The sequence below is a fragment of the Oricola cellulosilytica genome (genome assembly GCF_019966575.1).
Lineage (GTDB): Bacteria > Pseudomonadota > Alphaproteobacteria > Rhizobiales > Rhizobiaceae > Oricola > Oricola cellulosilytica.
The window spans coordinates 1-112,978 of the sequence record NZ_JAINFK010000006.1; the positions used below are offsets into that span (position 1 = coordinate 1).

Annotated in this window: 113 protein-coding genes, 2 tRNA genes and 2 pseudogenes (1 of these 117 cut by a window edge); 61 read left to right on the top strand and 56 right to left on the bottom strand. The window is 61.1% G+C overall.

The genetic code is table 11. The features are described 5' to 3' along the window. Positions 1–344 precede the first annotated feature (344 nt). Genes cysG through LC298_RS14445 form a run of 6 tightly spaced genes read left to right on the top strand, consistent with a single transcriptional unit; the run spans position 345 to position 5,802 of the window. Entirely contained in the window at positions 345–1,760 is a 1,416-nt protein-coding gene (cysG, locus tag LC298_RS14420) for a siroheme synthase CysG (RefSeq protein ID WP_131569844.1), read from the top strand. Position 1,761: 1 nt separating this feature from the next. Continuing rightward, positions 1,762–2,064: a DUF2849 domain-containing protein gene (locus tag LC298_RS14425; protein ID WP_131569841.1), complete on the top strand. Its 303-nt coding sequence runs from the start codon at positions 1,762–1,764 to the stop codon at positions 2,062–2,064. 4 nt (positions 2,065–2,068) lie between these two features. Next, complete coding sequence (locus tag LC298_RS14430; RefSeq protein WP_131569839.1) at positions 2,069–3,742, top strand: nitrite/sulfite reductase; 1,674 nt, start codon at positions 2,069–2,071, stop codon at positions 3,740–3,742. Then, positions 3,732–4,481 carry a phosphoadenylyl-sulfate reductase gene (locus LC298_RS14435; RefSeq protein WP_199223308.1) on the top strand — a complete coding sequence of 250 codons (750 nt, stop codon included), beginning with the start codon at positions 3,732–3,734 and terminating at the stop codon, positions 4,479–4,481. The genes LC298_RS14430 and LC298_RS14435 overlap by 11 nt, the downstream gene beginning before the upstream one ends. Positions 4,482–4,483: 2 nt before the next feature. Then, complete coding sequence (locus tag LC298_RS14440; protein ID WP_131569837.1) at positions 4,484–4,939, top strand: DUF934 domain-containing protein; 456 nt, start codon at positions 4,484–4,486, stop codon at positions 4,937–4,939. A gap of 32 nt (positions 4,940–4,971) precedes the next feature. After that, positions 4,972–5,802 carry a ferredoxin--NADP reductase gene (locus LC298_RS14445; RefSeq protein ID WP_199223311.1) on the top strand — a complete coding sequence of 277 codons (831 nt, stop codon included), beginning with the start codon at positions 4,972–4,974 and terminating at the stop codon, positions 5,800–5,802. A gap of 94 nt (positions 5,803–5,896) precedes the next feature. Here LC298_RS14445 and LC298_RS14450 read toward each other — a convergent pair whose 3' ends face one another. After that, positions 5,897–6,796, bottom strand: a complete 900-nt coding sequence (locus tag LC298_RS14450) for a LysR family transcriptional regulator (protein WP_131569833.1) — start codon at positions 6,794–6,796, stop codon at positions 5,897–5,899. Between the two features lie 104 nt (positions 6,797–6,900). On the opposite strand from LC298_RS14450, the gene LC298_RS14455 reads away from it, so the two are divergent. Continuing rightward, on the top strand, positions 6,901–7,827 hold the full coding sequence (locus LC298_RS14455; protein ID WP_131569831.1) for a sulfotransferase domain-containing protein: 927 nt from the start codon (positions 6,901–6,903) through the stop codon (positions 7,825–7,827). A gap of 42 nt (positions 7,828–7,869) precedes the next feature. Here LC298_RS14455 and LC298_RS14460 read toward each other — a convergent pair whose 3' ends face one another. The 3 genes from LC298_RS14460 to LC298_RS14470 all read right to left on the bottom strand — a co-directional run bounded on the left by LC298_RS14460 (position 7,870) and on the right by LC298_RS14470 (position 10,625). Next, entirely contained in the window at positions 7,870–8,424 is a 555-nt protein-coding gene (locus LC298_RS14460) for a hypothetical protein (protein WP_131569829.1), read from the bottom strand. Positions 8,425–8,428: 4 nt separating this feature from the next. Beyond that, the gene (locus tag LC298_RS14465) at positions 8,429–9,505 is read right to left on the bottom strand and encodes a SagB/ThcOx family dehydrogenase (protein ID WP_131569827.1); all 1,077 of its coding nucleotides are present in this window, start codon (positions 9,503–9,505) and stop codon (positions 8,429–8,431) included. Positions 9,506–9,857: 352 nt separating this feature from the next. Then, positions 9,858–10,625: a helix-turn-helix domain-containing protein gene (locus LC298_RS14470; RefSeq protein WP_131569825.1), complete on the bottom strand. Its 768-nt coding sequence runs from the start codon at positions 10,623–10,625 to the stop codon at positions 9,858–9,860. A 313-nt stretch (positions 10,626–10,938) separates the two neighbouring features. On the opposite strand from LC298_RS14470, the gene LC298_RS14475 reads away from it, so the two are divergent. Then, positions 10,939–12,168, top strand: coding sequence for an NAD(P)/FAD-dependent oxidoreductase (locus LC298_RS14475; protein ID WP_131569823.1), 1,230 nt, complete (start codon positions 10,939–10,941; stop codon positions 12,166–12,168). On the opposite strand, the gene LC298_RS14480 is transcribed toward LC298_RS14475, so the two are convergent. Genes LC298_RS14480 through LC298_RS14490 form a run of 3 tightly spaced genes read right to left on the bottom strand, consistent with a single transcriptional unit; the run spans position 12,146 to position 16,457 of the window. Beyond that, entirely contained in the window at positions 12,146–13,363 is a 1,218-nt protein-coding gene (locus tag LC298_RS14480) for an efflux RND transporter periplasmic adaptor subunit (RefSeq protein ID WP_131569821.1), read from the bottom strand. The two genes, LC298_RS14475 and LC298_RS14480, sit on opposite strands and share 23 nt — an antisense overlap. A gap of 3 nt (positions 13,364–13,366) precedes the next feature. Continuing rightward, positions 13,367–15,730 carry an ABC transporter permease gene (locus LC298_RS14485; protein ID WP_131569819.1) on the bottom strand — a complete coding sequence of 788 codons (2,364 nt, stop codon included), beginning with the start codon at positions 15,728–15,730 and terminating at the stop codon, positions 13,367–13,369. A 4-nt stretch (positions 15,731–15,734) separates the two neighbouring features. After that, a complete protein-coding gene (locus LC298_RS14490; RefSeq protein ID WP_199223307.1) occupies positions 15,735–16,457 on the bottom strand; it encodes an ABC transporter ATP-binding protein in 723 nt (240 codons plus the stop codon). Between the two features lie 223 nt (positions 16,458–16,680). Here LC298_RS14490 and LC298_RS14495 point away from each other — a divergent pair, with 223 nt between their 5' ends. The 4 genes from LC298_RS14495 (at position 16,681) to LC298_RS14510 (ending at position 20,429) form a co-directional block, all read left to right on the top strand. Beyond that, positions 16,681–17,016 carry a hypothetical protein gene (locus tag LC298_RS14495; RefSeq protein WP_131569815.1) on the top strand — a complete coding sequence of 112 codons (336 nt, stop codon included), beginning with the start codon at positions 16,681–16,683 and terminating at the stop codon, positions 17,014–17,016. A gap of 1 nt (position 17,017) precedes the next feature. Beyond that, a complete protein-coding gene (locus LC298_RS14500) occupies positions 17,018–18,631 on the top strand; it encodes a methyl-accepting chemotaxis protein (protein WP_158284784.1) in 1,614 nt (537 codons plus the stop codon). 492 nt (positions 18,632–19,123) lie between these two features. Continuing rightward, entirely contained in the window at positions 19,124–20,110 is a 987-nt protein-coding gene (locus LC298_RS14505) for a quinone oxidoreductase family protein (protein WP_131569811.1), read from the top strand. Positions 20,111–20,117: 7 nt separating this feature from the next. After that, entirely contained in the window at positions 20,118–20,429 is a 312-nt protein-coding gene (locus LC298_RS14510) for a hypothetical protein (protein ID WP_131569809.1), read from the top strand. Between the two features lie 82 nt (positions 20,430–20,511). Here LC298_RS14510 and LC298_RS14515 read toward each other — a convergent pair whose 3' ends face one another. Both LC298_RS14515 and LC298_RS14520 read right to left on the bottom strand, forming a co-directional pair. Beyond that, on the bottom strand, positions 20,512–20,961 hold the full coding sequence (locus LC298_RS14515) for a DUF411 domain-containing protein (RefSeq protein ID WP_131569807.1): 450 nt from the start codon (positions 20,959–20,961) through the stop codon (positions 20,512–20,514). 97 nt (positions 20,962–21,058) lie between these two features. Further along, positions 21,059–22,537 carry a multicopper oxidase family protein gene (locus tag LC298_RS14520; RefSeq protein WP_131569804.1) on the bottom strand — a complete coding sequence of 493 codons (1,479 nt, stop codon included), beginning with the start codon at positions 22,535–22,537 and terminating at the stop codon, positions 21,059–21,061. A 656-nt stretch (positions 22,538–23,193) separates the two neighbouring features. Between LC298_RS14520 and LC298_RS14525 the strand changes: the two genes are divergently transcribed. Further along, positions 23,194–24,276 (top strand): GGDEF domain-containing protein, encoded by a 1,083-nt coding sequence (locus tag LC298_RS14525; RefSeq protein ID WP_131569802.1) that lies wholly within the window; start codon positions 23,194–23,196, stop codon positions 24,274–24,276. Between the two features lie 8 nt (positions 24,277–24,284). Here the strand turns inward: LC298_RS14525 and LC298_RS14530 are convergent. Continuing rightward, positions 24,285–24,361, bottom strand: a tRNA-Ile gene (locus tag LC298_RS14530). A 132-nt stretch (positions 24,362–24,493) separates the two neighbouring features. Between LC298_RS14530 and LC298_RS14535 the strand changes: the two genes are divergently transcribed. Next, complete coding sequence (locus LC298_RS14535) at positions 24,494–25,240, top strand: SIMPL domain-containing protein (protein WP_280176623.1); 747 nt, start codon at positions 24,494–24,496, stop codon at positions 25,238–25,240. A gap of 15 nt (positions 25,241–25,255) precedes the next feature. On the opposite strand, the gene LC298_RS14540 is transcribed toward LC298_RS14535, so the two are convergent. From LC298_RS14540 to LC298_RS14560, 5 genes are all read right to left on the bottom strand, one after another. Continuing rightward, a complete protein-coding gene (locus LC298_RS14540) occupies positions 25,256–25,672 on the bottom strand; it encodes a ketosteroid isomerase-related protein (RefSeq protein ID WP_131569799.1) in 417 nt (138 codons plus the stop codon). Then, entirely contained in the window at positions 25,665–26,009 is a 345-nt protein-coding gene (locus tag LC298_RS14545) for a GNAT family N-acetyltransferase (protein WP_131569797.1), read from the bottom strand. Before LC298_RS14545 ends, LC298_RS14540 begins: the two co-directional genes overlap by 8 nt. 143 nt (positions 26,010–26,152) lie before the next feature. Then, positions 26,153–26,620 carry a YcgN family cysteine cluster protein gene (locus LC298_RS14550; protein WP_131569884.1) on the bottom strand — a complete coding sequence of 156 codons (468 nt, stop codon included), beginning with the start codon at positions 26,618–26,620 and terminating at the stop codon, positions 26,153–26,155. 100 nt (positions 26,621–26,720) lie between these two features. Next, entirely contained in the window at positions 26,721–27,272 is a 552-nt protein-coding gene (locus tag LC298_RS14555) for a DUF721 domain-containing protein (RefSeq protein WP_428982300.1), read from the bottom strand. After that, positions 27,226–28,566, bottom strand: a complete 1,341-nt coding sequence (locus LC298_RS14560; protein ID WP_131569795.1) for an O-antigen ligase family protein — start codon at positions 28,564–28,566, stop codon at positions 27,226–27,228. Before LC298_RS14560 ends, LC298_RS14555 begins: the two co-directional genes overlap by 47 nt. On the opposite strand from LC298_RS14560, the gene mutY reads away from it, so the two are divergent. After that, a complete protein-coding gene (gene mutY, locus LC298_RS14565) occupies positions 28,565–29,668 on the top strand; it encodes an A/G-specific adenine glycosylase (protein ID WP_244596590.1) in 1,104 nt (367 codons plus the stop codon). The two genes, LC298_RS14560 and mutY, sit on opposite strands and share 2 nt — an antisense overlap. Continuing rightward, positions 29,665–30,276: pseudogene (locus LC298_RS14570) on the top strand (HAD family hydrolase). Before mutY ends, LC298_RS14570 begins: the two are co-directional and overlap by 4 nt. A gap of 3 nt (positions 30,277–30,279) precedes the next feature. On the opposite strand, the gene LC298_RS14575 reads toward LC298_RS14570, so the two are convergent. Further along, a complete protein-coding gene (locus tag LC298_RS14575; protein ID WP_131569791.1) occupies positions 30,280–31,434 on the bottom strand; it encodes a site-specific DNA-methyltransferase in 1,155 nt (384 codons plus the stop codon). A 104-nt stretch (positions 31,435–31,538) separates the two neighbouring features. Next, complete coding sequence (locus LC298_RS14580; RefSeq protein ID WP_131569789.1) at positions 31,539–32,246, bottom strand: winged helix-turn-helix transcriptional regulator; 708 nt, start codon at positions 32,244–32,246, stop codon at positions 31,539–31,541. 149 nt (positions 32,247–32,395) lie between these two features. Here LC298_RS14580 and LC298_RS14585 point away from each other — a divergent pair, with 149 nt between their 5' ends. Beyond that, positions 32,396–33,838: an FAD-binding oxidoreductase gene (locus LC298_RS14585; protein WP_131569787.1), complete on the top strand. Its 1,443-nt coding sequence runs from the start codon at positions 32,396–32,398 to the stop codon at positions 33,836–33,838. Between the two features lie 52 nt (positions 33,839–33,890). Here LC298_RS14585 and LC298_RS14590 read toward each other — a convergent pair whose 3' ends face one another. Beyond that, positions 33,891–34,466 (bottom strand): hypothetical protein, encoded by a 576-nt coding sequence (locus LC298_RS14590; protein ID WP_131569785.1) that lies wholly within the window; start codon positions 34,464–34,466, stop codon positions 33,891–33,893. A 216-nt stretch (positions 34,467–34,682) separates the two neighbouring features. On the opposite strand from LC298_RS14590, the gene thrC reads away from it, so the two are divergent. The 4 genes from thrC to LC298_RS14610 all read left to right on the top strand — a co-directional run bounded on the left by thrC (position 34,683) and on the right by LC298_RS14610 (position 41,065). Further along, positions 34,683–36,092 (top strand): threonine synthase, encoded by a 1,410-nt coding sequence (thrC, locus tag LC298_RS14595; RefSeq protein ID WP_199223305.1) that lies wholly within the window; start codon positions 34,683–34,685, stop codon positions 36,090–36,092. Positions 36,093–36,160: 68 nt separating this feature from the next. Continuing rightward, positions 36,161–37,483: a M16 family metallopeptidase gene (locus tag LC298_RS14600; RefSeq protein WP_131569781.1), complete on the top strand. Its 1,323-nt coding sequence runs from the start codon at positions 36,161–36,163 to the stop codon at positions 37,481–37,483. Positions 37,484–37,517: 34 nt separating this feature from the next. Next, positions 37,518–38,132 carry a GNAT family N-acetyltransferase gene (locus tag LC298_RS14605; protein ID WP_131569779.1) on the top strand — a complete coding sequence of 205 codons (615 nt, stop codon included), beginning with the start codon at positions 37,518–37,520 and terminating at the stop codon, positions 38,130–38,132. 41 nt (positions 38,133–38,173) lie between these two features. Continuing rightward, complete coding sequence (locus LC298_RS14610; protein WP_131569880.1) at positions 38,174–41,065, top strand: putative bifunctional diguanylate cyclase/phosphodiesterase; 2,892 nt, start codon at positions 38,174–38,176, stop codon at positions 41,063–41,065. Between the two features lie 20 nt (positions 41,066–41,085). Here LC298_RS14610 and LC298_RS14615 read toward each other — a convergent pair whose 3' ends face one another. Then, positions 41,086–41,676: a YqgE/AlgH family protein gene (locus tag LC298_RS14615; protein ID WP_158284783.1), complete on the bottom strand. Its 591-nt coding sequence runs from the start codon at positions 41,674–41,676 to the stop codon at positions 41,086–41,088. 169 nt (positions 41,677–41,845) lie between these two features. Between LC298_RS14615 and LC298_RS14620 the strand changes: the two genes are divergently transcribed. Both LC298_RS14620 and LC298_RS14625 read left to right on the top strand, forming a co-directional pair. Continuing rightward, entirely contained in the window at positions 41,846–42,664 is an 819-nt protein-coding gene (locus LC298_RS14620; protein ID WP_158284782.1) for a protein-disulfide reductase DsbD domain-containing protein, read from the top strand. A 98-nt stretch (positions 42,665–42,762) separates the two neighbouring features. Next, positions 42,763–43,251 (top strand): peroxiredoxin, encoded by a 489-nt coding sequence (locus tag LC298_RS14625; RefSeq protein WP_131569773.1) that lies wholly within the window; start codon positions 42,763–42,765, stop codon positions 43,249–43,251. Between the two features lie 19 nt (positions 43,252–43,270). Here the strand turns inward: LC298_RS14625 and LC298_RS14630 are convergent, their stop codons facing one another. Next, positions 43,271–43,966, bottom strand: coding sequence for a Crp/Fnr family transcriptional regulator (locus LC298_RS14630; protein ID WP_131569771.1), 696 nt, complete (start codon positions 43,964–43,966; stop codon positions 43,271–43,273). Positions 43,967–44,095: 129 nt separating this feature from the next. Between LC298_RS14630 and LC298_RS14635 the strand changes: the two genes are divergently transcribed. Continuing rightward, positions 44,096–44,506 (top strand): pseudoazurin, encoded by a 411-nt coding sequence (locus LC298_RS14635; RefSeq protein ID WP_223385686.1) that lies wholly within the window; start codon positions 44,096–44,098, stop codon positions 44,504–44,506. 205 nt (positions 44,507–44,711) lie between these two features. On the opposite strand, the gene nirK is transcribed toward LC298_RS14635, so the two are convergent. Beyond that, positions 44,712–45,875: a copper-containing nitrite reductase gene (gene nirK / locus LC298_RS14640; RefSeq protein WP_131569766.1), complete on the bottom strand. Its 1,164-nt coding sequence runs from the start codon at positions 45,873–45,875 to the stop codon at positions 44,712–44,714. Positions 45,876–46,092: 217 nt separating this feature from the next. Here nirK and LC298_RS14645 point away from each other — a divergent pair, with 217 nt between their 5' ends. Next, positions 46,093–47,427 carry a tetratricopeptide repeat protein gene (locus LC298_RS14645; RefSeq protein WP_131569764.1) on the top strand — a complete coding sequence of 445 codons (1,335 nt, stop codon included), beginning with the start codon at positions 46,093–46,095 and terminating at the stop codon, positions 47,425–47,427. 23 nt (positions 47,428–47,450) lie between these two features. Here LC298_RS14645 and rnhA read toward each other — a convergent pair whose 3' ends face one another. The 10 genes from rnhA to coxB all read right to left on the bottom strand — a co-directional run bounded on the left by rnhA (position 47,451) and on the right by coxB (position 56,058). After that, positions 47,451–47,897, bottom strand: coding sequence for a ribonuclease HI (gene rnhA / locus LC298_RS14650; protein ID WP_131569762.1), 447 nt, complete (start codon positions 47,895–47,897; stop codon positions 47,451–47,453). Continuing rightward, complete coding sequence (locus LC298_RS14655; RefSeq protein WP_131569760.1) at positions 47,894–48,859, bottom strand: homoserine kinase; 966 nt, start codon at positions 48,857–48,859, stop codon at positions 47,894–47,896. Before LC298_RS14655 ends, rnhA begins: the two co-directional genes overlap by 4 nt. Positions 48,860–48,861: 2 nt before the next feature. Beyond that, the gene (gene ispH, locus LC298_RS14660; protein ID WP_131569758.1) at positions 48,862–49,866 is read right to left on the bottom strand and encodes a 4-hydroxy-3-methylbut-2-enyl diphosphate reductase; all 1,005 of its coding nucleotides are present in this window, start codon (positions 49,864–49,866) and stop codon (positions 48,862–48,864) included. An 80-nt stretch (positions 49,867–49,946) separates the two neighbouring features. Further along, positions 49,947–50,696: an SURF1 family protein gene (locus LC298_RS14665; protein WP_131569756.1), complete on the bottom strand. Its 750-nt coding sequence runs from the start codon at positions 50,694–50,696 to the stop codon at positions 49,947–49,949. Between the two features lie 70 nt (positions 50,697–50,766). Continuing rightward, positions 50,767–51,642 (bottom strand): cytochrome c oxidase subunit 3, encoded by an 876-nt coding sequence (locus LC298_RS14670; protein ID WP_131569754.1) that lies wholly within the window; start codon positions 51,640–51,642, stop codon positions 50,767–50,769. A gap of 14 nt (positions 51,643–51,656) precedes the next feature. Then, on the bottom strand, positions 51,657–52,259 hold the full coding sequence (locus LC298_RS14675; protein ID WP_131569752.1) for a cytochrome c oxidase assembly protein: 603 nt from the start codon (positions 52,257–52,259) through the stop codon (positions 51,657–51,659). 10 nt (positions 52,260–52,269) lie between these two features. After that, positions 52,270–52,410, bottom strand: coding sequence for a hypothetical protein (locus tag LC298_RS14680; protein WP_199223312.1), 141 nt, complete (start codon positions 52,408–52,410; stop codon positions 52,270–52,272). Between the two features lie 26 nt (positions 52,411–52,436). Beyond that, entirely contained in the window at positions 52,437–53,375 is a 939-nt protein-coding gene (locus tag LC298_RS14685) for a heme o synthase (protein WP_131569749.1), read from the bottom strand. 93 nt (positions 53,376–53,468) lie between these two features. Next, positions 53,469–55,124 (bottom strand): cytochrome c oxidase subunit I, encoded by a 1,656-nt coding sequence (gene ctaD, locus LC298_RS14690; protein WP_131569747.1) that lies wholly within the window; start codon positions 55,122–55,124, stop codon positions 53,469–53,471. A gap of 40 nt (positions 55,125–55,164) precedes the next feature. Beyond that, entirely contained in the window at positions 55,165–56,058 is an 894-nt protein-coding gene (gene coxB, locus LC298_RS14695) for a cytochrome c oxidase subunit II (RefSeq protein ID WP_131569745.1), read from the bottom strand. A gap of 293 nt (positions 56,059–56,351) precedes the next feature. Here coxB and LC298_RS14700 point away from each other — a divergent pair, with 293 nt between their 5' ends. The 3 genes from LC298_RS14700 to tldD all read left to right on the top strand — a co-directional run bounded on the left by LC298_RS14700 (position 56,352) and on the right by tldD (position 60,632). Beyond that, positions 56,352–56,855, top strand: a complete 504-nt coding sequence (locus LC298_RS14700; protein ID WP_199223304.1) for an invasion associated locus B family protein — start codon at positions 56,352–56,354, stop codon at positions 56,853–56,855. 70 nt (positions 56,856–56,925) lie between these two features. Further along, complete coding sequence (locus tag LC298_RS14705) at positions 56,926–59,130, top strand: SGNH/GDSL hydrolase family protein (RefSeq protein WP_131569743.1); 2,205 nt, start codon at positions 56,926–56,928, stop codon at positions 59,128–59,130. Positions 59,131–59,198: 68 nt separating this feature from the next. Beyond that, positions 59,199–60,632: a metalloprotease TldD gene (tldD, locus tag LC298_RS14710; protein ID WP_131569741.1), complete on the top strand. Its 1,434-nt coding sequence runs from the start codon at positions 59,199–59,201 to the stop codon at positions 60,630–60,632. A gap of 108 nt (positions 60,633–60,740) precedes the next feature. Here tldD and LC298_RS14715 read toward each other — a convergent pair whose 3' ends face one another. Then, positions 60,741–60,977: a hypothetical protein gene (locus LC298_RS14715; RefSeq protein WP_131569739.1), complete on the bottom strand. Its 237-nt coding sequence runs from the start codon at positions 60,975–60,977 to the stop codon at positions 60,741–60,743. Positions 60,978–61,655: 678 nt separating this feature from the next. Here LC298_RS14715 and LC298_RS14720 point away from each other — a divergent pair. The 3 genes from LC298_RS14720 (at position 61,656) to LC298_RS14730 (ending at position 62,723) form a co-directional block, all read left to right on the top strand. Then, a complete protein-coding gene (locus LC298_RS14720; protein WP_131569737.1) occupies positions 61,656–62,045 on the top strand; it encodes a DUF302 domain-containing protein in 390 nt (129 codons plus the stop codon). A gap of 82 nt (positions 62,046–62,127) precedes the next feature. After that, positions 62,128–62,583 (top strand): CopD family protein, encoded by a 456-nt coding sequence (locus tag LC298_RS14725; protein WP_131569735.1) that lies wholly within the window; start codon positions 62,128–62,130, stop codon positions 62,581–62,583. A 65-nt stretch (positions 62,584–62,648) separates the two neighbouring features. Then, a tRNA-Glu gene (locus LC298_RS14730) sits at positions 62,649–62,723 on the top strand. A 28-nt stretch (positions 62,724–62,751) separates the two neighbouring features. On the opposite strand, the gene LC298_RS14735 is transcribed toward LC298_RS14730, so the two are convergent. From LC298_RS14735 to pdxH, 5 genes and pseudogenes are all read right to left on the bottom strand, one after another. After that, on the bottom strand, positions 62,752–64,104 hold the full coding sequence (locus LC298_RS14735) for a mechanosensitive ion channel family protein (RefSeq protein WP_199223303.1): 1,353 nt from the start codon (positions 64,102–64,104) through the stop codon (positions 62,752–62,754). Between the two features lie 132 nt (positions 64,105–64,236). Beyond that, complete coding sequence (locus tag LC298_RS14740; protein ID WP_131569730.1) at positions 64,237–64,551, bottom strand: hypothetical protein; 315 nt, start codon at positions 64,549–64,551, stop codon at positions 64,237–64,239. A 128-nt stretch (positions 64,552–64,679) separates the two neighbouring features. Next, positions 64,680–64,859: pseudogene (locus LC298_RS14745) on the bottom strand (hypothetical protein); the annotation flags it as partial. Between the two features lie 88 nt (positions 64,860–64,947). Further along, positions 64,948–66,129, bottom strand: a complete 1,182-nt coding sequence (locus LC298_RS14750) for a coiled-coil domain-containing protein (protein ID WP_131569726.1) — start codon at positions 66,127–66,129, stop codon at positions 64,948–64,950. Between the two features lie 237 nt (positions 66,130–66,366). After that, positions 66,367–66,987 carry a pyridoxamine 5'-phosphate oxidase gene (pdxH, locus tag LC298_RS14755; RefSeq protein ID WP_131569723.1) on the bottom strand — a complete coding sequence of 207 codons (621 nt, stop codon included), beginning with the start codon at positions 66,985–66,987 and terminating at the stop codon, positions 66,367–66,369. A 129-nt stretch (positions 66,988–67,116) separates the two neighbouring features. On the opposite strand from pdxH, the gene LC298_RS14760 reads away from it, so the two are divergent. The 4 genes from LC298_RS14760 to LC298_RS14775 all read left to right on the top strand — a co-directional run bounded on the left by LC298_RS14760 (position 67,117) and on the right by LC298_RS14775 (position 70,128). Further along, complete coding sequence (locus LC298_RS14760; protein ID WP_223385687.1) at positions 67,117–67,554, top strand: RT0821/Lpp0805 family surface protein; 438 nt, start codon at positions 67,117–67,119, stop codon at positions 67,552–67,554. 93 nt (positions 67,555–67,647) lie between these two features. Further along, the gene (locus LC298_RS14765) at positions 67,648–68,601 is read left to right on the top strand and encodes a DnaJ C-terminal domain-containing protein (RefSeq protein ID WP_131569719.1); all 954 of its coding nucleotides are present in this window, start codon (positions 67,648–67,650) and stop codon (positions 68,599–68,601) included. Positions 68,602–68,701: 100 nt separating this feature from the next. Further along, positions 68,702–69,514 carry an enoyl-ACP reductase FabI gene (gene fabI / locus LC298_RS14770; protein WP_131569716.1) on the top strand — a complete coding sequence of 271 codons (813 nt, stop codon included), beginning with the start codon at positions 68,702–68,704 and terminating at the stop codon, positions 69,512–69,514. A 26-nt stretch (positions 69,515–69,540) separates the two neighbouring features. Beyond that, the gene (locus LC298_RS14775; RefSeq protein ID WP_131569714.1) at positions 69,541–70,128 is read left to right on the top strand and encodes a histidine phosphatase family protein; all 588 of its coding nucleotides are present in this window, start codon (positions 69,541–69,543) and stop codon (positions 70,126–70,128) included. A 28-nt stretch (positions 70,129–70,156) separates the two neighbouring features. On the opposite strand, the gene LC298_RS14780 is transcribed toward LC298_RS14775, so the two are convergent. Next, positions 70,157–71,416, bottom strand: a complete 1,260-nt coding sequence (locus LC298_RS14780) for a pilus assembly protein TadG-related protein (RefSeq protein ID WP_131569712.1) — start codon at positions 71,414–71,416, stop codon at positions 70,157–70,159. A gap of 164 nt (positions 71,417–71,580) precedes the next feature. Here LC298_RS14780 and aroC point away from each other — a divergent pair, with 164 nt between their 5' ends. The 7 genes from aroC (at position 71,581) to LC298_RS14815 (ending at position 78,118) form a co-directional block, all read left to right on the top strand. Beyond that, entirely contained in the window at positions 71,581–72,675 is a 1,095-nt protein-coding gene (aroC, locus tag LC298_RS14785; protein WP_131569710.1) for a chorismate synthase, read from the top strand. A 7-nt stretch (positions 72,676–72,682) separates the two neighbouring features. Then, positions 72,683–73,771 carry a 3,4-dihydroxy-2-butanone-4-phosphate synthase gene (gene ribB / locus LC298_RS14790; protein WP_131569708.1) on the top strand — a complete coding sequence of 363 codons (1,089 nt, stop codon included), beginning with the start codon at positions 72,683–72,685 and terminating at the stop codon, positions 73,769–73,771. 40 nt (positions 73,772–73,811) lie between these two features. Beyond that, positions 73,812–74,741: a hypothetical protein gene (locus LC298_RS14795; RefSeq protein WP_223385688.1), complete on the top strand. Its 930-nt coding sequence runs from the start codon at positions 73,812–73,814 to the stop codon at positions 74,739–74,741. Between the two features lie 95 nt (positions 74,742–74,836). Further along, positions 74,837–75,766 (top strand): histone deacetylase family protein, encoded by a 930-nt coding sequence (locus tag LC298_RS14800; protein ID WP_131569704.1) that lies wholly within the window; start codon positions 74,837–74,839, stop codon positions 75,764–75,766. Between the two features lie 4 nt (positions 75,767–75,770). After that, positions 75,771–76,022 carry an exodeoxyribonuclease VII small subunit gene (locus LC298_RS14805; protein WP_131569702.1) on the top strand — a complete coding sequence of 84 codons (252 nt, stop codon included), beginning with the start codon at positions 75,771–75,773 and terminating at the stop codon, positions 76,020–76,022. A gap of 69 nt (positions 76,023–76,091) precedes the next feature. Next, positions 76,092–76,847, top strand: coding sequence for a TlyA family RNA methyltransferase (locus LC298_RS14810; RefSeq protein WP_131569700.1), 756 nt, complete (start codon positions 76,092–76,094; stop codon positions 76,845–76,847). After that, positions 76,844–78,118 (top strand): class I SAM-dependent RNA methyltransferase, encoded by a 1,275-nt coding sequence (locus tag LC298_RS14815; RefSeq protein WP_131569698.1) that lies wholly within the window; start codon positions 76,844–76,846, stop codon positions 78,116–78,118. Before LC298_RS14810 ends, LC298_RS14815 begins: the two co-directional genes overlap by 4 nt. A 14-nt stretch (positions 78,119–78,132) precedes the next feature. On the opposite strand, the gene LC298_RS14820 is transcribed toward LC298_RS14815, so the two are convergent. Then, positions 78,133–78,888, bottom strand: coding sequence for a crotonase/enoyl-CoA hydratase family protein (locus tag LC298_RS14820; protein ID WP_131569696.1), 756 nt, complete (start codon positions 78,886–78,888; stop codon positions 78,133–78,135). 20 nt (positions 78,889–78,908) lie between these two features. Beyond that, entirely contained in the window at positions 78,909–80,684 is a 1,776-nt protein-coding gene (locus LC298_RS14825; protein WP_131569694.1) for an acyl-CoA dehydrogenase family protein, read from the bottom strand. A 184-nt stretch (positions 80,685–80,868) separates the two neighbouring features. On the opposite strand from LC298_RS14825, the gene LC298_RS14830 reads away from it, so the two are divergent. From LC298_RS14830 to LC298_RS14840, 3 genes are all read left to right on the top strand, one after another. Next, the gene (locus LC298_RS14830) at positions 80,869–81,942 is read left to right on the top strand and encodes a glycoside hydrolase family 25 protein (protein ID WP_158284780.1); all 1,074 of its coding nucleotides are present in this window, start codon (positions 80,869–80,871) and stop codon (positions 81,940–81,942) included. A gap of 92 nt (positions 81,943–82,034) precedes the next feature. Next, entirely contained in the window at positions 82,035–82,904 is an 870-nt protein-coding gene (locus tag LC298_RS14835; protein WP_131569690.1) for a S49 family peptidase, read from the top strand. A gap of 50 nt (positions 82,905–82,954) precedes the next feature. Then, on the top strand, positions 82,955–83,146 hold the full coding sequence (locus LC298_RS14840; protein WP_131569688.1) for an NfeD family protein: 192 nt from the start codon (positions 82,955–82,957) through the stop codon (positions 83,144–83,146). A gap of 49 nt (positions 83,147–83,195) precedes the next feature. Here LC298_RS14840 and LC298_RS14845 read toward each other — a convergent pair whose 3' ends face one another. Beyond that, positions 83,196–83,612 carry a hypothetical protein gene (locus LC298_RS14845; RefSeq protein WP_131569686.1) on the bottom strand — a complete coding sequence of 139 codons (417 nt, stop codon included), beginning with the start codon at positions 83,610–83,612 and terminating at the stop codon, positions 83,196–83,198. 227 nt (positions 83,613–83,839) lie between these two features. On the opposite strand from LC298_RS14845, the gene LC298_RS14850 reads away from it, so the two are divergent. From LC298_RS14850 to glyS, 5 genes are all read left to right on the top strand, one after another. Then, entirely contained in the window at positions 83,840–84,772 is a 933-nt protein-coding gene (locus tag LC298_RS14850) for a glycine--tRNA ligase subunit alpha (protein WP_131569684.1), read from the top strand. Positions 84,773–84,894: 122 nt separating this feature from the next. Continuing rightward, the gene (locus tag LC298_RS14855) at positions 84,895–85,278 is read left to right on the top strand and encodes a VOC family protein (RefSeq protein ID WP_131569682.1); all 384 of its coding nucleotides are present in this window, start codon (positions 84,895–84,897) and stop codon (positions 85,276–85,278) included. 52 nt (positions 85,279–85,330) lie between these two features. Beyond that, entirely contained in the window at positions 85,331–85,897 is a 567-nt protein-coding gene (locus tag LC298_RS14860) for a LemA family protein (RefSeq protein ID WP_131569680.1), read from the top strand. 7 nt (positions 85,898–85,904) lie between these two features. Then, complete coding sequence (locus LC298_RS14865; RefSeq protein ID WP_131569678.1) at positions 85,905–87,845, top strand: DUF2207 domain-containing protein; 1,941 nt, start codon at positions 85,905–85,907, stop codon at positions 87,843–87,845. Positions 87,846–87,936: 91 nt separating this feature from the next. Next, positions 87,937–90,249, top strand: a complete 2,313-nt coding sequence (gene glyS, locus LC298_RS14870; RefSeq protein ID WP_131569676.1) for a glycine--tRNA ligase subunit beta — start codon at positions 87,937–87,939, stop codon at positions 90,247–90,249. Positions 90,250–90,306: 57 nt separating this feature from the next. On the opposite strand, the gene LC298_RS14875 is transcribed toward glyS, so the two are convergent. Further along, positions 90,307–90,723, bottom strand: a complete 417-nt coding sequence (locus LC298_RS14875; RefSeq protein ID WP_131569674.1) for a hypothetical protein — start codon at positions 90,721–90,723, stop codon at positions 90,307–90,309. Positions 90,724–90,863: 140 nt separating this feature from the next. Between LC298_RS14875 and LC298_RS14880 the strand changes: the two genes are divergently transcribed. The 3 genes from LC298_RS14880 (at position 90,864) to LC298_RS14890 (ending at position 94,067) form a co-directional block, all read left to right on the top strand. Further along, positions 90,864–91,856 carry an L-threonylcarbamoyladenylate synthase gene (locus tag LC298_RS14880; RefSeq protein ID WP_131569672.1) on the top strand — a complete coding sequence of 331 codons (993 nt, stop codon included), beginning with the start codon at positions 90,864–90,866 and terminating at the stop codon, positions 91,854–91,856. Continuing rightward, positions 91,853–93,274 carry an FAD-binding oxidoreductase gene (locus LC298_RS14885; protein WP_131569670.1) on the top strand — a complete coding sequence of 474 codons (1,422 nt, stop codon included), beginning with the start codon at positions 91,853–91,855 and terminating at the stop codon, positions 93,272–93,274. Before LC298_RS14880 ends, LC298_RS14885 begins: the two co-directional genes overlap by 4 nt. Before the next feature lie 229 nt (positions 93,275–93,503). Further along, positions 93,504–94,067, top strand: coding sequence for a DUF6101 family protein (locus LC298_RS14890; protein WP_131569668.1), 564 nt, complete (start codon positions 93,504–93,506; stop codon positions 94,065–94,067). Here the strand turns inward: LC298_RS14890 and ubiA are convergent. Next, positions 94,064–95,038: a 4-hydroxybenzoate octaprenyltransferase gene (gene ubiA, locus LC298_RS14895; protein WP_131569666.1), complete on the bottom strand. Its 975-nt coding sequence runs from the start codon at positions 95,036–95,038 to the stop codon at positions 94,064–94,066. The two genes, LC298_RS14890 and ubiA, sit on opposite strands and share 4 nt — an antisense overlap. Before the next feature lie 103 nt (positions 95,039–95,141). On the opposite strand from ubiA, the gene purD reads away from it, so the two are divergent. After that, positions 95,142–96,428: a phosphoribosylamine--glycine ligase gene (gene purD / locus LC298_RS14900; protein WP_131569664.1), complete on the top strand. Its 1,287-nt coding sequence runs from the start codon at positions 95,142–95,144 to the stop codon at positions 96,426–96,428. Here purD and LC298_RS14905 read toward each other — a convergent pair. Further along, the gene (locus tag LC298_RS14905; RefSeq protein WP_223385689.1) at positions 96,418–97,212 is read right to left on the bottom strand and encodes a tRNA1(Val) (adenine(37)-N6)-methyltransferase; all 795 of its coding nucleotides are present in this window, start codon (positions 97,210–97,212) and stop codon (positions 96,418–96,420) included. The two genes, purD and LC298_RS14905, sit on opposite strands and share 11 nt — an antisense overlap. Positions 97,213–97,214: 2 nt before the next feature. Next, on the bottom strand, positions 97,215–97,379 hold the full coding sequence (locus tag LC298_RS14910) for a putative signal transducing protein (protein ID WP_428977559.1): 165 nt from the start codon (positions 97,377–97,379) through the stop codon (positions 97,215–97,217). 203 nt (positions 97,380–97,582) lie between these two features. Here LC298_RS14910 and LC298_RS14915 point away from each other — a divergent pair, with 203 nt between their 5' ends. The 4 genes from LC298_RS14915 to moaB all read left to right on the top strand — a co-directional run bounded on the left by LC298_RS14915 (position 97,583) and on the right by moaB (position 101,971). Beyond that, entirely contained in the window at positions 97,583–98,602 is a 1,020-nt protein-coding gene (locus LC298_RS14915) for a polyprenyl synthetase family protein (RefSeq protein ID WP_131569871.1), read from the top strand. Between the two features lie 98 nt (positions 98,603–98,700). Further along, positions 98,701–100,488, top strand: coding sequence for a tetratricopeptide repeat protein (locus LC298_RS14920; RefSeq protein WP_131569662.1), 1,788 nt, complete (start codon positions 98,701–98,703; stop codon positions 100,486–100,488). A 26-nt stretch (positions 100,489–100,514) separates the two neighbouring features. Continuing rightward, positions 100,515–101,417 carry a 4-(cytidine 5'-diphospho)-2-C-methyl-D-erythritol kinase gene (locus LC298_RS14925; RefSeq protein ID WP_131569660.1) on the top strand — a complete coding sequence of 301 codons (903 nt, stop codon included), beginning with the start codon at positions 100,515–100,517 and terminating at the stop codon, positions 101,415–101,417. Then, positions 101,414–101,971 carry a molybdenum cofactor biosynthesis protein B gene (moaB, locus tag LC298_RS14930; RefSeq protein ID WP_131569658.1) on the top strand — a complete coding sequence of 186 codons (558 nt, stop codon included), beginning with the start codon at positions 101,414–101,416 and terminating at the stop codon, positions 101,969–101,971. Before LC298_RS14925 ends, moaB begins: the two co-directional genes overlap by 4 nt. A 3-nt stretch (positions 101,972–101,974) precedes the next feature. On the opposite strand, the gene LC298_RS14935 is transcribed toward moaB, so the two are convergent. Continuing rightward, the gene (locus tag LC298_RS14935; protein ID WP_131569656.1) at positions 101,975–102,340 is read right to left on the bottom strand and encodes a glycosyltransferase family protein; all 366 of its coding nucleotides are present in this window, start codon (positions 102,338–102,340) and stop codon (positions 101,975–101,977) included. A 302-nt stretch (positions 102,341–102,642) separates the two neighbouring features. Between LC298_RS14935 and LC298_RS14940 the strand changes: the two genes are divergently transcribed. Both LC298_RS14940 and rnhB read left to right on the top strand, forming a co-directional pair. Further along, positions 102,643–103,806 carry a PA0069 family radical SAM protein gene (locus tag LC298_RS14940; RefSeq protein ID WP_131569654.1) on the top strand — a complete coding sequence of 388 codons (1,164 nt, stop codon included), beginning with the start codon at positions 102,643–102,645 and terminating at the stop codon, positions 103,804–103,806. 176 nt (positions 103,807–103,982) lie between these two features. Further along, positions 103,983–104,675, top strand: a complete 693-nt coding sequence (gene rnhB / locus LC298_RS14945; RefSeq protein WP_223385690.1) for a ribonuclease HII — start codon at positions 103,983–103,985, stop codon at positions 104,673–104,675. 51 nt (positions 104,676–104,726) lie between these two features. On the opposite strand, the gene LC298_RS14950 is transcribed toward rnhB, so the two are convergent. The 9 genes from LC298_RS14950 to LC298_RS14990 all read right to left on the bottom strand — a co-directional run bounded on the left by LC298_RS14950 (position 104,727) and on the right by LC298_RS14990 (position 111,607). After that, positions 104,727–105,209 (bottom strand): F0F1 ATP synthase subunit B, encoded by a 483-nt coding sequence (locus tag LC298_RS14950; RefSeq protein ID WP_131569652.1) that lies wholly within the window; start codon positions 105,207–105,209, stop codon positions 104,727–104,729. Positions 105,210–105,220: 11 nt separating this feature from the next. Next, on the bottom strand, positions 105,221–105,769 hold the full coding sequence (locus tag LC298_RS14955) for a F0F1 ATP synthase subunit B (RefSeq protein WP_131569650.1): 549 nt from the start codon (positions 105,767–105,769) through the stop codon (positions 105,221–105,223). 96 nt (positions 105,770–105,865) lie between these two features. Next, a complete protein-coding gene (locus LC298_RS14960) occupies positions 105,866–106,093 on the bottom strand; it encodes a F0F1 ATP synthase subunit C (protein WP_131569648.1) in 228 nt (75 codons plus the stop codon). Between the two features lie 58 nt (positions 106,094–106,151). Beyond that, positions 106,152–106,904: a F0F1 ATP synthase subunit A gene (locus LC298_RS14965; protein ID WP_131569646.1), complete on the bottom strand. Its 753-nt coding sequence runs from the start codon at positions 106,902–106,904 to the stop codon at positions 106,152–106,154. Between the two features lie 35 nt (positions 106,905–106,939). After that, entirely contained in the window at positions 106,940–107,347 is a 408-nt protein-coding gene (locus LC298_RS14970) for an AtpZ/AtpI family protein (RefSeq protein WP_131569644.1), read from the bottom strand. Between the two features lie 208 nt (positions 107,348–107,555). Further along, the gene (locus LC298_RS18135) at positions 107,556–108,728 is read right to left on the bottom strand and encodes a cell wall hydrolase (protein WP_223385691.1); all 1,173 of its coding nucleotides are present in this window, start codon (positions 108,726–108,728) and stop codon (positions 107,556–107,558) included. Positions 108,729–108,823: 95 nt separating this feature from the next. After that, positions 108,824–110,275: a ribosome biogenesis GTPase Der gene (gene der / locus LC298_RS14980; protein ID WP_131569642.1), complete on the bottom strand. Its 1,452-nt coding sequence runs from the start codon at positions 110,273–110,275 to the stop codon at positions 108,824–108,826. Next, positions 110,272–110,943: a tetratricopeptide repeat protein gene (locus tag LC298_RS14985; protein WP_131569640.1), complete on the bottom strand. Its 672-nt coding sequence runs from the start codon at positions 110,941–110,943 to the stop codon at positions 110,272–110,274. The genes der and LC298_RS14985 overlap by 4 nt, the downstream gene beginning before the upstream one ends. 94 nt (positions 110,944–111,037) lie before the next feature. Continuing rightward, positions 111,038–111,607 carry an NnrU family protein gene (locus LC298_RS14990; RefSeq protein WP_131569638.1) on the bottom strand — a complete coding sequence of 190 codons (570 nt, stop codon included), beginning with the start codon at positions 111,605–111,607 and terminating at the stop codon, positions 111,038–111,040. Positions 111,608–111,654: 47 nt separating this feature from the next. Between LC298_RS14990 and LC298_RS14995 the strand changes: the two genes are divergently transcribed. After that, entirely contained in the window at positions 111,655–111,987 is a 333-nt protein-coding gene (locus tag LC298_RS14995; protein ID WP_131569636.1) for a TraR/DksA family transcriptional regulator, read from the top strand. Positions 111,988–112,014: 27 nt separating this feature from the next. Here LC298_RS14995 and sbmA read toward each other — a convergent pair whose 3' ends face one another. Next, positions 112,015–112,978, bottom strand: partial view of a peptide antibiotic transporter SbmA gene (sbmA, locus tag LC298_RS15000; protein WP_131569634.1) — the 3' portion only. Its footprint extends 332 nt past the window's final position; 964 of the gene's 1,296 nt are visible here — the last part of the coding sequence; the start codon falls outside the window, past its right edge; it ends in the stop codon at positions 112,015–112,017.

Consider the following 112,978-nt stretch of genomic DNA (forward strand, 5'->3'; position numbering starts at 1 on the left):
GAGATCCGCAAACACACGGTAGTTGCCCGCATCCCTCAAACCGCCAAGACGATCCGCGAAAAACTGTTCGTAATCCAAATTACCAAGCTCCGTTCGGCGGAGCCGGCGGGCTCCGTTGACGTTCTTGAAGGGCATATAACCGCCTCTTCGCCTGATTGAAATGCGTCAAAAAGGCGATCCATGCCTAACATTGCCCCGAACCTCCGCCTTGATCCCGATCAAGACCCCGTGAACGCGGGTGAAAAGAAACGTTATTCTCCGGCCTTTCGCATCTTTGGAATTCCAGTCCTCGTTCGACCAGACTGCCCTCACTATCTTCCGGGCTCAACGAGACGAGGCTCGAAATGCGTCATTTTCCAATTTTCCTGAATGTTGTCGAACGACGGGTCGTCGTTTCGGGAGCGGGAGAATGCGCGGTTTCCAAATTGCGCCTCCTTCTGAAAACCGACGCGAATATCGTCGTGATCGGCGCCGATCCGGTGCCGCAGATACGCCGATGGGCGAAAGAAGGCCGGCTCGCCCTCATCGAGCGCCGGATCGAGCCAGCAGACGTTGCCGGCGCCGCTCTGGTCTATGGCGCGAATGACGACGAAGAGGAGGATGCCCGCGCCGCCGGGATCGGCAGGCAGGCCGGCGCGCTGGTCAACATCGTCGACAATCTCAACCATTCCGATTTCATCACACCGGCGATTGTCGATCGCGACCCCGTCACGGTCGCCATCGGCACCGAAGGCGCCGCCCCCGTTCTTGCGCGCAAGATCAAGGCCGATCTGGAGGCGCGTCTGCCCGCGTCGCTTGGCTTGCTCGCGCGGATCGGACAGAGCTTCCGCCACAAGGCGGCGATGCTGCCGATGGGCCGCAAGCGCCGCGACTTCTGGTCGCGCTATTATTCCGGCGAGGGCGATGCGGCACTGAAGGAAGGCGGCGAGCATGGCGCGCAGGCGAAACTCGAAGAGCTTCTGACAGACTCCATCGAGACTAGGCCGCGCGATGGCCATGTCTCGCTCATCGGCACCGGCCCCGGCGATCCGGAACTTCTGACCGTTAAGGCCCGCCGCCTCATCCACGAGGCAGACGTGGTGCTGCACGACCGGCTCGTGCCGGACGCCATCATCGAACTTGCGCGGCGCGAGGCGATTATCGTCGAGGTCGGCAAGACCGGCTACGGGCCGTCCTGGAAACAGGAAGACATCAATGCGCTGCTCGTCGAACATGCCGCAAATGGCGCCCAGGTGGCACGGTTGAAATCCGGCGATCCGGGCATCTTCGGACGTCTGGACGAGGAACTCGACGCCCTCGACGAGGCCAACATTTCCTGGGATATCGTTCCGGGCATCACCGCAGCGGCGGCGGCCGCCGCTTCCAGCGGTCTGTCGCTGACCAAGCGTGGCCGAAATTCCTCGATCCGTTTCATGACCGGCCGCGACGTCGAGGGGTTCGCCGAGCACGACTGGCGTGATCTGGCCAAATCCGGCTCCGGCGCCGCGATCTATATGGGTGTCAAGGCGGCTGCCTTTCTGCGCGGACGGCTGCTGATACATGGCGCGGACGCTCAAACGCCGGTAACGATCGTGGAGAACGCCTCGCGCGCCAACCAGAAGACGGTCTCGACGACGATCCTGGCCCTCCCTGACGCCCTTGCCGAGGCCGGCATTACCGGTCCCGCCGTCCTGCTCTACGGAATGGCGCCGCGCAAGGCGCTCGCCGTCGCCGCCGGCGTTTCGCCCGAAAATATCGCAGAACAAGCTGGAGCGGTTTGAGATGGCCCGTGAATACAAGCCGCAGATTGTCACCGCCAACGATCTCTTCGAAGGGGATGTGGTGTATTTCACGGCGTCGCACGACTGGGTGCGCGATCTGGGCGGCGCGGTCGTAGCCTATTCGAAGGAAGCCGCCGAAACGCTTCTCGGACACGCCAGCGATCAGCAGGACAAGGTCGTCGGGCCGTATCTTGCAGAGGTCGTCATGGGCGAAGACAACCGGCCTGAGCCGGCGCATTTCCGCGAGGCCTTCCGCACACGCGGTCCGTCAAACTACTTCCACGGCAAACAGGCAGAGGCCTGAAGAGATGTACAAGTACAATGATTTCGACGAAGCCTTCGTGCGCAACCGGGTCGCGGAATTCCGCGAACAGGTCGAGCGCCGCGTCGACGGCTCGCTGACCGAAGACGAGTTCAAGCCGTTGCGGCTCAAAAACGGGCTTTACCTGCAACTGCATGCCTACATGCTGCGGGTCGCGGTGCCGTATGGCACGCTTAACTCGACCCAGATGCGTCAGCTTGCGCTGATCGCCGAGCGCTTCGACAAGGGTTACGGGCACTTCACCACGCGGCAGAACATCCAGTTCAACTGGCCCCGCCTGAAGGACGTGCCGGAGATCCTGGAACTTCTCGCCGATGTCGAGATGCATGCGATCCAGACCTCCGGCAACTGCATTCGCAACGTAACCGCCGACCATTTCGCCGGCGCGGCGCTGGACGAGATCGAGGATCCGCGCCCGACGGCGGAACTGCTGCGCCAGTGGTCAACGGACCATCCGGAATTCCAGTATTTGCCGCGCAAGTTCAAGATCGCGATCACCGGCGCTCCGAACGACCGCGCAGTTACAAAGGCGCACGATATCGGTCTGCGCATGGTGCGCAGCGAGGCCGGCGACCCCGGCTACGAAGTGATCGTCGGCGGTGGCCTCGGGCGTACGCCGATGGTCGGCAAGACCGTGCGCGACTTCCTGCCGAAGGCCGATCTGCTGCCGTATCTCGAAGCAATCATGCAGGTCTACAACCTGTCCGGCAGACGGGACAACAAGTATAAGGCGCGCATCAAGATCCTTGTCCACGAGACCGGCCTCGACGAGATCAAGGAGATGATCGAGGAAGCTTTTGAGCGGCAGAAGCGCGACTTCCGGGGTCCCCCTTCCGAGTTGCTGGAGATGATCGAGGAAGCCTTCGCGCCGCCGCTGTTCGACAATACGCAGTCACTCGCCTTCGACCACGCGCAGGAGGCAAACCCCGCCTTCCGCTCCTTCGTCGAGACCAATGTGGCCGCACACAAGAACCCGGCCTATGGCATTGTTTCCGTTTCGTTAAAGCCGATCGGCGGCACACCGGGGGATGCGACGGCGGAGCAGATGCGCACGCTCGCCGACCTTGCCGAAGCCTACGGTCACGACGAGTTGCGCGTGAGCCACGAGCAGAACATCATCCTGCCGCATGTCCGCAAGGCCGACATACCGGCGGTCTATGCGAGATTGCGGGAAGCCGGTTTGGCGACGGCCAATATCGGGCTCGTCAGCGACATCATCGCCTGCCCCGGCATGGACTACTGCGCGCTGGCAACCGCCCGTTCGATCCCGATCGCCCAGCAGATATCGACCCGCTTCGACGAACTGAAGCTGGAGCGCGAGATCGGCCCGCTGAAAATCAAGATTTCCGGCTGCATCAACGCCTGCGGCCACCACCATGTCGGCCATATCGGCATTCTCGGCCTCGACAAGGCGGGCAAGGAAAATTACCAGATCACGCTGGGCGGTGACGGCACGGAGACCGCAACCATCGGCGAGCGCACCGGGCCCGGCTTCGACGCCGAAGACCTGATCCAGGCAATCGAGGCGATTATCGAGACGTATCTCGGCCTTAGAGAGGATACTTCGGAAACTTTCCTGCAAGCCTATCGCCGCGTCGGCGCGGAGCCTTTCAAGCAGGCCATCTACGCTCGCCCGGAGGACGAAGCCCGTGCCGCATGATCGCATCGAATTGAAGCATCCGGCAGCCCCGCAGGACGGGACGTTTCTGCGGATCAACGAAACCCGCGACGTTCTGAAGCGTGTGTTGGCGGAGAAACAGCACGGCGAGATTGCCGTCGTCTCTTCGTTCGGCGCGGAGTCGGCCGTGCTGCTGCACCTCGTCGCGGAGGTCGATCCGGCCACGCCGGTGATCTTCATCGACACACGCATGCTGTTCGAGGAGACGCTGGCCTACAAGGACCAGCTTATCCGCACGCTAGGGCTCACCGATGTGCGCACCGTGTCGCCGGACGGCAAGGTCATCCGCCAGAATGATCCGTATGGCCGCATGCACTTGAGCGAGCCTGACGCCTGCTGCGGATTCCGGAAAACCGAGGTGTTGCGCAACGCATTGGCGCCATTCGACGGCTGGATCACGGGACGCAAGCGCTTTCAGGCCGCGACGCGCGACACTGTCGAAACCTTCGAGCAGGCAAGCGACGGCAAGCTCAAGGTGAACCCGCTCGCGCACTGGACGAAGGAGGATATCGACGCCTATTTCGAGCGGTTTGATCTGCCCCCACACCCGCTCGTCGAACATGGATATCTTTCCATCGGCTGCGCCTCGTGCACCAGCGCCGTAAAGCCGGGCGAAGACGTGCGCGCCGGGCGTTGGCGCGGATCCGACAAGACCGAATGCGGCATCCATTTCGAAAACGGCAAGCTGGTGCGCGGTTCCGGCGCGAACACATCGGAGTAAGCATGGGTATTATCGTTACAGACAGCGGTTTCCAGGAGGATTCGCTCGCCATCGCCTCCGCTTCCGGCGACTTTCGCATGCTGGGCCTGGACGAACTGCAGCAGAGCGACGAGAGCGCACCTCCCGGCAAGGTCGGCCTTGCCGTCGACAATTCCGTCGACACCGAAACGCTTGTGCCGTTCTTCGAACGTGTGTCGGTGATCGCTATCCCGTTTCCCTCCTTCCCAGACGGCCGGGGGTTTTCAATCGCGCGCGAATTGCGGCAACTTGGCTACAAGGGAACGCTTCGCGCGACCGGACATCTGATCGCCGACCAGTACGCGCATGCGCGCCGGACCGGCTTCGATGAAGTCGAGATTTCGCCGGAATTGGCAGCCCGCCAGCCGGAAGAACAGTGGACAGCGCGTGCCGACTGGCAGAACCACTTCTACCAAAAGCGTTTGCTTGGCGAGCGCTGAACAGTTTATCAGGACTTCCGAACATGACCGACATGACGCCTATCAAGGAAGCGGCTGCGCTTGTGAATATCGTTACCCCCCTGCGCGATGGCCAGACAGTGACCGAGGTCACCCACTGGACCGACAAGCTTTTCTCGTTCCGGCTGACGCGGCCGCAGAGCCTGCGTTTCCGCTCGGGGGAGTTTGTCATGATCGGCTTGCCGGGCGACAATGGAAAGCCGATTCTGCGCGCTTATTCGATCGCTTCGCCGTCATGGGACGAGGAGCTGGAATTCTATTCCATCAAGGTGCCAAATGGCCCCCTCACCTCGCGACTGCAGAACATAAAGGTCGGCGAGCAGGTGATCCTAAAGACCAAGCCCGTCGGAACGCTCGTCGTCGATGCCCTGCTGCCCGGCAAGCGGCTTTACATGCTCGCCACGGGCACCGGCATCGCCCCCTTCGCCTCGCTGATCCGCGATCCGGAGGTCTACGACAAGTTCGATCAGGTGATACTCACCCATACCTGCCGGCAGGTCGCCGAACTCGAATACGGCCGGCAGCTCGTTGAAAACCTCGTCAACGATCCGCTGATCGGTGAGATGGTGGACGGCAAGCTGGTCTACTATCCGACGACAACACGCGAAGATTCACCGACAACCGGCCGCGTGACCGACAAGATCCGGTCCGGCGAGTTGTTCAGCGACCTCGGTGTTCCGGCATGGAATCCAGACGAGGACCGGGTGATGATCTGTGGCTCAATGGGCCTTAACACCGAGATCAAGGATCTTTGCGAGGCTGCCGGCCTGGAAGAGGGCGCGAACTCCAAACCGGGCCACTATGTGTTGGAGAAGGCTTTCGTGGGCGATACTGCTGTAGTTTGATCGCCGAGGGCGCACCCGCAACGCCAGGTTTTCTTGATAGTCACGCAGTGGAATGAACGGTATTCCAATGCGGAGGCCGTGCACAGGATGGCGTTCACTCCTGCAGTTCAAACCTGCACCTCAAGGTCTTGAACCGCTCAGCGGCGAAATCGGTGAAAGACCGCAGATGACGCGAGCGCTGCGCCTTTGATGTCGTGAGCATCCAGATGTGGGGGCTGTTTTCCGACGGCACAACGACGCAGCGAACCAGTTCGGGAACCGGTTCGGACGAAAAGCAGGGGAGCAATCCCAGCCCTACCCCGGACAGGACGATGGCTCGCATGTTGACGACCGTATTGCTAGTCATCACAACCTGTCTGCCCGCGATCTGGCTCATGAACCAGAGCGAGGCCCGGGACATCGCGAATTTCCCCTCATAAGCGGCAACGGGATGGTTCAACAATTCGTCCGCCTGCGACGGGGCCGAATGTTTTTGGGCATAGTCGCGGCTGCAATAGACGGCCCATGAAATATCGGCGACGCGCCGGCACAGCAGTGTCGCGTCGTCGAGATGGTCGGCGGCGCGAAACGCCACATCGGCCTCGCCCTTCTCGATATCGAGGAACCTGTCCTGAGCGACGTATTCGAAGGTGGTTGCCGGGGCCTTCGCCCGGTACTCTGCCACAATCTCGCTTATGGAGTAGTTGAGAATGTCTTCGGCCGCGGTGATACGGATTTTGCCACCCAAGGCACGACGCAGCCGGTCCGCTTCCGCACCGAGATCAGCGGCAGCGTTCTCCATGCCTTCCGAAGCGCCGAGCAACATTTCGCCTTCTTCGGTCAGGTGAAAGCCGCGCGTATCTCGTGAAAACAACGTGAGATCGAGACAGCGCTCGAGAGCCTGGATCCGCCGGCTTACCGTTGTCTGGTTCATGTCGAGCGCCCGCGCCGCGCCGAGCGTCGATCCTGCCCGGGCTACGGTGAGGAAGACACGGATGTCGTTCCAGTCGAACATCGAACGAGTATGCAGAAATGCCGAACCACTCGGCAATAGGCAACATTCCGTAAAGTCATGACGATCGTCATTCTTTCAAGGCAACGGCAAGGAGGGATAAGGCGATGTCCGAACGCAATGATATTCAATGGCCAGCAAAGACGCGCGAGATGCACAACCATCACTTCGACAGCACAATCTGGAACGATTTTCGCTTTCGCGACGACGACGTGGTGATCTCGACCTACGCCAAGTCGGGGACGACGTGGATGCAGCAAATCGTGTCTCAGCTGATATTCGATGGAGAGGAAGGCCTGCCCGTAGCCGAGATGTCGCCATGGATGGATCTGCGCATCCCGCCGAAGGAAGTCAAACTCCCGGAAGTCGAAGCGCAGACTCACCGGCGGTTTCTCAAAACGCATCTGCCGGTCGATGCTTTGGTATTCTCACCCCAGGCCAAATACATCTATATCGGCCGAGACGGACGCGATGTCGTCTGGTCCATGTACAACCATCACGCCAATGCCAATGGTCTCTGGTACGAGGCGCTCAACGATACCCCAGGACGGGTCGGCCCGCCGATCGGAAAGCCGCCGGAATCGCCGGTCGAGTATTTCCGCACCTGGCTGGAGCATGACGGCCATCCCTTCTGGCCGTTTTGGGACAACGTGCGTACCTGGTGGGCGATCCGCAAGCTTCCGAACGTCTTGTTCGTCCACTTTGCGGATCTGAAGCAGGACATGCAGGGGGAAATCCGCCGTATCGCCTCTTTCCTCGACATCGAAGCCGACGAGGCGCTGATGGCGAGGAGCGTTGAACACTGCAGCTTCGATTACATGAAGCGGAACGCGGGCCGCTGCGTGCCACTCGCTGGCGCCTTCTGGGAAGGCGGTCCGGGAACCTTCATTCACAAGGGAACAAACGGTAGGTGGCGCGATCTGCTCACCACTGAGGACGTTACGCGCTACGAACGGCGGGCGCGGACCGAACTGGGCGACGATTGCGCCGCATGGCTTGCGAAGGGACGGCTCGAACAACGGGCGGCGGCATGAGAAAGGCGCGGCGGCCGTTCAACCCGCCGCCGACGAGAGGTACTAGATAGCCCGCACGAAGATTTCCGGTCGCGTACCGCTGTCAATGCTACTCACCTGCCGATAGAAGACGAACTTATGCGCGTATAATTGATAAAATTCCCGTTCAAACTGTTTTCCATCGCGTCGTTTTTCTTTGTGATTGTAAGTCCTCAACAACGATGTCATCTTAACGTTCAGGCCGTGCTGCTTCAACATGTTCAATCTTGTATCGAATTCGTCGTAATTTTCCCGCAGATGCGAATATATTCTATTGGTGTTTCCGTCAATATATAGGCTGTATTCAAGACGAAGCGGCCTCGTGTATATCGGTGCACCCACCGTAGAACCGCTCCTTTTGAAAGAGTCAAAAATCGCATCATCGCTAACAGCTCGGGCGAGAAGAAATTCATTCTCCTTAATTGCCCGTTCTTTCGATTTGAGGATTTTGCATTTCACCAGGCTTGCCAACAGGCCTACCCGTTTATCATGGATTTCTTCGTCCAGCTTTTTTAGCCTATTGACCAACTTCTCGGCGTTTCCCCGATGAACGCCCCGGACATCCTTATAATACTCCATCCGACTAAAGGTCCTTGCTACTTGAGATCGGCAAACTGCCATTGCGCGGCCTGCCCAGCGCCAAAGCGTATACCGGCGTCTGCATTATCGGGTCATCCAACCCGCACAATGCGCTGACCTTTGCGTGACAAAGCGCTGCTGTCGGGCAAGCGGTAAGAGCATGCTTTGTGGCGGTCAGCATGATGTTCTGACCGATGTGGCCTGCTTCGATCATTACAACCCGGTAAGCATTCGGATCACTGTATTTCCACATGGTGCGCTCGAAGTGAGCACACAGAAAGATCACACACGCCATATCGTTCACCCATGGCTGTCCACCGACCAAATCGGCGGGAGTGTCGACAACACCGGCCACCGGCAACAAACTGTGTTCGGAGCTGCTATAATGGTAAATTCCAGCCTCAAGGTGCGCAACATTTTGGGCCAAAAGATAAGCCTCGAACGGATTACGCGCACCGCCGGAGGGCGTCATCGTGAGGGGAAGCTTGCCGGCTCGGTTCTCCGTTTCACCAGTCACTCCAAACCCCGAAAAAAGACAATCAGAAACCGCCTGAAGCGGGACCGGTTCGAGGCTTACGTCTCTTCGAGTTCGCCTGCGCGCCATGACCGAGAGCAGGTCGCAGGCTTCCAAATCGATCGACAGCGGGATCTTCTTCGTGCTGTTCCCGTGCGTTTTCACCAGCGACGGCTGCGGTTTTTTCTTCGCCTTTCGAAGCTGTATCTGTTCGGCCTCGTCAACCGGCATCAGCTCGTTATTCTGGACGCAAAAATGCATCAGGGCCGCCGGAATGCCCCACTCCCACGACTTGGCGAACGCGCCGTCGGCTTCGGCGTCAACGGTATCTTGCCGGACAAGAATTCCGGCCGCCGTGAGTGATCCGACAAAGTTCTCCAGGTCTTCGCCGTCCTCAATATCGAATATCCGCGCAATATCGTCCGCGCTTCGCCACCCCGAAATGCGCGTGAGACACTCCAGCACGGATGAATCGCACTCAAACGTCGTCTTCCTGAGGAAGTTGCAGCCAAAGATCGCTCCACTTTCACGGGTAAACGCCAAAGTATCGGCGACTTTATAATTCATCTTGTGCCCCCGTTTAGAACAGCTGACCCGCGCTTGGTTGCGCGGGCCACCAATCAGATCAACGCTTGTCGAAGATCATGCCGGGCTTCACAAAAATAGGCCGAGTCGAAAGTTTAACAGATGGTTTCTTCTTCATTGGATCGTCTCCTTCGCATTCACCGCCAATCATTTGGCGTTGGAGACGGTGCATTTTTTATATAAATTTTTCCCTAATATCCATGTAATTATATAATATTTACTGTACCAATTTAATTATTATTTCATGAATTTTTGTATCAATATTTTTTTTCTATTATACTTATTGAGTATTCTAACCGAATTAACAAGATTTCATGCGTTCTTAAAAAGATCTTTAATGGAAATTCGCTTGCGTTTGAATTATTTTGAGCTCCTCTTTCAACAAGTGTATCACCATTTTGGGCACTTCTCTGGAAGAAGGCCCGAAGGTTCCCACCTGGCGCACGGCGCTCAAAAGCCCGTTCTGTTCATTTTTCTTGACTACCACTGCCACCGTAGCTGGGCCGTTCAGACCGGATATCACCGCCACTCCGGCTAGGAGGGGCTGCGAGGACTGCGTCCATGAAAGGGAGACCAGTGACGGCTCCCCAACACCCACCTGATTAAATGAGCATAGATAAATCGTGCCGCCAGCTTGAAGGGCCACGCCGCGATGGTCTCCCCGGTAATAGGACCAGTTCGATGACTTTCTCGAATAGTAACTCGTGATGCGCCTGAACGTGCGCAGTTCCTCTACCGTCTTGAGCACCATCAACGAACGAATCACTTTGCCTGGCTCGCCCGGCACCGAAAAATAAACGTCGTAGAGGCCGTCATCAAGATTGACCCTCGTCGCGTTGCGCTTGACCAGATCTTGATGGTTGATGAGCGAGAGCGGGCCGTTAGCAGGGTGAGCGCCGATTTCACGATCCGGTATGAAGGGTGCGACGAGCGCGATTTCGTCGACATTGAAGTACTCGCAAATGCGCGAGAGGATCGGATCATTGGGAAAATGCTTCGCCGCCAAATAACCATTGAACTGTTGTCGCGTGACGCCAATTGCGCGGCAAACGTGGGATATGCTGGGTTCGTTTTGACAAAGCCGACGCAGGTTCTGTGACAAGACTTCCTTAATCCGCATTATTGCCCCGATGCAAAACGAAAGTAAGGTGAGGAATCTCATGTGATTCGAGGCGGAAGACTTTGAATCAATGGAGACGCCGGATAGATGGAAACGAATCTCGGCGCTTCCTCAGGTTTGTCAAGTCAACGCCCAATCGGCTCAATCATGGCGGCGACTGCAAAACATTGCATAACCCTGCGGTAAGAATTTGGTGCAGAAAGGTGAGGTTTTTGTCGTCTCGAGACCATCCTTTCTTACGGATTGGTGTGGGTGGCAATTAAATGTGAGATTGATGCGATGATCAGGGGTGCAAATGCCACATACCGTTATCATAGGCGGAAGCCACGCTGCAGTGGCCGCGGCTGCGGCGCTCAGACACCACGACCCGGACATGGCGATCACCCTAGTCTGCGAAGAGAGCGAGCTTCCCTATCAGCGCCCTCCCCTTTCGAAGAGCTATATGTCCGGCGATATGAGTCTCGCACGGCTCCGTCTCCGGCCCGCGGAATGGTATTCCGACAACCACATCGACCTGAAGCTGGGCGTTGCCGCCACCTCAATTGACCGATCCGAAAAACTGGTGCGACTCGCCGGCGATACGACGATCCCCTTCGACACGCTGGTGCTCGCTACAGGTGCCAGCGCACGGCGCTTTCCCGCCAATTCCGGCGGAGAATTGCCGAATGTCCGCGTGATGCGCACGCTGGACGACGCAAATGAACTGATGGAAACGATGAAGCCCGGCCGGAAACTGATTGTCATTGGTGGCGGCTATATCGGGCTTGAGGCGGCTGCCGAGGCTGCAAAAAAGGAGCTCGAGGTCACGGTGATCGAGGCCGCCGACCGTATTCTCAAGCGCGTCGCCTGTCGGGAGACCGCCGACGCCTTCCGCGCCCTGCACGCCGCGCACGGCGTTACCGTTATGGAAGACACGCAAATCGCGCGAATCAACGAGAAGGATGGCGTTGCGGTCTCCGTGACCCTCTCGGACGGCCGCGAACTGCCTCTTGATCTGGCAGTCGTTGGCATCGGCATCAGCCCGAACGCGGAACTTGCCGAGGCCGCCGGGCTCGAGGTCGCGGTCGGCATCGCGGTCGACGAGCATGGGCGGACCTCTGATCCGTCGATCTACGCAGCCGGCGACTGCACGATTCTACCGTTCCAGAACATGCCGACCCGGCTGGAATCGGTTCAAAACGCCCACGACCAGGCCGCCGCCGTCGCCGCCAACATCGCCGGGATCGCGACTGTCTATGACCCGCATCCGTGGTTCTGGTCCGATCAGTACGACCTTAAGTTGCAGATCGCCGGTCTGAACCGTGGTTACGACTCCGTAATCGTCCGGCCAGGGAAGCGCGAAGGCTCTGTCTCGCACTTCTATTTCAGACAGGGCCGGTTCATTGCGGTCGATTGTCTGAACGACGCGGCGACATACGCCATGAGCCGTAAACTGCTGGAGGCCGGTGCGGAAATCACTGCAGACCAGATCGCCGATGAAGGATTTGATCTGCGAGCAGCCGTCAAAGCGCTGCCCGGTCGATGACGCTGACGCCGTCGCTGACCTTGTCGCTGGGGTGGGTGATGACCACCGCCCCTTCCTCAACACCCGACAGGATCTCGGCGACCAGCCCACTGCGCCGCCCGACCGAGACCTCGACCTGACGCGCCGCGCCGTCCTTGACCAGGAACACAGCCCAACCCCCGTCGCTGCGAAAGAGCGCACTCAGAGGCGCTTGTAGCACATCGTCGCCCTCCCACGTGACGATCCGAACGAAGACCGCGTAACCGTCGCCCAGACCCTTTTCGGCAGCGTCCTCGTCGACTATGTCGATCATGACGTCAACACGCTGTTCCTCGATCCCGAGCGCGGACACTTTGGTCCGCGCCGACGGCTCGATCTCGCTCACCACGCCCTCGAGAAGGTCGTCACCACCCCACCGCTCGATGAGCACGCTTGCCCCCTTACGTACGGACACCGCGTCACTCGAAAGGATATCGGAGACGATTTCGAGATTGCCCGGCTGCCCGATCGAAAGGAGCCTGGTGCCGGCCTGAACCGGGCGCTCGCTCATGTTGACCACTTCCAGAACGACTCCGTCCGAGGGCGCCATGATCGGCACACAGCAATCCGTGCCATCACCCCCGTTTCTATCGAGTCCCGGCTCGATCAGCGCGGCCTCGGCGCGCGTGAGCGCGCTCTGTGCCATGTCACGAGTCAGAAACGCGGCTTCAAGCGCCGCCTCGCGCAGCGTCTGCTGTTGCGTCAAATCCTCCAATTGGGTCAGGGACGAAACTCCCGCCTCCACGAGCGATTTGGTTCTCTCATAGCGGGACTTGGCATAAGTCAGTTCTTCACGGGCCTGGCGTACATTGCTTTCAGCCACCTGTAGCGATGCCTTGGCCTCTTCAACCGCGGCTTCTGCCTGCCTACGCGATCGCGCGTCCAGAAAACCCGGATCGAGCGGCTCGACGACGGCCACAACCGTCACACCTTCACTGACCGAGTCGCCGACCTCGACCGGCGAGCGCTGCGCCATTCCGGACACGGGTGCCGAGACCTCGAAGACGTCCCGAATACGGGTCTTGCCATCCGCGTCCACGGTCTGACGCATGGGCGAGCGCGTCAATTCGTGGAGGTCAACGGAAACGGGCTGCGGCTTGAATACAATGTAGCCCAAGCCACCGAGGGCGGCGATCACAACTGCGGACAGGATGATTGTGCGCGATCCAAGCGCCATGGGTCACTCCCTCGTTTTCATGACGGAGACAAGGTTCATGGTATCGATCCGGCGCCGAACCGCCAGCACCGAGACGATGGCCGCCGCGAGGGCGACGACAGAGGCGAAACCAAACGTGTCGCGGTTCAGAACCAGCGGAATCGAGTAGAGATCGCTGGAAAAAGCGGTAACCATCGCCCAGGCGAGGAAAGCGCCCAGCGCCCATCCGAACGGTTGAGCCAGCAGCACCAGCAACATTGTCTCACCCATGAGGATGTATGAAACTTCCGCATTGGTGAAGCCAAGAATGCGCAGGCTGGCGAGTTCGCGGGCCCGCTCGGACAACTGGATCCGGGCCCCGTTGTAGGTGACGCCTGCCGTGATCAGCACGGCGGTGACCACGTAAACGGTCGTCGTGACCAGAATGTTCTCGGAGATGATGTCACGGAAAGCATTCCGCATCTTGCTGAACATGATGAGTCCGGACAGGCTCGGCGTTTCCTTCGCACGGGCGTGCAACGCGTCGATCGCCCGCGCGTCGATCAATACATTGGCAGAGGATATGCGGGGAGACTGGCGCAGAAGCCGCGCCGCAAAGGTGGCGTCGATGTACGCGCCCAAGCCGAAAAACTGCACCACCGTTCCGGTGACTGTCAGGTCGTGGGTCTCGCGCAAACCTGTCAGAAAGTGAACTTCGACACTATCGCCGGGAAGGACGTCGAGCTGGCTTGCGAGACGTTCGGTCAGCATGATGCCTTCTTCCGGGGCGACAATGACTTTCCCGCGGTCATCGAGAGCGCGGCTGAGGTCGGCATCAGGCCGTCTCGCATCGATCCCGATGCGCTTTTCAAGATGCCCGTTCACCAGACGCGCCGGCAGACCCAACTGACCCTCCGCATACAGAACGCCAGGCAAATTTTCGACATCCTCAAGCGCAGTTTCCGGCGCGTTCTCGCTGAATGCCAGGACGGCGTGCTGCCGGTTCGACTGGTAGAATGCCAGATCCACGATCTCGTCCATGGAATCTCCGAAGAAACTTGAGGCAACCAGCACCGCCACGGCAAGCGCCAGACCGAGGCAGGTAAGGAATGCCCGAACCGGCCACCGGACGATGCCGCGGAACACCATCATCGTCGGTTGCGAGAGCCGCAGCGTCGTCAACACGCCGTCGAGGGCGCTGCGGCGAAAATTCGGCGGCGCGGGTGGCGCCATCGCGATTGCGGGCGGAAGCTTTGCCGCCTTCATTGCATTCAATATCGCCCCGCCCGCCGCCGCCGCGATGCCGAGCAAGCCGGACGTGGCGTAGGCGGTGACCGGAATGCGATAGAGAAGATATGGAAATGTGAAAAACTGGGCGTAGATCTGCGCCAGGCCGCGTGCGGCCCATGCGCCGAAGCCCCAACCCAGAAAGACCCCGACAATGGCGATTAACACCGCGAGATAGAGATAATGGAGACTGACCTCCATGTTGGAATAACCGGTCGCCTTCAGGAGGCCGATCTGGCTGCGCTCCAGCGCGACGATCCGCCCTACCACCATGTTGACGAGAAATGCGGCAATGGCGAAGAAGATCGGCGGCAGGATATACCCCATTGTTCGCAGTTGCTCGAGTTCAGCTTCGATGAAGCTATGCGACAATTGCTCGGAGCGCTCGTAGGCCCCCAGTCCGCCATAGGGCTCAAGAAGATCGTCCAGCCGTTCGATGATCTCCTCGGGCTTCGCGTTGCGAGTGAGCTTGAGACTGACGTCGTTGAATGCGCCGACCGTATCGAATGCGGCCTCGACGGCCGGCTGCGGCATCCACAGGATGCCGAAGGTTTCGTTGTCGGGCAGCAACTGCCCCGGCCCGATGGTGTAGATGTATTCCGGCGAAAGCGCCGTTCCCGTGATTGTCAGTTCACGGCGGCGTCCGTTCAGGTTGGCGCGGATCGTGTCGCCCGTCTCGAATCCGTTGGCCAGCGCGAAGGGTTCATTGACGAGAACTTCGTTCGACGACTGCGGGTCCGGAAACTGGCCGCTTCGCAGTAGCGGGACGTTGAGCCTCGCGCCGTCTCCTGCCGGTATCGATACGAACCGCCCTACCGACGCCTCGGGGCGAAACGGCAGATCGAGGATCGCTTCGGCGACGGTGCGCAACTCTACAGCCCAGACCCCGTCAATTGCGACGATGTCGCGCTCCAGCGAACGCGGTGCGCGCTTCACGCCCGCGAACACATCGGCGAAGCGGTTGCGCTCGTAATATGCCTCCCTTGTGTTTTCCAGGGCGCCGTACATGCCGAAGGAAATCAGCAGGATCGCAACTCCGCTTCCCAACACCAGCGCAATCGAAAGCGCTTGAACCCACAAGCGTGCGAAATCGCGAAGCAGCTTCTTGTCGAGCGCTCTCATCGCATCACCACTCGATATCCGACGGCGGAACACGGGTCTCGTTGATCGCTACATCGCTGATCCGTCCGTCCTGAAAGCGGATCACGCGATGTGCCATCTTTCGGATCGCCGCATTGTGGGTGATCACCGCGGTCGTGGTCCCGAAACGCAAGTTGATCTCGTTGATCGCCTCGAGAACCTGGATTCCGGTCTTGCTGTCCAACGCGCCGGTCGGTTCGTCGCAGAGGAGGATCTCGGGGCGCTTCGCTATCGCTCTGGCAATTGCCACCCGCTGCTGTTCGCCGCCGGAGAGTTCTGCGGGAAAATGATCGAGCCGGTGAGCCAGACCGACGAGTTCGAGCGCTTCTTCCGGGCGCATGGGATCACGGGCGATGTCGGTCACGAGGGCGACGTTTTCTTTCGCGCTCAGACTGGGGACCAGATTATAAAACTGGAAAACGAAACCGACATGGTCGCGCCTGTAGCGCGTGAGTGCCCGGTCGTTCAGCGACGACAGTTCCAGTTCGCGAAACCAGACCTTGCCGCTGGAGGCGTGGTCGAGCCCTCCGAGGATGTTCAGCAGGGTTGATTTGCCGCTGCCGGAGGGCCCCAAAAGCACTGCAAGCTCCCCGGCATAGAGTTGCAGATCGACGCCGGCGAGCGCATGCACCTGCACCTCGCCGGTGTCATAGACCTTGGTAACGCCATCCGTCCGGAACACCGTCTCGGCCGCGTGGGAAGCTTTCATCGCTGATCGGTTCATCGCCACGATTATGCCTCGAGACGACACCCACGCCTTGATCATTCTCAATCGAACCGAGCCGCGCGTTGCAAAGAGCAAGAATCAGCTATCACCCCTTAATCTCTGTTTAACAAGGATATTTTACGCCTGTCGGCTGGGTGAATCCGCCCAGGGACATGATGTCTTTTCACGCCGCCTCGAGAAGGGTCGCGCAGGAAGAAAGGACGGCATGCCGTTTTCCGCAGCACAATCAGCGAAGCAAGATCGCCCCAGGGGCGCAGCCATTCTCGCCTTCAACGTGACTACCGTCCTGGCCGTATTCACCGCGATCGCGGCTGTTCCGACAGGAAGTCGTGTCGTGGTCGTCGCTCCTCCCTGGCACCCGCCGGAAAGCGTGCTCGCAATCGTCGCGGGGGCGGGCGGAACACTTGTAAACGGCGGGCGGGCAAGCTGGTGGGTCCTGGCCGAGGGTTCCTCACCCGATTTCGTCAACAGGCTTTTCGAAGCCGGAGCGATGTTCATTCTCGATGGCAAGCTCGCGGCTGCATGCATCAAGGAGAATTGAGATGAACGGAATTGCCGCACTGCGCCAAAAAGCGTCGATCATCGTCTTGTCGCTTATCTGGTTCAACGCTGCGCTGATCGCGCTCCGAGCGGTCTGGGCAAGCGACGCCAGCGCAACCGTGATGGTCGCTGGCGCGCTCGTGCTCGCTGCCGGCGCCACCGCAGCATGGTGGGCAGACCGAACCGGAACAATGACGCGGATGATTACCGGCGGCGTTCAGGCCGCGCTCGTCGCGCTTCTGGTGTACGGCTTTTCCGGATCATCCTTGCAGATCGACATCCACATGTACTTCTTCGCGGCGCTTGCGATCACTGCGGCCTGGATCGACTGGCGTTCGATCGCGGCCTTCACGGTAGTCACTGCCCTACACCACCTGGCGCTCTACGTCGTACTGCCCTCGGCCGTTTTCCCGGGCGAATCCGATCTTTCCCGCGTGGCGCTTCACGCCGTCATTCTCGTGGTCGAGGCAGGCATCCTGGTCCAGATGAGCCATCAGATGCAGAAGGCGTTCAGAGAAGTGCACGCGGCGCTGGAAGAATCGCGGCTGTCGCGCGAGGCGGCGGATCGCAGCAACCGGGACGCTGAAGACCTTCGCTCGACATCGGAAAGACAACGCGAGGAACGCGAGCGCGCCAAGGCGGAAGACGCCGAGCGGGTGCGTGGCGTCGTCGATACCCTCGCCGGCGGTCTCAGGAACGTCGCGGAAGGGGATCTGACCGCACGGATTTCCGAGCCATTCCCCGGCGAGCTCGACCGCCTGCGGGTCGACTTCAACGCTTCGCTGGAGATGTTGTCGAAGGCGCTCGGCGAAGTCAGCGAGAATGTCGGTGTCATCCGGGCTCATTCCAGCGAGATCGACGCCTCAGCAGACGACTTCTCGCGGCGGACCGAGCAGCAAGCGGCGTCCCTGGAAGAGACGTCGAGTGCGCTCGAAGAGATTACCGCCACGGTGAAGCAGACATCGGAGAAAGCACGCCTCGCCGCAACGCGCTCCGCCGAAGCCAAGGACACTAGCACAAAGTCGGAACCGATCGTCGCCAACGCCGTCTCTGCAATGGGCCGCATCGAGGCGGTCGCCGGCGAGATCACCCAGATCATCGGTGTCATCGACGAGATCGCCTTCCAGACAAACCTTCTGGCCCTGAACGCGGGCGTAGAAGCGGCTCGTGCCGGCGAGGCGGGCGCAGGCTTTGCGGTGGTCGCGCAGGAAGTTCGCGAGCTTGCGCAGCGGTCGGCGACGGCAGCCAAGCAGATCAAGGAACTGATCAACAAGTCGTCCACTGAGGTCTCGTCAGGGGTCGAGCTTGTCGAGGCGACCGGCAAGGCGCTCGGTGCGATCGCCGGATATGTGACCGAAATCAATGAGGGCCTGCAGGGCATCGCCGATGCGTCGCAGGAAGAAGCCACCGGCCTGCAGCAGATAAGCACCGCCGTCGCACGCATGGACGACGTCACGCAGCGCAATGCCGCGATGGCCGAGGAGACAAGCGCGGTCGTGCACCATCTGAACGGTCAGGCGGAAGGTCTTGCGGCTCTCGTCGCGCGGTTCCGCCTCGACGAGGTGCACGAAGAGCGGCAGCCTTCAAGTTCCTCTGATAGATCGCAGGCTGCGTGAAACAGAGTTTACAGGATTACCTCTTGGCGCGCCGGCGGGCGCGCCAATTCGCTCGCCGTTAAATTTCGCTAGTGCGCTGTTCGGCGATCGGGCGGGGGTACAACCGGACCATCGTCGCAAACGATCGCTTTCTCGCGCATCCTTTGAATGTTCGATTGCGCAAGAGCCAGAACGGCGTTCGCGACCTCGTCTTCCGTCCATCCTGCGTCGCGCGCGCTTGCGATGAGATCGGAAAAAGCGTCCGAGACCGCCATCTCACATTCGAGATCCCGATCCACGCCAAATTTCGATTCCGGGCGCCGAACAGACATGACGTTACGGTACCTCAAATCCTCTAGAAAGCAGCCACCCTGTTTTTTGGGGGAAAAGCTTATGGGTAATTTCTTACCCTGCCTTCGATTGCTTTATTGATCCGGGAGAAGTCGTGTAATTCCTGCCGCTTGATATAGTTGTCATCCGGCAAACGCAAAACGAAAGTCAGAGGTTTACTTAATGCCCAGCGAAAATGTCCGAACCGTGTTCATCGAGAAATTCGGTGGGCCCGAAGAGCTGAAATTCATCGAGCGTCCCGTCGGCGATCCGGGACCGGGAGAAGTCCGCATCCGGCACAAGGCGTGCGGGCTGAATTTCATCGATGTCTATCAACGCACGGGACTCTATCCTTTAGACCTCCCTGCCCCCCTCGGCATGGAGGCTTCGGGTATCATCGAGGCGGTTGGCGACGGGGTGACGCATCTGAGGATCGGCGAGAGGGCGGCCTATGCGTCGACGCCGCCCGGCGCCTATTGCGAAGCGCGGGTGATGAGGGCCGCGCAAGTGTGCCCGCTCCCGGACGGGATTTCCTTCGAGGAAGGCGCGGCGATGATGCTGAAGGGCCTGACCGTCAATTATCTCTTTCGCCGCACGACGCCAATCGCCAAGGGAGACACAGTCCTCTTTCACGCCGCCGCCGGCGGTGTCGGGCTGATCGCCTGTCAATGGGCGCGCTCCGAGGGCGTCACGCTGATTGGAACGGCGGGCACGGATGAGAAATGCGAACTGGCGCGCGAGAACGGGGCCACACACGTCATCAATTATCGCAATGAGGATTTCGCGACTCGCGTTCGCGAAATCACTGAGGGCAAGGGCGTTGATGTGGTGATGGACTCTGTCGGCAAGGACACGTTCGACGGATCCCTCGACAGCCTGAAGCCGCTCGGAATGATGATCTCCTTTGGCAACGCTTCCGGCAAGGCCCCACCTGTCGACCTCGGGACGCTGGCCGCCAAGGGTTCGCTGAAGGTCACCCGACCGACCTTGTTCACGCATATCGCCGATCACGAAACCTGCCAGCAGATGGCTCGCGAGCTGTTTGAAAAGGTGACTGCCGGCGAAATCGTCATCCATGTGGATCAGCGCTTTCCGCTCGCCGAGGTCGCCGAGGCGCACAAGGCGCTCGAAGCGCGGAAAACTACCGGTGCCACGATCCTCGAGGTGTGATCGCGTGATGACATCCAGACACGATGATGTTGACGCCTGCGCGGAAGCACTGCGCCCGGACTTTCTCGCCATAGCCGAGCGGGCGGCTGGGCCAGACCGACCGGCCGCGCAGGTCGCCCGCGACCTCCAACAGATCGCGGACAAGCTCAAGGGCATGTTGTCGAATTTCGGTTCGCGGCTCTCTCTCACCGATCTCGAAAGCGAATTGATGCGTCTCGCTGAGAAATATGCCGGTGAGGAATGGACCATCGAGACCGTCGCCGAGGCGATCGAGCGCGTGGCCGACGCTCATGCGGCCGCCGTGGACACAGAGGATTAACGCCGAACGGGCCGGGAAAACAAGACGGCGTCGCCAGATGCGGTCTCCCGGACCTGGGAGACCGCGAGTGGAAGCCGCTGGCCTACTCGACTGCGTAGACCTCCGGTTCAGTCGTTCCAATCTCGTAGATGGTGAACGGCCCTGTCTTGTCGCCTCCCATCCCCGGAGATCCCATAGGCATGCCCGGCAGGGTGATGCCCTTGATCCCCGGACGTTCGGTCAGGAGCTTGTTGAGGGTACCCAGCGGCACGTGACCGCTGACCGCGTATCCGTCAATCATGGAGAGATGGCAGCCTTGCAAGGCGTCGGGAATGCCGGCTTCGCGGCTCATGGCCGCCAGTTCGTGCGTAGGATGAACCGAAACCGTAAATCCGTTCTCGCGCAGATAATCGGCATAACCCTCGCAACAACTGCATTGGGGGTTCTTGTAGAGTGCCACTTCCGTGGCTTCAGAGGGACTTCCCCAGAAAAAGTAAAGGGCACCGCCTGCTATAGCGGCAATGAAGAACAGAACTGAAGGCAGTTTTCTCATGATGGTATCCTTTCGGAGTGGGCACCTTCGGTGCCCGTCAAAATTTCTCTTCGATTCGGCCCCCGGCCCGTAAGGCCGGGAGAGGCAAGGTTCCTTCTCACTTAGGCTCCTCCTTGCCACCAACCCGGATCACACCCATCATCCCGGCCGCCTGATGCTCCAGGATGTGGCAGTGGAACATCCAGTCACCGGGATTGTCGGCGACAAATGCGATCTCGACCTTCTCGCGAGGTGCCATCAACACCGTGTCCTGCCACTCGCGGTTGGCCGTCGGCTGACCGTTACGGGAGACGACACGGAAGGAGTGACCGTGGAGGTGAATCGGGTGATGCCAAGCGGTGGCGTTGGTCATGGCGAGCACATGCGAGCGTCCTTGCTCTAGCGTCAGCATCGGGTCCATGACGTGGCCGGTGGCGGCTCTTCCATTGATAAACCACATGCCGTCGCCGTGGTTCATGTTCATCATGGAATCCATCGTCTCTCTCGATGAGCCGCCCATGGCACCACCCATTTCAGCCATGACCATCTGACCCATCATGCCTCCGTTGAACGTGATCTCATGACGGGTCGCCTCCCCCACATCCGGGTCGGGAAGCGGATTGGCCGGCAGTTCAATCGGCCAGCCGGGAGAGTGGTCCCTAAGGGGTTCATCGGCATAGGCCAGATCAACAAGTCGGTAGTCCAGCCCCTTGTAGAAGCGGTCGACGACGGAAACGCGGCTTCCGGCTCCGCCGGTCATGTCCACCACCAGGTCGACGCGCATCGCCGGACCGACAACCACCAGCCCCTCCGTCGGAGCATGGGGCGCCACGGGCTGTCCGTCGAGCGCCACAACGACCGGTTCGTGGCCGGCGAAATCGAGCCCGAATATCCGGGCATTTGCGGCGTTGATCAGGCGCAGGCGGATACGCTCGCCTTTGCGAACCGCGAAATCGTCGGGGACCACTCCGTTGATCGTCACCGTGTTACCGACACGGCCATTGTGCATCATGTCATGGCCGTTGCCGAAGTCGTCGCTGATCCCCGCGGATCGCGTAAGTCGCCAGTCGTCTAGAACCCAGGTCACATCACGGTCGACGCGCAAAGGTTCGGGCTCCTCAATGATCAGTGGACCGTAAAGGCCGCGACCGACCTGCTCGAAACTACGCTGGTGCGGGTGATACCAGAATGTGCCCGCGTCGACCGCGTCGAATTCGTAGACAAAGGTTTCGCCCGGAGCGATCGGGGGCTGCGTCAGATGCGGTACGCCATCCATGCCATTTGGCGTGCGAATTCCGTGCCAGTGAACCGTGGTTTCCTCGGCGAGACCATTTCCCACGGTGATGCGCAGGCGCTCGCCCTGCCGGACACGGATTTCCGGGCCCGGCACCGCGCCGTTGTAATTCCAAACGAGGGTTTCTCCGTCATGCTCGGGTACCAGGCGAGCGGTGCCGGGGGCGGATTTGAGGCGAAATTCGCGTAAAGGCTCCGCTTGCGTCCGGCCGAGTCCGGCATCGGGGAGCACTGCGCTACCGGCATATGCAGCAGCGGAGGTGAGTAATGCACGACGTGTCAGCGTCAGTGAATGAGAAGTCATGATTTTTGAGATCCTGAGATTGGTTCGTGAGGTCGCCTTGCGCCTCGGGAAAACGGGATCGAGTGCGCCTGACGCGCACGTCGATTCGCACCGAAATCGGAATTCCGGACGGCGTCAGCTCAGGATAATTTTCGCGGGGGGTGAGGAATTGGCGGACCGGTGCACCCGGTTCCGTCGAAAATCGCGGCGGACCTCGTAATTTCCACCGGCTCCGGGAGGGCTGCAGTGGGTGGCGGAAGCACCGCGAGCACCGGGAATACGCAAATATTGTCACATGAAGGCGTTTCGTCGCCATCGTCCGGACAACTCTGACAGTCTCCCATCTCCATTCCGCTGATGGCTGCGCGAGCCATCTTCGTGTTCATCGCCGCCGCATTTGCGGCGTGCGCGACCGTACCCGCCGCAAACGCAGCGAGCATCAGGACTACCAGAAGGCGAAGATGACTGGCCATGCGTGGTTGAATATTCCTAAACCCGCATCGTGTCGATACGCGATTTGCCGCACTGGCCTGATGCCGATCATCGCCAAAAACCGAGTGTGGGCGGACGAGACAGACCGTGCCGGCCCGACCCCTCATAAATGATAGTCAATGGATTAACCTAGGGGAAATTCACACCCTTTATACAACGAGCCGGATCCTGGAGAGCCGCTCGCTTTGACAGTCGAAATCGCGCCGAGTTTTGTGCAAGGAGTTGGCATCGCCGCGCTCACGGCCATGTCGCTCGAGCTCGCACTGAAAAGGTGTTCCGACAAATATACGGAGATGCTGGTTACCGGCCTCGTTCTGGCAGCGGGGCTGATCGTATCGATGGCCCTGCCGCTTCGGTTCGCGCCCGGCGTGACCTATGATCTCGGTCACGTCTTCCTTATTATCGCTCCGACATTCGGCGGCTGGATTGCCACCTTGCTGACCGTCGTCGTCGCGGTCGCGGGCCGGATTTACCAGGGAGGCGCCGGGACATCTGCGGCTCTTATCGGAATAGCCGTCAGTTCCTGCCTCGGAATCGCGTTCGCCCTGCTATTCAAGTCCCGCGATCTCTCGGCCCGGAAGCTGGTGGCGATGGGACTGGCGGCATCCGTATCGATCTTCAGCGTGTTCTTTCTACCGACGGAAATCGCATTCGAATTTCTGGAGCAAGCAGGACTGGCGATGGCGATCGCCAATCTGCTGGGCGTGCTGATTGTTGGCTCGATGCTAACGGGCAGGCGCGCGCAGTTGTACCGCGAGCGCTCACTGACGGAGGATACCACCACCGATCCGTTAACCCGCTTGCACAACCGGCGCTTCTTTGAGGATCGCGGGCCGGATTTTGCCCGTCAGGCCTTGGAGACCTACGGCAGCTACGCGGTGATGGTCATCGACGTAGACAACTTCAAGGCGATTAACGACACATTCGGCCATGCCCGTGGGGATGTCGTACTCAGGAAGATCGCCGACATGGTCAAGGCCCAAACCCGGTCCACCGATCTCGTTGCCCGATACGGCGGAGAGGAAATCGTGGTCATGGTCTGCGACTCCGTCAACATCCGCGATCTGGCGGAGCGCATTCGCCAATCCATCGAGGGAACAGCTGTCCTTCTGGGAGGAATTCCGCTGATGGTTACCGTCAGTGTTGGCTACCAGATCGTGCGCAGCTTCAATATCACGTTCGAGGATGCCTTCGAGCGCGCCGATGCGGCGCTCTATCGCGCTAAGGACAATGGGCGAAACAGGGTCGAATACGGTCGAGCGGCGTGAGGGGATTGTGGTGGGCCCGGCAGGACTCGAACCTGCGACCAAGCGGTTATGAGCCGCCGGCTCTAACCAACTGAGCTACAGGCCCCACGCGGCGCAAGCCCTAGCCGAATCGTCTGCACGAAACAAGCACCTATGTGCCCTTTGTGCGCGTGTCACATATCCGGCGCAATGGCATGTCACCGCCACAGCGTAGGGCACACCAAACAGGAAGAGCGGAATGGTTGTTTTGATGAAGGAATTCCCACGTTACCTCATTGGCGTGCTGACCAGCGCCGTGCTCGTCGCGACGCCGGCGATAGCGCAGGATAAAGAGCCCACGCCCCGCATTATGGTGTCCGGGGAAGGCACGGCCACTGTCGCTCCGGATATGGCGATCCTTAATTTTACGGTGACGCGCGAGGCCGACACGGCGCGCGAGGCGCTCGACGCCAACACAGAGGCAATGGCCAAGGTGCTCGAGGCAATGAAGGCCGAAGGCATCGAGGACCGGGACCTGCAAACCGCTGATTTTTCGATCGAGCCGAAATACCAGTTCCCGGACAGGAAGGCTTCCGGCGAGCAGGACCCGCCCCGCATCGTCGGCTATTTCGTGCGGAACGGCCTGACTGTGCGGGTCCGCGATCTCGACCGGGTCGGAGACATTCTGGACCGTTCAGTCACGCTTGGTGTCAATCAGGGCGGCCAGGTTTCCTTCACGAATGATGACCCTTCCGAGGCGCTGACTGATGCGCGGATCAAGGCGATTCAGGAAGCCATGGCAAAAGCGAAAACGCTGACGGACACTGCCGGCGTGGGGCTTGGCAAGGTTCTCGAGATATCGGAAAGCGCATTTCAGCCGCCCATACCGCTGGCACGTACGAAGGTGGTCATGATGGAGGCGGCCGATGCCGCGCCCGTGCCGGTTGCGGCCGGCGAAAACGCCTATTCGGTCACGGTTACCGTCACCTTCGCCCTGGACCAGTAGTCGGGCCCGCTGCCGCTACTCCGCCTTCGACACCTGCGCGACGAAGTCGTTCAGGTCGTAATAGGTCGTCACGCGAGTGATGAGCCCGTCATCCACCTCGAAAAACATGCCGCCCGGCACCGCATAACTCTGGCCGTTGGCGACCGGCAGCCCTTCCTCGGTGGCAAGATAACGGCCGCGGACGGTGAACTCAGCGGCGGCGCGTATCCCGCCAGGTGCCGTCATGACAGCAATATCCTCGAGACTCTCACTGTAATGCCGGGCCCTTTCTCCATGGGCCCAGCGGAATTTTTCCTTGCCGATCTGCCTTTCGCCACGGGCTGTGTCATGGGCCACATCCTCATCGAGACAGGCGAGCATCGCCTCGCTGTCGCTGGCGTTGAATGCCTCCAGATAGCGCACGATCAGCGCTCTTGTCTCTTCTTCAGCCAATTCCATCTCCTCCGGCTTCCGCCAGTTCGTCGAACGTTTGTCCGGTCACCGCAAACGCAATCACCGGCTCTCTGATATCGGCGAGGCGCCGGTAGAACCGGTCCGCCGCGTTGTTTTGCGGCATCATCGTCAGCCAGAGATGCCTTCCGCCAAGCATCCTTGCATGGGAAGCCGCAGCAGCCATCAATCTCTGTCCGACGCCTCGACCGCGATACCGTTCGTCGACATAAAGATCGCTCACATAGAGACCGGCGGACGCATGGCTGGTCTCGACAGAAGGCAGCAACCCGACATAGCCGACCGGGCTCCCTGCATGGATTGCAATCAGAACGGTCATCGCGGCACCGGGGTTCCAGCATCAAGCGCTGAACGTCAACGACGGTCAGGATGTCGTCCGGATCCCCCTGCGAGCGCGCAAGACCTAGCGCCAGCTTATGAAGCGCAACTGCATCGTCAGGCCCAGCCCGGCGAATGGCGAGTTCAGAGCCCATCCTCGATGATGTGGTCGAGATATTCCCCTTCATGGGCGATCTCCTGCTCATGAGCGCTCACCCGCCCGCGCATCGACATCGACGCCTCGTGTACCGAGGCCGGATCGCCGCTGACCAACGGATGCCAGTCATACAATGGCCGGCCCTCTGCCAGAAGCCGATAGGCGCAGGTCGAGGGCAGCCACTCGATCTCGCCGACATTTTCGGGTGTCAGTCGAACGCAGTCAGGCACGATCGCCTGCCGGTTGAGGTAGTCGGCGCAGCGGCAGGTATTTTCGTTGAACAGGCGGCAAGCCACGGTGGTGAAATGGATCTCGTCGGTGTCGTCGTCGATCAGCTTGGACATGCAGCACTTGCCGCAGCCGTCGCACAGGCTCTCCCACTCATCCGGCGACATCTCGCCAAGGGACTTGGTTTGCCAGAACGGCTTTTCGCCGCTTTCCACGTCACGCCTCATCGCCGCGACCAACCACATCAGAACGGAGCTGGCAACCGCGTCGGACGTCAGCGCTATCATTCTCAGGAGCCGCCCACCAACCGCTCGACGCGGACTGTGTTCAGCCTCTTTCCCGCTTCACGCTGCGCCCAAGCCGGATCAGCGCCTCGCGCAACGCCTCGTCCTCGATGCCATCGGCAAGCGCCTTGAGCCTTTCCTCTGCCTCCCGCGGCAACGGTGCGGCGCGGCGCGGCGGTTTGTGCGCGGGCGCAACAGCTTTATGCACCAGCTGTAGCCGGTCGACCGCCTCAAACCCAAAGAAGGCGTTCACCCTCTGGATGATCTCGCCCGTTTGATGCTGGAGATGCAGAGCCGCCATGCCCTCGGCGGCCACGACGAGCGTTGCCGGCTTGAAGGGGTCGTCCTCGCTTGCGCGGCGGGGCCAGTTGATCTTTTGCGGCCTGGTTGTATCGGCCAAGCGCCCCGACACGATCTCCGGCCAGGCGCCCAGCAGCGCGGAGGTCATTCCCGCACGCCGAGCCAGGACCGGATCGAGTACCGCCGACACCAGGCCGCCGACCTGTTCCGGCTTGCCGCGCCACTTGGACGGTCTGTGTCCGCTTTGTTCAGGCGATTTGCCCAACGGTTCCGGCTCCCTGCCCCGACTCGACACCCGGCGGCGCCATCGAACATGCGAGTACGATCAGTGTGGCAACGAACGCGCTGTCCATCAAGTCGTGTTCGAACATGATTCCCGGCGCCCCGGTGATCGCATAGGTCAGCGTCAGGATCGCCCCGATCGCAATGCGAGCCGTCCTGCCCTTGTCGTTGGGGCTTGCCAGCGCGAGCGCAACCGGGGCGCCAAGCAATACAAGCAGGGCCACAAGACCGAATATGCCCGCATCGAGCAACGCCGCCAGATAACCGTTATGCGGATGAGTGAAGCCGACAAGACTGTTATCCTCAGGATCGAGATAAGCGGCTACAGCGTCCATTCGGGCCGTCAGGCCGTACCCTGTCCACGGCGCTTCCTTCACGGCCCGCCAGCCGCCCGCGAGCATCAGGATACGGCGGCCCGTGGAGGAATCGTAGTCGTCTGAAGACTGCATCAATTCGATGTCCTGACCGAACATACCGACGCGATCCATAATCGGCTGGGCGGCGAACGTGAGGCCAGCCACGACGATTGCAGACGCGGCCAAAAGGCCTCGCCGCAGGACAGAGCGTGACAAGGTGCGTGACGACGCCCAGACCAGCACCGCCGTGACCAGCGGAATGGCAATCCAGACAGCGCGCATCCCGGAGGCGATGACGCAGAACAGCATCGCGAGATAGGCCAGAGCGCCTAGCCAGCGGCGCGCCGGCCACGGCGAAAGAGTGTTCAGCGTGCCGATCGATCCGAACAGAAGAGACATGACGGCGAATATGCCGGGATTTCCGCACCAGGCGTCGGCGCGGAGACCTATCGTCATCACCTGATAGGCGGCGACGGGCGCTGCGATGACAACGGAAAATCCGCATGCCAGCACGAACAAGTCCAGCACTTCGCGGTACGGGGTCAGGCGTAGCCTGATCCCGACCACCAGCGGGGCAAAAAACACAAAGGTCGTCGACAGCACGGAAAACCGTTCCAAGCCATTGTGCGCCAGCGCGAACCCGATCTTGACGCTCGCATAGAGACCTGCCGCGGTAGCCGCGGTGGCGACCCATCGGTCAATGCGAAAGGGGAACCGCCGCAGAGCCAACGAAATCACTGCCCAAACGAAAGCGCACCACAGCACGACAGAAAGCGTGCTGCCGAACGCTGGCGCGGCTGCGCCCACCAGAAACAGCCAGATACGATTGTTGCGGTCGAAGCCATTCATGGGCGCAAGGGCCGACATGATCCGGCGCGGATCGAAAACTAGGGGCAGGGTCAAAGCGTATGCTTGATCTCCCCGCCCCTGTTCGCGCATGACATTGTCCATGAACCATCCGTTTCACAATCCAGGCGGCAAGACAATGCCGACTTCTGCCGCCCTGCTCGAATGGTACGATCGCCATGCACGCGACCTGCCGTGGCGCATCGGACCTGCACGGATAGCAAAGGGCGTGCGCCCCGATCCCTATCGCGTCTGGCTGTCAGAGATCATGCTTCAACAGACAACTGTCGCGGCAGTGAAGGCCTATTTTCGCAAATTCACCGAAATGTGGCCGGACATCGAGAGCCTCGCAAGTGCGGACGAGCAGGATGTCCTCAAGGCGTGGGCGGGGCTTGGATACTATTCGCGCGCGCGCAACCTGAAGAGATGCGCCGACGCGGTGGTTCGCGAACACGCCGGACGCTTTCCGCAGACCGCCACTGCCCTGCGCGAATTGCCCGGGATCGGCGACTACACAAGCGCGGCTATCGCCGCGATTGCGTTCGGCGAAGCCGTTCCCGTCGTTGACGGCAATGTCGAGAGAGTGGTCTCGCGCCTCCACCGTATTGATACACCGCTGCCGGTGGCAAAGAAGGAGATTCGGGCCAAGGCAGCGCTGATGCTCGATCCCGCGCGGCCCGGCGACTTCGCGCAGGCGATGATGGATCTCGGCGCGACGCTTTGCACCCCGAAGCGTCCCGCCTGCATGCATTGCCCCGTGCGCCGCATGTGCAGGGCGCTGGCGACGGGGGATCCGGAAACATTTCCGGTCAAGGCTCCCCGAAGAGCAAAGCCGCGCCGACGCGGCGCCGCATTTGTCATCGAGCACCCAGAAAAGGGCTGGATGCTGGAGCGGCGTGGCGGGTCGGGTCTCCTCGCCGGGATGACGCAGGTGCCGACAACCGCCTGGACCGCGCGCCAGGACGGAACCACGGATACGTCAGAGGCGCCCGCCGGCGTATCGAGATGGCGCCGCTGCGGCTCCATCAGGCACGTCTTCACCCATTTCGAGCTCGAACTGGACGTTCATCACGCGGTCGCCGAATTACCCCTCGAGGCCGGCCAATGGTGGAGCGCATCGGACGAGATCGGCGGCGAGGCGTTGCCAACCGTCATGAAGAAGGTTCTGGCTCTCGCCATCGAGAGCAAACTGGCGGAAAACAGTTGAGCGAGATTCGTCACATCGTCTTCGACATCGGGAAGGTCCTGATCCACTACGACCCGGAATTGCCTTTCCGGCGCATCATTCCCGACAAAGACCGCCGTACCTGGTTCCTGACCGAGGTCTGCTCCTCCGGCTGGAATGTCGAGCAGGATCGCGGACGAGGCTGGGCCGAAGCAGAGAACCTGCTGATCGCCACCTTTCCTGACGAAGCAGAAAATATCCGCGCCTTTCGCCAGAACTGGCGCGAGATGGTGCCGCACGCCTATGACGGCAGCGTCGCCATTCTCAATGCGCTCGTCGCCGCGGGGCACGACGTGACGATGCTGACGAATTTCGCGTCAGACACGTTTCGCGAGGCGTAAGAAATGTACCCGTTTCTGAAGCAATCGCGCGGCGTCACCGTTTCCGGCGACGTCAAGCTCATAAAGCCTGATCCGGCGATTTACGCGCTCCACACGGAAAGCTTCTGCCTCGACCCGCAAGCCACGCTGTTCATCGATGACAGCGAGAAAAACGTCGCTGCCGCGCGCGGCTACGGCTGGCGCGCCATCTTGTTCGAAGAACCCGAACAGCTGCGAGCCGATCTTGCGGCGGTCGGGATCGCTGCATAACCGTCACGCGCCTGCTGCCGCAATGCCCTTTCGGATCTCTGCGCGCAACGCGTCGATGGGTTCAAGGCCCGAGCCGCTTTCGAAATGCCAGAATGTCCAGCCATTGCAGGCGTCCAGGCCCTGAACCTTGGCGCCCATGCGGTGGATCGACGCCTGCTCGCCGCCATGGGCCAACGAGCCGTCCGCCTGCACCGTTGCCTCCCAACGTTTTCTGGCGTCGGTGAGCACTGCGCCCGGCTGCAGCAGCCCGCTTTCGACCAGGGTCAAAAACGCGACCCGCGGTTCGGCGCGTTTGCTGGTAACCAGTTTCAGGGTCGCCGCGTCGACCGGTTCGACGGCCTCGATGCGGGCCGCCGCCGCATCGATATAGGCCTGTTCGCGTTCGATACCGACGAAATGCCGGCCGAGCCGCTTGGCGACGGCACCCGTCGTACCAGAGCCGAAGAATGGGTCGAGAACCACATCGCCGGGCTTCGTCGACGACATCAGGATGCGCGCGAGAAGCGCCTCCGGCTTCTGCGTCGGATGAACCTTGTCGCCATTGTCCTTCTTCAGCCGTTCTCCACCGTTGCAGATCGGAAACAGCCAGTCGGAACGCATTTGAAGATCGTCGTTGGAAGCCTTCAGCGCCTCATAGTTGAAGGTATAGCCCTTGGCGTTCTGGTCGCGCGACGCCCAGATCATCGTTTCGTGGGCGTTCTGGAAGCGGCGGCCGCGGAAATTCGGCATCGGATTGGTCTTGCGCCAGATCACGTCATTGAGGATCCAGAAGCCGATGTCCTGGAGGCTGGCGCCGACCCGGAAAATGTTGTGATAGGAGCCGATCACCCAGATGGTTCCGTTCGGCTTGAGAACCCGGCGGGCGGCCAACAGCCACGCGCGGGTGAACGCGTCATAAGCCTGAAAGGACTCGAACTGGTCCCAATGGTCGTCAACAGCATCGACCTTCGACTGATCGGGCCTGTGGAGGTCGCCCTCGAGTTGCAGGTTGTAGGGCGGGTCGGCGAAGATGACGTCGATCGATTTCTCCGGAAGCGCGTCAAGCGCCGCCACGCAATCACCCTTGATGATCGTGTCCAGCCAGTCAGGCTTCGCGTTGGTGTTGGCGGCGGGTTTCGGCGCGGCGGCGCGCGCAGAGGCTAGGCGAACGACAGACATGATACACCCGGGGGTTACGCATTACAGAACGGGTGCATGGTTACCCAACAGGGTTAAAGGGGCGTTAGCGGGATGCCAAGAAGTTGATCGGAGGTCCCCGCGTCTCAACTGGCGAGCGCGAGCTTCACCGCATTCTCTGATCGTTGCGGCGTTCCGGCGAAGCTGCTCAGTCCGAGCCATATTTGCATCGATATCGCGAGCTGCCGGTCGCCTTCCAGGTCGAGACGACCGGCTTTTCGTTCTGCGTCGATGGTACTCAAGCCCATCCAGATCATTGTCATAGTCTTGAGATCGCATTCAACATAGAGGTCGATGTCGAACCCGGGATCGATGTAGCAGAGATCCACCCCCTGCCCATCCACTACGAGCCAGTGTTTTTGCTTGTTGGGCGCTAAATCCCGATACACGAAATGAATCACTTTGCGCCCCTGAGGCAGCTGCGAGACCTCAATGTTGCGGCGCATATCCCACATCAGCAGGGAAGGATCGAGATTTCTCAGGGATACGTCTGATTCAAGCCAGCTTTGCGCCCAGTGCCCGAGAGCGAGAATGATGGGGCGGAGCGCGAGACCTGATTCTGTCAGACGATAGTTGCCCTCGCAGTCGTGGACGACGAGACCAGCTGACTCCATCTCTTTCAAGCGCTTCGAGAGAAGTGCCGGCGATATGCGCGGCAGGCCCCGACGCAGATCGTTGAAACGCGTGGAGCCGCATATGAATTCTCGCAATATCAGCGGTGTCCACCGGCTGCACAATATTTCCGAGGCCATCGCCACGGGGCAGAATTGGCCGTAGCTTGCGGTAATCGTCATGCCGCCCTCCCCGCAATCTTCCGTAAGGTAAATAAAGCCCCCCGCACCCCTGTTCGCAAGTGCATTTTCTGTACTTGCCGCGGTTGGTCTGTTCGCTGACCATTGTACGCGCTTTGCCCATCGAACCGACCAAGCTGGAGGAGAAGCTGATGACCATGTTTTCAATGAAGAATCTTTCCGGTGCGCCAGTGTCAGTTTCAGAGGAAGCGGTGATGGCGCTCGATGCGGGCCTTCGCGGCAGGGTCGCAAGACCCGGCGAGCCGGATTATGAAACTGCCCGCACGGTGTGGAACGGGACAATCGATCGCCGCCCGGATATCATTGTGCGTTGCCAGGGTCCGTCCGATGTCATCAAGGCCGTTCGCTTCGCCGTTGAACACGGACTCCTGATTTCAGTAAGGGCCGGGGGGCACAACATCGCCGGCAAGGCAGTGGCCGATGGCGGCCTGATGATCGATCTTTCTTCGATGCGGTCCGTGCGTGTCGACCCGGAATCGCGCACGGCATGGGTTGAACCGGGCGCACTGCTTTCCGATGTGGACGCTGAGACTCAGACACACGGCCTTGTCGTGCCGACTGGCATCAATTCAACAACCGGAATATCCGGTCTGACGCTCGGTGGCGGCTTCGGATGGACAACACGGTCTTTCGGCATGACGATCGACAATCTCGTCGCTGCGGATGTCGTCACTTCGGAGGGCCGTCTGGTACGCGCCGCCGAAGACGAAAATTCTGATCTGTTCTGGGCTCTCCGCGGCGGCGGGGGCAATTTCGGTGTCGTTACAGGCTTCCGGTTCAATCTCCATGAAATGGGCCCGGAAGTCATTTCGGGGCTGATTGTACATCCTTTCGATGATGCCGAAACGGTCCTGAAAGCATGGCGCGATTTCGTCAAAACCGCGCCGCGCGAGGTCAGCGCATGGACGGTGTTACGGAAGGCGCCTCCGCTGCCATTTCTTCCTGAGGAATGGCACGGGCGCGAAGTGGTCGTGCTGGCGGCGTGCTATGCCGGTCCGATGGAGGATGCGGAGGCTGCGCTGGCGCCGTTGCGGGCCATCGGCACTCCCATCGCAGACGTGATATCGCCGCATCCATTCACCGGATGGCAGGCTGCGTTTGACCCCCTGCTCGTTTCCGGGGCGCGCAATTACTGGAAAAGTCACGATTTCTCCCAACTCTCCGACGCGACCATCGAGCTCCTCATCAAGTATGCCGGGAAATTGCCCAGCCCGGACTGCGAGATATTTGTTGCCAGCGTGGGCGGCGCAATGGGTGACGTTGCAGTCGATGCGACCGCGTATGGCGGTAGAGAAGCAAACTTCGTCATGAATGTTCACTCGCGCTGGCAGGATGTTGCCGATGATGCCGATTGCATCCGCTGGGCACGGGAGTTCTTCGACGCGAGTGCGCCGAATGCGATGCCTACGATCTACGTCAATTTCCTGCCCGACGACGAAGACGAAGGCCTGCAAACGACGTATGGGCCGAACTACGCCCGGTTGGCGGAAATCAAGGGGCGCTGGGACCCTGACAATGTTTTCCGCGTCAATCAGAACATAGCGCCGAAAACCCGTTCAATGGCCGCCGAGTAGCGACTGCATCGATCGGCGCCGAACAAGGGCCGGGCGATGCTGGTCCCGGGACTCATGGAGTGTTATAAGGACCCTCGTCGAATCCGACGAAAACCTGCAGGCTCGGCTCCGTCGGCGCGGGAACCGACACCTGCTCGTCCTTGTAGATGAACTGGGTCGCCCCGCCGCCGGGCGAAATCGGGACATTGATCTTGCCGAGCCGCGAATAGGGCAAATCCTCGCCATGGCTGATGGCGACACGAACTGGAAGCTCGAGATTGCCTGTTGTGCCTTTCGGCCCGTTGACGACCCTGCCCGCGGCGACCACGGACATATATAGGAGGCCGTCGCGATACCGGCAGGTCCGCGTCACATCGGTGATCGTCGCCTGATAAATGATCTCGTCCGGATTGTTTTCGTTGCCCCGGGTGAAGGTCCGGAGAATGGCGGTGCCCTCGCGCAGTACCGGGCGCGGACAATAGGCGCGCAGGTCGTCGGCGGTCAGTTCAGCATCGGGATCACCCAGCGTGTCGTCCACTTTCGCCGTCTGACAGGCTGCAAGCACCAACAACCCCAGGAGCGCGCTCACGCTTTTTACATTCACCGTCCTGTAGAAATGCATGACCAACCCGCCGTTCAGAATGTCCATCGACCGTCCCCCGCCATTGCCAGGACAAAAATGGCGATCGTGCGGTGGCGGCGGGCACATTCCAATCCTTTGCCAGCCTAGTCAATGGCACGAACCGCGCGCGCAGGGGATAGGCACGGTCGTCCGGGGGACTTTAGAACCTGTCGGTTTTCCGTTAAGCAGCGCGCCACGAGGCGCGATAGGATCGCCGCACAACGAACCGTGAGATTTTTTGCCGTGAAATACGTCAGCACACGCGGCCAGGCCCCGGCGCTCGGCTTCTGCGACACCATGCTTGCCGGACTGGCCCCGGATGGCGGGCTGTACGTTCCCGAGAGCTGGCCGCAATTCTCGGCCGATGACATCCGCGCCCTGCGCGGCGGAAGTTATGCGGATATCGCCCTCCGGATCATGTGGCCCTTCGTTGAAGGCGAAATTGACCGCTCAGCATTCGAATCGATTGTCCGCGACGCCTACGCGACCTTTCGCCACGAAGCGATCTGCCCCCTTGTCCAGACCGGGCCGAACGAATTCGTCCTTGAACTCTTTCATGGTCCGACCCTAGCCTTCAAAGACGTCGCGATGCAGCTCATCGGGCGGCTGATGGACCACGTTCTGAGCGAGCGCGACGAACGCGCCACTATCGTCGGCGCGACGTCCGGCGATACCGGCGGGGCGGCGATCGAGGCCTTTGCTGGCCGAGACCGGACCGACATCTTCATCCTGTTTCCCGAAGGGCGGGTGTCACCGGTCCAGCAGCGCCAGATGACAGGCAGCACCGCAGCGAACGTTCACGCGCTTGCCATTGCCGGCAATTTCGACGATTGCCAGGCGCTGCTTAAGGATATGTTCGGTCACGCCTCGTTCCGCGATGCCGTGAGGCTGTCGGGCGTCAATTCGATCAACTGGGCGCGGATCATGGCGCAGGTGGTCTATTATTTCACGTCGGCCCTGTCGCTCGGCGCGCCCGACCGCACCATTTCCTTTTGTGTTCCAACCGGCAATTTCGGTGACATCTTCGCCGGCCATGTCGCGCGCCGCATGGGCTTACCGGTCGAGACGCTCATCATCGCCACCAACGACAACGATATTCTGGCCCGCACGCTTGAAACGGGAGCCTACGAAATGCGGGGTGTGGTGAAGACCACTTCCCCGTCGATGGATATTCAGATCTCTTCGAACTTCGAGCGTCTCCTTTACGATGCCAGCGGCGGGAACGCCGCAGAGGTGCGCGCTGCCATGGCCGGGCTCAAGCAGGCCCGCCGCTTCGATCTTGCCGAAAAGACGCTCGGCGTCATCCGCGAGGGATTTGCCGCGGGGCGGGCCGATATCGACACGACGGCCGAGACGATCCGCTCGGTGAACGAAAGGTCCGGCTACCTGCTCGATCCCCACACGGCGATCGGCGTGCATGTCGCGCGCGCTCGCACGGGAGCGCGCCGCGATGCGGCAGCCCCGACTGTGGTGCTCGGTACCGCCCATCCGGCGAAGTTTCCCGCGGCGGTGGAAGAGGCGGCCGGTATCGGTCCGGCGCTGCCGTCTTGGCTCTCCGGCCTGATGGAGCGCGAGGAGCGTTTCACGGCGCTTCCATCCGACCTTAAAATAGTGGAAGATCACATTTTGCGGCATGCGCGCGCAGCGATGTGACCACGTGTCTGCAAGTGTGTACAAGAGCGTACGGCGGTCGTTGAGCCGCCGGGCCACGGAGGATGTATATGACAGTAGAGACGACGCGTCTCGCCAACGGAATAACCGTTGCAACCCAGCGGTTCGAACATGTCGAAAGCGTCGCGCTCGGTGTCTGGGTCAAAGCCGGATCCCGCAACGAACTCGAAAACGAACACGGTGTCGCCCATCTGCTGGAACACATGGCCTTCAAGGGCACCGTTCGGCGCACGGCGCAGACGATCGCCGAAGAGATCGAGAATGTGGGCGGTGACATAAACGCCGCGACGAGCGTCGAAACAACCTCCTACTTCGTTCGCGTTCTCAAGAACGACGTGCCTTTGGCGTTGGATCTGCTGGCCGACATCCTCCAGAACTCGAAGTTCGACGAGGACGAGCTGGAGCGTGAGAAACACGTCATCCTGCAGGAGCTGGGGGCGGCGAACGACACGCCGGACGACGCGGTCTTCGACCGGTTCACCGAGGCAGCATTCCGGCATCAGCCCATAGGCCGGGCGATCCTGGGCACCCGCGACACCATCAAGGCCTTTACCAGCGACCAGATCCGGCATTACATCGACCGTGAATATTGCGGCGAGCGCATGGTCATAGCTGCGGCCGGCGCGATCGATCACGATGAGTTCGTCAGGCTCGTCGAGACACACTTTTCCGGCATCCGGGCAAAACCGAAGGGCAAGGCAGTGCCCTTGGCTCACTATGTCGGCGGCGACTATCGGGAGCACCGGCCGCTGCAGGACACGCAGTTGCTCCTCGGGTTCGAGGGGCGTGCTTATCACGTGCGCGATTTCTACGCGTCGCAGGTCCTCGCCATGCTTCTCGGCGGGGGAATGTCTTCGCGCCTGTTCCAGGAGATCCGCGAGAAGCGCGGACTTTGTTACTCGATCTATGCCTTCCACTGGGGATTTTCCGATACCGGCATATTCGGAATTCATGCCGCCACCGAACCCGGCGACATCGAGGAACTCGTCAGCCTGGTTTTGCATGAATTGCGCCGCGCCGCCGACGACATCGGCCCTGCCGAACTCGACCGTGCGCGGGCGCAATTCAGAGCGAGCCTGTTGATGTCGGGTGAGAGTGCGCCGAGCCGGGCCGGACAGATTGCGAGGCAGATTCTGCTGTTCGGACGCCCCATCCCGAACGAAGAGCTGCTGGATCGTCTCGACAAGCTAACCGTCGAACGCCTCCGTGATCTCGCCTACCGGCTGTTCACGGAATCGCCGCCGACCGTCTCGGCCATCGGTCCTGTCGATCAGTTGATGGATATCGGCTCGATCCGGACCGAACTGGTCTCCGGGGCGATGGAAAAGAAACCTGCAACCAACGTCGGCGGCATGCGTCTCGCAGTCGGCTGATTCGGCTGTCCGCGCGGTCGCCCCGGATACGCCCATGATTGCTTTTCCTTTTCGCGGAACGCGTCAGCGGATCGTCTCCGGCGAATCCATCTATCTGCGGTACCCGGAACTGGCCGACCATTCTGAATGGGCCGCGCTGCGCTCCGAAAGCGAAAGTTTTCTGCGGCCCTGGGAACCGGCCTGGCCCTCTGACGACCTGCAACGCTCCGCCTTTCGAGGTCGCATCCGCCGCTATCAGCAGGAGATTTCGGCGGGAACGGGTTATCCCTTCTTCATCTGCTCGAAAGACGACGACACGATACTGGGTGGAATAACGCTTGGAAACGTCCGCCGCGGCGTTTCGCAAAGCGGTCAGATCGGCTACTGGATCGGTGTGCGCCACAAAGGTAACGGGGTGATGAGCGAAGCGCTGAAACTGATGTGCGGCTTCGCGTTTTCCACATGCGGATTGCACCGCCTTGAAGCTGCCTGTATCCCCGACAATACACGTTCGATCCGGATTCTCGAAAAAGCCGGATTCGCGCGCGAGGGGTATCTGCGTTCCTATCTGAAGATCAACGGGATCTGGCGCGATCACGTGCTCTACGCGCAGATCAATCCGCGCCACGGACGCGCCAACACGCCGCAGAAACAGGGTGAAGCAGTTTGACGAAAGATGCCGGCATTGGAGAGCGCCACCACGGGCTTGGCTTGCGGCTTGTCTGCGCGGCGTTCATTGCCGCCCTCTCCTTATGTTTGACGCTGCTTACCGCGCCTGCGGGCGCAGTGGAACCGATCAGCATCAGCCGCAACGCCGAAGCGCTTGATCTGTCGGGAGCCGTCACGATTTACCACAATCGCGGACAGAACTTTCAGATTTCAACCGCCCCCGGTGCTGACGGCATCGTTCGCACCATCGAGATCCAGGCGACCCGAGAGGATACGGAAGGTCATTGGGCGGTGTTCGCCCTCGCGAACACGACCGACACCCAGATCGACCGGCTGATCGTCGCCCCGCATTTCCGGCTGGTCGGCTCGGACTTCTTCTGGCCCGATCTCGGTTCGCGCCGCATTGTCTCGATCACCCCGAGCGAGGGTTTCGCGCTCGACCGCGTCGAGAGCAGCGATGCCGACATCTTCTCGATAACCCTTAATCCGGGGGCCGTCGTGACTTTCGTCGCGGAGTTGGCGTCGCCGAACCTGCCGCAGGTCTATCTGTGGGAAGCGGATCAATACAAGGACATCGTCAATTCCTACACGCTCTATCGCGGCATCGTGCTGGGAATCGCGGGATTGCTGGCGCTGTTCCTGACGATCCTGTTCGTCGTGCGAGGAACGTCGATGTTCCCCGCCGCGGCCGCACTCGCATGGGCTGCGCTGGCCTATATCTGCGTCGACTTCGGATTCATCGAAAGGTTCTTCGAGGCTCCCCTTATCGACATCCGCATGTGGCGGGCCATGAGCGAAGTATCGCTGGCGGCGACACTTGCCCTGTTCATTTTCACCTATCTCAACCTCAATCGCTGGAACGACCACCTGAGCTACGGGGCGATCGCCTGGGTACTGGCCATCGTCGCCTTGTCCGCGCTGGTGTTTTACGACCCACCCGTCGCCGCGGGCATTGCGCGGATTTCGATCGCCATCACCGCGGTGTTCGGGCTGGGGCTGATCGCCGTCTTCAGCTGGCGCGGCTTCGACCGCGCCATCATGCTCGTGCCTGCGTGGTCGCTTCTGATCGCGTGGATCCTGGCCGGTTATCTCACGATCTCTGGCGCTGTCGACAATGACATCATCCAACCGGCGCTGGCCGGGGGGCTCGTGCTCGTTGTGCTGCTGATCGGCTTCACCATCATGCAGACCGCGTTTTCGGGGGGAGCATTCCAGCAAACCCTGCTCTCTAACGTCGAGCGGCAGGCGCTGGCCGTGCGTGGTTCGGGCGGCATCGTGTGGGACTGGGACGTGGTGCGGGACCGCCTGACGACAACCCCGGATTTGGCGGCGGTGATGGGGCTCGAAAACGGGATGTTCCAGGGGCCGCCGAAGAACTGGCTGCCACACATCCATGGCGACGACCGTGACCGTTTCAGAATTACTCTCGATTCCGTCGTCGAGAAGCGCCGGGGCAAGATCGATCTGAACATTCGGATGCGCGGTCCGGACAACCACTTCAACTGGTATTCAGTGCGTGCGCGGCCGGTGATCGGGGCCAACGGCGAGATCGTCCGCTGCATCGGCACGATCATTGATGTTAGCGACCAGAAACGGTCGGAAGAGCGGCTGTTGCACGATGCGGTGCATGACAATCTGACCGGCCTTCCCAATAGGCAACTGTTCATGGACCGGATGCGCAGCGCGATCGCGCTCGCGAATATCGACGAGACGATAAAGCCGACCGCGCTGATCATCGACATGGACCGCTTCCGGCAGGTGAACGAAAGCATCGGCATGGCCGCGGGCGATACGCTGCTCATCACCATTGCCCGGCGTCTGCGGCGCCTCTTGCGTCCTCACGACACGATCGCACGGCTGTCAGGCAACCAGTTCGGAATCATCCTTCTTTCAGAGACCGATCCGGAGCGGATCGCCGACTTCGCGGACGCGGTGAAGAAATCGATAAAGACGCCGATCAGTTTCGCCGAGCGGCAGATCATTCTGACGGCGTCGATCGGCTTGGCGACGTGGACACATGCGCGCGCCCAGCACGAGGATCTGCTCGGGGATGCCGAACTGGCCCTTTTCCAGGCGAAGCGCTTTGGCGGCGACCGCGTAGAGCCCTTCCGTCCGGCGTTCCGGACGGCCGGTTCCGACAAGATGCAACTGGAATCGGACCTGCGCCGGGCGATCGAGCGTGGCGAGATTTCCCTTGCCTACCAGCCGATCGTTCGGGCCGATGACCTGAGCATTGCCGGTTTCGAAGCGCTCCTGCGCTGGAACCATCCGCGGCGCGGCGAAGTCCAGCCGGCCGAATTTATTACTCTGGCGGAACGTTCCGAGCTAATCGTCGATCTCGGCAACCATGCACTTGAACTGGCGATGCGCCGCCTCATGGACTGGGACGTGCTGCTGCCCGATGCCGACCTGTTCCTTTCGGTCAACGTGTCGAGCCAGCAGGTCATGGGCCGGGATTTCGCCAACACGCTCTCGAACATGCAGGCGCGGTTTGCGCACCGCAAGCACACGCTCCGACTAGAAATCACCGAAACCGTGCTGATGCAGAACCCCGAGCACAATGCGCATGTGCTGGAGAAGGTGAAATCGCTCGGCATCGGACTGGCTATGGACGATTTCGGCACGGGCTATTCGTCGCTTGCCTATTTGTCGAAGTTTCCGTTTGACACCATAAAGCTTGATCAGTCGCTGGTGCGCAATCAGTGGGCGCAGCGCGATATACTGCTTCAGTCGGTGATTTCGATGGCCGACAATCTGGGTCTTTCCACGGTGGTGGAAGGCGTCGAAACCGAAGATGACCTAGTGAAACTGCGGAAGATGGGATGCCGTTACATACAGGGCTTTATCGCGGGCGTGCCGGTGAACGGAAGCGTGGCAACTGACATGGTTGCCGCGCAAAACCCGCTCGTAAAAGACGACGCCGCAGCCGAGTGACGCGTTCCGGTGAATGTCCCTCAGGCGTGCCCGTAGCCGGCGACGAAATGGGCCGGCTGGATACCTGAAGAGCGAAGCAGCCGGTCATATTTCGTCTCGTGATCCTGATCGAAGACGAGGCCGGTATCGGCATCGAGCGTCAGCCACGAGTTTTCGAGAATTTCCGTTTCCAACTGTCCGGGGCCCCATCCGGAATAACCGAGCGCGATGGCGCACTGGTGCGGCCCCTGCCCGTTCGCGATCATGCGAAGCACCTGGGTCGTCGACGTCAGAAAGACCGTCTCCGAAATCGGTATCGTGGACTCGCCGCAATAGTCAGTCGTGTGCAGTACGAAACCGCGATGCTCGTCCACCGGCCCGCCATGGCCGATCGGCGTATAGGCAATTTCGCTGGCCATTTGCGGCACTGAACATTCGGTAAACACGTCTGTTTGCTCAACGAGGTCGCAGAAGGTCATGCCGCGCGCCTTGTTGACCACGAATCCCATCGCGCCATCCTCGTTGTGGGCGCAGATATAGATGATCGTCTGGGCGAAAAACGACGATGCGAGGCCGGGCGTCGCGACAAGAAATTTGCCTTCGAACTGCCCGGTTTTCTGCAAAAGTTCCATGTTTTCCGCCAAATCCATGCCGAAAGCGTACCATTGCCATGAATTTTGACCAGCAAATTTTGCGATTCGTGTCTGCCGGAGGCAAATCAGCCTTGTGTCACAAAGAGTTGTGAGGTGGGGGAACGAGGAAATGGTTGCCATTTTCTCGTTAGCGAGTCACGTGTGGGCCATGAATCCATCGTTTCGCCTTGCCGCACTCGCCGTCGCCGGCTTTCTAAGCGTTGGCCCTGCACAGGCCGGTGCGTCGAAGTGGCAGGAAACCGACGGCGGACGCCTGCGCATCGTCACCGAGCCGGTGCAGCCGGGTTCCACCTCGCTTCGCGGTGCGTTGCAGATCGATCTCGTGCCGGGGTGGAAAACCTATTGGCGCGAGCCCGGTTCCGCCGGTGTTCCGCCGCAGATAACCGCCATGTCCGGTGCACATGATGAAGTGAGGATCGACTTTCCCGTACCGCATTGGGTCGACGACCCCTACGGCGCGTGGGCCGGTTATACGGAACCGGTGACGCTGCCGCTTACCTTTGGGATCGACCCCGACTCGCCGCCGGCCGTCATCGAGGCCAACGTGTTTCTCGGGATCTGCAAGGATGTCTGCATTCCGTTTACCGCCAAGGTGGACATCGAGATTTCCGGCGGGCAATCCGAGCGACTGCAGGGGCTGCTGGTTTCTGCCGCGCACGGCGCCCTAGCTCCCGACAGTTCGGATGCCCTGTCGGTCAGGAACGTACGCTGGACGGAAACGGGCGCGCTGGAAATACGAGTGTCAACGGACGATGCGAATTCGAAAGAAATGGCGCTCTTCGTGTCCGGCGGAACGGAACGCCCCTTCCAGAAGCCGGTCCAAACCGCCACAGGTGTCGAGGCGACGTTTGCTGTCCAACCGCTTTTCGACACGGAGGAGGCCGGCGCGTTCGATCTCGTGATCGCTGCGCGCCATGGCGCCGACACCGTGGAAACCACTATCTCCCTCCCTGCGCCTGACCGGTAGGCCGGCACGCTCCGCCAAAATTTGGCCGAGCCCCTTCTCATTTCAGCGCGCTGGGCTATGTCCGTCAGCGGACGAACCACGATTGCAAGGAACCAGGCATGACCATCAGCATCGGCGAGAAGCTTCCCGACGCAACCCTGAGAACGGTTACCCCGGACGGTCCGGCCGACAGTTCGACCAGCGAGTTGTTCGGTGGCCGGAAGGTGGTGCTCTTCGGCGTTCCCGGAGCTTTCACACCGACATGTTCGCTCAACCACCTACCTGGCTTTCTTGAGAACAGGGACGCCATTCTCGCCAGCGGGATCGACGAGATCGTCTGCATTTCGGTCAACGACCATCACGTTATGTCGGCATGGGCGAAGGCGGCGAAGGCCGACGGAAAGATTCAGTTCCTCGCCGACTGGGACGGCGCCTTTACGAAAGCGTTGGGCATGGACATTGATCTCGGCGTGGCCGGTCTCGGCGTTCGCTCGAAGCGGTATTCGATGATCGTTGACGACGGCGAGGTGACGGCTCTGAATATCGAGGACGAACGCGGAAAGGCAACCAAGTCCGGCGCAGCGGCTCTGCTCGATCAGCTTGGCTGAAATTGTTCGATGTGGGCGGTTATCCTCCCGAGGTTCCGCCCGCGATCATCATCAGCCGGCGGCCCTCGGTTACCGTAATTTTCTGTCGTCCGCTTTTCACCAGCCCCTCACTTTCCCAACTGCTGAGTAAGCGCGACACAGTGTGCAGTGTCGTGCCGGTCATTTCGGAAATGTCCTGCCGGGAAATCGGAAAATCGATCAGGATGCCCTCATCAGTTTTGCGACCATTCTGACCCGCCAGTTTCATGATCGCGTTGGCGACGCGCTGCTCGACGCGTTCGGTCGCCATTTCGACGATCCGGTCCTGGGCGTCCTGTAGTCTCGCGCCTATCGTTCTGTAAATGTTGGACGCAAAGGACGGATAGCGTTCCACGACTTGCTTCCAAAAGCTTGACGGCCAGGCAAGGATAACGCAGTCGACGGCGGCAACCGCATCGGCAGGATAAGTGTCACGATCGATCGCTTGCGCGATGCCGAACGGCTCGCCGCTCGAAATGTAGCGGGCAATTACCTGCTCGCCGGCGGGCGTCGTCCGTACCACCCGTATATGCCCGTCTAACAGAACGAAGAAAGACCGCGCCTCTTCTCCCGCGTGAAAAACCCTCGCCCCCTTCTCGACACGCAATGAATTGGCTTTTGCGACTAACGCCGTCAGATCCTCCCGGCTCATTCCGGCAAATAGCGGCAATCCGGCGATCAGAGATGCGTCCAGCATGAGGACCTTCTGGAGTTTGATGCAGCGCAATTTCTGCGAGTTTCGCCAATGCTAAGCGTCGGCATCGAAACAACAAACCCGCTGAAAGGAAACACTATGCGCAGGAAACTGATGACCGCAACTCTCCTGATGGCCGGCCTCACCGCAGGGGTCGCGAATGCCGCGGAGATCGAAGTGCAAATGCTCAACAAAGGCGACAAGGGCGGGATGGTTTTTCAGCCCGACTTCGTTGTTGCGGAGCCTGGAGATTCGATCAAGTTTGTTTCCGTCGACAAGGGACACAACGCCGAGTCGATCGAGGGAATGCTGCCGGACGGTGTGGAATCGTTCAAAAGCGGCATGAGCAAGGATTTCGTTCTGACGGTAGAGAAAGATGGCCTCTACGGCATCAAGTGCACGCCCCACTACGGTATGGGCATGGTCGCGCTCATCACCGTTGGCGAGCCCGCCAACGAAGACGCCGCCATGGCTGTCAAGCAGAAGGGTAAAGCCAAGAGCCGGTTTGAGGAGATTTTCGCCGAGTATGAAGCGGCGAAATAATTCCTCGACAAGCGATCTGGAAGACGAGCCCGGGGGGCACCAGAAAGGTATTCCCGGTTACCTTGCGTCGATTGAAAATGACGCAGCGATTTCAGGCGCACATCCTATTCGTGGCGGCGTGCACCGATGAGTCCGACAGGCTGGGACCGCAACAAAACAGCCCGCCACAATCGTGACGGGCCATTTTTCCTTCCTGATTCAAGTCTTACGGCAAAGCCCTCTTGCTGTTGTAAATAGCGGTGTAGTCTTCGCCAAATGGCGTCGGCGGCACCACCTGGGCCATCAGATCGTTGTCCCAAGCGCCCTCGACCACGATATGGGCAGTTGCGCCGAGATTCACCGCCTCGATCAGGTTGTGGTTCACATAGGCGTACACGCCGGGCTGCCTGAACGTGTAGATCGCGGCGCCGGCCGAGCCGCCGCGGATGAACCACGTCTCGATGTCGCGTTCCGGAGGATTGTTGAACTTGCCTGTTTCCCAAACGAGGTCGCCATGTCCGCCGATCAGATGTGGCCGTGTGTCCCGGTTCGCCTGCGAGTGGACGATTAGGATCGTCTCATCCACCGTGGACTTCAGCGCATTTTCGCCGGTCAAAGCACCCGCTCTGCCGTTGAATACCACATGCGACGGGACAAGTCCGTTCATGATCTCCAGCGTATCGGCATAGGAGGACCCGAGATCGTCGAAACGCATGAAGTTCCCGTCCTCGTCGCGCGGAATGTAGAAGTCGTTCTCTCCGATATAGAAGACCTTGTCATAGGAGACCGGCTCGCCCTTGTCGTCCTTCAGGCCCTCGCGTGGCAGGATCATGATCGCGCCACTCATGCCGGACACGACATGCCACGGAATCATCGGACCGCCCGGCGCGCAGTGATACACAAAAGTGCCGGGCCGGGTCGCCTTGAAGCGCAGCACGGTCTTTTCGCCAGGATTGACGAGCGTCAGCGACCCACCACCCAGACCGCCGGTCGCCGCGTGGAAGTCGATATTGTGTTGCAGCATGTTTTCCGGCGGATTGATTAACGTCAGTTCGACATAATCACCTTCGTGAACGACCATCAGCGGACCGGGGATCGACCCTTCATATGTCATTCCCTGAAGCATCGTTCCGTCGTCGTCGACCTCGAACTCCTTTTCGATAATCATCATCTCGAATTCGACAATCTCTGGATCGCGGGTCGCGACCTGCTCATGCTCATGCACGAATGGCGGAGCGACCAGCTTCACCTTTCTGCGCGTCATGGCTGTAAGGTCTACGGCGTCACCGACCGGCGTCATGGTCTCCTCAGCTGATGCATTTTGCATGGCGGCATGCGGTGCGGCGGCTGCGAATGCGGCCCCCATAAGGGCTGTACGGCGCGTAATCATCGGGGTTCTCCGTTCCTTCATTCTTGCATGCATGAACGCTAGACAAACTATGCGCGCGCTTCTTTGTGCTGCATCAAACAAGGCGGCCGGCGAATTCAGTGTCGATTTGCGCGCCGTTCGCGCACGCCTGCGCCAAGGATTTGTGATAGAATGTGCGCGCTACGAGCCCCGGGGCAACCGGCGCCGGAGATGTCGCTCATTTGATCGGAGGGATCCGATGCAGACCGACCGCCAGGGAAACGCGCTGACGGGCGCGACACGTGAGGCCGCCGAGACCTACTGCCAGGCCATCGACGCCTTCAACATTTACCGCGGCGATCCCGTCGCCCTGATCGACAGCGCGATCGCCGCCGCGCCGCGCATGGTGATGGCGCATATCGTCAAGGCATGGCTCTACGGGCTGGCGACCGAGCCGGCAGCGACCGCCGAAGCACGATCAGCCGTTGAAACGGTGCGTGCGTTACCGATGGACGACCGCGAGCGTTCCCATGTCGCCGCACTGGACAAGTTGCTCGAGGGCAACTGGACCGCTGCCGCATTACGACTTGACTATCACAGCATGCGCTGGCCGCACGATCTCGTCGCACTCCAGGCCGGCCATCTAGCCGATTTCTATCGCGCGAGCGCGCGCGATCTGCGCGATCGTATAGCCCGGGCGCTGCCCAAGTGGTCGGAGGAGCAGCCGGGCTACTCCATCCTCCTTGGCATGCATGCCTTCGGACTGGAGGAGACGGGCGATTACGGACGCGCGGAGGCGGCCGGGCGGGATGCGCTGGCTCGCCAGCCGCTCGACTGCTGGGCGCACCATGCGGTTGCGCATGTGATGGAAATGCAAGGGCGTTCCGAGGACGGCATAGGGTGGATGGAAGCGCGCGAACCATACTGGAGCGGCGATGACAACTTCTTCCAGGTTCACAACTGGTGGCACAAGGCGCTCTATCATCTCGATCTCGGGCAAGGCGATGCCGCTCTGGCGCTGTTTGACGAACGCATTGAAGGCGACAAGATGATTGCGCTTGATCTGGTCGACGCGTCTGCGTTGCTGTGGCGTCTGCATCTCGGCGGCCACGATGTCGGCAACCGCTGGCACGATGTCGCTTCGAAATGGGACATGTACGCGGACGGACGGCTCTATCCCTTCAACGACTGGCACGCCGCGATGGCATGGCTCGGGGCGGGCCGAAACAGGGACGTTGACGATCTCGTCGCGCGATACCGCGAGCGCGGAAACGGGACCGAGAACGCGCGCTGGGCAGCGACGGCGGGGCTGCCGCTAATCGAGGGTTTTGCCGCATTCTGGAAGGGCGACTACCCGACTGCCGTCGATCGGCTTCACGGCGCGCGCTTCATCGCCAACAGCTTCGGCGGCAGCCACGCGCAGCGCGATGTGATCGACTGGACGCTGACCGAAGCAGCAATCCGCGGCGGTTTGCACGATCAGGCCGAGGCATTCGCCAACGAGCGGCTGGCATTGAAACCGCACAGTCCGGTCAACCGGCGCTTTCTAGCACGAGCTGCAAAGGGGCGCGAAAACAACGGGATAGCGGCTTGAGCTGCATCACCTTGTGAACGAGTTCAACCTTTAAACGGCTTCATGCCCTCGCGTGCGAGTTCGTCCGCCCGCTCATTTTCCGGGTGCCCGGCATGGCCCCTGACCCAGTGCCATCTGATCTCGTGGCGACGGGTCAGTTCGTCGAGTTCCTGCCAGAGTTCGGCATTCTTGACCGGCTTCTTGGCGGCAGTCTTCCAACCATTGCGCTTCCAGCCGTGGATCCAGCCGGAGATGCCGTCCTTGACGTAAGACGAGTCAGTGTAAAGTTCGACGCGATGCGGCCCACCCTTCAGCGCTTCGAGAGCCCGTATCGCCGCCAGCAGTTCCATCCGGTTGTTGGTGGTCGCCGCCTCGCCACCCTTCAGTTCCTTCTCGGTGCCGTTCCAGCGCAGGATCGCACCCCAGCCGCCCGGCCCCGGATTGCCCGAACACGCGCCATCGGTAAATATCTGGACCGTCTTGGCCGTCATCGGTCGAGCCCGTATTCTGTCGCCGCCCGTATTTCTCGGTGAAAGCGCATCTTCGCGACGTATTCCATCGGGTCCTTTTTCACGACCAGCGAACCCTCCGGCGTCATCACCCAATCGTAAAGCCGCGTCAGCATGAAGCGCAGGGCGGCGCCGGCGGACAGGATCGGCAGCGCGGCGGTCTCGGCATCGGACAGGGGGCGCACCGCGTTGTATGCGTTCAACAGCGCCCTGCCCTTGGTGACGTTGAACGCCCTGTCGCGCTCGAAGCACCAGGCGTTGAGGCACACCGCGATGTCGTAGGCGAGCGTATCATTGCAGGCGAAATAGAAGTCGATGAAGCCCGACAGCCGGTCGCCAAGGAAAAACACGTTGTCCGGAAAGAGATCGGCATGGATGACGCCCTGCGGCAGATCGCGCGGCCATTCCACCTCGAGTCGGCCCAGAAGGCTTTCGGTCTCTTCCTCCAGAGCGGCCTCGACGTCGGCGGCGTGCGATCTCGACTTCTCCCACAGCGGGCGCCAGTCTGCGAGCGCAAGTCCGTTCCTTCGGGTCAGCGCAAAGCCCTCGCCCGCCAGATGCATCTCCGCCAGAGCGCGCCCGACCTCGGCGCAATGAGTAACTTGCGGGCGCCGCAGCCAGATGCCCTCCAGAAAGGTCACCATCGCTGCGGGCCGTCCGGCAAGGGTCCCGAGCGCCGCGCCGTCGCGGCGGTGGACCGGCACCGGGCAGGATATGCCACGTTCGGCGAGATGTTCCATAAGGCCGAGGAAGAACGGCAGATCGTCCGCGTTCACCCGCTTTTCGTAAAGGGTCAGGATGTACTGGTCCGTTGTGGTGTGAACCATGAAATTGGAGTTTTCGACGCCCTCGGCGATGCCGCGGTAGGACTGCAAGTCGCCCACATCATATTGAGCGAGAAAGGCTCCAAGCTCCGCCTCGGAGATGTCTGTATAGACGGCCAATCTCAGCGTCCGCCGTTGAGAAAGGCCATGTCGGCGCCGGTCAGTTCGGTGTCCCGCAGATCGCGCATTACCGGAAAATTCTCGGTTTCGCGCACCGTCAACGCAATGTCGAGCTTCACCTCGAATCGCTCGCGGAAGGCGTCTATGATTTCCTCGACCACGATCTCGGGGGCAGATGCGCCAGCCGAGATGCCTACCCTTTCCACGCCGTCGACGCGCCTCCAGTCGATCTCACTCGCCCGCTGCACCAGCATCGCATCCTTCGCGCCATGGCGCTTGGCGACTTCAACCAGCCGTCTCGAGTTGGAGGAGTTCGGCGCGCCGACGATCAGGAACATCTCCGTTCCCCGCGCGGCCATCTTCACGGCCTCCTGACGGTTGGTTGTCGCGTAGCAGATCGATTCGGACGACGGCGCGGTCAGCGCCGGAAAGCGGCCTTCAAGCGCCGCGACGATGTCGGCGGTGTCGTCGACCGACAACGTAGTCTGCGTCACGTAGCCGAGGTTCGCCTCGTCCGGCACCGCCAGTGCGGCAACCTGCTCCACCGTCTCGACCAGCGTTACCGCTCCCGGCGGAAGCTGGCCCATGGTTCCGATCACTTCCGGGTGGTCCGCATGACCGATCAGAAGAACGTGGCGGCCCAGACGCTCATGGCGCATCGCCTGCTTGTGCACCTTGGAGACGAGCGGGCATGTGGCGTCCAGATAGAACATGTCGCGCGCTTCGGCCGCCGCCGGAACCGACTTCGCGACCCCGTGGGCCGAGAACACCACCGGGCGGTCCTTGTGTTCGGGCGGAATGTCGGACAGTTCGCGAACGAAAACGGCGCCGCGCTCACGCAGGCCGTCCACGACGAACTTGTTGTGAACGATCTCGTGGCGGACATAGACCGGCGCGCCGTATTTCTTCAGCGCCAGCACGACGATCTGGATCGCCCGGTCAACGCCGGCGCAAAACCCGCGCGGCTCGCAAAGACGAATTGTCAGGAAAGGCTTTGATACGGTCATGGGGGTGATTAGGGAGCGCGCCCGGCAAGTGTCAAGCGGCGACAGCCTTTCCGCTCCTGATCCCGGGAAGCGGGCGGTGGTTACCGCCGCCGCCACAGGAAGACACCCGCGACCGCCAGCAGCGCCCCTGCCAGCCCGTACCACGTCAGAGCGTATTGCAGATGGCTGTTCGGCAGGCTGATATTCGTGACGCCGCCAATCGGCAGTCGCTGCGGGTCTTCGTCACGGGCCGCGTCGACGAACAGCGGAACCACCTCCTCGCTATCAAGACCGGCAGCCGCGCTCATCGCGGAGAGATCCTTCCAGTAATACTGGTTCCGATCCGGTGCATTGTCGGGCAGCAGGGAGCCGGGCTTTGCGGACAGCGGCATGCGGGCAAGACCGGTGATCGTCTGCGCCCCTTCCGGGAGGCTTTCCGGCCGCGCCGAAGCTTCCTTCAGGGCGTAGGGCACGAAGCCGCGATTGACGAACAGGTACCCGCCATCCTCAACGGCCATGGGCGTATAGACGTACCAGCCTGATGCCCCATTCCACGTTGCCAGCATGTGCTGCTCGTCGGCGTGGTCGAACGTCCCCTCGACAGTCACGGGCAGATACTCGACATCCTCGCCCGCCTTCAGCATGTCCTCGACCGCGGAAAGAGTTACCGGCTCGGCGGAAATACGCGCCTCAATCTTCGCCAGCAGATCCTCCTTCCAGGCAAGCCGGCGCACCTGCCAGTTGCCCAGCGAGATCAGGACCGCGAACGAGAACGCCACGAGCAGGAGCAGTATCCAGGGAAACCGCTTCCGCCCGCCGCCTGCGCTCTTCTGCTGTGTGTCTGTCTTCAAATCGCTGCCTCGCAAAGGCGAAGGGCGGCCAACCTGACCGCCCCTCCCCGATAACTCATCTCATCGCCTCTCACTGCGCGATCGGTGCGCCCCACGATCCCCACACATAGATGGAGAAGAACAGGAACAGCCACACCACGTCGACGAAGTGCCAGTACCATGCGGCCGCCTCGAAGCCGAAATGCTGTTTCGGCGTGAAATCTCCCCGCATGGCGCGGATCAGGGTCACGATCAGGAAGATCGTACCGACCAGAACGTGGAACCCATGGAAGCCGGTGGCCATGAAGAATGTCGCGCCATAGAGCGATCCGGAGAACGAATAGGGCGCATGTGCGTATTCATAGGCCTGCACGCCTGTGAAGATGATGCCCAGCACGATGGTCAGCGCGAGACCCCATTTCAGCCCGGAGCGGTCGCCGTGCAGCAAGGCATGGTGCGCCCAAGTGATCGTTGTCCCGGACAGCAGAAGGATGATGGTGTTGTAGAGCGGCAGATGCAGCGGGTCGAGAACCTCGACGCCCTGCGGCGGCCATGTGCCGCCGGTATAAGCCAAACGGCCGACCTGCTGGGCCTCGTCGAAGAACAGGCTGGCGTCGAAGACCGCCCAGAACCACGCGACGAAGAACATTACCTCGGAGGCGATGAACATGATCATGCCGTAGCGCAGGTGCAGCGACACAACCGGAGTATGGTGGCCCTGATGAGCCTCCTTGATGGTGTCGCCCCACCAGCCGAACATCGTATAGAGCACGATCAGGAGGCCGATGAAGAACAGCCACGGATTGGCCAGCGGGATGCCGAGCAGGCTAAAATCGCTGCCCTGAACCGCCTGCATCCAGCCGATGCCGCCGATCGCCATGAGCAGGGCGCCGATGGAACCGATCAGCGGCCACGGGCTCGGATCGATGATGTGATAGTCGTGGTTCTTGGTGTGTGCGTCGGCCATATGGCGTTCCCCGATTATCGTATGGTGGTGGTTCGATCCGCGCCCGCGCCTGATTGCGCGACCGGTTGTGGATCGTCAACTGGAAAGAATGTGTAGGACAGCGTGATCGTCTTGATGTTCTTCAGTTCGGGCGCATCCACGATCTCCGGATCGATGAAGAAGACCACGGGCATGTCCAGCGATTCGCCGGGCCCCAGCGTCGTCTCGGTAAAGCAGAAGCACTCGATCTTGTTGAAATAGGCGCCGGCAGCCTGCGGCGTCACGTTGAACGTTGCCGTCCCGGTGGATGGCGCCGAACCGAAATTGCGCGCTTCGTAGGCGATCTGGACCGTCTCGCCGATCTTCACCTGCACTTGTCGCTGCTTCGGCTTGAACTCCCAGCCGATGCCGTTGGTGTTGGCATCGAAGCGGACATTGATGGTCTCGTCGAGAACTTGAGCCGACGCCTGCTGCGTCCGCTGGGTCGTTCCGCCGTATCCGGTGACCTGGCAAAACAGCTGGTAAAGCGGGACCGATGCATATGCCAGGCCGATCATGCCGGAGAAGAAGGCGAGGCAGGCAATCGCGATCGCCGTGTTCGACCAGCCCTTCGGGCCTTGCTTGACGCTGGCGCTCATCGTCATGTCCTCACAGCGCCCGGTCCATGACGGCGGGGCCGAACTTCACCAGCGTCGCGACATAGAAGATCACCACGAATGCAACGAGGCACAAGGCCAGGGCGATCGAGCGGCGGCGCTGCGCCTTCTTCTGGGCCTCGGTCGGTTGCACGTCTTTTCTCTCGGTTTCCAATGTCGTCACGCCACCTGGGCCGAATGGGCGATCTCGAACAGCCGTTCGCCCAGCAGCACGGCAAAAAGGGTCGCAAGATAATAGAGCGAGAAGCGGAACAGCTTCTTCGCCGGAACCATCGTCGCGTCGCCATCCTCCATACGCCAAACCGAAATCGCGTGCCGAACGAAATTCGCGCCGAGACCGATCGCGATGAGACCATAGACCGGGCCGGCGAGACCCATCGGCCACGGAGCCGCGGCGACGACCGCCAGAACGAGCGAATAGGCCAGAATCTGCAGTTTCGTGTGTCGCTCGCCCGCGACATTCGGAAGCATCGGGACATTGGCCATGTCGTAGTCGCGAAGCTTGAACAGGGCGAGCGCCCAGAAATGCGGCGGCGTCCAAAGAAAGATGATCAGGAACAGGACCACGCTCTCGAGCGAAATCGTGCCGGAAGCGGCCGCCCAGCCGATCATCGGCGGGAACGCTCCCGCCGCACCGCCGATGACGATGTTCTGCGGCGTCGAGCGCTTCAGCCACATCGTGTAGATCACGGCGTAAAAAAAGATGGTGAAGGCAAGCAGTCCGCCCGCAATCCAGTTTGTCAGGGTTCCCAATGTGAGGACCGAGAGCACCGACAAGGTCAGCCCGAACGCCAGAGCCTCGCCGCGCGTAACCCGGCCCGACGGTATCGGACGCTTGGCGGTGCGGGTCATGACCGCATCGATATCGGCGTCGTACCACATGTTGAGGGCGCCGGACGCGCCCGCCCCGACCGCGATCGCGAGGATTGCGATGGCGGCGATCAGCGGGTTGATGCCGCCCGGAGCCAGGATCATGCCGACGAATGCCGTGAACACCACCAGCGACATCACGCGCGGCTTCAGCAACGCGAAATAATCGCCGGGCATCGCCTCGGAGATCCGCGCCTCGCCGTTCTCGATGTTATGGACCAACGCCATGCTGTTTTCCGTCGCGCCCTCTCGGGCCTTCTCAATGCCGCTGCCCGATGCGTATAGCACCGGGCAGCCATTTCTCTCAATCCGGGCCGCGCGTCACTTGATGCGCGGAAGCTGCTCCCACTGGTGGTAGGGCGGCGGCGACGACAGCTGCCACTCCAGCGTCGTTGCGCCCTCGCCCCACGGGTTGGCGCCCGCCTCGCGCTTGCGCGCAAACGCCTCGAACACGCCGTAAAGGAAGATCAGCACGCCAATCGCCGACAGGTAGGAACCGTATGAGGATACCATGTTCCAGCCGGCGAAAGCGTCCGGATAGTCGATGTAGCGGCGCGGCATGCCCGAAACGCCGAGGAAGTGCTGCGGGAAGAAGATCAGGTTCACACCCACGAAAGTCACCCAGAAGTGGATGCGCGCGATCGTCGAATTGTACATCAGGCCCGTCATCTTCGGGAACCAGTAGTACCAGCCTGCGAAGATCGCGAAGACTGCGCCCAGTGACAGCACGTAGTGGAAATGCGCGACGACGAAATAGGTGTCGTGCAGCGAGCGGTCGAGACCGGCATTGGCGAGCTGAACGCCCGTCACGCCGCCCAGCGTGAACAGGAAGATGAAGCCGATCGCCCACAGCATGGGGGTGCGCATCTCCAGGGAGCCGCCCCACATGGTGGCAATCCAGGAGAAGATCTTCACGCCCGTCGGCACCGCGATCACCATCGTCGCGAAGACGAAATAGCGCTGCGTGTCGAGGGACAGGCCGACCGTGTACATGTGGTGTGCCCAGACGATGAAGCCGACCACGCCGATGGCGACCATGGCGTAGGCCATCCCGAGATAGCCGAAGACCGGTTTGCGCGAGAAGGTCGACACGATGTGGCTGATGATGCCGAAGGCCGGCAGGATCAGGATATAGACTTCCGGGTGGCCGAAGAACCAGAACAGGTGCTGGAACAGGATCGGGTCGCCGCCGCCGTCCGGAGAGAAGAAGGTCGTGCCGAAATTGCGGTCGGTCAGAAGCATGGTGATGCCGCCTGCCAGAACCGGCAGCGACAAGAGCAGCAGGAACGCCGTCACCAGCACCGACCAGGCAAACAACGGCATCTTGTGCAGGGTCATGCCCGGCGCGCGCATGTTGAAGATGGTGGTGATGAAGTTGATCGCGCCCAGAATCGACGACGCGCCGGCGATATGCAGGGACAGAATGGCGAAATCCATCGCCGGGCCGGGCTGACCGGTCGTCGAGAGCGGCGGATAGATCGTCCAGCCGCCGCCGACGCCGAACGAACCGGGCGCGGAGGGCATGAACATCGAGATGAACAGCAGGATCAGGGCCGGCGGCAGCAGCCAGAACGAGATGTTGTTCATCCGCGGGAAGGCCATGTCGGGCGCGCCGATCATGATCGGTACCATCCAGTTGGCGAAGCCGCCGATCAGCGCCGGCATGACCATGAAGAAGATCATGATCAGACCGTGACCGGTGGTGAACACGTTGTACATGTGCTTGCCGGCATCGATCGCCGAATCGCCGTCGACGCCGTAGACCATCGAGGCAAGCCCATGGAAGATCTGGATGCCCGGCTCCGCCAGTTCCCAGCGCATCATCACGGACAGAAAGCCGCCGAACACGCCCGCGAAGATCGCGAAGATCAGATAGAGCGTGCCGATGTCCTTGTGGTTGGTGGAAAACATCCAGCGGCGCACGAAGCCTTGCGGCTTGTGGTCGGCGTGGGCGTCATGTGCGAAAGTTCCGGCCATGTCTTTTACATGCTCCTAAGCAATTCGTTGCGGCGCGCCGTTACTGGGCGGCGGCCAGCTTGCGCTGCGCGTCGAGGGCAGCCATCAGGCTCTGGTTGGCTGCGCCGACATCGTCGCGCGCGGCCGTCAGCCAAGTGTCATACTGATCGCGCGAGACGACCCGCACCGCGATCGGCATGAAGGCATGGTCCTTGCCGCAGAGCTCCGAGCACTGGCCGTAATAGAGCCCCTCGACCTCGGCCTTGAACCATGTCTCGTTAAGACGGCCCGGCACCGCGTCCATCTTTACGCCGAAGGCGGGAATGGTCCACGAATGCAGGACGTCGCCGGCCGTGACCAGCATGCGCACGGTGGTGTCGACCGGAACGACGATCTCGTTATCGACGGCGAGCAGGCGCGGATAGGCCGCCATGTCCTCCTTGCCGGCGGCGGCGCGCTCGTCCTCTCCGAGCATGTAGGATTCGAACGCCACTTCCTCGGCGTCGTCGCCCTCGCCCGCCTGATATTCGTAGCCCCAGTACCACTGGTAACCCGTCGCCTTGATGGTGAGTTCGGGCTCGCTCGGCGGCGAGAACTGTGCCGAAAGGAGTTGGAAGGACGGCACCGCGAGCAGCAGCAGGATGAACACCGGCCCGACTGTCCAGATGACCTCGATCAGCGTGTTGTGGCTGGTGCGCGACGGATTGGGATTGGAACGCTTGTTGAACCGCCACATGACATAGGCCAGCAGCCCCATCACCAGCAGCACGATCGGCACCATGAAGATCATGGTGTAGTTTCCGAACCAAGCGATCTCGCTCATGATATCGGTCGCGGCCGGCTGGAAGGTCATCTCCCAGGGCTTCGGCTGCGCCGCAAGGGCGGTGCCCGCAGACGCGATGGTGGCGATTGAAACCATGCCCGCCAGCCGGGCGATATTCTTCAGCACGTTCATACTCCCAATAAGAAGTCGGCCGTCTCCGGCCGCACGGGGCTCGCGCCCGTCACGGGGCGTATCAATCACAACCCGTTATCCGGCGCAACTGGAACGCAAGTCGAAACCATGCGTCATTTTTGCGCGCATCCGCGTCGACGAGGCGATTCCGGCACAATCTTGAACTTGCCGTGTTTCCAACACCATGGGCTGGCTGCATCGCACGTTTCAATTTGGCCGCATTCGTCCTAGAAACGTTTCGATTTCGAATCGGCCGGCCCGCTGCCTTTCGCTTAGGGCTCATGAGGAACCGTATGAAACGCTTGATATTTTCTGTTCTGGGCGCGGCCGCGCTGTTCGGCCTCGCCAACACTCCGGCAGCCGCGCAGCAGGGCGCGGTGCGCGCCACCCACGGCGCGTGGTCCATCGTCTGCGACACGCCGCCCGGCGCGACCTCGGAGCAATGCGTGCTGATGCAGAACGTGGTCGCCGCCGACCGCGAGGAGTTCGGGCTATCCGTCGTCGTCCTGAAGACCGCGGACAGAAAGGCGCAGATCCTGCGCGTGCTGGCGCCGCTCGGCGTGCTGCTGCCGAACGGGTTGGGACTCAATATCGACGGCCAGGACATCGGTCGCGCCTATTTTGTGCGCTGTTTCACCGATGGCTGCTATGCCGAAGTAATTCTCGAGGAATCACTGGTGAAAAACCTGTCGGAGGGCACGGACGCCACGTTCTATGTCTTCCAGACGCCTGAAGAAGGCATCGGCATCTCCGTCGACCTCAACGGCTTCGAAGACGGCTACAAGGCTTTGCCGTAGGAAACCCGTCCCGATTTTGACATCCGCGCGGACCTGCCCGTAGATTCACTCTCCCACGGGAGGGAATACTATGCGCGCGCACTTTATGACCGCCTTCTTTCTTTATTGTATTGCGGGGTCGGGCGCTCAATCCGCCGAGATCGATTGGACGGTCGACCAACCCTTCCGCTTCCTCAGGTTCAAGTCGGACCATTTGATTCACGAGATGGCGTTTGACGATGCCTCTACTCTCCCCTCCTTCCGGAACCGCCGTGTCAGCCTGATGGAGTCACTGCTCAACGACCCGGCCTGGTGGGAGAGCGCCAACACGACCTTCGGGGGGAGCCCGAGAAATCTAATGGAGAGGCTGCGCGGCGCCGAGAAACGGACGCCGGAATCAGTGGATGCGCGGCTCGGCTGGTCCTCATTGCTGCTCAACCGGCCAAATGCGGGCATCTACGAAGCGACCTGCTGGAATGCGCTCACTCAGAGTTTCTACTTCTGCCAAAGCGATGAGGGTGGAATCTCGGGGCCCAACGAGTACGCGATTCCACGCCATCACTTCGTAACCGTGCGTGTCGCTCAGGCCGATCCCGACACCGACTGCACGCTAATAATCGAGACGCCGCTGACGGCGAAATACGGATTTCTGGAGGACGGCCGCAAGACGCAAAGCCGGGAGAGCGCAGAATGGAGCGGAAAATGCGCCGATCCGGCAGTGCTGCGCATTCGCTATGGCGAAGCCTACACATTATCGGGCACCGCAGACGGCGAGGATCTGGAGCCGGAGGTCGTGGAAGTTCGCGATATCCTGATCGCCAGCATGGGCGACTCGTTCTCCTCCGGCGAAGGCAACCCCGATTTGCCGGCCACGCTCGATCCCGTAGTTACGGTCAAACCCCGCTATGAACCTGTGAACGGGGGCACCGAGCGGCAATTCGGGGTGCCCAGACGTCTGGCGCGGCCTGACGGCAGCATTGCCGAATTCTCCAGCGCACGCTGGCTGGACCGCCGCTGCCACCGCTCGATGTACAGCGCGCATACGCGCGCGGCGATCGCGCTCGCTCTTTCCGGCGACCGCCGCCATGCCGTTACCTATATGAGCGTGTCGTGCTCCGGCGCGGAAATCACCGACGGCGTGTTCTGGCCGCAGGACGGACGTGAATGCACGACGCCGGCGGCTGGCGGCACGCGCTACCTGCAGCCGCAGATCAGCGCTCTCGTCGGAGCCCTCGGCCAGGAGCCCGGTGAGGGGGCGAATTATCGCCGATTTCCGAACCGGCTCGAACCGGCCGACAGGTATTTCGATGCCGTGCTCGACCGCCTAGAAGGCGGTACGATCGCAATCCGCAACGATCTCGGTTACTGCAACATTCGCGGCGGATGGCCCGGATTGACGCCGATGCGCCGGGATCCGTATTTGCGGACGGCCGGGTTCGAGCGGGAAATCGATCTTCTGATGCTCAGCATTGGCGGGAACGACATGGGCTTCGCGCCGCTTGTCACCAGCATCGTGCTGCGGTCCGGCTTCACCGATACGCTGTTCGGCGATCTTATGAGCAGCGCCTACGCAACGGCGGCCGGCGGGATCGACCTGAACGATGCGCAGAGGAATATCAATTCACTGGACGGTCGCTACGAGATGCTGGCGGAGGCGATCGGCTCCAAACTCGAGATCGACGACCCCGGTGATGTGCTGATCACCGCCTACCCGTCACCGGCCTTCGATGAAAACGGCAGGCTCTGCGATTCGGGACGCCTCGGCATGAATGCGTCACGGTTCTTCGACCTCGCCGGCCCCGGCGAGCCGCGCGGCAAGGCCGATATCGCGGAGGCGCAGGACATAGTCGAGAAACTGAACGAAAAGATAGGCCGGATGGCTGATCGGCACGGTTTCACTTATATCGACGGATATTCCGAGCGCTTCCGCAAGCACGGGTTGTGTGCCGCCAGGCCCGGATCGACGGCAGCCGCCGAGGAGTTCGACCTTCCGCACAAGCTGGAAGCCACGTCAGAATGGCAGGGATTCGATCCGGTTACCGACTTCCGGCCCTATGCAAAACGGCAGCGATGGTTCCGGACTTTCAACGATTCCTACCTGGCCATGTATCACTTCAAGGGGCACGCCTATGACGAACGGCCGGTCGACACCGGCAATGCGATGTATCTTGCCTTTCGCACCCTTGGCGGGCCTGTTCATCCGAGCGCCGAGGGACATGCGGCGATTGCCGACGAGATCTATTGCGCGGCCGCCCTGCGCCTGTTTCCGGATCAACCCGACGCCCTGTGCGATTAGCCGAGTTGCGCCCGGTTGCCCGCCGCCCCGCAGGTGCCTACATGACATCGCGACCCAAAGGAGATGTCATGAGCGCCGAAACGACTGCCGTTCCAGACCTGATCAATTCGTTCGACGTGTCGAAGGAGAGCCTTCAGGGACTCGTCGCGGAAACGCTGGCGAAGGCCGACGACGGCGAATTGTTTCTCGAACACGCCGAATCCGAAACGCTGATGTTCGACAACGGCCGGCTGAAGACCGGTTCGTTCAACACCGGGCGCGGATTCGGCCTGCGCGCCGTCGCCGGTGAGGCTGTCGGCTATGCCGAATCGGGAGAACTCTCCCTCGCCGCGCTGAAACGGGCGTCCGACGCGGTCGGCGCTGTCACCACCGGCCATTCGGGTGCCTATTCCGACGCGCCGCCGCGCACCAACCGCAAGCTCTACGGCGACGGCAACCCGATTGGTGAACCGTCCTTCGAGGCCAAGGTGAAGCTGCTGACGGAAATCGATGCCTATCTGCGCAACAAGGATCCGCGCGTCCGTCAGGTCACCGCTTCGCTCTCTGCCTCCTGGCAGGTCGTCGAGATCCTGCGCGCCGACGGCCATTTCGCCAAGGACATAAGGCCTCTCACCCGCGTTAACATCTCGGTCGTCGTCGGCGACGGCGACCGCCAGGAAACCGGCTCGCACGGGATGGGCGGACGCCAGGCCTTTGGCGAGTTCGTGGCCACCGACCGCTGGCAGTACGGTGCCGACGAGGCACTCCGCCAGGCGCTGGTCAATCTTGATGCAAAGCCCGCTCCGGCCGGCACCTTTGACATCGTGCTCGGCAATGGCTGGCCCGGCGTAATGCTGCACGAGGCCGTCGGGCACGGGCTCGAGGGCGACTTCAACCGCAAGGGAACATCGGCCTTCGCGGGGCTGATGGGCGAGCAGGTCGCCGCGCGGGGCGTCACGGTGGTCGACGACGGCACGATCGAAACCCGGCGCGGCTCGCTGTCCATCGACGACGAGGGCACGCCGTCCGGCTACAATGTGCTGATCGAGGACGGCAAGCTCACCGGCTACATGCAGGACCGGCAGAACGCGCGGCTGATGGGCGTCAAGCCGACCGGCAACGGTCGCCGCCAGTCCTACGCTCACGTGCCGATGCCGCGCATGACCAACACCTACATGCTCGGCGGCGACAAGACGCCGGAGGAGATCATCGCCTCGGTCGACAAGGGCCTCTATGCCGTCTCGTTCGGCGGCGGACAGGTCGACATCACGTCCGGCAAGTTCGTGTTCGGATGCACCGAGGCCTACATGATCGAGAACGGCAAGGTGAGTTACCCGGTCAAGGGCGCGATGCTGATCGGCAACGGGCCGGACGCGATGCACCGCGTCTCCATGGTCGGCAACGACATGGCGCTCGATACCGGCATCGGCATGTGCGGGAAGGCCGGTCAGGGCGTGCCGGTCGGGGTCGGCCAGCCGCATCTCCGCATGGACGCCATGACCGTCGGCGGCACCGAGCGGTAGGCGGCGCAGTTACAGACAGTTTTCCGTATTGTGTCTGTAATCGCCGCATCGCGCTGAAGTTCAAAATTACGTCTTGCTTGTCCTTGCCCCGGCGCGCGGTTGTGGCAGTCAGCCTTTTCCCTTGTGCATCCGGTCGAAGGCGGTCTTCAGCTTGAGCCCGAGATGCCGGGCGGCCTCGCCAACTTCCTCTGCGCTCTTGTCGAGCTGTGATCGCGAAACGAATTTATCCCATTCGTGCGTGAGTTCGTCCCACTCCTCCTTCGCCTCCATTGAGGCGAGGTGCAATTGCAAGCGTAGTTCGTCACGCCGGTGCGCCAGTTCATCCTGAATCGACTTGTCGGTCATGTATGTCTCCTGAGCCATCTCTTGGTCGGGTCACCCAACATTGCCGATCGGCTGCCGACCGACATTGATCTTGGACAAGCCTGCCGCGCCGCGAGACGGAGCCTCGCAGGGCGGAGAAGAATTCCGGGACGTTGATAAGTTTTTTGACTATTTCCTCTAACCCTTTGTCCCGTCTCGTTATTTCAATTTTTCTACCGAAAACTTATCCACACCTCTGAGACCTCGTGCATACTTGCCGGACGTTCCTCCACGGGAAGCCGGGTCTAGAACCGGACGATCAGGCGGAGGGATGCGGTGCCGGCCGGGGAACGCAAGAAGGTATGCGGCCTGGCAAGAGCTTACGGCCGGGCCCTAGCCTTCAGCTTTTCGGCCGGTCCCACGGGACCGCGAGCCGTGGCCGGGAGGCGGGTGAGAACACCGGCGGGCGGTCGATCCGATCGCACCAAACATATTCATAGAAGCGAGACGACGACCGCCCGCTTCCCATGTTATTTGCAAACTCACGGCGGCTCCGTTGCGCGTGAACGCCTCCGCACGGACGGACACGGACAACGGCTTGCCGCTTTCGAAGAGGCCCGGATAGCGGCCTGCCGCTTACGAAAGAGAAACCAACGGCGGCTTGCCGTCACATTCACACATTCCTATATGTTTCGCTCCATCCCAACCCGAGAGGCCGTTATGAGCTACACGATCGACCGTACCTTCACCGGAGAAAGCTTCGACAAGATCGTCGAGCGCACCCGCGCCGCGCTGGGCGACAAGGGCTTCGGGGTCCTGACCGAGATCGACGTCAAGGCGACGATGAAGAAGAAGATCGACGTGGACCTGCCCGATTATCTCATCCTCGGCGCCTGCAACCCCAAGATGGCGAACGAGGCAATCAAGCTGGAGCCGCAGGTCGGCGCGATGCTTCCCTGCAACGTCATCGTTCGCTCGACCGGCGATAGCGAGGTCATGGTCTCGGCCATCGATCCGGTTTCCTCAATGCAGGCCATCCCCAATGATGAACTGAAGTCGCTCGCTGGCCAGGTGCGCGACATGCTGGGCGAGGCCGTTACGGAGATCTGAACAGGCACGCGGTGGCCCTCTTCCGTTGTCTTGACCTTCGGACACAGACGCGGTCTCTGGACCGCGAACCGGAGGGCAAGCGATGACGATGATACTGATTGCGGCGCATCTGCTCGCGGCGGTATTCTGGGTCGGCGGGATGGCCTTTGCCTATCTGATCCTGCGTCCGGCGGCCGGCCCCTTGGAGCCGCCCGCGCGGCTCGGCCTCTGGCGGCGGGTCTTCGGGCAATTCCTGCCATGGGCGGGGATTGCCGCTCTGACGCTCATCGCCACCGGTTTTGCCATGATTTTCACGGTTTTCGGCGGTTTTTCGGGAGCGCCGGTCCAGGTGCACCTGATGCTGACAATCGGCCTGGCGATGGCGGCGATTTATCTCTACCTCGTCATGCGCCCCTGGCAGCGCTTCAGGAAGGCGGTCGATAGCGGGGCGATCGCCGACGCCGCCGACGCGCTTGGTGCAATCCGGAAACTCGTGGCGCTTAACCTGACGCTCGGCGTCCTGGTCGTCGCGATCGCGTCGGCCGGTCGGTACGCCTAGCGCGATTGAAAACGGGGCGGCCGCGGCTTATATCGGAACGGTTCGGGGCAATCCCGATGACCGGCGCTCCCATCGTCTAGCGGTCAGGACGCCGCCCTCTCACGGCGGAAACACGGGTTCGATTCCCGTTGGGAGTACCAGCCTCGCCCCGAAGCCCGGCCTTACCGGCTATCCGGGTATCTCGTTCGGCGCACTATCATCAAGCAGGTCCTTCGGGGCTGCCTCGGCGCGTTCCGCGTCCACTTTCTGGACAACCGCCGTGTCAGGGGTGGTGTCGCTTGCGTTCTTGGTTTCCGGTGCGCCCGCCTCTCCGCCCGGTTTCGACACATCCGCGACCGCGGCCGCCTGCTTCCCGTCCAGCGACGGAGGCGTGTCGAAACGCAGCCGGTAAATCGGTTCCGGCAATGTAAAGCCCGTTTCCTCGAGGCGAAGCTTCACGAGCCGCATGGCCTCGGAACGCGCCTTGACGAAGTCAGTCGATTTCTGATCGATCCACCCGGCAAAGGTCAGCACGACGTTGGAGTCCCCGACCTCCTCTATCCAGGCGTCGGCGCGCGGATCGGCCAGAACGAAATCGAGCTTGCGCAATTGCTCTGTTCCGACCGCCAGCGCCCGTTCGAGGTTGCTCTCGGCGTCGACGCCGAGGCGAAAGAGAAACCGGCGCTGCGGGTTACGGCTGAAATTGGTGATGTTGCTTTTGAAGACGGTCGCGTTGGGAATTCGGATGTGATTGCCGTCGTGATCGAGAAGTATGGTGGCACGCGAGGTCAGGCCGATGACGAACCCCTCGTAACTCTCGATGAGGATGTAATCCTTGGGCCGGAACGGCTGGCGGATCGAAAGCAGGATCGAGGCGATGTAGTTCTCCACCGTGTCCCGCACCGCGAAGCCGATCGCGAGACCTGCGATACCGGCGGCACCGAGAATGGTTCCGAGAAATGCGGTCGCGTCGAGGATGTCGAGCGCCAGGACCGCGCCGAGAACAAGGAAGGCCAGCCGGACGAGCTGGCGCAGGAGATCGGCGATGAAGGCATTGGGCGCCACGCGCCTCCAAGGCCAATCACGTCCCGCAATAAACAACCCTCCGGCGAACACCAGCGCGCCGGAAACGGCGGCAACGGCGAACAGCGGCAGATATCCGACAGTTCGCAGTGCGCGCTGAGCCAGCCGGTCATAAACCGGGGTCAAACGCTCGGACACCGACGTTGCCTCGGAAATCTCGTTGGAAACGGCCACTACCCCATTTACGCGGTTCGCAAGTTCCGTCGCCTGATCTCTCAGGGAGGCTTCCGCGACGCTGCCGTGGAGAGTCACCACACCGGCCCGCACGGTCGCGGAAACGGCCTGCAACCCGTCGATCTCGTCAAGGATGCCCTCTATGCGCGCGTCGATTTCGGCGTCCGAGACAGTTTCCCTGCCAGTGGAGATTGCCTCGCCCTGTTGCGCTGCAACTGGAGACGCTACCCCGAGAAACGCGAGGAAGACTAGTAAGGCAAGGCGAGGCCGGCTGGGGAACTGCATGTCAGCCATCCGGTTGGCGTGAGACTGCGGATTTGTCAGCGGTCTGCTGGCGAGGCCGAGGCCAGGGACCAGTCCCTACACAGAAAGCCGGGCGCATACCCGGCCTTGCGTTTTCATGAAACTCTTTCTCGTTCAAGCGTCGTCGGCGAAGGCCGCTTCAACACGAACGGCAATTTCGGCGCTGTCGTTTTGGCGCGGTTCTATGTACAGATTGCCCACACGGTCGACACGCCAGTCGAACGATACAGTGGTGGCCGTCTCCCGCGGAAGTTCGAAGCACTCGGCGACCGCGACCGGATAACCGTCGATCTGGCGAATGCGCGGATCGATATCACTCTCACAGGCCTCGATATTGGCGTACTGAGGTGTAGGCTCCGGCACCTGGCGGCACACCATCATCGCGTCGTCGCATCCCAGGATCATCATCACGGCAACAAGCGGTTCCATTCGTTGCACTCCTTTCACGTGGTGTAACGGAGGCAACAGAAATTGGTTCCAGGGGGGTTGACAGAACTTTTTTATGCCTGATCGGCGGTTCGCGAGGAGCCTGCCGGACGCTTGTGGCCCGCGCGGATGAACTCGCGGTCAAGCCGCTCTTCAAGCGCAACGAGGTCGGCGGGAAGCGGCTGCCCCGTCGCTTTCATCCGGTTGAGTTCCTGATGGATCTGTTCGAGCAGTTCGTGATTGTCTTCGGGCTGGTTCTCCATCTCGGAGAACAGCATATTAAGCCGTGTAATCCACTCTTCAAACGCCATCGCCGCAACTCCCGCATCCGTGGTCGTAAAAACCTATCACGGGAAAGGCGGGGCGTCTTGACCCTCGTCAAAACGCCCGGGCGAAGGATCAGGATTTCGCCGTGACCTTTGCGGGGGTCTTTGCCCGCGCTTTTCCATCTTTTCCATCTTTCGAAGGCTTTGCGGTTTCCACGCGGGAACGCTCCTTAGCCGGATCGAAAGACATCGACGGCGTCATGTCTTCGCTTAGCTCGTGACGCGACTTCGCCTGCCCTTCCGTACGGGCTTCGAGTTCCAGAATCCGCTGCTGTTTCAGACGAATGATCTCGTCGAATTCCTTGCGCCCGGACTCCAACTCGAACACCAATTCGTCGATGCGCGATTTCTGCTCGGTGCTCACGGTTTCAAGCGTGGCGTTGCGGCTTTTCAATTCCTCGAGGTCGATGGCCTTTTGCTTCCTGCTTTCCCGCATCTCCTCGAGCTCTTCGGTGAGCCGCGCGATTTCCTCGTCCTTTTGCCGGGCTTCGTCAGCGGTGACGCGTTCGCGTTCGCGGAGTTGCTCGAGCGACTGCCTCAGTTCGGAATGTTCGCTGACAGCGTTGTCGAGACGCTCGGCGAGCGACTCCCGGTCGCTCTCGAGACGGGAAATCTCGCCGCGCAAGCCGGATAGGTCGACACTCGCGACCCGCTTCTCCTCTGTGAGCCTCGCGAGGTTCGTGCGCGCCTGCTCATTGGATTCGCGCAAGGCGGCAATTTTCCCTTCAAGAAGTGCGATCCGCTTTTTTTGATCGTCCAGGGTGGACCGCATTTCCTGGTTCTTTCGGGAGATGCTCTCGCTGGCGATACGCAGCCTGTTGGCGTTAGCCTCCACCTTCTCAAGCCGCTTGAGGTCCCCTTCCGTCTTGTCCAGGTAGCCGGTGAGGATCGCGACCTGCTTGGTGAGCGACCCGAACAGCGTCGCCCCCTCGCGGACGCGCTGCTCGATATCGGCGCTCATCGCGCGTTTCCGCTTAATGTCGAGCAGCCGAACGGAATCTTCATTGCGCGGCGCTTCCGCCGTTTCTTCGGAATTCTGCGGCTCTTCTTCGTGCGCATGTCCGAATTCGCGCTCTATCTCCAGCGCAAGACTTTGTTCGAGTTTGTCCAATTCAACCATATCCAGATCGGAGCCACCGTTATCCGAGGCCATTACGTTCAGGCCGGCGGACTCCGCATCTGATGGTCCATTGCCTTCGACGGCCGGGATACTGGACTTGTGCGGCTCGTCAAGCAGTCTCGCGATCTTGTTCACAACTCAACTCCTGAAAATTCTGCGAGATTATCAAAGTCCTTAATATTCCGTAAACTTTCACACCGTCAAATAAACGCTGCGTTAATCGTTAAAATTAACCATCCAACCCTATGCGTTCGCGGCAGAATTTCGCATTTTATGAAACTTGTCTGCAAACTGGGTTCGGTAACAAGAAATTGCCTCTTTCTCTGGGGATCACGTCGAAACTTGCCGATGAGTGTTCCGCGCGTGACCCTTTCATGGGTAAAGCCGGGTCTTGGTCCAGACTTCTTCTTCCGGCTCCCGCTGAAACACGATCCGGTCGTGCAGCCGAAATGCGCCGTCCTTCCAGAACTCGATATAGACCGGCGCAATGCGAAAGCCCGACCAATGCGGCGGGCGGGGGATATCCCCGACAGCAAACTTCGCGGTGTACTTGGCGACCTCCTTTTCCAGCGCGAAACGGCTCTCCAGCGGGCGCGACTGCTTCGACGCCCACGCGCCGATGCGGCTGGCCCGGGCGCGCGAGGCAAAGTATTCGTCAGCTTCGGCGTCACTCACTTGTGCGACCGGCCCGCGGAGGCGCACCTGCCGGCGCAGGGACTTCCAGTGAAAACACATCGCCGCCTGCATGTTCTCGCGAAGTTCCTCGCCCTTCCGGCTCTCGAAATTCGTGTAGAATACGAACCCGCGCGCATCGAAACCTTTCAGCAATACCATCCGGACGTCGGGGAGGCCGTCGGCCCCGCACGTCGCCAGGGCCGCGGCGTTTGGATCGTTGGGCTCGGCCTCGCCAGCCTCGTCGAGCCAATCCCCAAACAGGGGCAACGGGTCCTGACGGGTCGTGAAGTCAGCTTTTCTTAACTCTGTTGAAGCCATTATTCCGCTCGGGACGCGGCGAACGTTACCGCTTTTGCTGGTTGATATTAGATGGACGGTGCAACGCAAACAACACTGGCTGACGGCTGCACGGTGCAACGTAGAGGGCGTGCCCTTACGTGCAAAGGTGTGCTGCTCCTTGTAATCGCGGTTCTCGGCGGCTGCAGCATGACCGGGCGCGGTCTGGAACAGGCCGCAACCGGCGCCGTCGCCCTTGCCGAGAGCCCGTATGTTACCCGAGACCCGTTCGTTACGGCCGACGACGCAGCAGGCGCGGAGCGGGATCGGATTCTCGACGAGGACACCATTCGCAACGCCGTGACGTCCGCGGATCTGGATGCCGAAGGAGATTCGACACTCTCCTGGGCCAACGCGTCGACCGGCTCGTCCGGCGACATATCGGGGATCGAGGAACGCGAGGTCGCTAGGCAAATCTGCCGAAAGTTTTCTGCCACCCGCGAAGCCTATGACGGCGTGACGCTTTATCAGGGGGACCTGTGCCTCGATCGCCGGACCGGGTGGTGGACGCGCATTTTGCAGCCGCGAAGCCTTGAACAGGTTGGTTGACGCAAAACCGCACCGCCACTGCGGAAATCTGGAATTCGGCCGGGGCCGTATCCATATATGGCCAGAATTGTGGAACGATAGCGCAAGAGTGTCATGAGAGACCCGTACACAGTGCTCGGCGTCGCAAAGACGGCCAGCGCTTCAGATATCAAGTCTGCCTACCGGAAGCTTGCCAAGAAGCACCATCCGGACAGCAACAAGAACGACCCGAAAGCGCAGGAGCGTTTCTCGGAAGTTTCGCGCGCCTACGAAATTCTGGGCGATGAGAAAAAACGAAAACAGTTCGACCGAGGCGAGATCGACGCCGAAGGTCGCGAGGCGTTCCACGGTTATCAGCGCGGCAACCCGTTCACCGGGTATGACGGATTCGACGAGGCCGAGGGCGTCCGGGGATTCCAGTTCCGGAGCCGGGCCGGCGGCGCCGAAGACATCCTGAGCGAACTGTTCGGATCCGCCTTCGGTGGTGCCCGCCGCGCGGGCGGAGCCTTTGCCGGAATGGACGGCGGTCCCGCAGGGGCTGCGCGCGCGAACGCGTCGGCCAAGCCGGCACGCGGAAAGGACATCGAAGCCGACCTGGTGGTTGGCGTTACCGACCTGCTGAGCGGCCAAAAGGCGCGCCTCAAACTACCGGATGGACGAACGGTGGCGGTGAGCGTGCCGAAAGGCGCGGTTGACGGGCAGGTCATTCGATTGAAGGGACAGGGGATGCCTGGCCCTGCCGGGCACCGCGGCGACGTGCTCGCCACGCTCCGGATCCGGCCCTCCGATGGAATGCGGTTGTCCGGGTCTGACCTTTTCGTCGACGTCGATGTTCCGCTTGAAACCGCAATCGGGGGCGGGAAGGTGTCACTCGCCCTACCGGATGGAAAGAAAGTCGCGTTAACTGTTCCAGCGTGGGCATCCTCGGGTCAGACGCTTCGTCTGAAGGGTAAAGGCCTGCCGAATGCGAAGGGTGGCCACGGCGATCTGTTTGCCGTTCTTCTCATCCAGTTGCCGGACGAAAAACGCGAGGCGCTGGAAGCGCTCTTCAAGAAAACCGAAGTCTGATCGTCCGCCAATCAGGTGTGATGAAGCTTGAAGGCGTCATTGTGCTGTGCGATATGCTCGCCGCATAACACGCACGACTTTCGACTTCAGGAACTATGCCATGACCACCGGTTCGGGCCTTATGAAAGGCAAGCGCGGCCTCGTAATCGGGCTTGCCAACAACAAGTCCATTGCTTGGGGTATAGCAAAGTCCTGCGCCGATCAGGGGGCCGAACTGGCCTTCACCTATCAGGGCGAGGCGCTAAAGAAGCGGGTCGAGCCACTGGCGGCGGAACTCAACGCTATCGTGGCCGGGCATTGCGACGTCACCGAGCCGGAGACGGTCGAAGCGGTGTTCTCGCACCTCGAGAAGACATGGGGCCGGCTCGACTTTCTCGTTCACGCAGTCGCCTTTTCCGACAAGGACGAACTCACCGGCCGCTATGTCGACACATCCCGCGAAAACTTCAATCGCTCGATGGACATTTCGGTCTATTCGCTCACGGCCCTTACCAAGCGCGCCGAACCGCTGATGACGAACGGCGGGGCGGTGCTGACGTTGACCTATTACGGCGCCGAAAAGGTAATGCCGCACTACAATGTCATGGGTGTTGCCAAGGCTGCGCTCGAGGCGAGCGTGCGCTATCTGGCGGTCGACCTCGGGCCGCAGCGTATCCGGGTGAACGCTCTTTCCGCCGGGCCGATCAAGACACTCGCTGCGTCCGGGATCGGTGATTTCCGTTACATCCTTAAGTGGAACGAATACAATTCGCCTCTGCGCAAGACCGTCTCGATTGAAGAGGTCGGCGATGCCGCTCTCTACCTTCTCAGCGATTTGTCGCGGTCGGTGACCGGCGAAGTCCATCATGTGGATTCCGGCTACCATGTTGTCGGCATGAAGGCGGTCGACGCGCCCGACATGTCGAAGGACTGAACTCGACCTCCCGCAGCGCGGAAGTAATGGCCCGTTCACCGTTTTATATGATCCGCCACGGCGAAACGGACTGGAACCGCGAAGGCCGCTACCAGGGAACGGTCGACATCCCGTTGAATGCGCGCGGACACCGGCAGGCCGAGAGAAACGGGGCCCTGCTTGCCTCGCTCACCCCCTCACCGCTCCATTGGCGCTTCATTTCGAGCCCGCTCGGGCGCGCCCGGCACACGATGGAGATCATCCGGTCGGAATTGGGCCTTCCACCCGACGATTACCTGATCGACCAGCGGCTTATCGAGATCACCTTTGGAAAATGGGAGCAGAAATGCTTGGCCGACCTTAAGATTTCCGAACCGCAGGAAGTCGCACGGCGCGAGCAGAACAAGTGGGTGCATGTTCCGCCCGGCGGCGAGAGCTATGCGGACGCGGCGGCCCGGATGGCAACGTTTTTCGATGAACTCGCAGAACCATCGGTGATCGTCTGCCACGGCGGCATCATTCGTGCCACGCGATTCATCTTGGAAGATCTCGATGGGCACAGGATCGCGAGCGAGCCAGTTCCCCAAGACAAGGTCTATGCCTTTGACGGCAGCCTTGCGAAGTGGATTGCGTGAAGCAGGAAGTTTGCGGCCCCGCCCAATGCTATTCGATCAGATAGGCCACGGGGGTCCCGGGAAGCGCAATGTTGCCGTAGCCGGCGCTCTCGTAGTCGTGGTTGAAAACGACGGTACCGTTTCCGAACAATTCGACCTTGTTCGCGACAACACCCATGAAGGGGGAGAGTGCGCCGAACTGTCCGCTGCCGCCAATTGAAAGCTTCTGCGTCGGCAAATAGAAAACTCCAATCAAACGTGTGTCCGAACCTCCGCTCATCGAGCTTGTGGCCCCGGCAGCCGCGCCCGGGTGCTGAACGACCAGAAGGCCGGCATAGTCGCCTGTCATGGGCGCACTGAGCAGGGTTTGGGCACCTCCACCCATATCCATGACGGCGTTCTTGCCATAGAGATAGAATGTGACTTGCTCACCTGTAACCGCGGCATTCGCGCCGATCTTCAGCGGACCGTTCTTCATCACATAAACACCGGGCTTGAAGGTCACCGTTCCGCCCTTGATCTCGAGCCCGCCGCAATAGACACCAGGGTTAAGAGAGACGATTCCGCCCGAGATCTTATGACCTTTGTAGGTGCACCCCGAGACAGAGGGTACCGGAAGTTCGGTGTATGGATCCACCATAGGATCGCATCCAGTCTCCGGAAGTGGCGAGAACCGTGTGCCGGTGTAGCCTCCTACGGTGCAGAATTTTTTTGCTGTAGACGTCTCATTCGACTTGTTGCGCATGGCAAAACTGGGGGAAGACGAGTTGGACTGAACATCGCAATTCGCGACGATTTTCGCACTCGAACCCCACATGTTGATCGTGTCATCCTCCGTTGTATTCAAAGCGAGGACGCACGCATTCTTGAGGGATCGCAGACCGGCTACGGCCTTGGCACCGTGATCAACATTGTTGATGCCGACCACGTTCATCAGCGATGTCTTGAGTGCCGTGTTCGCCGACACGGTGACTCTACGATATCCACCAACGGTGGAAACCGCGACCGAAGGCGCGACGAAATTTCCCTCAAAGTTATGCTCCAGGAAGTCCGAGGCGATGAGTGATCGCTCCGCATCGGTCTTGCCCTGCGGCACCACGGCCGCCAGCGCAGCTGCATCGACGGATTGCTGAAGATTGCGATTGTCCGCTTGCAACCGCGCGTAATCAACCGCCAGACCCACTGCCGCCAGGACCGGTAGAGAGAGAACCGCCAAGGTAATACCGAAGTTGCCGTTGTTGCATTTGAGGAACTGTCTCAGCGAGCCCCTCGTCTCGAGGAACTTCCTGATCATTCGCGTCTTTGCCATGTGGACCGCTCCCGCCGGATCGAGAATTCCGGGCGAAACTGGCAGAAACTGTTAAAGATCGGCTTAACCCTTGCGTAAGCTTTTTTCCTTTCCCGGAAAGCTTCAAAGGGCTTCCCATCTGCTTAACGTCTGCACTAGAAGCATCTGCAAACTGGAAGATACGCATGTCGCACAATACGTTCGGACACCTTTTCCGTGTCACCACTTGGGGTGAGAGCCACGGCATCGCGCTCGGCTGCGTGATCGATGGCTGTCCGCCCGGCATCGCGCTTACGGAGGCGGAAATACAGGCATTTCTCGACAAGCGGAAACCCGGCCAGTCGAAATACACCACCCAACGCCGCGAGGCCGACGCGGTGCGCGTTCTTTCCGGTGTGATGCCGCAGGAAGAGAACGATACGCTCGTCACGACGGGCACTCCGATCTGCATGATGATCGAGAATACTGACCAGAGGTCCAAGGACTATTCCGATATCGCGCGCCGTTACCGGCCCGGACACGCGGACTTCACCTACGACCTGAAATATGGTCTTCGCGACTATCGCGGCGGAGGCCGGTCGTCGGCCCGCGAAACGGCCGCACGCGTCGCCGCCGGCGCTATCGCGCGGAAGGTCGTGCCGGGGATGCGGGTGCGCGGAGCGCTGGTGTCAATGGGCACCCACAAGATCGACCGCGCCCACTGGAGCTGGGAGGAGATCGAGCGCAATCCGTTCTTCACTCCCGACGCCGACGCCGTGAAGACGTTTTCGGAGTATCTGGACGGTATCCGTAAGGAGGGTTCCTCGGTCGGGGCGGTGATCGAAATCGTCGCCGAAGGGGTCCCGGCAGGGCTCGGCGCGCCGGTCTATGCGAAGCTCGATCAAGAGATCGCCGCCAACCTCATGTCCATCAACGCCGTAAAGGGCGTGGAGATCGGCAACGGATTTGAAGCGGCCCGGATACGCGGCGAGCAAAACGCCGACGAGATTCGGGTCGACGAGTACGGAAACCCCTCCTTCCTCTCCAATAATGCCGGCGGTGTGCTCGGCGGGATTTCTACCGGACAGCCCGTCGTCGCCCGATTTGCCGTCAAACCAACCTCGTCGATACTGACTCCAACCCGCAGCATCACCGCCGATGGCGAGGAAACCGAAATCGTCACGAAGGGCCGGCACGATCCTTGCGTCGGAATACGGGCGGTGCCAATCGGGGAGGCAATGGTTGCCTGTGCGATCGCTGACCATTATCTGCGGCACCGGGGCCAGACCGGCCGAATCTGAGGACAAGATGGCTTACGATCAGGCGAAGGTTATCGACGCTCTGCGCGCATTCGAGCGCGGGGAAATCGTTGTCGTAATGGACGATGACGGACGCGAAAACGAGGGAGACCTGATCGTCGCCGCCGTACATGCCACAACGGAAAAGCTGGCATTCATCGTCAGGCATACCTCGGGAATTGTGTGCGCACCAATGCCTCCGGAGGAAGCCAAACGGCTCAACCTCGCTCAGATGGTTGCCAACAATGACGCGCCGCATGCCACGGCATTCACCGTGAGCGTCGATTACAAGCACGGCACGACCACCGGAATTTCGGCCGACGACAGGACGCTGACCGTCAGAAATCTTGCCAATCCCAACGCCGGAGCGCCGGATTTCGTCCGTCCCGGCCATATCTTTCCGCTCGTTGCCCGCGAAGGCGGCGTACTGATGCGCTCCGGCCATACGGAAGCGGCGGTCGATCTGTGCAAACTTGCGGGGTTGCCGCCGGTTGGTGTTATCAGCGAACTCGTCAATGACGACGGAACGGTCATGCGCGGCCCGCAGGTTCATGACTTCGCATCGAGTCACGGCCTGAAAGAGGTATCGGTTGCCGACCTGATCGCGTATCGGCAGCGCAAGGAAACACTGATCCAGCACGTGGACACGTTCGATGTCGAAACTGTCGCAGGCCCAGCGAAAGCTTACTCGTATACCCTGCCCTGGGATCCCATGCATCACTTGGCGCTAGTATTCGGCGACATCCGTGACGGCGTCGATGTTCCGGTCAGGTTGCAGCTCGAATCGGTCGTCGACGACGTGTTCGGCAAGGACAAGCCGATGCAGTGGGTGCTCGAGCACATGGCGCAAGAGCCCCGCGGCGTGGTGGTCTATCTACGCGAGGGATCGGTCGGCGTTGCGAAATCCGCCGGTCGGCCCCTGAGTGAAGAACATGCGGAAGCGCGCGAGAGGGAAAACGAATGGCGCGAGATCGGTCTTGGAGCTCAGATCTTGAAGGATCTGGGTGTGGAGTCGATCAAGCTCTATGCGTCGAGGGAGAGACACTATGTGGGGTTGGAAGGTTTCGGTATCCGGATATCGTCGACCGAGATCATCTGATGCGGCGATTGCGTTCGCCATCGCGGCAGCGGCTCTCGCCGTGCCTGCGGACGAAGCACGGGCCGCAGATGTCTACGAAATGCGCCTTCCGACCAAAGTCACCTCCGTCAGGCAGACGGTCAACGGAAGCTTTGCCGTCTTCGGAGAAGAGGCGTTCCGCCTCGACCCTTGTCCGACGCCCGAAGGTCTTTGTCTGTCGAGCGCCCCTTTCAGCGAAACCTCGGTCAACGCGCCGCGAAACGCCCTTCCTGGTGGCCAGATCGACATTGCCGATGCTGGCGACATCCGCAACGCCTGGTACGGCCGTCCCACCGAAAGATATGCGCATGGCGCGCTCGGAGACGATGTCGAAGGCGGATCGCTGATCGTAGTTACCTCGCAGGGCAAGAAACTGGAATTCGTGTTGCCCGAGACCCAGGTGTTCGAGGATATCACGCCGCGCATAACGGACCTCGACGGCGACGGAAACAACGAGGTCGTCACGATCCGCTCGTCGCAATCGGGTGGGGCCGCAGTGGTGATCTACGGACTGGAAGAAAACGAACTTGTCGAGCGCGCGGCGGGGAGCGAAAACGGCGCGCCCAACCGGTGGCTCAACATTGCCGGAATAATCCGCTCGGCGGACGGAACCGCGACCGTCTACGGGGTGCGGACGCCGCACATTGGAGGGCGTCTCTTTTCGATTACCTATCAGGATGGCGCGCTCAACGAGGTGAATAATATCGCGACCGATTTTTCCAACCACGTCCTGGGCTCAACGGAGCTCGGACTTTCTGCCGTCATGGATTTCGACGGAGACGGAATCGCAGAACTCGTCTTGCCCTCGCAAGACCGCACCCGACTGCGGTTTCCACTCTCCGACCGCCTCGACATCGCCCTGCCCGCTCCTGTCGACAAGGCAATCATCGCGACCGAAGGCCGCATCGTGACCGCGACGGAAGACGGCGCGCTGCTGATCATCGTGCCCTGAGGCGCGGACTAGGCTGCCGCAAGGCCACATCCGAAATGAACGAATGGCGCGCCTGCACTGCTGTCATGGCGCGGCAATGATGGTACACCGGCTTCATGACCACACGGTTTTACACGCACGACATCTTTCTCGATCACCAGACCCCTCCCGGCCATCCCGAGAGAGCCGACAGGTTGCGGGCGATCAACGAAGCGCTTCAGGACGACTCGTTCGAGAAACTTGAGCGGACCGAGGCCCCATGCGGGGATCCGGAAACGATCCGCTACGCGCATCCGGAAGGCTACATCGAGCGGGTTATCGCGCAAGTCCCCGAAACCGGCATCGCACGGATCGATGCCGACACCTGCGTCAGCCCGAAAAGCTACGACGCCGCGCTGCACGCGATCGGCGCGGCTGATGCGGCCGTCGATGACGTGTTTGCCGGGAGATGCGACAATGTCTTCGTCGCCGCCCGTCCTCCCGGACACCATGCGGAGAAGAACCGGGCCATGGGCTTTTGCCTGTTCAACAATGCCGCGATCGCGGCTCGGCACGCCCAAAAGGCGCACAACGCCGAACGGATCGCGATCGTTGATTGGGACGTGCATCACGGCAACGGAACACAGGACATCTTCTGGGACGACCCGTCCGTCCTGTACTGCTCCACCCACCAGATGCCGCTCTATCCGGGTACGGGCGCCAAGAACCAAACCGGCGAACATGGCACGATCTGTAATGCTCCCCTGAACCCGCACGACGCCGGCGAGCAGTTCCGCGAGGCCTTTCGCGAGCGCGTGCTTTCCGCGATCGACGCCTTTCGCCCGGACCTGATCATCATCTCGGCCGGATTCGATGCCCACCACCGCGATCCGCTTGCCGAGATCAACCTCACCGAGGACGATTTCGACTGGGCGACGGGCAAGCTGATGGACGCCGCCTCGCGACACGCCGAAAACCGGCTCGTCAGCCTGCTTGAAGGCGGCTACGACCTGAAAGGGCTGGCGTCCTCCGCCAGCGTCCATGTCCGAAGACTGATGCAAGGATAATTCGATGGCCGACACGCCGAACCATGCCGACGTAAATGAAATGAACTTCGAGATTGCGCTAAAGCAACTCGAGGAAATCGTCGACAAGCTCGAGCGCGGCGATGTCCCGCTCGACGAGTCGATCGCCATTTATGAGCGCGGCGAAGCGCTGCGCAACCGCTGCGACGCACTGTTGAAATCCGCCGAGGCGAAAATCGAGAAGATCAAGCTGACCCGTGACGGAAAACCCGCCGGAACCGAACCGCTGGACGGTTAGAGGCAGGACTGGTCCCGGGTTACGCCGATTTCCGTTGCCATGCACCATCCGCCCCGGCAATGAAGCGCCATGAACACGCCAGCCACCCCAAAGGGGCTCCGCCTTGATCATCTCCTCGTCGAGCGCGGCCTTGCCGCCTCGCGCTCGCGCGCCCGCGACGCGATCCTTCGTGGTACGGTGACGGTTGACGGTCAGTTGATCGCGAAGCCCGGTCAGATCGTCTCCGGTACATCGCAGGTCGCCCTGAACGATCCCGCGCAGCCCTACGTATCCCGCGCCGCCCTGAAGCTGAAGGCCGCACTGGAGCATTTCGGGATTTCCGTCGAGGGGCGGATCGGGCTCGATGTCGGCGCATCGACTGGAGGCTTTACGCAGGTCTTGCTTGAACGCGGCGCGAAGCATGTCGACGCGATCGACGTCGGCCGGGATCAGCTTGCCCCCATGCTGCGCGCCGATCCCCGCGTCACCAGCACCGAAGGGCTGAACGCGCGCGATCTCGACGCCGATCACCTGAACGGGATCGCGCCGGAAATCGTCACCAGCGACCTCAGCTTCATATCCCTAAAGCTCGCATTGCCACCCGTGCTGAATCTGGCTGCTCCTGGCGCCGATGCGATCCTGCTGGTCAAGCCGCAGTTCGAAGTAGGCCGCGAGCGGGTCGGCAAGGGCGGGCTGGTCTCAAAGGCCGACGGCGAGGCGTGTGCCGCCGATCTCGCAGCCTGGCTCAGCGGCATTCCCGGGTGGCGGGTCATCGGGACGTGCCCTTCGCCGATCGCCGGCGGCGATGGGAATGGCGAATATCTTCTCGCGGGGCACAAAGCATGAGCAGGACCGTCACACTGCAGATCGGCCACCTCGGGGCGCGCGGTGACGGCGTCTCCTCCTTGGGCGACGCACCGGTGTTCGTGCCCTTCACACTGCCGGGCGAGGAAGCGACAATCGTCATGGATGGCAGGAGCGCCAGCCTGCTATCGATAAGCGATCCATCAGCCGATCGGGTGGAGCCCGTCTGCCCCCACTTCGGAACCTGCGGCGGGTGCGCCCTCCAGCATATGGCGCTGCCGGCCTACCGCGCCTGGAAGGCATCTCTTTTCGAAAAGGCCTTCGCCTCGCGAAACCTCGACACATCGGCGATCAAACCTGCCCAGTTCTGTGAGCCCCATACCCGCCGGCGCGCAGTCTTTTCCGCCATCCGCACCGATGCGGGCGTACAGCTCGGATTTCTGCAGGCGGGAAGCAACCGTGTCGTCGATCTCCGCGAATGCCATGTGATCTCGCCGGCAATCGACGCCGGCAGGCCGAAGTTAAAGGCCTTGACAGCCGCGTTCCTGCCTCCGGCGAAAACCGTCCACGTCACGGTGAACGAAACGGTTTCCGGCCTCGATATCGCGGTGGACGGCAAGTTCACGCTCGGTGAGGGTGCAAAACGCAGGGCGGCCGATGCCCTTTCCGCGACGAACTTCGTCCGCTTGACGGTCAATGGGGAGATCGTTCTTGAGCTGAAACGCCCGCTGGTGAAATTCGGCGATATCGCCGTTTCACCACCGCCCGGGGCCTTTCTCCAGGCCGTCCCGGCGATGGAAGAAAGCATGGCCGCGCTTGTCTGCGATCATATGGCCAAGTCCAAACGCGTTGCCGACCTCTATGCGGGATGCGGTACCTTTGCCGTTCGCATCGCCAAAGCGTCGACCGTTCACGTAGTCGAGGCGGACGGCGCAGCGCTTCGGAGCCTCGACCGGGGAGTGCGTGACGCCGGCGGTTTCGGGCTCAGGCAGGTGACCACGGAAAAGCGCGATCTGGCGCGCCGGCCATTGACCGCGCAGGAGCTGAAGCCCTTCGACGGTGTGGTATTCGATCCGCCCCGCGCCGGCGCCGAAGCGCAGACGCGCGAGATCGCCGCTTCGACCGTGCAGCGCGTCGCGGCCGTGTCCTGCAACCCGGAAACGCTGGCGCGCGATCTGCGCATTCTGGTCGATGCCGGATTCCGGCTGCGATCGGTGACGCCTATCGACCAGTTCATCTGGACGCCGCATCTGGAAGCTGTGGCACTACTCGACCGGCTAAAATCAGCCAAGCGGCACTGGTCGGACCTGTAACCGGAAACGAGCCGTCAGGCGCTCTTCTTGCGAGACATGAACGCCATGAAGGCTTCCTTCGCCTCGTCCGATGTGAGCTGTTCGCTGAAGAGGGCACCCTCCTCCTTGATGCGCTCGATCACCGGTTCGCGCGGCCCCTTGACAAGCTTCCTGGCAAGCTGAAGCGCCTTTGGCGGCTTGGCGGCAAGGTCCCGCGCGGACCGCAGTACGGCGTCTTCTAGTTCTCCAGCCTCGACGACCTTCCAGATCAGACCGGCATCCCGTGCCTGCTCGGCGGAGAAGCCCTCGCCCATTCCGAGCAGCGCGAATGCCCGCTGGTGCCCCATGATTTGCGGAGCGAGCAGGCTCGACGCCGCCTCCGGCACCAGCGCCAGATCGACAAAAGGTGTCCTGAAGAGCGAACCCGGTGTGGCGAATGTCAGATCGCAGTGCAGGTGGATCGTCGTTCCGATGCCGATGGCGAGTCCATCAACGCCCGACACGATCGGTTTCTTCGCGCTGGCCAGCGCTTTCAGGAAATCGAAAACCTCGCCGCCATGCTCGCCACCGGTCGCGACGGCGAGAAAGTCCTGCAGATCGTTGCCGGACGAGAACGCCCCCTCCCTGCCGAGGAATACATGAACGCGAACGGCATCATCGGCGTCGCCATCGGTGAGCGCGGCCGCCATCGTCGCGTACATGGCTCGTGTGATCGCATTCTTCTTGTCCGGGCGGTTAAGGCGCACAATTTGAACGGCGCCATGACGCTCGACAAGCACGTGATCCGACATCTGAACTTCTCCCTGGGTGGTCACGCGACCAGCGATTGTGCAGCTTCGCCAAGGCTCGCCGCGCCATTCTCGACCGTGTCGCGCAAACTTGCCGTCTCGCCGACAAGGTTTTCCGCAAAGAACCGGCACATCGTGGCCCGGTCGTCCGTCGAGGACTCCGCCAGCGCGGATTTGGCAAGGTAGACGCCCCCAGCCGTCAGGCCGAACAGGCGCAGATAAGGAGTCGCGCCAGCCAGCGCCGATGCGGTGTCGCCGCTCTCGGTCATCGAGGTCATCGCTTCAGTCGCGGCGCGCAGATCGCCCATCGCTGCGGTCAGGCGCCCGGATGCGTCGCCGAAGGCCGGATTGTTCGAAGCCTTGAGGTCTTCGAGAATCTTGTCGAGTTCCGCGAAATAGGTGTTCACGCTTTCGCCGTCGGACAGCGGTAACTTTCGCATGACCAGATCGATCGCCTGGATGCCGTTGGTGCCCTCGTAAATCTGCCCGATGCGCGCGTCGCGCATGTAGATCGCGGCGCCTGTCTCCTCGATGAAGCCCATGCCCCCATGCACCTGTACGCCGATCGAAGCCACCTGCGATCCGATATCGGTGGAGAAGGACTTGGCAACAGGCGTCAACAGGCTTGCGCGCTCGTTCCAGAACCGGGCCTCGTCCCCATCATGGGCGCCCGCCATGTCGACCGCATGGGCACAGGCGTAGCAGATCGAGCGCGCCGCCCTTGTCAGGACAGACATGGTGAGCAAATCGCGCTGAACATCCGGGTGCAGGACGATCAGGCTCATGCCGCCGTCGGACCAGTCCGGCGCCTTGCCCTGCCGCCGCTCATTGGCATATTCCAGCGCCTTCTGGGTCGCCGCCTCGGCGACCGCCACGCCCTGTACGCCAACCGCAAGCCTGGCGTTGTTCATCATCGTGAACATGCAGGCGAGACCACGGTTTTCCTCGCCGACGAGATAGCCTACCGCACCTGATCCGTCGCCGAACTTGCCATCGCCGTAAATCATGGTGCAGGTCGGCGAGGCATGGATGCCCAGCTTGTGTTCGATGCTGTGGCAGATCACGTCATTGCGCTCGCCGAGCGTTCCGTCCTCGTTGACGAGAAACTTGGGTACCAGAAAAAGGGAGATGCCGCGGGTACCGGCCGGCGCGTCCGGAAGTCTTGCAAGCACGAGATGAACGATGTTCTCGGTCAAGTCGTGCTCGCCGAAGGTAATGAAAATCTTCTGGCCGAAGAGGCGGTACGTGCCGTCATCCGCCCGTTCGGCGCGGGCCTTCAGTGCCGACAGATCGGAACCTGCCTGCGGCTCGGTCAGGTTCATTGTCCCGGTCCACTCGCCGGAAATCATCTTCTCAAGGAATTTTGCCTTGAGTTCGTCGCTGGCGTGAGCTTCGAGCGCCTCGACCGCGCCGGTCGTCAGCATCGAGACCAGTCCGAAGGCCATCGACGCGGCGTTCCACATCTCGGTCGCCGCCATCGACATCATCATCGGCAGGCCCTGCCCCCCGTACTCCGGATCCGCCGCCAGGCCGTTCCATCCCCCTGCGGTCCAGTCGGCATACAGTTTCTTGTAGCCCTCCGGCATCGTCACGCTTCCGTCCGTTGCCTTGGCACCCTCCAAGTCTCCCGGCTGATGCAGCGGGGCGATCTCCTCGGAGGCGAATCTGCCCGCCTCTTCGAGAATGGCATTCACAAGATCCTCGCCCAAATCTCCAAGCAACCCGTTTTCAAGCGCGTCCGAAAGGCCGGCGACCGACTTCAGAGTGTGCGATATTTCAGCAACGGGTGCTCTGTACATGATTTTCTCCAGGCGATTCTCCGGCCAAAAAAGCGGTCCGGCTGCGATGATCACATGACACAGCAGCGCTAACTACTTTTTACGTAAACGTCAATGAACATACCCGCACAGGCGACAGCCCGTTATTGTTTTGTTAACCTTCCCGGCTGACGCTGGGGAATGATTTGAGATGGGGTGCCGAAGAATGAGCATTTTGGCAAAGTTCAGCGCGTTGGCCGTCGTCTTCGTGGCGAACGTTTCAGGCGCGTCGGCTTCGGAATTTTTCCGTCCGTGGGGTAGCCCGGAACTTGCTCTGATCCTGGACGGTTACGAACACAACGTGATCGATTTCCACGAAATCGTGGAGGACAAGCGCGTCACCGCGTTCATCCATAAGGGCTCCGATGGCATGCCCCCCAAATACCGCTGTCGGGGCACCGACAACGAGCGGGCGCTTTGCCGCCAGACGTGGCAGCGCTACGCGATCTCAAAGGAACTCTATCGAACCCGGAGAACGCTTGCCAAGAAACTGGGTTTGAAATGGGGCGCATATCATCTGGCGCGCGCGGGCAACCCCCTCGCTCAAGCACGACACTTTCTCGACTTCGCCGATCCGCAGGATGACGAACTGATTGCCCTCGATATCGAGGGGCTCAACAGCGAGAAATGGATGTCTCTCGATGACGCGGAGAAATTTGCCACCTATATTCGCGCACGTACGGGGCGCTACCCAATTCTCTACGCCAACGAAGTGGTGTCCCGGCGCATTGCGGAACGGCGGACCACCCTCCCGATACTCTCTCGCCTGCCGCTATGGTATGCGCGTTACAAGCCCACGATCCGCGGCGCATTTCCGAAGGGTAACTGGGAGAGTTATGCGTTCTGGCAGTTTGCATACCAAGGTAATTGCAGCGCAAGGAGATGCCCCTACCGCGTCCCCGGCACGAACCGCGACATCGACGTCAATGTCGCAAATCTGTCGCCCGATGCACTACGCTCCTCCTGGCCGCTCGGACACCTCGTCGAGGAGCAGTTGCCGCTTACATTCCCGTTGCCAATTGCCCGTCCGGAGCCGCCGAACCTCCCCGATTTCGCCCCTCCGGCGAGTATGATCGCCGATGCGGAAACCACCCTTTCGCCACATCGGCACCGGATTGCGGGTTATCTACAGTATGCCCACGCACGTCTCGGGATCACGCTAACGGCGTCCGCGCAGCAGTACCAGCTTCCCGTCAACGCCCGCGAGACGAACGCAAGTCCCGTCAACGATCTTTATTGAAGCATCTGCCTGCGACTCTCATCGTCGGTTGCGCCGGCGGATCGCGCACATACATAACGGCGTGACCTCAACGATCAAAGGACGCCGCCCGCATGAAATTGAACCGACTGCTTCCCAAGCGGATGCGAAAAGACGGTCCGTTCATTCCTGTCGTACGTCTTCAGGGACCGATCATGAGCGGGGGAACGCGGTTCTCGCAGCCACTGTCGCTTGCGACATGTGCGCCGCTGATCGAGAAAGCCTTCGCTGACAAGGACGCCCCCGCGGTCGCTTTCATCGTCAATTCGCCCGGTGGTTCGCCCGTGCAGTCGCGGCTGATCCACCAGCGCATCCGAAGTCTTGCCGACGAAAAAGGCAAGCCGGTGCTGATGTTCACGGAGGATGTCGCAGCGTCTGGCGGATACATGATCGCAGTGGCGGGAGACGAGATAGTCGCCGATCCATCCTCGATTATCGGCTCGATCGGAGTGATCTCCGCGGGCTTCGGTTTCGTCGAAGCGATCGACAAGCTGGGTGTCGAGCGCCGCGTTTACACCGCCGGCAAGAACAAGTCCGTTCTGGACCCGTTCCAGCCGGAGAAGAAGGAGGATGTCGAGCGGCTTAAGTCGATCCAGCTCGAGATCCATCAGATCTTCATCGACCTCGTCAACGATCGCCGGGGCGATCGCCTGAAGGACAATCCGGAACTGTTTACCGGAGCGTTTTGGGCCGGCGAGAAAGCCAGGGAACTCGGCTTGGTGGACCACGTCGGCGATATCCGCGCCTTCGTGAAACAGCGATTCGGCGAGAAGGCCGAGTTACGCGCCATCACTCCACAGCGAAACATCTTCGGACGGAAATCGGCAGCGGGCGTGAACGTGGTTTCCGCAAATCTCGATCCGGCAGCATTGGCTCACGCAGCCACGGACGGGTTGTTGGCGGCAATCGAGGAACGCGCCCTCTGGGGACGCTTCGGTCTCTAGATCGACAAGATATCGGTGGTAACCTGCGGATACAGCGAGCGGAGGAAATCGTGCCGCAACTTCTATTTTTTGCCGCAGTCACCGCGGTGGGCGTCTGGGGCTATCGCGCCTTCCTGAAGGAGGCGGAACGCGTCTCGGCGCGGGTACGGCGCGCCGAGAAGGAGGATCAGACCGGAGCTGCCGGCACGCTCGTCGAGGACAAGGAGACCGGCGAGTACCGGGTCATGAAATCCGACGAATAAGAAAGGCCGGGTCGAAACCCGGCCTTACTTTGTTGAGGATCGACATCGATTACTGCGCGAGGGGCTCGCAGTATTGAACCTGGTTGCCGACGACCTTGTAGCAATCCTTGATCTGGATGAACTGCCCGCCGGATCTGACGGTGCGGAGTTCGCAAGTACAATCCGGTGCGATGCTCACGGATTCCACCGGCGTCCGGCGCTTGGGTCTAGGGGTCGGGAAGCACGGCGCTGCGATACACAGCCGCGCGATGCGCCGGTCGTCGTCCCTTCTCAGCACTTCGAGCGCCCCGCTTGAGGCCTCCGACCGTTCGGCCCCGCCGCGACCGCCACCATTGTTACCACCATTGTTGCCCCCTGCCTGCTGAGCAAAAGCGGTTTCAGGGGTGGAAACCAGTCCGGTCAGGCCGATGGCCGGCGCGAGAACAAGAGCGATAAACACCTTCCGGGAAGCGAGAACGTTTTCCATGAGTTCATCTCCATTGGTTGTCTGTTTCGTTTGCCTCGAACTTCCGGCCGCCGGACTGCCTCGTTTCTGTCATCCGAGCGACCGGAAATCTGCCTGCATCATGGATGAGGGACCACCGGCCCGCTGTGCGATCGCGCACAACCCGTTCGAACGCCCTTTCGGGAGCCAAGCTTGACCCGGCAAACCGCTCATGCGACGGGAGCAGCCGTCAGTTCCGGACCAAACACATGACCGCGCATACCACGATCGATCCGACCCGCTCGTTTCAGGGCTTGATTCTCACGCTTCAGAACTACTGGGCGGCGCAGGGTTGCGTCGTGCTGCAGCCCTATGACATGGAGGTCGGGGCAGGCACGTTCCATCCCGCGACAACGCTGCGATCGCTCGGCCCGAAGCCGTGGAAGGCCGCCTATGTCCAGCCGTCGCGCCGCCCGACGGACGGACGATACGGCGAGAACCCGAACCGGCTGCAGCACTACTACCAGTTCCAGGTAATCCTGAAGCCGTCGCCGCCCGACCTTCAAGAGCTCTATCTCGGCTCGATCCGCGCGATCGGCATCGACCCGCTGCTGCACGACATCCGCTTCGTGGAAGACGACTGGGAAAGCCCGACCCTCGGCGCATGGGGATTGGGCTGGGAGTGCTGGTGCGACGGCATGGAAGTGTCGCAGTTCACCTATTTCCAGCAGGTCTGCGGCATCGAATGCGCTCCGGTCTCCGGCGAACTGACCTATGGCCTCGAGCGCCTGGCGATGTATGTACAGGGCGTCGACAACGTCTACGACCTCAATTTCAACGGCCGGGACAGCGCCGACAGGATCACCTATGGCGACGTCTTCCTGCAGGCCGAGCAGGAATATTCGCGATACAACTTCGAATATGCCAACACCGCGATGCTTCTGCAGCATTTCCAGGACGCCGAAGCCGAGTGCGAGGCGCTGCTCGCGGCCGGCGCACCGGGCGAGAGCGGCGACCTCCACAGATCCGTACTGCCCGCCTACGATCAGTGCATCAAGGCAAGCCACGTCTTCAATCTGCTCGACGCGCGCGGCGTGATCTCCGTCACCGAGCGGCAGAGCTATATCCTGCGCGTGCGCAATCTTTCGCGCCAATGCGGGGAGGCGTTCCTGCTGACCGAGGCCGGTGGGGCCAGCGTCTAGGGTCCTTACCTTGGGACCACGCGGCAGAAATTGCCTACGCCCGTGCCGATTTTCCAAACAGTTGCAATGTCAATCTCATCGCGCTGCGCTATCATCACCCCCCTATTTGAAGGGAGGAAAATATGACGCCACACGGAATGGTCCACTGGACCGAGCTCCAAACCCATGATGCGGGGAAGGCGAAATCGTTCTATGGCCACACGCTGGGGTGGACGTTCGATGCGATGCCGATGCCCGACGGAACGCAGTACCACCTCTGCATGTCGGGCGACGAGATGGCGGGCGGCATGTTCACCATGACCGACCCGCAGTTCAAGGACGTGCCGGAACACTGGATGACCTATTTCTCGGTCGATGATGTGGATGCCCGCCTCATAACCGCGAAGGAAGCCGGTGCCACCGTCCTGCGCGAGCCGTTCGACGTTCCCGGCGTCGGGCGAATTGCAATCTTGCAGGCCCCGGGTGGCGCCGCGATGGGATGGATGACGCCAGCCGAACCCGCGTGACAAGCAAAGGGCCCTTCGGTAACGTCCGCGCGCGCTTACCCGGAGGCTTTGCATGTTCGACAGCAGTCTGATCATTCTTGCGATCGTCGCGGCCGTGGCGATCTACGTTATCGTCACCTACAACGCCCTGGTTCGCATGCGCCAGATGGTTCAGGAGGCGTGGAGCGGCATAGACGTGCAGCTGAAACGCCGGGCCGACCTGATCCCCAACCTCGTCGAGACGGTTAAGGGATACGCCTCCCATGAGAGCGAGACGCTGCAAAAAGTGACCGAGATGCGCACACGGGCGCAGAACGTGCCGGCGGGCGACGTCTCAGGGCGGGCCGCGGCAGAAGGTATGCTGAGCCAGGCCCTCGGACGCTTGTTCGCTGTCGCCGAGGCCTATCCGGACCTCAAGGCGAACGAGAATTTCCTCGACCTGCAGCAAACGCTGGAGACCCTCGAAAGCGAAATCCAGATGTCGCGACGCTATTACAACGGTTCCGCGCGCGAACTGAATGTGAAGGTCGAGAGCTTCCCCTCCAACCTGATCGCGAACCAGTTCGGCTTCGGCAAGGCGGAATATTTCGAGCTCGACGACCCCGCAGACCGGGCGGTTCCCAACGTCAAATTCGCCTAGCGCAAGAATGCCTTTTTCCGTTCGCAGTCTCGCGGCACTTTTGCTTCTGCTGATCTCGGGCGCGGCGACGTTCGCCGCCGAGGAAATCCTTCTATTTCGCAGTGATGTGACCGTCCAGCCGAACGGTGATCTTCTGGTCACCGAGACAATTCGCGTGAACGCCGAGGGCTTCGACATCAAACGCGGTATTTATCGCGATTTTCCGATGACGTTCGAAGATCCATCCGGGAACAGTGCACGGGTCAGGTTTGATCTGATTTCAGCGAAGCGTGATGGCCGCACCGAAGCGAGCCGCGTCGTTGAGGGGAACCGCTTCGTGCGCGTCTATCTCGGCCAGGAGGAGGTCTTCCTTTCGCCGGGGGTCCATACCTACGAGATCACGTACCGCACCGACCGCCAGATCCGGTTTTTCGAGGATTACGACGAAGTCTTCTGGAACGCGACCGGCACCGAATGGGCCTTTCCGATTCTGAAAGCCGTTGCGGAGATCGAACTGCCGGACGGTGCGGTGGCCCTGGAAACGGTGGCCTATACCGGCGGTTATGGTGCTCGCGGCGCAGACGCCCGCGCGACGCTGATCGATGGCGGCAATGCCGTCCTTTTCGAAACGACCAGACCACTCGGCCCGCGCGAGGGGATGACGGTCGGTGTCAAGCTGGACAAGGGCGTTATCACGCCGCCCTCCAGTCAGCAGCAGCTTTCCTGGTATGTGCGGGACAACCTGGCAACCTTGATATCGGTTGGCGGAGTCTGCATCGTGGCGTTCTACTATCTCTGGGCGTGGCTGCGTGTTGGCCGCGATCCGTCACGGGGCGTCGTCGTTCCGCGATGGGACCTTCCGGAGGGCGTTTCGCCCGCCCTCACCCACTATATCTGGAACAAGGGCCTGAAGCGCGGCGGTTTTCCGGCCATCTCGGCCGCCGCGATCAATCTGGCGGTCAAGGGGTATCTCCTTCTTGAAGACATCGGCGACACGCTGACGATCCGCCAGACCTCAAAGCCCGTGACGGACAAGCCGCTCCCCGTCGGTGAAGCCGCGTTGATGAGCCGGATCGCCTTTCACGGCGGCACACTGACAGTCGACAAGGCGAACGGCGAAAAGGTCCAAAGCCTCGCATCGCGCTTCAGAAACGCCATCGAGGGGGAGCATCGCGCCGTCTTCTACCGGTTCAACGTTCTCTGGATCGCTGTCGGCGTCGTTCTTTCGATCGGCACCATCGTTGCCACCCTCGCCTTCGGCGGACTGAGCGACGCGATGATCGGACTTGTGGTTCCCGCGGTCATTGGCGGCATCATCATTACCGTCATTATGGTCAACACGGCGAAACGGGCTAGAAGCGGATTTGCCGGAAAACTGCAGCTCGCGTTCGTCCTGTTCGCTATCGGCGTTACGATCGTGAATTCGGGAATGCTGACGGCGGCCGGCATCTTCGATCTCATCGAAGAACCACTGCAAATCGGCGCAATGGTGACGCTGGTGATGTTGAACGTGCTCTTCTTCTTCCTGCTCGGCGCGCCGACAAAGATCGGGCGGAAGCGCACCGACGAGATCGAGGGACTGAAACGTTATCTGACGGTTGCCGAGAAGGATCGGATGAACATGGCCGGCGCGCCGGAGATGTCGCCGCAGCACTACGAACGGCTGCTTCCATATGCCGTCGCACTCGGCGTCGAAAAACCTTGGTCGAAAGCGTTCCAGGCCTGGCTCGCGGCTGCGGTCGCGGCGGGTGCGGCGTCGGCCGTGGCCTATCACGGCCCGAATTGGTACGGCGGAGACCGCGGTTTCGACATCGGCCGGGTCGGCGACACGATGGGCGGACTGGCCGGTTCGATGGCGGACAGTTTCACCGCGTCCATGCCCGCACCGAAATCGTCATCGTCCGGTTTTTCGGGCGGCGGGGGATTTTCCGGCGGCGGCGGCGGTGGCGGTGGCGGTGGCGGCTGGTAGCCGGAAGCGTGCCAAGGGATGACAGTGGCGCAAGGGCTTGCTATTCGCCCGGCACGAAGACTGATCCCATCCGACCGACCGGACCCCATCCATGCCCGACCTCCTGCTCGAACTCCTCAGCGAAGAAATTCCCGCGCGCATGCAGCGGAGGGCCGCAGGTGATCTGCGCAAGGCGGTTACCAACGCGCTCGTCGAGGGCGGGCTTACCTATGAGGGCGCGCGCGAATACTGGACACCCCGCCGTCTTACGCTGGACGTACGGGGCGTCACGGCCCGTTCGGCAGACCTGAGCGACGAGCGCAAAGGACCGCGGACCGATGCGCCGGAAAAGGCGATTGAAGGCTTCTTGCGGTCGGCCGGGCTTTCCTCCGTTAACGAGGCCGAAGTGCGAACCGACCCGAAGAAGGGCGATTTCTACGTTGCCGTCGTCAAACGCGAGGGGCGCGCCGCCGAAGATATCATTGCCGAGGCCATGCCGGGCATCATCCGGTCGTTCCCGTGGCCGAAATCGATGCGCTGGGGCAAGGCGTCCGCCAATCCGGGTTCGCTGCGCTGGGTTCGCCCTCTACAGTCCATTCTCTGCACCTTCGGACCTGAGACCGAGGAGCCGCGGGTCATCGTCTTTTCGGTCGATGGCATCGAGGCCGGTAACCTGACGCAAGGCCATCGTTTTCACGCGCCCGACCCGATCACCGTCCGCCGGTTCGATGACTATGTGGCCAAGCTGGAAAAGGCGCATGTCGTCCTCGATGGCGAGCGCCGCAAGGACATGATCCTCACCGACGCGCGCAACCTGGCGTTCGCGCATGGTGTCGAACTGGTTGAGGACGACGCCCTTTTGGAAGAAGTGTCCGGGCTTGTCGAATGGCCTGTCATCTTGATGGGCGAGTTCCAGACGGACTATCTCGTCATTCCGGACGACGTGATCCGCCTGACAATCAAGACCAATCAGAAATGTTTCGTTTGCCGCGATCCCAACACCGGGGCTCTGACCAACAAGTTCGTGCTCGCAGCCAATATCGAGGCGTTCGACGGCGGCAAGGAGATCATTGCCGGCAATGGCAAGGTCGTGGGCGCGCGGCTGGCCGATGCGCTGCATTTCTGGAACACCGATCAGGCCAATCTGCCCGATCTCGGCGAACTCAAAGCCTCGGCGGCGAAATTCGATCTGGATCTCGCCAAGCCGCTTGATCAGCGCATGGCAAAGCTCGATCATCTCGGCGTGACCTTCCATGCCAAGCTTGGCACGCAGGGCGAGCGCGTGGAAAGGATCGCCAGACTGGCGGACGAACTGGCTCCCAAGGTCGGTGCGGACGCGCATCTGGCGCGGCGGGCGGCGGTGTTGGCAAAGGCCGACCTGACGACGGAGATCGTCGGAGAGTTCCCCGAAGTCCAGGGTACGATAGGACGCACTTACGCGTCGCTGCAGGGCGAGGATGACCGCATCGCGACCGCTATCGAGGATCACTACAAGCCAATCGGGCCGTCTGATCGGGTGCCCACTGAACCGGTCGCGATCGCCGTGGCGCTGGCCGACAAGCTCGACACGCTTGTGGGGTTCTGGGCGATCGACGAGAAACCGACCGGCTCGAAAGATCCGTACGCGCTACGAAGAGCCGCGCTCGGCGTGATCCGGATCATTCTGGAGAACTCCGTGCGCCTGCCACTCGGAAATATAGTTTGGCCGCATTTTAGGTCAGTCGTTGTTGAGGGCGCCAATAGACTTCAACAACGTCAGGTGGGAAATATCACCAATCTTTCAAATGAGGGAATGCCAACTAAACACGCTATTCATTTGGCACTCGACCTTATGGAAAAATTGCCAAGCGCCTCAGCGGCCTTTGATCACTTAAGCGCCGAAATCCGCAATCACAAGTACGCGGACCTCATCGCCTTCTTCCACGACCGCCTGAAGGTGTATCTCCGCGATTCCGGAGCACGACACGACCTCATCGATGCGGTGTTGTCGCCAAGCGACGACGACCTTCTGGTCATCGTGCGGCGCGTCGAAGCGTTCGGCGCAATGCTCGACACGGATGCCGGGACGAACCTCATGGCGGGGACCAGGCGTGCGCTGAACATTCTGGCGGCAGAGGAAAAGAAGGATGGCGAGGGCGCGTTCGACGGGCCGGTGGAGCGGTCGCTTCTTGACGATCCGGCGGAAAAGGAACTCGCCAACGTCCTCGACTCGGTCGCTCATCACGTAGACGAGCATATTGCCCGGGAAGAATACGAGCCCGCTTTTGCCGCACTGGCCGAATTGCGTCCCGCCGTCGACGCCTTCTTCGATGGCGTGATGGTCAATGCGGACGATGCCGCCATACGGACGAACCGGCTTCGATTACTGGCTTCCCTTCGCGAAACGACGCGGAAGCTGGCGGATTTCTCGAAGATCGCCGGATAAACGAATACGCCCGCGCATGTAACGCGGGCGTCGAGTCTGTTGGCTCGTTGTGTTCGATCAGCGCAGATCGATGCCGTCGAGGAGGCGATCCTCGATTTCGCGGTCGATGATCTGGTTCTCGAGTTCGACCGGATCCGAGTTGACCAGTTCCTCCACCCGCTGCTGGGCGCGCTCGTCCAGCGAAAGCACCGGAGCGGGTTCGTCCCTTACGTCGACTTCAACGTCGATCGAGCCGGATTGAGTCGGAGCTGGCACAAGATCGGCGTCGGACGGATACCCGCCCTCGATCAAGGGAAGGGTCGACGCGCCACCCGGGACACTGACCACCTTGGGCAGAGTGTCAGGATCGAATTCAATGAAGACGATCGACGGAAACGCCGAATCCTCGATGATCGCGTAGTCTGATGAAGCCGAGCCAGCCGCGGCGAGGACCGCGGCGCAGGACGCCAGTGAAAGTGTTCCGAGACGTGTCATGAAACCATCCCCGTTCGTTCTTGATCTGACCCCACGGTAACAGACGTGATTTGAAACCGCGTTTTGGATTTCGTTCAAATTTTAACGGTCACCGGCGGCTCCGTTGCACACGGTCGCGGGGCCGTGTAGCAGTCGTGCCGATGGAACAGGCCCTTGACGGAAAATCCACGCGCACGCTTCCGGCGGGCGAAGCCGCGCTTGCCTCCGCAGTGGCTCATATCCTTGGAGGTCAGACAGTCGCGATCCCCACGGAGACGGTTTACGGCCTCGCTGCGGACGCCAGCAATGGCGAGGCTGTCGCGCGCATTTTCGCGGCCAAGAACCGGCCCTCGTTCAATCCCCTGATTTGTCACGTGACCGATATTGCGATGGCAGAGGAGTTCGCGGTTTTCGATCCCTTGTCGCGGGCATTGGCAGACGCATTCTGGCCCGGCGCATTGACGCTGGTTCTGCCATTGAAAGCGCATCACCATATTCACCCGCTTGTTACGGCCGGGCTGGACACCGTCGCAGTCCGCGCACCGCAGGGATTCGGCGCGGAGTTGATCGCGGCCGCAGGACGGCCCCTCGCCGCGCCGAGCGCCAATGCGTCCGGCCGCATCAGCGCTACGACCGCCGAAGCGGTGGCGGAGAGCCTTGACAGCAGGATTTCGCTGATCGTCGATGGCGGGCCGGCGCGCGTCGGCGTCGAATCGACAATCGTCAAGGTCAACGATAGCCGTATCGACCTCTTGCGACCGGGTGGCGTCCCCGTTGCCGATATCGAGAAGGTCGCCGGGTTCCCGGTATCCAGAAGCGGCGGGAATGCGAAGATCGAAGCGCCCGGCATGATGCAGTCGCATTACGCGCCGCTAGCGAAGGTACGGCTGAACGCGAAAACCGTAGAGGAGGGAGAAGCCCTGCTCGGTTTCGGGCCGGAGCGAGCTAAGGGGGCGGAAAGGGCGAAAAAGGTGCTCGTCCTCTCCGAAAACGGGGACACGATCGAGGCGGCCGCCAATCTCTTTGATTTCCTGCGCCGTCTGGATACCTGCGGAGCGCGCACCATCGCCGTCGAACCCATTCCGGATGAGGGTCTCGGCGAAGCGATCAACGACAGGTTGCGGCGCGCCGCAGCTCCGAGGGATATCCGGTGAACCGCGAGGCGCTGCTCCAACGTCTGATTGCCATATGCGGGAGCGCAAACGTGCTCGTCGATGATGCGGACACGGCGCCCTACCTCAAGGAGCGGCGCGGGCGCTGGACCGGCAAGACGATGGCCGTCGTCCGGCCCGGCACGACCGCGGAAGTCTCGCAGATCCTGAAGCTTGCGTCGGAAACCGGAACCCCGGTGGTTCCACAGGGCGGCAATACCGGGCTCGTCGGCGGGCAGATCCCGGATTCGAGCGGCCGGGCGATCGTCCTGTCCACATCCCGCCTCAACCGCATCCGCGACCTCGACACCGCCGGAGACACGATCACGGTCGAGGCCGGCGTCGTCCTGCAGACGATCCGGGAGACGGTTGATCGGCATGATCGGCTATTTCCGCTGTCTCTGGCCGCGCAAGGCACATCCCAAATTGGTGGCAATCTCTCGAGCAATGCGGGGGGCACCGGTGCGCTGACATACGGCGTTGCCCGCGACCTCTGTCTCGGGCTGGAAGTGGTGCTGCCGACCGGCGAGATTCTCGACGATCTGAACCGTCTGAAGAAGGACAATACCGGCTACAACCTGCGCAATCTCTTCATCGGGGCGGAGGGAACGCTCGGCGTCATAACCGCAGCGGTTCTGAAGCTCTTCCCGAAACCTGCCGGCGTTGCAACTGCCGTGGCGGGCACCTCATCGCCCGAGAAGGCGCATGAGCTCTTCCGCAGGGCCCGGCAAGCCGCAGGACCAACGCTATCAGCGTTCGAACTTATGCCGCGCATTGGGGTCGAATTCACCACTCTTCATATCGCGGGTGCCCGCGACCCGCTTGCGCACCCCCACCCCTGGTATGTGTTGCTGGAAATATCGTCCGGACGCTCGGAAGCGGATGCACGCACGCTCCTCGAGACCGTGCTCGGCGACGGTCTCCAGACCGGTACGGTCGAGGACGCCGCGATTGCCGATAGCGGCCAACAACGCAACGATTTCTGGCGCCTCCGGGAAGGTATGTCGGAGAGCCAGATTCCGGAAGGCGGATCGATCAAGCACGACATCTCGGTTCCCGTCGATCGCATTCCGGCGTTCATGGCTGACGCGGAAAAAGCGGTCCTGGCGATTACCCCGGAGGCGCGCATCGTCGCATTTGGCCATCTCGGAGACGGCAATCTGCACTACAACATCTCTCAGCCGGCTGGCGCCGGCAAGCAGACGTTTTTGTCCCTGGCCGATCGGATCACGCCGGCGATCCACGATCTGGCACGCCGGTTCGGCGGTTCGATTTCGGCGGAGCACGGCGTCGGCCAGATGAAGCGTGACGAGCTGGCTGCAACCAAATCGCCGGTCGCACTTGAACTGATGCGCCGCATTAAGCGTGCGCTGGACCCCGTCGGCATCATGAATCCCGGCAAGGTTATCCTCTCGGACTGATCTGTTCCGGGACGATATCCGGCATTTGCATTCCACCGGTGTGAATTTGCTAACCATTTAAAAAAGCAGCGTTTTCTTAACGCTGTTTCTTAGTCAGCAATCAGCACGCGGACGCTATCGTGAACGCAAAGCCGGCGAAAATGCCTTAAAATGGCTGGGACAGGGAACAGAGGCTTAGAGGTGGGAAACGCCCGTGGCTCTCAGGGATGAACAGGATGAGGCGTCTAACATGGCTTCTGGTGCACAACCGGTCTGGGCGGGTCACGAATTTCGGCTGGACCCGGCCAGGTTACCGCAAAAACTGGTCTACGCGACTCGTGGCAATGACGGCGACGTGCACATCACGGTGCAGCAGAACGGCTGCGTTCTGAAGCGCAAGCTCGCGGCGTCTGGGCTACCCCTCAACATCGCCCTGCCCGTTCACGTTTTTGACGGTGTCGCGGTTCGGGCGATATATGTCGGTCCGGACAATGTGCTGGTCACACTGGAGCTCATGCATTCCGATCCGGAACTGTGCGTTCCACTCTTTGTCGGCCATCATCTGGAAGCGATCGCCAAAGACTGGCAGATCTGGTCCGATCTGCTTGGCTTGCCAATGTTGCTCGTCGACGAGGACGGCGTCACCCGCACGCTCGACGAAAGCGCCCGCAGGGTGATCAAGGACAAGAGCCACCCGCGACGGCACCACGCGCTCTTTGCAGAGCGGCGTCCGCGCTTCCTAGCAAGGCGGCGAATGGGAACGCTCGGTGTCCGGATGGTCCTCGACGGGGTCGAGATCATCGCGCGCGGCTAGACGATTTCGGCAAAAGCGCCCACAAGCAATCCCAGAAAAATCAGCCAGCCGACACCGGTGTTCGACTTGAACAGCCGCAAGCACTGCTCCGCGTCGTCGATATTGAGGATGCGGATCTGACGTCCCATATGGACAGCCGCAGCGAGCAGTCCGAGATAGGCGAGGACCGGAACACCCGCAGCGATGAAGGCCGCCGCAACTAGCGACAGGCAACCTGCGTAGAGCGCGACGAGCCAAGGCTTCGTCCTGGCACCGAAGAGACGGGCCGTAGAGCGAACGCCGACCAGTGCGTCATCGTCCTTGTCCTGATGGGCGTAGATTGTGTCGTATCCTATCGTCCACAGGATCGCACCCGCATAAAGCAGTGCCGGCGCAAGTCCGACTTCGCCAAATATTGCCGCCCATCCCATCCAAGCCCCCCAGGAAAACGCGAGCCCAAGAGTGAGTTGAGGCCAGTCGGTGACGCGCTTCATGAACGGATAGATCGCCACCACCGCAAGTGAAAGAATGCCAAACCCGATCGTGAACAGGTTGAACTGAACCAGCACAAGAAGACCTACGAGAGCCTGGGCGGTAAGAAACAGTTTCGCTTGGCGGCGCGACACCTGCCCCGAAGGCAACGGACGCGAGCGCGTGCGCGCCACTTGGCCGTCGATGTTCTGGTCCACGAGATCGTTGTAGGTGCAGCCGGCACCACGCATAGCGATAGCGCCAATCATGAACAGCGCCAGATGACCCGGATGCGGAAAGGGCGCGAAGGCTGCGCGCGCAGAGCCATACGCGGCAAGTCCGGCCAGTGCCGCCGACCACCAGCACGGCCACAACAAAAGCCACCATCCTATCGGACGGTCCCACCGTGCCAATTGTGCGTATGGCCAGTGCCGCCGTGGCAGGGCGCTGTAGACCCAATGGCCCGACGGCGCGTCGGCGACGCGGCCCTGATGCTCGCGAGATTGAATAGTGTCGGGCATGGCACAAACTGGTGACAAGGCGCCGGGAAAAGGTCAAGTGCTTGACCGCTTGCGGCCGAACGCATACCGCCGGGGCGGGATCAATGAAGCTTCGGGACAGATCATGAAAGTGTTGTTGATCGGATCGGGTGGCCGTGAACACGCGCTGGCAGACAAGCTCGCCTCTTCGCCCATCCTCGAAACTCTCTACTGCGCACCTGGCAACCCCGGCATGGCCGAACTCGGCGAATGCGTCGTCATGAAAGTGACCGACCACAAGGCGATCATCGACTTCTGCAGGATCAACGCGATCAATCTCGTCGTGGTCGGCCCGGAGGCGCCACTGGTCGATGGCCTCACCGACACGCTCAACGCAGCGAACATCCCGGTCTTCGGTCCGTCCGCGGCGGCGGCGCAACTGGAGGGCTCGAAACGGTTCACGAAGGAACTTTGTGACCGGATGGACATACCGACAGCCCGATATGCGGTTTTCAGCAACGCGCCGAAGGCAAAGAAACACATCCGCCAGCACGGCGCGCCCGTTGTGATCAAGGCCGACGGACTCGCGGCCGGCAAGGGGGTTACCGTGGCCACAACGCTCGACCAGGCGATGAACGCCATTGACGACTGTTTCGAGGGCGCCCACGGCGCGGCGGGCGCAGAAGTGGTAATCGAGGAATGCCTCATCGGCGAAGAAGCGAGCTTCTTCTGCATCTGCGACGGAGAGACCGCTCTGCCCCTGACGTCGGCGCAGGACCATAAACGGGTCGGAGACGGCGACACGGGGCCGAATACCGGCGGCATGGGGGCATATTCGCCGGCCTCCATCCTAACCGACCAGCTGGCCTCCGATGTGATGAAGCGGATCATCGAGCCGACCATGCGTGGAATGGCGGAGGCCGGAACCCCATTCACGGGGATCCTCTATGCCGGTTTGATGCTGACCGACGACGGCCCGAAACTGATCGAATACAATGTTCGCTTCGGCGACCCGGAATGCCAGGTCATCATGCCGCGACTGAAGGATGACCTGCTGCTGCTCATGAAAGCCGCCATCGACGGCCTCCTCGACCAGATGAGCGCGCGTTGGCACGACCAGGCCGCCGCAACGGTCGTGATGTGTGCGCCGGGCTATCCGATTTCACCGGAAAAGGGATCGGTGATCCGCAATATTGAGCGGGCCGGGAACATCGGCGCTGTAACGATCTACCACGCCGGCACGGCATGGCGCGGTGAGGATCTCGTCGCGAACGGGGGGCGGGTTTTGAACGTTACCGCCACCGGAAGAACCGTAACTGACGCCGTCGAACGCGCCTATGAAGCGATCCGCGAAATCGACTGGCCCGACGGCTTCTATCGCAAAGACATCGGGTGGCGGGAAATCCAGCGGGAGAAATCCGCTAAAGCGTGAGTGTCGCACGGCCGTTGGTGATCGCGTCGGCACGAGCGGTGAACGATGTCCCGCGCCCCTCTTCGTGGAGGATCAGGGGCGGAGCAACCTGCATCTGCCGCCGGCTTCCCTTGATCGCCGAAACCACGATCCTGATTGCCGGCTTTGGGGGCCTCGGAAGGATCGGAAATACGGTGATCGCGCCATATCGGCCTGCCATCGCGACACAGACCTCCGGGAGGGATTGTGGACGGGCGATAATCGAAAAACCCGCGCCAGGACGCGAAATCGCGCACGCGGTCTTCGTCCACCGTTCGAAAAGCTTGTCATCCATGACATGGGCCTGCGCCTTTCCCGCCTTGGGCGTGGCGCGGTCGCGGGGATCATTAAAAGGCGGATTGGCGATAACCCAATCGAAATGATCACGTGGGAAGCCGGCTATCTCGCGCGCCCTCCCGTCCAGCGCGACATCGGCCTCGGTTACGGTGGCACGAAACGCGATGTGCTCGTTTTCGGGAAGAGTGAGCGATGCGCGGGCGCACTTGACCATCGGAATCGCGCGCTCGTACAAAATCGCGCGCGCCCCCGGACACCGGTCGAGAACCGAAAACGCCCCGGCTCCGGCGCCCGCACCCAGATCCGCGACCGTTCCGCTGAATTCCTCTGGCACCGTCGCTGCCAGAAGAGCGGAATCGATTCCGGCGCGATGCGCCCCGTCGGCCAGCTGAACAAGATAGAAACGGCCGCGGTGAAACGCGTCGATGGTTGTCTCGCCCAATCCGTCGGCGAGTACGAGGCTCTTCACGCTCACTCCCGCAGTTCGTTTTCCATACCCGCATCACGAACAATCCGGCGCGCCTGATCGAGACGATCCGACTCCACAAGTATGCGTCGCGGAATGACCCCGAGAGAGCCTTCCACAATGCTCATGTTCTGGTCGGCAACGAGTACACCGATCCCAGCCTCGCGCATCAAGGATTCCACAAATGACAGTGTCACCGGATTATTTGTGCGAAGAAGCTCTTCCATACCGAAGTGATAGGGTGCGGCCGGGCGCGCCACAAGCCTGTCCGTAGACGATGTGTTAAACGGGTGTGACGATCCCGCCCCATTTCGGCGCTTGCCCGCTCTGGGCGGAGTTTTTAATGTGCGTCGGTCAATCGGGAGTAGTGGTCTTGGGCGTGGTGATTCCCCTCGAAGAAAAGAAGAAACCCGGGTCGGGTGGCGTCGAGAGCCTCGTGGCCCTTACCGCAAGCGGAATGGAACGCGTGAACGAACTGATCCTGTCGAAAGCCGGATCGGACGTCCAGATGATTCCGGAGGTCGCCAATCATCTCATTTCATCCGGCGGTAAGCGCCTGCGCCCGATGATCACCATCGCCTCGGCCGAGATGTTCGGTTACCACGGCGAAGGACATGTAAAGCTCGCAACGAGTGTGGAATTCATGCACACGGCGACGCTCCTGCACGACGACGTCGTGGATGAAAGCGATTTGCGGAGAAGCAAACCCACCGCCCGGATGATCTGGGGCAACCAGGCAAGTGTGCTGGTTGGCGATTACCTTCTCGGCCAGGCTTTCAAGATGATGGTCGAAGTCGGATCCCTGGAAGCGCTCGATGTCCTCTCGCAGGCATCTTCTGTCATCGCAGAGGGCGAGGTCATGCAGCTCGCCGCCGCCAAGAACATGGAGACAACCGAAGACGAATATCTTTCTGTGATCAAGGCGAAGACCGCAGCGCTGTTTTCGGCGGCAGCGGAGGTCGGTCCGATCATTGCGGGTGCAGGAAAGGCGGATCGGGGGGCGCTTCGGTCCTACGGCCTCAATCTGGGCCTAGCCTTCCAGTTGGTTGACGACGCGCTTGACTATGGCGGGAACGCCAAGGACTTGGGCAAGAATACCGGCGACGATTTCCGCGAGGGCAAGATCACCCTGCCGGTGGTGCTGGCTTTCCGGCGCGGCACCGACGAGGAACGGGGCTTTTGGCGTGCGAGTATTGAAAAGGGCGAGAACTCGGACTCCGAACTGGAAAAAGCACGCGGCCTGATGCTCAGATACGCTGCGCTCACCGACACGATCCAGCGGGCGCGACATTTCGGCGAGATTGCTCGCGATGCGCTCGCGCCCCTCAGGCCATCCCCGCAAAAGGAAGCTCTACTGGATGTGGTAGAGTACTGCGTCTCGAGGGTAAGCTAACCCTTGGCCATACATTGCGCGGCTATCATAAAAAGGCCATGCTCAACCGGTGATCTGGCCCTTCGCCCGCGCGGTATCTACTCCCGATAGGTAACCCTATGAAACGTCTCGTCTATCCAGTCATCCTTCTGGCCATTACGGCGCTTTCGCATCCGGCAGCCGCCGAACGCGCGCCGGCTAATGACCTTTCATCGGCGCAATCTCTGTCGGGAGCCTATCTTGCGGCGGCGACCGCACGAACCGACAACGATTTCGATGCCGCCGTGAAATATTACCGTGACGCGCTTCGATTCGATCCGGGCAATCTGGAGATCCAGGAGGAGCTCCTGATCGCTCTGATCACCAGCGGCCACTTCGAGGAGGCGCTGCCGTTCGCGGAGAAACTGAAGACTGTTGCGGAAATCGAGCGGGTTTCGCGTGTCGCGCTCGGTATTCGCGCCATTCAGGAGCGCCGCTACCTGCAAGCCGACAGCATGCTGATCCTCTCGGTCGAGAACGAACTCGAACGTTTGCTGACAGGGATCATGCGCAGTTGGGCGCAGTTCGGGGCGGGCGAAGTCGACCATGCCTTGCGTTCAGTCGATGAACTCGAAGGCAAAGACTGGTATGAGCTGTTCAAGGCCTATCACGGCGCATTGATCGCCAATGCTGCGGGCAGAAAATCGGAAGCCGCCAAGCGCTTCGAATACGGCATGAACAATACGGCGGGCGGCAGCGCGTCGCCCCAAACTTACCTGCGCATGGCTGAAGCCTATGCAGGATTTCTTGCACGCGACGGAAAGACGGAAGATGCGTTAGCCACCATCGATCGCGGGCTCGGTATCGCGCCTCAAAATCCGGCTCTTCTGGGTCTTCTCAAAGACTCGGAAAAGATCGGTGCGCAGGCCCTGCGTATTGCGGACCCTGCAGCCGGAACCGCGGAGATACTGTTCAACCTCGGTACCGCCATCAACCGGGATGGCGCGGAGAGCTTCGCGGCGCTTTATCTGGAGATGGCGCGCGCGCTCGTTCCCAACAACGCGGCAGTGAATTTTGAACTCGGCGGGATCGCGGAACGGCTCGGCAATCCGGAGCGAGCAATCGCATATTACGACAACGTTCCCAAACAATCGTTCTATGGGCGGCTCGCGCATTTGCAGAAGGGTCTGAACCTCTCGGATATGGAACGGAACGACGAAGCGAAGGAAACTCTTGCTGCGGCCGTGAAGGAGGACCCCACCGAATATCGGGGTTATCTGGCGCTCGGAGGCGTCCACGCCGCGCTTAAGGAGTTTGCCGAAGCGGCCGAATTATATGAGCAGGCGGTCAAGAACATCGACACGAATGATGCGACGTTCTGGCCGCTCTTCTACCGTCTCGGGATAGCATACGAGCGCACCAATCAGTGGGAGAAGGCGGAAGCGGCGTTCAAGCACGCGCTGGAATTGTCACCGAACCAGCCAGATGTTCTCAACTATCTGGGTTATTCGTGGATCGACATGAACATGAACCTTGAGGAAGGCCTCGAGATGATCCGCAAGGCTGTAGAGATGCGTCCGCGTGACGGCTACATCGTCGATTCGCTCGGCTGGGCCTATTATCGCCTCGGCCGTTTCGAAGAAGCGGTTGTCGAACTCGAAAAATCGACCGACCTGCGGCCGCGCGACGCCATAATTAACGACCATCTCGGCGACGCATACTGGCGAGTCGGACGCAAGCTCGAGGCGACATACCAGTGGGCACGGGCGCTCGACATGGAGATCGAGCGCGACGACGCCGCGAAGATCGAGGCAAAGCTTGCCGCAAGCAATGCGACCGGAATGACGCCACAGGTGGCGGTAAGCCAAGCAGATGCCGGAGAACCGGGCAAAACCGCCGCATCACCAAACACCAAGAACGGTGGCTGAGGCTGCGGGCTGCGTCCAATCGCTCGATGAGCACGGTCTTCTTCGCGCCCGCGAAGGTCAATCTGGCCCTGCATGTGACCGGTCAACGGGACGATGGCTATCACCTGATAGAGACGCTGGTTGTGTTTGCCGATATCGGAGACCGCGTTTCCGTCACTTCCTCGCTCCGCGACTCTTTCGAAATTGTGGGCCCGAGGGCTTCGGCCCTAGCGTACGAAGACCCGGCGGAAAATCTCGTTATCGGCGCGCGGGACCTGCTCAGGCACGAGCTTGAGAGCGTAGGCCGAGCCTCAACACCGGTATCGATCGTTCTTGAAAAGCATCTTCCCACTGGCTCCGGCATGGGAGGCGGCTCTGCCGACGCGGCGGCCACCCTGAAAGCGCTGGCGCAGTTGTGGACAGGTGACGATCTTTCCGCGAACCTCAATGAGGCCTCGGTAACGCTTGGTGCCGATGTCCCGATGTGCCTTCTTGGGCGACCGCTGATCGCCACCGGGATCGGCGAGCGTGTGAAACCGCTCGCCCTATTGCCCGCATTCGCCATGGTGCTTGTCAATCCGGGCGTTCACAGTTCCACGCCGACCGTCTTCAAGGCGCTGAAAACTCGAACCAATGCACCGCTCTCGCTGAAACATATGCCGTCCTCGACCGATACGCCAGAGTGGATCGCGTGGCTTCAGGCAAACACGCGAAACGATCTGCAAACGCCAGCGAACGATCTTACCCCCAAAATTACGGATGTGATCGATGCCATCGAGGCGACGGAACCGCTTCTGACCCGCATGACGGGTTCGGGCGCCACGTGTTTCGGTATCTTCAAGAACAGGGCCGAAGCCGACCTCGCCGCGCACCGCCTGTTGCGCGTCCATCCCGATTGGTGGATTACCGCAGCCACCACCGCCGCCTCGCCCCAAAAGGAAAACCCATGAGCCGCATCGACAAGAGCCGCCCATTCATCCCCGTCCATATCGCTGTCCTTACCGTCTCGGACACGCGCTCGGTCGAAGACGACAAGTCCGGGGGAACGCTCGCCGCTCGCATTGCGGAAGCCGGCCATGTACTCGCCGACAGGGCCGTCGTTACCGATGATCGCGAGAGGATCGCGGCGGCGGTCACCGACTGGGCGAAGCGTTCGGACATAGAGGTGATCATTACCACCGGTGGAACGGGTTTCACCGGTCGCGATGTAACACCCGACGCGCTCGAACCGCTGTTCGAGAAGCGCATGGACGGCTTCTCCTCGATTTTCCACCAGCTCTCCTACGATAAGATCGGAACGTCGACGATCCAGTCGCGCGCGACGGCCGGACTGATCAACCAGACATTCGTGTTCGTGCTTCCCGGCTCGCCCGGCGCCTGCAAGGATGCCTGGGACGGGATATTGCACCAGCAGCTCGACTACAGGCACATGCCCTGCAATTTCGTGGAGATCATGCCCCGTCTCGACGAACACCTGAAACGCAGCGGCGGCAAATCTGCCTGATCTTCAGGCGACAGGTGGTTCGATCCACGCTGCAAGATGCCGCACTGGAATGCCGCGGGCAAGATCCTCACCCGATTGACGACCAGGCCCGCACTTCGCCAGCGCGTGATGTCTGGAGATGACGAGGCCGCGCGCCAGTGCCCGCCGTCTGGTGATCAGCCGCGCCAGCCACCGGTGAAAAAGATGCCCGGAAACCGGCGGGCGAAAACAGGCGGCGCCGGCGTCCGGCTTCGCGACGTGATCGATCACTGCCTCCGCCCAGCCTGCACGAAGCCGCGCGCCCGGTTCGAGAACAATCAGCCAATCGCTGCGGGCCGCCTCGACTGCCGTGCGCAGCGCACCATCGCCGTCACGAATAATGCGGCACACCCGGCTGCATCGGCGACGTCCGCTGTCTCGTGGCCCGAGCCACCGTCACTGACGATCACTTCGGAAACGTTCCCCTCTACCGCCTCGTGGACAAGTGGCAACAGCGAGCGCGCAAGCGCCGGCGCGTCGTCCTGCGTGAAGAACAATAGGGAAATCATTTCGGTCCCGGAAAACGCTGCATGATTAGCAAAGCGGCGGGAAATGTCAAAACGTCTTTCAACTTTGTTCTTGTATTGTTCCGTTGCCTCGAATAGGAATAAAGTCATCAAGCCATTGATTCCAGCGCTTTCAGGGAGCCCGGGATGGACGTCATATCAAGAGCTGACACGACCGCATTCGACAGCCCGGCCGATGGCGGGGCGGAACGTGCCAACACACTTATTGCCCGTGCGGGTTTTCGCGATCAGAGCCACCGGGCACGCGGGAGGGCGAGTGTCATCAATCCATCCGGACGTTTCGAGCCATTGGTGCGCACCGTCTTCGATGACGGCTGGAACAGTTTGGAGGATTTGCCGCCCTTCAAGACAGAAGTGCAGACGGAGCAGGCGCGCAAGATCATCACGCGCAACACATCGCCGGATATCTCCTTCGACAGGTCGATTAACCCCTACAGGGGATGTGAGCATGGATGCGTTTATTGCTTTGCCAGACCGACGCACGCCTATATGGGATTGTCGGCCGGGTTGGATTTCGAGTCCAAGTTGTTTGCGAAGCCCGATGCGGCCAGACTTCTCGAAAAGGAGATCACCCGGCCCGGATACCAGGTGCGTACCATTGCGATTGGCACCAATACCGATCCATATCAACCGATCGAACGCGAATGGAAGCTGATGCGCTCGATCCTGGAGGTTCTGGAACGTCATAACCATCCAGTCGGCATCGTCACAAAGTCGTATCTGGTGACCAGGGATGCCGACATTCTTTCCAGAATGGCGGATAAGGGTCTCACCAAGGTTGCCCTTTCGGTCACCACGATGGACCGGGGCCTGGCGCGAACGATGGAACCCCGCGCCTCGACTCCTTCGAAACGGCTGGAGGCCATTCGCATCCTGTCCGACGCCGGCATTCCGGCATCAGCCATGGTGGCGCCGGTCATCCCCGGCCTGAACGACCACGAAATTGAGAAGATTCTCGATGCCGTTCATGGCATGGGCGCACGCGAGGCCGGTTATGTGTTGCTGCGCCTGCCGCTCGAGGTGGCGCCGGTCTTCAAGGAATGGCTCCTGCGCCATTATCCCGAACGCTACCGCCACGTTCTGTCGCTGATCCGGTCTATGCGCGGCGGCAAGGACTACGACTCCGAATGGGGCAAGCGGATGCGCGGTACCGGCCCGTATGCATGGCAGATCGCTCGAAGGTTTGAAATTGCCAGCAAGCGGCTGGGTCTGAACAGACGCCGGCTGCAATTGCGGACCGACCTGTTTGTTGAACCGAAGCCAGAAAGCGAGCAACTCAGCCTGCTTTAGGGCGAATAGGAAATTCCAACTTGACGGGCGGGTCGTCTGTCCCCTCCCCCCCCCCCGACCCACCCGTCGAGAAGACCCTGAAAAATAGCGTCAAGCCACGGCCGTCCCCGCCAAATTGCTTGAGCATAACAGGGTCTTTCTGTGGGAACCGGAAGTGCACGCTGGAAAAGCGTGGTATGTCATACCGCACTATGACAGCTACGCTCACAACTTCCGGTTCCCATCTTCTTTTTTCCGAACTCGAGCAGCCCCTCCAGCCCGACTTTCGAATTGAGCAGGAGTACTGGCAGGCCGGCGTTGAGCACGTGGCCGGGGTGGACGAAGCTGGTCGCGGGCCGCTCGCCGGACCCGTCGTCGCTGCAGCAGTGATTCTCGATCCATCCGCGGCAATTGACGGGTTGAACGATTCGAAGAAGCTGACAGCGCGAGCGCGAGCGATGATGTTCGAGGTGATCGTCAGCAGGGCACGAGCGGTCTCGGTCGCCAGTGTCTGCGCCCGGGCGATCGATGCCTGCGACATACGCAAGGCGTCCCTTCGCGCAATGACCGACGCGCTCGCCGGACTCGCATTCGCGCCGGACACGGCGCTTTTTGACGGCCGCGACATCCCCAACGGCATTCGACTTCGGGTTGCTCCGAGGGCCGTTATCAAGGGTGACGGGCGGTCGCTCTCAATCGCAGCGGCGTCCGTTGTTGCAAAGGTTACGCGTGACCGCATGATGATGTGTCTCGGTCGGCAGCACTCTGCTTACGGTCTCGAGAAACATATGGGCTACGGATCGCAAGCGCACCGGGATGCTATTGCCGCGCGAGGAGGCGTCCTGCGCGTTCATCGCTTCACCTTCAGCCCGCTCAAGAGCCGGCCATAAAAGAACCGGGCTCCACAGAGCCCGGTCTATCATTTTCTGTTGCTCGCCGGTTCAATTCATCCGGGACTTCACATCGGCAAGGGATTTCTCGAACAGTTCGGCTTCCGTCTTTCCGGTAACCTTGTCGCCAAGGATTTTCGTCGCCGCGGTTATCGCCAGTTCGACGGCGGATTCACGAACTTCGTCCATCGCCTCAACCTCCGCCTGCGCAATCTTCTGTTCGGCCAGAGCAGTGCGCCGGGCGACGTATTCCTCGGTTTTGGCACGCGCCTCCGCCGTGATCGCATCGGCTTCGCGTTTGGCCGCATCGACGATATCGCCAGCCTCCTCTTCCGCTTCCTGCCGTTTCTTCTGGTATTCGGCCAGAAGAGCTTGGGCTTCCTCACGAAGCCTACGCGCTTCTTCGAGTTCATTGCGGATCTTGTCGGCGCGGTCGTCAAGCGCCTTGGTGATCATTCCCGGCACCTTCATGTAGACGACGATGCCAAGGAAGATGACCAATGCGACAAGCGTCCAGAATGTTGCGTCGAACATAGGTCGTTCCCTCAGTTGCCAGCCGTCTTTAGCGCGCTGTCGATTTCGGTCCTGGTCACCGTTTCGCCGATCAATTTCTTGACAATCAGTTCGGTGGTCTCTGCGGCCACCGAACCGACGTCGGCCATTGCCTTGTCGCGGACCGCGGCGATGCGCGTTTCCGCTTCCGCAAGCTTGCCGGCGAGGTCGGCCTCGATCTTCTGGCGTTCGGCCTCCGCGGCGCTCTTCGCGGCATCGCGAGCCTTGTTGCCGATCTCGCCAGCGGTTGCCTTCGCTTGGGCGAGTTCCTGTTCATAAGCCGCGATCGCCTCATCAGCGTCGGACTTGAGCTCGTGTGCCCGATCGATGTCTTGGGCGATCCGGTCCTGACGGGTTTCCAAGATCCCGCCGATACGCGGAACAATCACCTTGGACATAAACCAATAGAGAAACCCGAATGTCAGCGCGAGCCAGAACAGTTGCGACGCGAAAGTTGACGAATCAAACGGCGGAAACGCCCCGCCCTCCGCGCCATTTGCCGCCGTTTCCACACTAGCGGCCAGTGCTTCCGTTACAAACATGGACGTCCCTTAGACGGCAAGTAGCGCGGCTTGGCCACGCTGTTCCATGGAGCGGTCCGGCCATACACCCAGCCGGACCCTATCGGCACGATGCAATTAAACTGCAAAGAGCAGCAGAAGCGCTACGAGCAGCGAAAAGATGCCAAGTGCTTCCGTCACGGCGAAGCCGAAGATGAGGCGGCCGAACTGACCGTCAGCGGCAGACGGGTTGCGCAGCGCACCAGAGAGGTAGTTCCCGAAAATGGTTCCGAGACCGATACCGGCTCCACCCATGCCGAGGCAGGCAATCCCTGCGCCGATGTACTTTGCTGCTTCCGCTTCCATGATTAGCTCCTTTGAATGAAATTGCGGTTTCTTTGGCGGCGTGCCGCCGGTTTGGGGGTCAGTGGCTCGGGTGCAATGCATCGTTGAGATACATGCAGGTGAGCACTGCAAAAACGTAGGCCTGAAGAAAGGCCACAAGGAATTCCAGACCGGTTAGCGCGACCGCCATCAGTAGCGGCAGGATTGCGCCGCCAATGCCCAGAACGCCGAAGGTCGAGAGAGAAACGACGAAACCGGCGAAGACCTTCAAGGTGATGTGACCGGCGAGCATGTTGGCGAAAAGACGGACCGACAGGCTGATCGGACGTGAAAGGAAGGATATCACTTCGATTGCGACAACGAGCGGGACGAGAATGCCCGGCACACCTTCCGGCACGAAAAGGCCCAGGAATTTCAAGCCATGCTTCATGAAGCCGTAAAACACCACCGTGCCAATCACCAGAATCGCCAGCGCGAACGTGACGATGATCGAGGACGTTACGGTGAAAAAGTAGGGGAACATCCCGATGAGGTTGGCAATGAGAACGAACATGAACAACGAAAACACAAGCGGAAAAAACCGCATGCCCTGCGTTCCCGCTGCGTCCCGCAGCATTGAGGCCACGAACTCGTACGACATTTCCGACAGGGACTGCAGCCGTCCGGGCACCAGCCCGCGATTGGCCGTCGTCAGGTAAAGAAACAGTGAGGTCACGGCCACCGTCGCCACCATAAACAACGACGAATTGGTGAACGAAAGGTCCAGGCCGCCGACATTCTCGATTGGAATGATCTTGCTGATCTGGAACTGGCTGATCGGATCGTTTGCCACCGAAAACCCCTCGGTTGGTGCGCGGAGCGCAGCTGTTATTCGGTCTTATCCGGCTTGTCGCCAGACCCCATTGCAGATTTCGGCTCCGCCACCATCCCGGCGGACCGCAATACATTCAAGACACCGGCCGCGAAACCCAGAAGCAGGAAAATAACCAAGCCCCATGGCGACGTGCCGACAAAACGGTCAATGAGATAGCCGATCCCCGCGCCCACAAGGATGCCGGCGATAAACTCGCTCGACAGCTTGAGGGCTTGCGCGAATCCGGCACCACCGCCCGACCCACGATCCTTCCGACCTTTCGCCGAATTCTCGCTTCGTGCAGCCAATGCCGCATCCAGCGATCTGCGTCTGCCTTCCAGATCACCGCCGTCAGTGGGGTGCTTCTCATCCACCGAACCCTTGTCACGGCCTGGCATTTGTGGCGCATCTTTCTGTGCCATCGGCCTAACCCAGAGCAATCATCGGAGATGTCGAGGACCCCATTGAAGTCGGGCGCAACATAGTTTCGCCACATGCCCTAGTCAAGGCGCAGCTACGCACCCTGATAGAGGGAAAAAATCGTTTTTAAACAATATGTTGCGCTGGTTCGACCAAATCGTCGCATGTGATTGCTTGCGCGCTATGCGCCACGGCAAGCGACTCTCGCGGTCAGCTCCATCCGCCGCGATACGTGCGGTAGAACACATGCAAGCCGATGCGAGCACGGCGCTGCATGCTCCTTGCCCAGCGCGGTCGGACATACACCGCGTGATAATGAGTCGACGAGCCGACCCCTTCGAGCCAGATCTTTCCAGCGGTCACCGCCATCGCCACATCTTGGGCGATTCTCCAGTGGCTTGGTGAATTGATCCGGTCCCGTTTGCCGTCGCAGGCGAAGGAAAACTGGCAACGATTGCGCCATGTTTCATTCTGGTAAACGACGCCACAGATTGTGTTCGGGAACGCCGGATTGCGTACGCGGTTCAAAATTACCTGGGCCACGGCGGCTTGGCCCTTCACGTTCTCCCCACGCGCCTCGAAGTAGATGCCCTCGGCAAGGCAACGCTGTTCAGCATCGCTGAAGACGATCGGCGGGAGAGCAGAGCGTGCCCACCGGTGATCGTTCTCCGGAACCGGAGGAATGAACCGCGCGGGTTTCGCCTCATCGGAATCTTTCAGCAGACTGGCGAAGGGGGAGCGGCGCGAGAAATCGGGCTTCAGCGGCGCATAGGCGGTGGCGAGCGAATCGGGAAGTTCGTTGTTGACGAGTTCAGCGAGCATGACCGGTACCTGCGGGTCGGGATACTTCCGCTCGCGGGGATGGAACGCGGTTGCGATCCGGATCTCCTCGCCGCCGATTTCCGGCTGCTTGAAGGTCATCATACCGTTTCTGTCTGGCACCGGCTGCATAAGGGAGCTCTGACGCTCCAAGACCGATCCGGCCGTAAAGTCTTTCGGAGGCGCGATCGGCGCCACGGCGGCGATACGGCCTCTCTTCTCCGCACGGTTAATGCGCTCCTCGTCCGGTGTGTCGGCTACCAGGGCTTTTTTCGGCAGAATCACCACGTCCCCGTTCGGGGCGGCGCCCGGCGACGCGATCGAGCCGGTCACCGTCGGATCGACCCCGAAGCTCATCTCGGCCTTGTGGACGGACCCGGCCGCCGACGGTACCATGAAGGTCTGCCAGCGGTCTGTGCCCGCATCCGTGCCGGTCAGAAGTCCCGAAACGTCCTGGAGCGCGATGGTTGTCGGGTTGAACAGGAGGGCGGCAGAAGCGAGGAGGGTGGGGACGGCAAAACGGGACGATTGCCGGCGAACGGCACGAAATATCTGGATCCCCACAACACCACTCCGAACTTACACAAAGCCACAAACTCGGGTGAAGATGATCGATTAACCTTGATGGCCGGTTAATGCCCGCTTGTGAATCGGGGCGATTAGCGCTTCTTTCTTGCGCGCCCGGCAAAGGGATTGTCGCTCGTACGCGTCAGTAACCGGATCGGGACGCCGGGAAGATCGAAGTCGGTGCGCAGTGTGTTCGTCAGGTAACGCAGATAGGATGTCGGCATCGCATCCGGGCGCGAACAGGACAACACGAAAGCCGGCGGACGCATCTTTATCTGGGTCATGTATTTCAGCTTGAGCCGGCGACCGGCGACCGCCGGCGGCGGATGGTGCTGCACAACGCCCTCCAGCCAGCGGTTGAGCTTCCCCGTAGGAATCCGCCGATTCCAGACCTCGTGCGTGTGCGCGATCTCTTCCATCAGGCGGTCGAGACCGTAGCCAGTCTGGCCCGAGACCGGAACCGCGCGGATGCCGCGAACCTGCGGCAACAGACGCTCTGTCTTTTCGCGCAGATCAGCGAGCGTTTCCTGGCGGTCCTCCACCATGTCCCACTTGTTGAACGCGATCACCGGCGCGCGTCCCTCGCGGATAATCAGGTCGGCGATTTGAAGATCCTGCTTTTCGAACGGTATCTGCGCATCGAGCAGAACGACCACAACCTCGGCGAACCGGATCGCGCGCAGCGCATCGCCGACCGAGAGCTTTTCGAGTTTTTCCTGGACACGGGATTTGCGCCGCATGCCGGCGGTGTCGAACAACTTGATCTCCCGACCGCGCCAGTTCCAGTCTACCGAGATGCTGTCCCGGGTAATTCCCGCTTCCGGTCCGGTCAGAAGGCGATCCTGATCGATCAGCTTATTGATGAGCGTGGACTTGCCGGCATTCGGCCGTCCAACAATCGCGATCCGCAGCGGCTTAGTCGCGTCGTAGACGGGGACGTCTTCATTTTCTTCATCATCCGCAGGAACGTCGTCGCCGACAAGCTCGCCGGGATTCCCGGCCCGGGAGACTTCATCATGTTCCCCGTCGTCGCGGGCAAGCGCCTTTTCCTCGCCGACCGCATTGACGATCGCGTCACGCAGGTCTGCGAGGCCTAGCCCATGTTCAGCGGAGATGCCACACGGCTCGCCGATTCCGAGCGAGAAAGCATCGTAGAGACCCGCTTCCGCGCCCTTGGCCTCGGCCTTGTTCGCGACCAGCACGACGGGCTTTCCCGACTTGCGGAGAATACCGGCAAAAATTTCGTCGGTCGGGGTGAGGCCCGTCTTGGCGTCGATCATGAAAAGCGCCACGTCGGCGTCCTCAATCGCGCGAAGGGTTTGCGTCCGCATCCGACCCTGAAGGGTTTCGGCGGCGCCTTCCTCAAGTCCGGCCGTGTCGATGACGTCGAACTTCAGATCGTAGAGCTTCGCGGCATGTCTACGACGGTCACGCGTGACGCCCGGCGTATCGTCGACGAGCGCGATCTTGCGTCCGACAAGCCGGTTGAAAAGGGTCGACTTGCCGACATTGGGGCGCCCGACGATGGCGAGGACGAAGCTCACCCCTCGGCGACCTTGCCCGTCGCCGTGATAAGGTCGAGCATTAGGCTGGCGCGCTGCATGGTGTTGCGCGGTGCCGCGGGATCATCGAGGATCTGCTGGAACAGGGCCTTGGCATCGGCCAGGCGTTCTTCTTTCCAGGCTGCAAGGCCAAGCGCCTCGCGCGCGGCATGGCGCATCGGATGGCTGTCGGAGGCAAGCGGTTCCGCCCGCTCGGCCACGTCCGACGCACTGCCGGAATCGACCAGGATGTACGCCGCGCGGATGCGGGCGATGTCGCGGATCGCGTCCGGTGCGGAGCCGTCTGCGGCGACCTCATCGAAAGCGGCGACCGCACCAGCCGCGTCGCCCTGCTGCTGAAGCAGCGTCGCCGCCCTCATCCGGGCGAGTACCGGGTAGGCGCCGTAGCCATCCTGCTCGAGAGAACGCAGCTCGGCGAGCGCCGCTTCGGTGTTGCCCTCGCCGGCATCATTGAGGGCCGCAAGAAACCTGTCCCCGGAGGCCGAAGCCCGGCTGTCCGTGTAATACTCCCAGGCGCGATAGCCTGCGGTCGCAAGCACGATCGCGACGGCAGCACCGATCACGAACGGGCCATACCGCTTCCATATGCTCTGAAGCCGGTCGGATCGAAGCTCTTCCTCGACCTCGCGGATGAAACTGTCGTCGGACATTTGATTGTTTGCCGTGTCTTTTTATGTGCTGTGCGCTTTTACGGGTTTTGACAGCAAATGAAAGGGGCGAAGGTGCGGCAGCGCATCGGCTGCTTCACGTCGCCAGCGGCACACCTATCAGCCAGCCATGCAACTGAAAGATGAACCAGAGCGTAAGGGCGACGCCCGCGACGACCGCGATAATGTCGTTGCGCACGGAGACGGTCCCGAATACCGGATCGCCGCGCCGCTTGACCGCAATCCTGTTCCAAACCGCCCAGCCGAGAAACGCCAGGAACAGGATAAGGGAGGCAAGATCGCCATTCGCCAAGAGGTGCGCGAGTGCCCAGGTCTTCACGGCGACGAGCATCGGATGTTTAAGAGCCTGCTTGATACGACCGGCGGGAAGCTGCGAAGCGACGAGAAAGATGAACGAAAAGAGCATCAACAGCGACGCGACATGCTTCATCCAGACGGGCGGCTCGTAAAGTAGAACTGTGTCGAGACGGGCCTGGCCATACCCCCAGACGAGGAGAATGAATCCCGCAATCGCGGCGACCGAATAGACGCCCTTCCAGACCCCCTCCCCGCGGCTGGCGATCACCCTCTCCCGGAACCCCGGCGCAACCATTCGAACGCTGTGAATTCCGAGAAACACCACCAGTCCCAATACAAGCCAAATCATCTATCCGCTCCCTTGTCCGGCAATCCCGCCTCCAGTAGCTTTGCCGCATGACGGTCGATCTTGCAAAGGCAAAGCAGCGTCTCGCGGCAATGCGAAAGGCGATCGAGACGCAGTGCGAAAAGACCCGCGAGGCCCGCGCTCCCGTCGAACTCGACCAAGTTGCCGTCGGCAGGCTGTCGCGAATGGACGCGATGCAACAGCAGGCGATGGCCGAGGCGGGCGAACGGGCGCGCAAGCGCGATCTCGTGCGCATCGAGATGGCGGAGCGCCGGATCGCGTCCGGCGACTACGGCTATTGCGAGGAATGCGGCGAAGCGATTCCCGACAAGCGTCTCGAGATCGATCCGATGGCAACGCATTGTGTGCGATGCGCCAGTTGACCGCGTGCGAAGACCGCCTCGCACGGCCTAAACGCCCGATCCCACCGTCTCGACGCCGGCCCCGTCACCCGCGCCGTGGATTTCAAGCCATTCGCGATCGATGTCCGGCAGATCGCGGTCATCGATGGCGGACTCGAAGGCTTTGAGGCGCTTGTAGATCGACAGAAGCTCGACGATGGTCGTCCACGAATTGACGAGATACTGGAACGAGTTCGACACCTGATTGAAGGCCGTCAGAACCTGCTGCATCACCCCAAAGGTGAAGCCGACCGCCGCGCCGGCGACGATGGTCGGCACGAGCAGGATGTAGACGAATATGTTGTCTGCCTGGAGATAGAGCGAGCGGAAAACGTTGAAGTACATGTAGTGGAAATAGAGCCGGAAATAGTTCTGGCGGACATGCGAGAAGAGTTCGCGAACCTGCATTGGCTGTGCGCGAGCCTCGTTGTCCTCGCCGTAGACGAGTTCCTTCCGGTACGCGGCCTCGACCCGCTGGTTGCGGAACTCCAGGCCGGGCAATTTGATGCCCACCGCAGCAAGCAGCACGGTGCCGAAGAGCGACCAGAAAATCGCTGCCGTGAACAGCGGCGCGGGGATTGCGCCAACGACGGGGAGTTCGGTCACGTAACTCGACAGGGACCACAGCAGAGGCAGGAACGCGATCAGCGTCATCACCGCATCGATCATGGAGACGCCGAGGCCTTCCATGATACCGGCGAACCGCATCGTGTCCTCCTGAACGCGCTGCGACGCGCCCTCGATGTGGCGCAGTTTGCCCCAGCGGGCCATGTAGTAGTCGTTCATCGCCGTGCGCCACCGGAATATCCAGTGGCTCACGAGAAAACGGGTGGCAACGAAAACGAAGATTGCCATGAAGGCAATCGCCGCGAAGACCACGATCAGGTCGTAGAGTTCGGCGGCGGTCACGGTCGAATCCTCGCCAAGCGCGAACTGGACCTGATCGAAGAACGGACGGCGCCAGTTGTTCAGC

What these genes read in the sequence shown, in the direction of transcription:
- ribB (WP_131569708.1), top strand. Translation starts at nt 72,683, where the DNA reads ATGGCTTACGATCAGGCGAAGGTTATCGACGCTCTGCGCGCATTCGAG.
- LC298_RS14740 (WP_131569730.1), bottom strand. Translation starts at nt 64,551, where the DNA reads ATGGAACCGCTTGTTGCCGTGATGATGATCCTGGGATGCGACGACGCG.
- LC298_RS14735 (WP_199223303.1), bottom strand. Translation starts at nt 64,104, where the DNA reads ATGCAGTTCCCCAGCCGGCCTCGCCTTGCCTTACTAGTCTTCCTCGCG.
- LC298_RS14515 (WP_131569807.1), bottom strand. Translation starts at nt 20,961, where the DNA reads ATGAGAAAACTGCCTTCAGTTCTGTTCTTCATTGCCGCTATAGCAGGC.
- LC298_RS14440 (WP_131569837.1), top strand. Translation starts at nt 4,484, where the DNA reads ATGGGTATTATCGTTACAGACAGCGGTTTCCAGGAGGATTCGCTCGCC.
- LC298_RS14775 (WP_131569714.1), top strand. Translation starts at nt 69,541, where the DNA reads ATGGCCCGTTCACCGTTTTATATGATCCGCCACGGCGAAACGGACTGG.
- LC298_RS14425 (WP_131569841.1), top strand. Translation starts at nt 1,762, where the DNA reads ATGGCCCGTGAATACAAGCCGCAGATTGTCACCGCCAACGATCTCTTC.
- rnhB (WP_223385690.1), top strand. Translation starts at nt 103,983, where the DNA reads ATGTCATACCGCACTATGACAGCTACGCTCACAACTTCCGGTTCCCAT.
- LC298_RS14455 (WP_131569831.1), top strand. Translation starts at nt 6,901, where the DNA reads ATGTCCGAACGCAATGATATTCAATGGCCAGCAAAGACGCGCGAGATG.
- LC298_RS14520 (WP_131569804.1), bottom strand. Translation starts at nt 22,537, where the DNA reads ATGACTTCTCATTCACTGACGCTGACACGTCGTGCATTACTCACCTCC.
- LC298_RS14990 (WP_131569638.1), bottom strand. Translation starts at nt 111,607, where the DNA reads ATGATTTGGCTTGTATTGGGACTGGTGGTGTTTCTCGGAATTCACAGC.
- LC298_RS14585 (WP_131569787.1), top strand. Translation starts at nt 32,396, where the DNA reads ATGACCATGTTTTCAATGAAGAATCTTTCCGGTGCGCCAGTGTCAGTT.
- glyS (WP_131569676.1), top strand. Translation starts at nt 87,937, where the DNA reads ATGCCCGACCTCCTGCTCGAACTCCTCAGCGAAGAAATTCCCGCGCGC.
- fabI (WP_131569716.1), top strand. Translation starts at nt 68,702, where the DNA reads ATGACCACCGGTTCGGGCCTTATGAAAGGCAAGCGCGGCCTCGTAATC.
- LC298_RS14855 (WP_131569682.1), top strand. Translation starts at nt 84,895, where the DNA reads ATGACGCCACACGGAATGGTCCACTGGACCGAGCTCCAAACCCATGAT.
- LC298_RS14645 (WP_131569764.1), top strand. Translation starts at nt 46,093, where the DNA reads ATGCAGACCGACCGCCAGGGAAACGCGCTGACGGGCGCGACACGTGAG.
- LC298_RS14910 (WP_428977559.1), bottom strand. Translation starts at nt 97,379, where the DNA reads ATGCGCGAGGCTGGGATCGGTGTACTCGTTGCCGACCAGAACATGAGC.
- LC298_RS14550 (WP_131569884.1), bottom strand. Translation starts at nt 26,620, where the DNA reads ATGAGGCGTGACGTGGAAAGCGGCGAAAAGCCGTTCTGGCAAACCAAG.
- tldD (WP_131569741.1), top strand. Translation starts at nt 59,199, where the DNA reads ATGAGCGCCGAAACGACTGCCGTTCCAGACCTGATCAATTCGTTCGAC.
- LC298_RS14865 (WP_131569678.1), top strand. Translation starts at nt 85,905, where the DNA reads ATGCCTTTTTCCGTTCGCAGTCTCGCGGCACTTTTGCTTCTGCTGATC.
- LC298_RS14580 (WP_131569789.1), bottom strand. Translation starts at nt 32,246, where the DNA reads ATGACGATTACCGCAAGCTACGGCCAATTCTGCCCCGTGGCGATGGCC.
- LC298_RS14920 (WP_131569662.1), top strand. Translation starts at nt 98,701, where the DNA reads ATGAAACGTCTCGTCTATCCAGTCATCCTTCTGGCCATTACGGCGCTT.
- LC298_RS14725 (WP_131569735.1), top strand. Translation starts at nt 62,128, where the DNA reads ATGACGATGATACTGATTGCGGCGCATCTGCTCGCGGCGGTATTCTGG.
- LC298_RS14545 (WP_131569797.1), bottom strand. Translation starts at nt 26,009, where the DNA reads ATGACCGTTCTGATTGCAATCCATGCAGGGAGCCCGGTCGGCTATGTC.
- LC298_RS14505 (WP_131569811.1), top strand. Translation starts at nt 19,124, where the DNA reads ATGCCCAGCGAAAATGTCCGAACCGTGTTCATCGAGAAATTCGGTGGG.
- LC298_RS14925 (WP_131569660.1), top strand. Translation starts at nt 100,515, where the DNA reads ATGAGCACGGTCTTCTTCGCGCCCGCGAAGGTCAATCTGGCCCTGCAT.
- LC298_RS14465 (WP_131569827.1), bottom strand. Translation starts at nt 9,505, where the DNA reads ATGAATTATAAAGTCGCCGATACTTTGGCGTTTACCCGTGAAAGTGGA.
- LC298_RS14960 (WP_131569648.1), bottom strand. Translation starts at nt 106,093, where the DNA reads ATGGAAGCGGAAGCAGCAAAGTACATCGGCGCAGGGATTGCCTGCCTC.
- LC298_RS14670 (WP_131569754.1), bottom strand. Translation starts at nt 51,642, where the DNA reads ATGGCCGACGCACACACCAAGAACCACGACTATCACATCATCGATCCG.
- LC298_RS14780 (WP_131569712.1), bottom strand. Translation starts at nt 71,416, where the DNA reads ATGGCAAAGACGCGAATGATCAGGAAGTTCCTCGAGACGAGGGGCTCG.
- LC298_RS14675 (WP_131569752.1), bottom strand. Translation starts at nt 52,259, where the DNA reads ATGAGCGCCAGCGTCAAGCAAGGCCCGAAGGGCTGGTCGAACACGGCG.
- LC298_RS14495 (WP_131569815.1), top strand. Translation starts at nt 16,681, where the DNA reads ATGCCGTTTTCCGCAGCACAATCAGCGAAGCAAGATCGCCCCAGGGGC.
- LC298_RS14715 (WP_131569739.1), bottom strand. Translation starts at nt 60,977, where the DNA reads ATGACCGACAAGTCGATTCAGGATGAACTGGCGCACCGGCGTGACGAA.
- ctaD (WP_131569747.1), bottom strand. Translation starts at nt 55,124, where the DNA reads ATGGCCGGAACTTTCGCACATGACGCCCACGCCGACCACAAGCCGCAA.
- purD (WP_131569664.1), top strand. Translation starts at nt 95,142, where the DNA reads ATGAAAGTGTTGTTGATCGGATCGGGTGGCCGTGAACACGCGCTGGCA.
- LC298_RS14830 (WP_158284780.1), top strand. Translation starts at nt 80,869, where the DNA reads ATGAGCATTTTGGCAAAGTTCAGCGCGTTGGCCGTCGTCTTCGTGGCG.
- LC298_RS14815 (WP_131569698.1), top strand. Translation starts at nt 76,844, where the DNA reads ATGAGCAGGACCGTCACACTGCAGATCGGCCACCTCGGGGCGCGCGGT.
- LC298_RS14635 (WP_223385686.1), top strand. Translation starts at nt 44,096, where the DNA reads ATGGCCGGCCTCACCGCAGGGGTCGCGAATGCCGCGGAGATCGAAGTG.
- LC298_RS14835 (WP_131569690.1), top strand. Translation starts at nt 82,035, where the DNA reads ATGAAATTGAACCGACTGCTTCCCAAGCGGATGCGAAAAGACGGTCCG.
- LC298_RS14845 (WP_131569686.1), bottom strand. Translation starts at nt 83,612, where the DNA reads ATGGAAAACGTTCTCGCTTCCCGGAAGGTGTTTATCGCTCTTGTTCTC.
- LC298_RS14430 (WP_131569839.1), top strand. Translation starts at nt 2,069, where the DNA reads ATGTACAAGTACAATGATTTCGACGAAGCCTTCGTGCGCAACCGGGTC.
- coxB (WP_131569745.1), bottom strand. Translation starts at nt 56,058, where the DNA reads ATGAACGTGCTGAAGAATATCGCCCGGCTGGCGGGCATGGTTTCAATC.
- LC298_RS14620 (WP_158284782.1), top strand. Translation starts at nt 41,846, where the DNA reads ATGAATCCATCGTTTCGCCTTGCCGCACTCGCCGTCGCCGGCTTTCTA.
- LC298_RS14720 (WP_131569737.1), top strand. Translation starts at nt 61,656, where the DNA reads ATGAGCTACACGATCGACCGTACCTTCACCGGAGAAAGCTTCGACAAG.
- LC298_RS14615 (WP_158284783.1), bottom strand. Translation starts at nt 41,676, where the DNA reads ATGGAACTTTTGCAGAAAACCGGGCAGTTCGAAGGCAAATTTCTTGTC.
- aroC (WP_131569710.1), top strand. Translation starts at nt 71,581, where the DNA reads ATGTCGCACAATACGTTCGGACACCTTTTCCGTGTCACCACTTGGGGT.
- LC298_RS14485 (WP_131569819.1), bottom strand. Translation starts at nt 15,730, where the DNA reads ATGAGAGCGCTCGACAAGAAGCTGCTTCGCGATTTCGCACGCTTGTGG.
- pdxH (WP_131569723.1), bottom strand. Translation starts at nt 66,987, where the DNA reads ATGGCTTCAACAGAGTTAAGAAAAGCTGACTTCACGACCCGTCAGGAC.
- LC298_RS14490 (WP_199223307.1), bottom strand. Translation starts at nt 16,457, where the DNA reads ATGAAAGCTTCCCACGCGGCCGAGACGGTGTTCCGGACGGATGGCGTT.
- mutY (WP_244596590.1), top strand. Translation starts at nt 28,565, where the DNA reads ATGAACCATCCGTTTCACAATCCAGGCGGCAAGACAATGCCGACTTCT.
- LC298_RS14995 (WP_131569636.1), top strand. Translation starts at nt 111,655, where the DNA reads ATGACGGTCGATCTTGCAAAGGCAAAGCAGCGTCTCGCGGCAATGCGA.
- rnhA (WP_131569762.1), bottom strand. Translation starts at nt 47,897, where the DNA reads ATGACGGCCAAGACGGTCCAGATATTTACCGATGGCGCGTGTTCGGGC.
- LC298_RS14445 (WP_199223311.1), top strand. Translation starts at nt 4,972, where the DNA reads ATGACGCCTATCAAGGAAGCGGCTGCGCTTGTGAATATCGTTACCCCC.
- nirK (WP_131569766.1), bottom strand. Translation starts at nt 45,875, where the DNA reads ATGATTACGCGCCGTACAGCCCTTATGGGGGCCGCATTCGCAGCCGCC.
- LC298_RS14535 (WP_280176623.1), top strand. Translation starts at nt 24,494, where the DNA reads ATGGTTGTTTTGATGAAGGAATTCCCACGTTACCTCATTGGCGTGCTG.
- LC298_RS14890 (WP_131569668.1), top strand. Translation starts at nt 93,504, where the DNA reads ATGGCTTCTGGTGCACAACCGGTCTGGGCGGGTCACGAATTTCGGCTG.
- LC298_RS14880 (WP_131569672.1), top strand. Translation starts at nt 90,864, where the DNA reads ATGGAACAGGCCCTTGACGGAAAATCCACGCGCACGCTTCCGGCGGGC.
- LC298_RS14685 (WP_131569749.1), bottom strand. Translation starts at nt 53,375, where the DNA reads ATGGCGTTGGTCCATAACATCGAGAACGGCGAGGCGCGGATCTCCGAG.
- LC298_RS14510 (WP_131569809.1), top strand. Translation starts at nt 20,118, where the DNA reads ATGACATCCAGACACGATGATGTTGACGCCTGCGCGGAAGCACTGCGC.
- LC298_RS14590 (WP_131569785.1), bottom strand. Translation starts at nt 34,466, where the DNA reads ATGGACATTCTGAACGGCGGGTTGGTCATGCATTTCTACAGGACGGTG.
- LC298_RS14475 (WP_131569823.1), top strand. Translation starts at nt 10,939, where the DNA reads ATGCCACATACCGTTATCATAGGCGGAAGCCACGCTGCAGTGGCCGCG.
- LC298_RS14500 (WP_158284784.1), top strand. Translation starts at nt 17,018, where the DNA reads ATGAACGGAATTGCCGCACTGCGCCAAAAAGCGTCGATCATCGTCTTG.
- LC298_RS14450 (WP_131569833.1), bottom strand. Translation starts at nt 6,796, where the DNA reads ATGTTCGACTGGAACGACATCCGTGTCTTCCTCACCGTAGCCCGGGCA.
- LC298_RS14820 (WP_131569696.1), bottom strand. Translation starts at nt 78,888, where the DNA reads ATGTCGGATCACGTGCTTGTCGAGCGTCATGGCGCCGTTCAAATTGTG.
- cysG (WP_131569844.1), top strand. Translation starts at nt 345, where the DNA reads ATGCGTCATTTTCCAATTTTCCTGAATGTTGTCGAACGACGGGTCGTC.
- LC298_RS14985 (WP_131569640.1), bottom strand. Translation starts at nt 110,943, where the DNA reads ATGTCCGACGACAGTTTCATCCGCGAGGTCGAGGAAGAGCTTCGATCC.
- LC298_RS14705 (WP_131569743.1), top strand. Translation starts at nt 56,926, where the DNA reads ATGCGCGCGCACTTTATGACCGCCTTCTTTCTTTATTGTATTGCGGGG.
- LC298_RS14480 (WP_131569821.1), bottom strand. Translation starts at nt 13,363, where the DNA reads ATGGCGCTTGGATCGCGCACAATCATCCTGTCCGCAGTTGTGATCGCC.
- LC298_RS14850 (WP_131569684.1), top strand. Translation starts at nt 83,840, where the DNA reads ATGACCGCGCATACCACGATCGATCCGACCCGCTCGTTTCAGGGCTTG.
- LC298_RS14950 (WP_131569652.1), bottom strand. Translation starts at nt 105,209, where the DNA reads ATGTTCGACGCAACATTCTGGACGCTTGTCGCATTGGTCATCTTCCTT.
- moaB (WP_131569658.1), top strand. Translation starts at nt 101,414, where the DNA reads ATGAGCCGCATCGACAAGAGCCGCCCATTCATCCCCGTCCATATCGCT.
- LC298_RS14860 (WP_131569680.1), top strand. Translation starts at nt 85,331, where the DNA reads ATGTTCGACAGCAGTCTGATCATTCTTGCGATCGTCGCGGCCGTGGCG.
- LC298_RS14955 (WP_131569650.1), bottom strand. Translation starts at nt 105,769, where the DNA reads ATGTTTGTAACGGAAGCACTGGCCGCTAGTGTGGAAACGGCGGCAAAT.
- LC298_RS14940 (WP_131569654.1), top strand. Translation starts at nt 102,643, where the DNA reads ATGGACGTCATATCAAGAGCTGACACGACCGCATTCGACAGCCCGGCC.
- LC298_RS14460 (WP_131569829.1), bottom strand. Translation starts at nt 8,424, where the DNA reads ATGGAGTATTATAAGGATGTCCGGGGCGTTCATCGGGGAAACGCCGAG.
- LC298_RS14800 (WP_131569704.1), top strand. Translation starts at nt 74,837, where the DNA reads ATGACCACACGGTTTTACACGCACGACATCTTTCTCGATCACCAGACC.
- ubiA (WP_131569666.1), bottom strand. Translation starts at nt 95,038, where the DNA reads ATGCCCGACACTATTCAATCTCGCGAGCATCAGGGCCGCGTCGCCGAC.
- ispH (WP_131569758.1), bottom strand. Translation starts at nt 49,866, where the DNA reads ATGACCGTATCAAAGCCTTTCCTGACAATTCGTCTTTGCGAGCCGCGC.
- LC298_RS14970 (WP_131569644.1), bottom strand. Translation starts at nt 107,347, where the DNA reads ATGGCACAGAAAGATGCGCCACAAATGCCAGGCCGTGACAAGGGTTCG.
- LC298_RS14875 (WP_131569674.1), bottom strand. Translation starts at nt 90,723, where the DNA reads ATGACACGTCTCGGAACACTTTCACTGGCGTCCTGCGCCGCGGTCCTC.
- LC298_RS14625 (WP_131569773.1), top strand. Translation starts at nt 42,763, where the DNA reads ATGACCATCAGCATCGGCGAGAAGCTTCCCGACGCAACCCTGAGAACG.
- LC298_RS14805 (WP_131569702.1), top strand. Translation starts at nt 75,771, where the DNA reads ATGGCCGACACGCCGAACCATGCCGACGTAAATGAAATGAACTTCGAG.
- LC298_RS14700 (WP_199223304.1), top strand. Translation starts at nt 56,352, where the DNA reads ATGAAACGCTTGATATTTTCTGTTCTGGGCGCGGCCGCGCTGTTCGGC.
- LC298_RS14575 (WP_131569791.1), bottom strand. Translation starts at nt 31,434, where the DNA reads ATGTCTGTCGTTCGCCTAGCCTCTGCGCGCGCCGCCGCGCCGAAACCC.
- LC298_RS14765 (WP_131569719.1), top strand. Translation starts at nt 67,648, where the DNA reads ATGAGAGACCCGTACACAGTGCTCGGCGTCGCAAAGACGGCCAGCGCT.
- LC298_RS14630 (WP_131569771.1), bottom strand. Translation starts at nt 43,966, where the DNA reads ATGCTGGACGCATCTCTGATCGCCGGATTGCCGCTATTTGCCGGAATG.
- LC298_RS14560 (WP_131569795.1), bottom strand. Translation starts at nt 28,566, where the DNA reads ATGGACAATGTCATGCGCGAACAGGGGCGGGGAGATCAAGCATACGCT.
- LC298_RS14600 (WP_131569781.1), top strand. Translation starts at nt 36,161, where the DNA reads ATGACAGTAGAGACGACGCGTCTCGCCAACGGAATAACCGTTGCAACC.
- LC298_RS14825 (WP_131569694.1), bottom strand. Translation starts at nt 80,684, where the DNA reads ATGTACAGAGCACCCGTTGCTGAAATATCGCACACTCTGAAGTCGGTC.
- LC298_RS14605 (WP_131569779.1), top strand. Translation starts at nt 37,518, where the DNA reads ATGATTGCTTTTCCTTTTCGCGGAACGCGTCAGCGGATCGTCTCCGGC.
- LC298_RS14810 (WP_131569700.1), top strand. Translation starts at nt 76,092, where the DNA reads ATGAACACGCCAGCCACCCCAAAGGGGCTCCGCCTTGATCATCTCCTC.